Consider the following 115,343-nt stretch of genomic DNA (forward strand, 5'->3'; position numbering starts at 1 on the left):
GAATCCTTCGGTATCACCTGATGGTAAAAAATTATATTTTTCATCTAACATGCCTGGAGGTTTTGGTGGTTATGATATTTATGTTGCCGATATCGACGAACAAGGATTCCCTATCAATCCTGTTAATTTAGGCCGAAACATCAATACCGCTCAAGATGAAAAATTCCCCTATGTGGCAGCAAGCAACAAAGAGTTGTTTTTTTCTTCCAATGGACATCAAGGCTATGGAAATCAAGATGTTTTTGTTGCCAAAATCAGAAAAAATGAATTTTCATCACCCGTAAATCTAGGCAAAACCATTAATTCTTCGGCAGATGAAGTAGCGTTCATTTTGGCCAACAAAACAAAAGGGTATTTTACTTCTGATAGAAACGGCGGCCTGGGTTCTTATGATATTTACCGCTTTGATTTACAAAAAACCCCTATTTCATTACAAGGAGTGGCGCATGAAAATCTTTCCAAAATTGCCTTGCCTAACACTGAACTAGTATTGATAGACGAAAACGGGAAGGAAATAGAAAAACAGATAACTGACGAACAAGGAAATTACCAATTCAATGTAGAACCATTGGAAGTATATTCCATTGTAGCCAAGAAAGAAGGATACAATAATTTTGAATTACCAATTATTACCTCTGCTGGAAATTCATTTGCCAATGTTGCTCTACATCAAAAAAAGGCAGAAGTAACCAAAAACGCTATCATTGTTGAAAAAGTTTATTTTGACTATAATCAAAGTACCCTTAAAAAGGAGTCTACTTTATCTTTAAATAAGATTTATGATGTCCTTATTGCGAACCCTGAGATGAAAATTACTATCAACGCACATACCGATACGCGTGGTTCAGAAAAGTACAATTTGATTTTATCCGAAAAAAGAGCTGCAACAGCATTACAATATTTAATAAAGAAAGGAATTGACAGTAGCCGAATCACATCGAAAGGCTACGGTGAATCATTACCATTGTCCAATTGCAAAGACAAATGTACCGAGCAAGAATTCAATGCTGACAGACGAATTGAATTCCTGATTATTGAATAAATTTATTATACGTTATCCAAAAAAAAGCCTGAAGTAATACTTCAGGCTTTTTTTATTTTAGCATACGATTAAGAAGCAATTTCTAATCGTTTCAGCAAGTTTTTGGTCAATGCTTCTTCAACATAATTTTTGTCGATATGCAATTCTTTTTCGTCAGAACTTGGAATTTCATACATGGCATCTGTTAGAATCGCTTCACAAAGCGAACGCAATCCTCTCGCTCCCAATTTGTATTCCAAAGCTTTATCTACAATATAATCCAAAGCTTCATCTGTAATCGAGAATTCAGTTTCATCCATGGCAAACAGTTTTTTGTACTGTTTGATTAATGCATTTTTGGGCTCAGTTAAAATGGCACGAAGTGTTGCTTTATCCAATGGATCCATATGCGTTAAAACTGGTAAACGTCCGATAATTTCCGGTATTAATCCAAATTCTTTAATATCTTTTGGAATAACATATTGCAACAAATTGGTTTCATCAATTTTGTCCGTCTCTTTTGAAGCACTATACCCCATTGCTTGACGGTTCAAACGTTTTGAAATAATTCTTTCGATACCATCAAAAGCACCACCGGCTATAAATAAAATATCCTGGGTATTGACTTCCACGAATTTCTGATCCGGGTGCTTTCTTCCTCCTTTTGGCGGTACATTTACAACGGTTCCTTCTAATAGTTTCAAAAGTGCCTGTTGCACACCTTCACCTGATACATCACGGGTAATTGAAGGATTATCGCTTTTACGGGCAATTTTATCAATTTCATCAATGAATACAATACCTCTTTCAGCTTTTGCTACGTCATAATCGGCAGCTTGTAGCAAACGTGTCAAAATACTCTCAACATCTTCACCAACATATCCGGCCTCGGTCAAAACAGTCGCGTCCACAATGGCCAAAGGAACATCCAACATCTTTGCAATAGTCTTTGCTACCAATGTTTTCCCCGTTCCTGTTTGACCTGCCATGATGATATTACTTTTTTCGATTTCTACATCATCACCGTGATCTTGTTGCATTAACCTTTTATAATGATTGTAAACCGCAACCGACATTACTTTTTTGGTTTGGTCTTGACCAATCACGTATTTATCCAAAAAGGCTCTGATTTCCTTTGGTTTTTTCAACACTAAATCAGCGCTATTTCTTGCGATACCACTCGTTTTCATTTCCTCGAGAACAATACCATGTGCTTGCTCGATACAACGGTCACAAATGTGCGAGTTAATACCGGCTATCAATAGATTTGTTTCAGGTTTCTTTCTTCCGCAGAAAGAGCATTCTAATATTTCTTTTGCCATTACTTTTTGTCAATATCCAAAGTTTTAAAGATTTTCACTTTCACTTTTCTTTGGACCAATTTATCTTCTTAACACTTCATCAATCATTCCGTACTCCTTCGCTTCATCCGCAATCATCCAATAATCACGCTCACTGTCTTTGTAAACTTTATCAAAAGACTGATTCGAATGTTTTGCGATGATTTGGTACAATTCGTCTTTTAATTTCAACATCTCTTTCAAGTTGATTTCCATGTCTGTTGCCACACCTTGCGCACCACCTGATGGCTGGTGAATCATCACTCTAGAATGCGGTAAAGCAGAACGTTTTCCTTCGGCTCCGGCACACAATAAAACAGCTCCCATTGAAGCGGCCATACCTGTACAAATAGTAGCAACATCAGGCTTGATATACTGCATCGTATCATAAATTCCTAAACCTGCGTAGACACTTCCACCTGGAGAGTTGATATAAATCTGGATGTCTTTAGAAGCATCAACACTTTCTAAAAACAATAACTGCGCTTGAATGATATTGGCCATATAATCATCTACTCCTGTTCCCAAGAAGATAATTCTATCCATCATCAAACGCGAAAACACGTCCAATTGTGAAATATTCAATTGACGTTCTTCAATAATATACGGAGTCATACTACCTACAATTTTGTCATAGTACATACTGTTTACTCCGTGATGCTTAGTCGCAAATTTTTTAAATTCTTTACCGTAGTTCATTATAAAGTATTTATGAGTTTGTATATTTTTTTATTCTACTATTGCAAATTCCGTCAAAATTCATACCCTTTTTAAGGTCTGCCATTTTGTCTATAAAAAAAGCGTCAAATTATACAATCTGACGCTCAAATATAATGATTTTTTGAAGATTATTCTCCGTACATTTCTTTTACAAACTGATCGTAAGAAACTTCTTTTGTTTTAGCGTTAATTTTATCTTTGAATAAGTTCAACATTTTTTCGCTCATTACTTGCTCAGACAAACGACGTACTTCATCTTGGTTCGATAAAACTCGAGCAACAATTCCGTTTACATCTTCGTCAGTTGGGTTCATTTGACCAAATTGCGCCATTTGTTTTTTGATAATATCACCAGCATATGCTTTTAACTCATCAAAAGTGATTTGCAAGTTGTTCTCTGCAATGATTTTACCTTCAATTAATTGGTAACGCAAACCATTCTCTGATTTAGCATATTCCTCTTCTGCTTGCTCAGCAGAAAGTGGGTTTTCTCCAGCAACTTGAATCCATTTTTTCAAGAATTCAGCAGGCAATTCTACTTGGTGGTTTTCCAATAAGAAAGCCGAAGCATCGTTATAGAATTTTTGATCCGCTTGTTGCGCAAATTGCTTTTCAGCATCTTCTTTAATTTTAGCTTTCACTTCTTCTACTGAAGAAACATTTCCAGCACCAAATAATTTATCAAATAATTCTTGGTTTAATTCTGCAGGCTCACTTGTAGTAACTTCTTCGATTTTGAAATCAACATTGATATCCAAACCGTGCACATCATCGTGACCAACTCCCATATAATCCATCAATTTGTGATCATCATCAAACAAACCTTTGGTTCCAACAGTTACTACATCACCCGCTTTTTTACCAATAAAAGCTTTAACAGCTGTTTTGCTTTTGAAAATATCCAAAGTAATTTGAGCCGGAGCATTGATTCCTTTTTCTTCGTTGATGAAAGTTCCTCTGATATCGTCTCCTTCAGCAACTTCTGACTTTGCAATCATTTTACCGAATTGCTTTTGGATTCTAGCTACTTGCTCATCCAACAATTTATCATCAGCAACGATTTTGAAATACGTTAAGTTATTCTTTCCGTCTAATTTTACATCAAATTGAGGTGCTAAACCTAATTCGAATTCAAATTTGAAATCATCAGCATCCCAGTTGAAATCAGATGTAAACTTAGGAAGAGGATTTCCTAAAATATCCAATTTTTCGTCAACTAAGTATTTGTTTAAGTTTTCTTGTAATACTTTATTAACTTCCTCAGCTAAAACTGCTTTACCATATTGTTTTTTTACTAATGACATTGGCACTGCTCCTTTTCTGAAGCCAGGAATGTTAGCACTTTTACGGTAGTTTTGCAAAACTTTCTCTACATTGTCAGCATAATCGTTTTTTGCAACTTCTACAGTTACCACTGCGTTTAACGCATCGATATTGGTTTTTGTAATATTCATTATATACGTTTTTTACATACTAAATTTGGGTGGCAAAATTACATAATTTATACCACCCAACAAATTTTATTTAACTGAAATTTAACCCGCTAATTGTTAGTCTTTTATAAACTTGTAAAGTATCCATTGCGAAACAGACAAAAGAATACTAAAAAGCATGGCTGTAAGGAAACTGTTTACCTCAAATCCATCAACAAGATAATCGCAAGCATATACCATAATAGTGTTAATCACCAAAAGGAACAAACCTAGGGTAAAAAAGGTAATCGGCAATGTAAAGAAAACCAAAATAGGTTTCACAAAAGTGTTTAACAACGCCAAGACCACAGCTACAATTAAAGCTGTAACAAATCCATCCACCTGCACACCAGGCTTTAAAAAATAAGACAACAGCAATACTACAATTGTCGAGATCAATAATTTTTTCAATATGCTCATTATAATTTTATTTTTGGGTTAGTTTGTCAAAAAGTATACCGTTTTTTCAAAAAATTCCTTTGGATTTTCAGCATGAAGCCAATGCCCGGCATTGGATACTGTTTGAATCTCTGCGTTAGGAAAATGATGGTAAATCGTTTCAAAATCCGAATCTAAAATATAATCCGATTTATCTCCGCGCAAAAATAAAGTTTTTTTATCGAAATGACTTTCAAAAGGCAAAGCATCACCAATTACCGAAGTATTTTCGGTAAACACTTTTAAATTGAATCTGAAATCAAGTTGTCCCGGTTCAACCCAATACAAGTTTTTCAGCAAAAACTGTCTTGTTCCAAAATCATGAATATAATCTGATACGATTTCTTCTGCTTCAGCACGCGAGGGTTTTTTAGAAAAATCAACAGCATTCAAAGCCGTTAAAATTGTCTGATGATGTGGCGCATAAAATTTCGGTCCAATATCCGCCACAATCAATTTACCAACCAATTCAGGATAATTTGTTGCTAACAACATAACTACCTTTCCTCCCATTGAATGACCAATCACATCCACTTTTTCCAATTGATAGAATTTACAATATTCCACCACATCCTGTACCATAAAATCGTAACCCCAATCATTTGAATGGAAACTTTTACCGTGATTTCGTAAATCTAAAGCATGCACTTGAAATCCTTGCTCTGCATATTGCGAAGCAAGAGTCTTCCAATTGTCCGACATTCCGAGAAAACCATGAATAATAAGCAACGGCTTTCCTTCACCAATTATATTTGAATTAAGCAACATCTTATTTCAATTTTTGAAGATACATATTCACTACATTTTCCAATCCCAAGTACAATGATTCGGAAATTAACGCATGACCAATGGAAACTTCAAGTAAACCCGGAATATTCTGATTGAAAAACTGAATGTTATCCAAACTTAAATCATGGCCTGCATTTATCCCCAATCCTAATTCATTGGCTAGTTTAGCCGCTTCAACATAAGGCAAAATACCATCTTTATTTCCTAAACCGTATTGATGCGCGAATGCTTCGGTATACAATTCGATTCTATCGGTTCCGGTCGCTTTGGCACCTTCAACCATTTCCAACACTGGATCCACAAAAATTGAAGTTCGAATACCATTGCGTTGAAATTCGGCAATGACCTCTTTCAAATACGCTTGATTTTTAATGGTATCCCAACCTGCATTGGACGTTAAAGCTCCAATCGCATCTGGAACTAAAGTTACTTGCGTCGGTTTGCATTCCAAAACCAAATCAATAAAATTATGTTGGGGATTTCCTTCGATATTATACTCGGTATATACCACATTTTTTAAGTCACGAGCATCTTGATAACGAATATGCCTTTCGTCTGGTCTCGGGTGAATCGTAATACCATTAGCTCCAAATCCCTGAATACGTTTTGCTGCTTCCGTCACACTTGGAGTATTGCCACCACGAGAATTCCTCAACGTAGCAATTTTATTAATATTTACGCTTAATTTACAATTGTTCTGTGTCATTTTGACGTCATTTTTATAGGATTCGACAAAAATACGAACTTATACAAGGTCATTCTCTTATTTTTTAATTATTTTGCAGAAGATTATTACAACACCATGAATATACTTTCAGATTATATTAATCACGATTTCGAACCTTTTGACATCAAGGAAAGCATTGCGCGTGTGCAAGACTTTTTTACTGATGTTAATTTTTCACATTTCCCTGTAACTGAGGAGGGCGTTTTTGTTGGCAACATTTCAAGCGAAGATGCAGACGGTTTGGATTTTAGCAAGGCTCTAGGCGACTATAAATATACTTTTGAAGGTTTTTTCACAAGGAAAAATTCAGTTCTATTGGACGTTTTGGATGATTTTGCCAAAAACGAATCGAATGTCATTCCCGTTTTGGACGAACATAACAAATACATTGGTTATTATGAATTAGAAGACATCATCAGTGTATTTAACGAAACTCCTTTCCTTAAAGAAATTGGCGCAATAATTATCATCGAAAAAGGCATCAACGATTATTCTTTTAGCCAAATCGCCCAAATCATTGAAGGCAACAATGGAAAAATATTAGGTTCCTTCATTTCAAACATTGACGAAGAAAAAGTACAAATCACCATCAAAATTGGAGAAGGCGGACTAAATGAAATCATTCAAACATTCAGACGCTATGAGTATGAAATCATCTCCGAGCACCAAGAAGACGATTACTTAAAAACATTAAAAGAACGTTCTGATTATTTGGACCGATACCTTAATATATAATTATGAAAGTCGCCATTTACGGTCAATTTTATCAAAATGCAACTTCGCCTATAATTGAGCGTTTATTGGCATTTCTACAAAACAACCAAGTGCAGTTTGTCATAGAAGAGAATTTCTTCAAAATGTTAACCGACAACAAGGCAATTCGTGAAGCGTATCCGGTTTTTCACTCCCACACCGATCTAGACAAGAGTTACGACATGCTTATTAGTGTAGGGGGCGACGGAACTTTTTTACGCGCCGCAACAATGGTCAGAAATTCAGGAATTCCCATCTTAGGAATCAATGCTGGTCGATTGGGTTTTTTAGCAACCGTACAACAAGAAAACTTAGAACGTTTTTTACAAGTCGTCTTAGATAAAAAATATACCATTTCAAAACGAACTTTATTGAGCTTGAAATGTTCTCCTAAAGTCGACAGTATAACCGATTTAAACTTCGCCATGAACGAAGTAACGGTAAGTCGAAAAGACACCACATCAATGATTACCATTGAAACCTATCTGAATGGAGAATACCTCACTTCGTATTGGGCAGACGGGTTAATCATTTCCACACCAACCGGATCTACAGGATATTCGATGAGTTGTGGAGGACCAATTTTAACTCCAAACGCCAACAGTTTAGTTCTTACCCCGATTGCACCACATAATTTAAACGCACGCCCTATCGTAATTCCCGACAATACAATCATAAAATTGAAAGTTTCCGGAAGGGAAGAAAATTATTTGGTATCACTTGATTCAAGAATGGCATCGGTTAGAAACGAATCGGTACTAACCATCAAAAAAACGCCATTTAAAATCAATTTGGTTGAAATCCCAGAAGAAACCTTTCTAAAAACACTGCGCAACAAATTACTTTTCGGCGAAGACAAGCGCAATTAAACCACAGACAAATACTACATTTAAGACTTTTCCGTTTTAAGTAAAATAAAATTACCAACAATTCTCTTAGATTATAAGTTTTCACTTTGTCAAGTGGTCATAATTAGTATATTTGCAAGCTATTATAAAAATGAAGAACATTTATCACATCATAGTACTCTTGTTAGCAGTACAATTTGCTCAGGCTCAGATACACGAAATAGGTGTATTCGCGGGAGGAAGCAATTTCATTGGCGATGTTGGAAGGACCAATTACATCCATCCCAACGAGCCAGCGATAGGTATTTTATACAAGTGGAATAAAAGTCCTAGGTTTGCTTGGAGGTTTTCGGCAATGCGTTCTAAAATTTCCGGTAATGATTTGGATTCCGATGTGGAAGGAAGAAAAGACAGAGGATTACAATTTGAAAATTCAATTACTGAATTTTCTGCTGGTTTTGAGTTCAATTTTTTTGACTTCGACCAACATCAGTCAGGTTTCTTCATGTCACCTTATCTTGCTTCAGGTGTAAATTATTTTTTACATGATAATTTATATGTGGTAGGTAATCAATACCAAACCGATGAAAGATCAGGTGATTTTGCTTTACCTATTGTTGCCGGAGTAAAAATGAAAATTTCACGCAATTTAATCCTTGGATTGGAAAGCGGCGCAAGATATACATTTACAGATGACATTGATGGGAGTTTCCCTAAAAAAAGTAGTTTAGAAGGCTATAAATTCGGAAACGTAAACAGTAAAGATTGGTATGTATTCACAGGGCTGACACTAACCTATACGTTTGGTGAAAAACCCTGCTATTGTAGAGAATAAAAATGAGCTTATTAAACAAAATTAACACAGATAATTTACCCAACCACTTAGCCATCATTATGGACGGTAATGGACGTTGGGCAAAACAAAAAGGAATGCTACGCGCATTTGGCCATGAAAATGGAACAAAAAGTGTGCGTACTACTGTGGAAGCTTGTGCTCGTTTAGGCATTGAAAACCTTACTTTGTATGCTTTTTCTACCGAAAATTGGAATCGCCCAAAACTTGAGGTAGACACCTTGATGAAACTTCTCATCTCTTCCTTAAAAAAAGAGCTAGCAACTCTTGAAAAAAACAACATTCGATTAAATTCTATTGGCAACCTCGAAAACCTACCAAAAGGAGTTCAGAAAGAACTTCAGGAAGTGATTGAAAAAACCAAAAATAACACCCGGATGACTCTTACTCTTGCCCTTAGTTATGGCTCTAGAGAAGAAATCTTAAATGCTGTTAAAAAAATATCAGATAAAGTTAAAAATAACATAATTTCAATTGATTCTATTGATGAATCCATATTAAATAATCATCTTTACACGCACAATCTACCTGACGTAGATTTAGTGATAAGAACCAGTGGCGAACACCGCATCAGTAATTTTTTACTTTGGCAAATTGCTTATGCCGAGTTTTATTTTACGGATGTTTTATGGCCAGATTTCACAGATGAACATTTATATGAAGCCATTATTAGCTATCAAAAAAGAGAACGTAGATTTGGAAAAACAAGTGAACAAATTAAATAATTTTTTAAGTATTACCAACAGCATTAAATTAGTGCTGTTCTTTTTATTATTAAGCGCATCTACAGCTGTAAAAGCTCAGGACAGATTAGCATTTGATCAAGGAAAAACATACATATTAAAAAAAGTAACTGTAACCGGAAAAGTATCTTACAATGAGCAAACCATTGTAACTTTTGCAGGCTTACAAAAAGGACAATCGCTAACTGTTCCTGGTGAGGAAATCAGTAATTCGATCAAAAAACTATGGAAATTAGGTTTCTATAACAACGTAAATTATTATGTTGACAAAATAGAAGGCGACAGCATTTCACTTGAATTGAACTTAAACGAATTACCTAAACTTAAAGAAGTTAAATTTGTTGGTGTAAAAAAAGGAGCTATCGAAGGTTTAATCAAAGACAATTCGTTAACTCCTGAAAAGATTGTAAACGAGAACTTACTTACTACTACAAAATACTATATCGAAAACAAATACAAAAAAGAAGGCTTTTACAATACCAAAGTAAACATTTCTACTGTAGATGACACTACATCGATCAATCATGTGAACATGGTAGTTAATGTTGACAAAGGCGACAAGGTCAAAATCAAGGAGATTAACATCAATGGAAATAAGCAACTAACTGACAAAAAGGTACTTAAAGCCATGAAAAACACAAAGGAGAAAAGTCCACTAAACCCTTTAAAACTTTTCAAAGGCTCAAAATTCATTCGTGATAAATACAAAGAAGACTTAAATTCAATTGTAGAGAAATATAAAGAAAAAGGATATCGCGATGCACGTATTATATCGGATTCTGTTATTTACGACAAAGAGAATAACGAAATATCAATCAATTTAAACTTAGAAGAAGGTAACAAATATTACTTTGGAGATATAAATTTTGTTGGAAATACCGTTTATAGCGATAATGTATTGGCGCGCCAATTAGGCATTAAAAAAGGAGATGTTTACAACGGTGTATTACTAGACAAACAAATTGCTGACAAAACAAAACCGGATGGTGATGATTTAACCAATTTATACCAAAACAACGGTTATTTATTTTCCAATATCAATCCTGTAGAGGTTAAAACGGCCAATGACACCATTGATATGGAAATCAGAATTGTAGAAGGTCCATTAGCCCATTTCAACAAAATTAGTGTTGTTGGAAATGACAAAACCAACGATAAAGTTATCTACAGAGAAATTAGAACAAAACCAGGAGACGTATACAGTAAAGATCAATTGATTCGAACAATCCGCGAAATCGGTCAGTTAGGTTTCTTTGACCCTGAAGCCATCAAACCTGATTTCGAAAATGTTGACCCGGGAGCGGGAACCGTAGACATCAAGTACAATGTAGTTGAAAAAGGAGCTAGTCAGATTGAGCTTCAAGGAGGTTACGGCGGAGGTGGTTTCATCGGAACACTTGGATTATCATTCAATAATTTCTCCATTGGAAATATTTTCAAAAAACACGCATACAAACCTTTACCAATGGGTGATGGTCAGAAATTATCATTACGTTTACAAGGAAGTACTTATTTCCAAACCTACAGTTTTTCTTTCTCTGAGCCATGGTTCGGTGGAAAAAAACCAGTACAGTTTTCGGGATCAATTTCATACAGTAAACAATATGCAAACAACTTCGTTTCAAACGACGTAGATCGTTCGAAAAGCTTTAACATCTTTTCGGTATCCCTAGGTTTAGCAAAAAGATTAAAGGCTCCTGACGATTTCTTCGTACTATCGAATTCAATCAGTTACCAGCACTACGACTTAAACAATTACAATGTTGGTTTGTTCAAATTCGGAAACGGTATATCTAGAAACATATCCTATACATTCGGATTATCACGCAACAACAAAGGGATAAATCCAATTTTCCCAACATATGGTTCTGATTTCAATTTCACGGCCAAGTTTACCCCACCTTATTCCCTATTCAACAATGTGGATTACGCTAACTTGGAGAACATGGAAGAATACAAAATTAAGACTAGAAGAGAAACTATTATTAATAACGTCAACGTTCCTGCCAACACCTATTTGGACGCCAACGGAAACCCTGTAGCTACATACCAAGAAGCTGCAACTGACCAAGCACGTGTTGACCAGAAAAAATTCAACTGGTTAGAATTCTATAAAGTTAAATTTAAAGCAGAATGGTATAATAAAGTCTATGAAAAACTTACTTTGCGTTCTTTAGCCGAGTTCGGATTCATGGGAGCCTACAACCAAGACAGAGGATTAGTTCCATTTGAACGTTTCTATTTAGGTGGTGATGGTATGGCCAATTATTCGATGGATGGCCGTGAAACCATTCAATTAAGAGGTTATCCGAACAACTCATTAACTCCTACAGATGCAAATAGAGAACAAATTGGCGCAACGATATACAATAAATTCTCCCTAGAATTACGTTATCCTATAACACTAAAACAGGCTGCATCTATTTATGCCCTATCTTTTGTTGAAGGTGGTGCTGCCTTTAGCAATTTTAAAGGATACAATCCGTTTAATTTAAAACGATCAGCAGGTGTTGGTTTAAGAGTATTCATGCCAGCTTTCGGATTACTAGGAATAGATTTTGCACATGGATTCGATTCTATTTATCCTGGCGGTGTTAAAAACGGATGGGAAACACACTTTATCATAGGTCAGCAATTTTAGTTATATTTGATACAACAATCAACATAAAACACAAACTATGAAAAAACTATTTTTGTTATTAATGTTCTTTGCTGTTTCTGGATTTGTTTTCGGACAAACCAAAACAGGAATTAAAATAGGATATATTGATATGGATTATATTCTGGAAAATGTTCCGGATTATAAAGAAGCATCAAGTCAACTAGAACAAAAAGCGCAAAAGTGGAAGCAAGACATTGAAGAAAGAAAAAATGCGATTCAAAAATTAAAGGAATCTTTAAAAAATGAAAGAGCACTTTATACCAAAGAACTTATTGAGGAAAAAGAAGAGGAAATAAAATTCCTTGAAACTGACTTAATTGACTATCAACAGAAAAGATTTGGTCCTCGTGGTGATTTGGCTATTCAGAAAGAAACCATCATCAAACCGGTTCAAGATCAAGTATTCAATACCATTCAGGATATTGCCGAAGCAAAACAATACGATTTCATTTTCGACAAGTCTTCGGATATGACAATTTTATTTTCTGCGAAAAAGCACAATATTAGTGACCAAGTAGTCCGAGTTATTACACGCACAGAAAAGAGAGAAGAATTATCTAAGAAACAACAAAAAGCACTTGAAGAAAAACAAGAAAAGCAAGATGAAGTTTCCGATAATTCAGCACTTGCAGAAAGACAACGACTGCTAGACGAGAAAAAAGCCAAGAGGGATAAAATTTTGGAAGACCGTCGAAAAACAGCAGAAGAGAAGCGCAAAATATTCGAGGAGAACAGAAAAAAACTTATAGAAGAACGCAACAAACAAATTTCTGGCACAACAATTGATTCTTCTAAAACAGATGTAAAACCAGCCGAAACAAAAACCGCCGATAAACAAACGGAAAATTTCAACAAAGCTGAAGACAAAAAAGCAGTACAGGATTCGCTAAAAACAGCTAAAGAAGCTGAACGCCTCAAAGCAATAGAAAACAATAAAAAGGTTTTGGAGGAACGAAGAAAAGCATTAGAAGAGAAAAGAAAGAAAATCCTTGAAGAAAGAGAAGCAGCGCGCAAAGCAAAAGAGGAAGAATTGAAAAAGAAAAATAACCAAAATTAATATTACACTAATAAATACTAAAAAGATGAAACAGATTAAAACTTTACTTATTGCAGCAGTAATGATGTTAGGAGCAAGTACTATGACTGCTCAAGTAAAAACAGCTCACATCGACGTTCAAGAGCTTTTATCTAAAATGCCGGAAATGACTTCTGCGAAAGCACAATTGGAAAAATTAAGTAAAACTTTCGATACAGAATATTCAACTATGGTAACTGAATACAAAACTAAAATGACAAAGTACGAAAGTGAAGCTGAAACTACCACAAGAGAGATCAACGAAACTCGTGCTAAAGAAATGCAAGATATGGGGCAACGTATCCAACAATACAGAGACAATGCTCAAAAACAAATCGATGAGAAAAGAATGGAAATCGAAAAACCTATTTATGACAAAGTGAAAGCTGCTATTGTAAAGGTTGCTAAAGCTAAAGGTTATCAATATGTATTGGATGCTTCTGCTTTCATCGTTGCTGATGGACCTAACTTATACGAAGACGTTAAAAAAGAATTAAAATTCTAATTCTCTAAAATATTTTTAAAAAACTGCGTTACTTTTTAGCGCAGTTTTTTTTTACATTTGTTTCTATGAACAACTCAAATCCTATTGGCTTATTTGACTCCGGTATTGGTGGAACATCCATCTGGAAAGAAATTCATCAATTACTCCCAAACGAAAATACTGTATATCTGGCTGACAGCAAAAATGCTCCATATGGTAAAAAGTCGAAGGAAGAAATTGTCTCTTTGTGCTTTAAAAACGTTGATTTTTTATTAGAACAAAACTGTAAAATGATTGTTGTTGCCTGTAATACTGCAACTACAAATGCCATAAAAGAACTTCGTGAAAAATACGACGTCCCTTTTATTGGAATTGAACCTGCCATTAAACCTGCCGCAAACCAATCCGAGACACAAACCATCGGAATATTAGCAACTAAGGGCACTCTAAATAGTGATTTATTCAACAAACGCGTTGAAAGCTATACCAATATCCGCATATTAGAACAGGTTGGATATGGTTTAGTGGAATTAATAGAAGGTGGTAAAATAGAAACCGAGGAAATGAGAAATTTGCTCAAAATTTATTTGCGCCCTATGATTGCCGAAAACATAGATTATCTTGTTCTAGGATGTAGTCACTACCCTTACCTTATTCCGGAGATCAAAAAAATAATTCCTCCGCATATAAAAATTATCGATTCCGGGCAGGCTGTAGCTAGACAAACAAAAGCTATCTTAGAACAAAATCAAATGCTTAACACAGTTAGAATCAAAGAGGGAAACGCTACGTTTTACACAAATAGTGATGCACAAGTATTGAAGACTATACTTGGCTTCGACGATAACGTATTTGAAAAGGATTTTTAGACTTATTTAAACCAACTGGAGTACATAATGTAATTATTGGAAATACGTTCAATTTCACCAGCAAAATCACTTTGATTGATATCCTTGACTTTTTTGGCAGGAATACCAGCATAAATAGTTCCCGATTCAACCACTGTATTTTGAGTTACTACACTTCCTGCTGCAACAATTGAATTACTTTCAATAACACAACCATCCATAACAATCGATCCCATCCCAATTAAAACATTGTCATGCACGGTGCAACCATGCACAATGGCATTATGACCAATAGACACATTATTCCCAATAATTGTGGGATGCTTTTGGTAAGTACAATGAATTACCGCACCATCTTGTATATTGACTTTATTACCAACTTTTATAAAATGAACATCTCCACGAACCACCGCATTAAACCAAATACTACATTGCTCACCTAATGAAACGTCACCAACTATAGTGGCATTTTCAGCTACATAACAATCTTCAGGTATTTGCGGATACTTACCGTTTACTTCTTTAATTACCATATACTATATAAAAAACATGTCCCGATTAATCGGGACATTATATTGTTAATTGATCGCTGGACAGTTACAGTCGTAACGTTCTCTCTTACAACCAAAATCAAAACCTAAAGTGATTTGATGGAATCCACCTGTTTCAAATTTAATATCTCCCATAACATTAGAATAAGTATAGGCAAACATAAACTTCTTATAATTAACTCCTACTAGCGGAGTAATATATTGTAATTTTTGATCTTTCAATTGATTACCATCCAAATATTGCGCTCCATCAAAACTTCTTCTATAAGATAATCCAGCCCAAATTCTTCCAAAATCAACCGTTTTATAAGCCTTTAGGTTAGCATCAATCGACTTTTCTTTGGTTCTCTCTGTTAATTGAAACATCACAGAAGGCTCCCATAATAATTTTCTCGGGTTACCAAACACATAACCTCCACTAAGAATATACTTTCTCAAATTATCCGATTCATAATCCGAATACAAATCTCTACTTCTGAACAATGCATTTTTAACTGTTGCATGAACATACATATCCAAATAGTTATATGATGCTCCAAAATCAATATTAAAATAACTAGAACGTTGGATAATTCCAGCAATAATAGGATCAAAATCAGTCATGTCAAAACTTGATTCATCCAATTGATTTTGTACCAACCCAGCACTTAAACCAAACGAAAGCTGATTCAAATCAACTGTACTTCTTGAAAACATCAAATGATGCGCATAGGTAATCTTTGCACCCTTTTGTGAATGGTAACCATTTTTATCATTGAATAAAATAGCACCAATTGCCGAACCTCTTTCTCCTAATTTACTATTAAAACTTAACGTTTGCAAAGCGGGTGCATCATCGTTACCAAACCACTGATTTCTTGCTGTCAATCTAATTTTAGAACAATTAGAAGCTCCGGCCATAGATGGATGTAATAAATAATAGTTATCAGTCAGATAATCGGAGTAGACCGCAATACCTTCTTGGGCGAACGAAAATTGACAAATTAAAAGTAAGATAAGTAGTTTTATATTCTTTAAAATCATGTTTTTACACTTTTTCAGACTCAAGACAAATCTGATAAAAATTAATTAATACTAATCGTTTTATTGAAAACGCTCAAAGATATAACTTTTTGTTATATGATGATTATGCAAACGTTTTTTTTTGATCTTTAAAATAGTTAATTAAACGATAAAAAGAATTCCAATCTATGAAGTAAAATTATGTTTAGTACCTTTGCAAAAAAAATTAAGATGAAACTTATCACTATAAAAGAAACTAACAATCCGAGTATTCTAAAATTCGAATTTTCGTACTTCATCTGCCCTAATCAAAGTTTTGAATTCAAAAACATTGACGAATGCGCTGACTCTGTACTTGCCCAACAATTGTTTTACCTACCATTTGTAAAAACAGTTTATATTTCGGGGAATTTTATCGCTATCGAAAAGTTCAGCATTGTTGAATGGGATGATGTGAAATTTGAAGTTGCCGAACAATTAGAAAACTATGTTAATGCAGGTGGCGAAGTAGTAAAAGCTAAAGAGGAAAACAAAAAAATAGCTGTTACTGTTTATGCGGAAAGCACACCCAATCCATCGGTAATGAAATTTGTTTCAAGCAGAATATTAACCAAAACTATTGTTGAGTGCAAAAACATCGACGAAACGGAAGCCTCTCCACTAGCTCGTGCATTATTTAAATTCCCATATGTTAAAGAAGTTTTCATTGATGAAAATTATGTATCGGTTACCAAATATGCAGTTAACGAATGGCAAGAAGTGACCAATGAAGTACGTACTTTCATTCGTGAATTCATCGAAAGTGGCAATATTGCCGTAGATGAAACCAAAGTAGTGACATCAGAGAAACTAGACAAACAGCAAATTAAGGACTTCGATAATTTAGATGTGACTTCACAAAAAATCATCAATATTATTGAAGAATACATCAAACCAGCAGTCGCTGCAGATGGCGGTAATATCTTATTTGACTCTTTTTCGGAATCCGACAAAAAAGTTAAGGTAATCTTACAAGGTGCTTGTAGCGGATGTCCTTCTTCAACTTTTACTTTAAAAAACGGAATCGAAAATATGCTAAAGGAAATGCTTCAAGATCAAGAAATTAAAGTAGAGGCATTGAACGGATAGCATTTGGTTTTACAGTTTTAAATACCTAACTTTAGTAGTCAAATAACTTTAAAACTGTATAATTATGTCTGTATTAAAAGTCATCGAGGTGTTATCCAACTCGAACATCAGCTGGGAAGATGCCACAGCTAAAGCGGTAGAAAAAGCATCCAAATCGGTAAAGCACATACGTTCTGCGTATGTTCAGGAACAAAGTGCCTCTGTTGTTGATGGCAAAGTAACCGAATACCGTGTCAATTTAAAATTAACTTTCGAAATCGAATAAAATCATTCACAAAACAAGTTATGCGTTTCAAAATCGGAACGCATAGCCCATTTTGTTCGAAAAAAATCGTAATATTACACTTATTAATAATCAAAAATTTGTAAAAAATGGGAATTGGAAGTTTTTTTAAGAATTTATTTGGTTCTAAAGTAAATGTGGAAGAAATCTCGGAAAAAGTGGAAAACTTTGCCGATGACGCCATCGCAAAAGCTAAAGAAAGTGCAGCGCCACTTGTAGACAAAGTAGAAGAATTTGCTGAGAAAGCGGGAGAAAAAGTAAAAGAATTTGTTCCTCAGGCAGCAGAGACTATTGACAACATTGTAGACACTGTAAAAGAAAAAGCGGAAATAGCAATCGATAAAGTGGAAGAGCTGGCTCATGGAGCAGTAGATACTGCCAAAGAAAAAGCAGAAGGCTTTATGGATAACACAGAAGCAAAAGTTAAAAACACAGTAGACACCGCAACCGAAGAAACCTCGGAAGAAACAAAATAAAAAAAGTAAAATACATGTAAAGAGGTTGGTTTTCTAACCTCTTTTTCTATTATCAAAATTTGAAAAATGAATATCTATTTAGAAGCTCTCAGAAAATTATTATTTGACATTTCCCCAAAAATCATTACAGCTTTAATTATCTTATTTGTCGGTTTGTGGGTGACCAGTATTATCACTAAAGCATTCAAAAAAATAATGTTAGGACGTAATATTGAAGTTACTTTAACCAATTTCCTTGGCAACTTAATATTTTGGAGTTTACGTGTTATTGTTTTCATCGCAGTAGTGTCAAAACTAGGAGTAGAAACTTCATCTTTTGTCGCGATACTAGGAGCCGCTGGATTGGCTGTTGGTTTATCCTTACAAGGTTCCTTAGCTAATTTTGCAGGCGGGATTCTGATTATTTTATTCAAGCCTTTCAAATTAGGCGACAAAATTGAAGTACAGGGAGAAACAGGCAAGGTAGAAGAAATCCAAATTTTTTCGACAAAAATCACCACCGGAAACAATCAAACGGTATATATCCCTAACGGACTTTTATCCAACGGAAAAATAAAGAATTTTTCACAACTGTCAACGCAAAGAACAGATTTCGAAATTATTTCTAATCATACCGCTGATGTTAGTGAATTGAAAAATAAGCTGTCTAATCTAGTAATCAACCAACCTTTGGTATTAAAAGATCCGAAGCCGGAAATTTATATTTCCCACTTTACAGACACATCGGTTAATTTTATAGTAAAGATATGGACTAATAATAGCGATGCTGCTGAGGCTAAATCGGATATTTTAGAAAAATCCAGACAATACCTTACCTTGTAAATTATCGGTTTAGTATAAAATCCTTTAAATAAAAAGGTTCAAAATAAGCGACATCTACAGTGTCGTTTTTTTTGTATTTTTCAAATGCTATACTTCCCATTTCATTAGCAGAAGGATAAACAATATCATCATGAAAAACAAATTTAGCATCAGTCAAAACTGATTTGCATTTTGGAGCACCATCACCAATCAAATGAATTGCATCCGAAATATCAGAATAGGTATTTTCTGTGATAATTTCTGATTCAATTGCTCTTTTCAACGTGTGATTCTTATCGAAAATAGCAGTATAACATTCCATTCTTCGAGCGTCAATCATTGGTACAACGACTCCACTTTCCAATTGCAACTGTTTCGCTAAAGATTCCAAAGTATCGATCGCTATCAATGGAATACCCAAAGAATAGCACAGTCCTTTTGCCGTTGAAACACCAATGCGCAACCCTGTGTAAGACCCAGGGCCTTGACTCACTGCAACAGCTTTCAAATCTGAAAAACCGATTTGAGTTTCTTTTAAAATTTCTGCAATAAAAACATGCAATTTTTCAGCATGGGAATAGCCATTTTCCGAAATTTCCCTGCACAAAACAGTAACACCGTTTAATGACAATCCAACAGAGCAGTTTTTTGTAGCCGTTTCTATTGATAAAATATAACTCATTATTCCTTTTTAAAGCGACAAATATAATTAAAAAAGAAAAGCTCGAACCTATATTAGGAACGAGCTTTTCCAAGAATTAATCAATTAATTTTTTAGCTTTCTTTATTTTTCTTAGCCTTTTCACGTTCGGCTTCAAGTTCTGCTTTTGATTTCACCCGTACTTTATCACCAGGATTTAATTCCTTGGAGACAACGGTATATGGACCAACCACAATTGTCTCCCCTTTCTTCAGTCCTGACAAAATTTCTATGTACGTATCATCTTGAATACCCGTTTCAACAATTCGTAGATTGACTTTGTCGCCCGATTTAACAAATACACATTCGTAACGCTTTTCATTTTTGGATTTTACTTCTTCCACCACTTCTCCATCCTCATTTCCATCGGCACTTTCATCCTTATCTGTTTTACGGTTAGCAGTGGTATCTGTTCGCATCACTACCGAACTAATAGGCACAGCAATAACATTTTCTCTTGTTGTAGTAATAATATCCACAGTAGCCGTCATCCCGGGACGGAAAGGAGAAAAATTAGCCGGTTTCCCTTTCATTAAATCCGCGTACGATTCTTTAACAATTCGAACTTTCACTTTAAAATTAGTCACCTGATCGGCAGATAAGGCAGTACTAGCTGAATTCGAAATACTGGTTACGATTCCTTTGAATTCTTTTTTTAGATAGGCATCCACTTCTACTTTCGCTTCATCACCAATCTCGACCTTAACAATATCATTCTCATTGACATCTACCTCTACCTCCATATTGTTCAAATTGGCTACACGCATCATTTCTGTACCTGCCATTTGCTGTGTTCCTAAAACACGTTCACCCAATTCGACATCCAATTTCGAGATAGTTCCGTCAACCGGAGCATAAATAGACGTTTTCCCTAAATTTTCTTTCGATTCATTTACGGTTGCCGATGCACTTTGCACATTATAGTACGCCGCATCTTTTGCCGCTTGAGCTCCCTCAAAGGCCGCTACTGCTTTTTCCCATTCTGAACGTGAAACAATCCCTTTTTCAAACAACTTTTTAGTACGTTCATAGCTTGCTTTTGCTTCTTTGAATTGTGCATCAGCCTGGCTTAAACCCGCTTTAGTATTGGATAGACCTGAAACCGACCTGTTTAATCCCGACACATACAATTCAGGATTCACACGAACCAATAGCTCTCCTTTTTTTACGATCTGCCCTTCTTTCACCGGTAAAGCAATAATTTCTCCTGAAACCTCAGACGAAATTTTAACTTCAATTTCTGGTTGGATTTTTCCAGTAGCGGAAACTGTCTCAATTACATTTCGTTGTGCTACTTTGGCAATCTCCACCACTTTTCCTTCTTTATTTTTGCCGAAGGCTCCCATCTTCTCAATTGCTACAGCACCAAGAATAATAAGTCCCACTCCACCAAATAAAAAATATTTCGTTTTCTTAGTCATGATTGTTAGTTTTTAATAATCGGAATTCCGAAATAGAATTCAAGAATTTTAGTTCTGAATATGTAATCGTACTTAGTACGCAACACTTCCGATTTTGCATTCACATATAGTGTTTGTGCCTGATTATAATCAAAAATATTCATCAATCCCACTTCATATCGTTCTTTCGCATAAGTCATCGAATTTTCACGTGCTTCCAAAGTGGTCACTGCAGCTTCATACGACTTTTGTGCCCCTTTGGTATCTGTATACGCTGTATATACTGTTCTTTCTAAATCCAACTCCGATTGCTCTAGTGCAATTTTGGAACGCTCTAAAGCAAGTTTAGTACGCGAAACATTATTACGTGCAGCAAAACCATTTAAAATAGGAACATTCAATTGAATACCAAAACTATGCCCTTTATTATCTCTAAATTGATCAAAAACAGGATCTGGCTTACCTAAAACAGGCTTTAAATTACTCGTCACTACATCTTGTCCAGTTCCTTCAACAAAACCAATAACAGTAGTTGGATTTGAAGTATCCAAAGTTGTTCCAATTACCTGATCAGAATAAGCCGCACGTGTTGTAAAGCTATAAAAACCTGACAACGATGGCTCATAAGCTCCTTTGGCAATTCGCACATCTTTTTCCGCAATAGAAACATTGGTTTGTGCTAATTTCAATTCAGTTCTAGTTTCTTTTGCTTTATTCAAGATAGCCTTTGGATCTTCAAGCAATACATTACTCAATACTGCTTCAATATCTGAATCTACTATATCAAACTCACGGAAATCTTCAAGCTGAAGTAATTGGGCCAAACTCAATTTTGAAATCAACAAGGCATTTTCTGCAGCAATTAATCGCTGATTATCTGTAGCAACAGTCGCATTTACATCTAACAAATCCCCTTTGGCTATAACACCTGCGTCAACCAACTCTTTTGTACGTTCCATTTGTTTGGTATCGTACTGTAATTGTTGTTGCTGTACCTTTAAATTTTCCTTATTGAAAAGAATTTGCAAATAAGCATTTACTACGTTCAATGAAATATCTTCTTGCATTTTAGTCAATTGATATTGTGAAGCAATGATTGAAAGATTTGCCTTTCTCAATTGATTTTGATTCTGCAATCCTCCGTAAATATCTATACCAACACTTACTCCAGCAGAAGTAAACTGAGTTGTTTGATTTTCAAGTAAACCTGTAGTGATATTTTGATTCAATCCAATATTCCATGAATGCGAAGCTTGCCCATTAATTGTTGGTAAAAACTTACCATAGGCATCTTTTTTACTAATCTCTGAAGATTTTTTATCTAATTCCGATTGTTTAATAGAAATATTGTTCTTTACAGCATGATTCACACATTCATCTAATGTCCATTTTTTGGATTGACTTGAACCTGCAAAAGAACTTAACAGTAATGTAAAGGCAATTATAATTTTTGGATTTTGTATCATTTTATTTTTGAAAGTTTAACGACAACTCTTACAAATTTAATTATTTACCATAAGACTATCACAAATTCATTTTGTTACAAATCACACGGATATTTTTTTAAAATAATTATACATTTGTTGACCAACTAGAAAGTATGAAAAGATTTTTATTCGCTATAAGCTTCATTATGATGGGATTATTATTCAACAGTTGTTCAACAACACAGAAAATTGAACTGATGAAACCAGAACCCGACGAAGCTCCCCCAATCAAATATCCCATTACATCTTCTTATATCAGTTTCCCTATAAATCTTACCATTAAAGACATTGAAAAACAAACCAACAATGCGCTTAACGGGTTAATTTATAATGACACAATCTTAGATGATGACAATACGGAAATAAAGATTTGGAAAAATGCACCCATTTTGATTTCGGAAGACAATCACAAACTAAAAACCATCGTACCACTTAAAATATGGGCCAAAGTAAAATATGGTACTTCGGCTTTAGGGTTAAACTTATTTGACACAAGAGAATTCAATTTGAATGGAACGGTTACACTTTTAAGTGATATCCAAATGAACAATTGGAAAGTGACAACTCAAACCGAATTACAAGACATCCATTGGAACGAAAGTCCGACCATTTCCATTGCCGGCAGAGATATGAAAATCACCTATTTGATCAATCCGACCATACGCATTTTCAAATCCAAAATAGAGCGAATGATTGACGATTCGATGGGAAAAACATTGGACTTCAAATCGAATATATTGGAAATGATGCAAAAGGTGGCAGAACCTGTAGAAATGAGTCCAACCTACAAAACTTGGCTAAAAGTTACCCCACAAGAATTATATGCTACTGAAGCCAAATTGGAAAAAAAAGCTGTAAACATGAATGTCGGACTAAAGTGTTTGATGGAATCATTCATTGGTCAAAAGCCCAAACCTGCCTATGACAAAAGCAAGATGACACTAAAACCTATTGGAAATTTACCCGATAAAGTTGTGGCTAATATTGTTGCGGTGTCCAGCTATCAAGATGCTTCCCGTATCATGAATGAAAATTTCAAAGGAAAAGTATTTGCTTCTGGAAAACGAAAAATAACCATTCAGAATGTGGAGATATGGCACAAAAAAGGCAAGATGATTATTGCCCTAGATATGATTGGCAGCATAAACGGAAGAATTTATTTGGCTGGATTCCCACATTACAATCCAGATACTAAAGAGTTGTTTTTTGACGACTTGGATTATGCTTTAGAAACAAAAAGCCGACTGATGAAATCTGCCAATTGGCTTTTTCAGAGCATGATTTTATTAAAACTCAAGGAAAATTGTCGATATTCCATTCAAACCAATTTAGAGGAAGGCAAGAAGAATATTCTCAAATATTTGAATAATTATTCGCCTATGCCTGGTGTTTTTGTGAATGGAAAAATGAATGATATCGTATTCGAAAAAGTCCAATTAACCAATACAGGAATCGTTGCTTTTTTAAACATTACCGGTAATGTAAGAGTAAACATTAACGGAATGTAATTTATTACTCTTCCTTTTTCTTGGTGTACATTCTATAGATAACGTACGCCATAATTGCGACCAATATATACGGAATGGCCATTAAATAGACTATGCCGTCATTTACTGCTTCTCCTTGACTTGTATCGCCAGAACTTTCCAATGAAGCTCTGCACATGGCACATTGCGCATTGGACACAACAGAAATCAGCAAAAAAGCAATACCTAAAGAAACATTTTTACTTTTAGTGAGCATAATACGGCGAAATCATTAAATACACAACAACTCCAGTAACAGCCACATACAACCAAATTGGAAAAGTAATTTTAGCTAATTTTTTATGTTTATCAAAACGCTCTGCAAGCGCACGAACGTAAGTTACTAACACCATAGGGATAATCACAATTGACAATGTAATATGGGTAATTAAAATGAAGAAATAAATTGCCTTCATAACTCCTTCTCCTCCATATTTTGTCGCATCTGCCGTCATATGATAGGCTACATACATTCCAAGAAAAGCAACTGACAAACCAATTGCAGTCTTCATTAAAGTCTCATGTAATTTTCTATTGCCGTTTTTTATAGCCACTACAGCCCAAACCAACACAACAGCCGTAATTCCGTTAATTGTTGCATAAATAGGTGGCAAAAAAGACAATGGTTTCACATCAACACCGAAATCCTTTAATTTCACTTTAAACAATAAAGCCACTACCAAAGGAATGGCAATTGATAAAATTGTAATCCAAACGTTGTATTTTTTTTCTGTAGAATTTTCCATTATTCAGCTAATAATTTTGAGATATCTTGTTTTAATTGTTTAACTCCTTCTTCTTTCAACCCGTCATAGTAAACGATCGGATTACCAAAATCGTCTTTACGGCAGCGAATATTTCCTTCTTTATCAACAAGTGCAAATAGGCCGGAATGTTCGAAACCACCAGCTACTTTTTTGTTTTGTCCTACATACATATTGAAACCTTTTTGAGCAATTTCATAAATAGCTTTCTGATCGCCTGTCAAGAAATTCCAATTCATACCTTTAGCACCAATAGTTTCCGCATGAGCTTTTAAGGTTGCTGGTGTATCTGTTTCAGGATTGATTGTAATTGAGGCAATTCCGAAATTGGCATTAGAAGCAAAGCTTTCTTGCACAAATTTCATGTTTTTATTCATAATCGGACAAATCGTTGGACAAGTGGAAAAGAAAAACTCGACCACATATACTTTTCCGCTATAAAAATCGTTGGTTACAGATTCCCCTTTCTGATTTGTAAGATTGAATTTTGGCGCTTTACCAATGGTATACAAATCACTTTTAATAGAGCCATCGGCTTCAACTCTGTTCAATCGATCTCCTTTAACCACGTCATTGTTTTTAATACGAGATACAATTTTTGGTATAAAAATGATTCCGAAAACCAGAATCACAAATGACATTCCTATGTATGATTTATTTTTCATGTCTATTTTTTTTCGTGAAGACGAAAATCTTGTTTGGATTTATTACGTTTTAGCGCCAATCGGTATTCTCTTAATAAGATTTTTACATCATCGGTCATTTCATTATGTAAATCGGCCGCAGAAGTTGTATTGTACCCTTCTCTGTATTCCTCTTTTCCGGCTTTATTTTTTCCTTTTCTACCTCTGTGGTTTTTGTCTTTGTCTAAAATAATCACTTGTGATGTACTCAAATTGCCATCTAATTTATTTACCAAATCAAAAGAATCATAAAACGTTTGAATTTCAATTGGCTTAGCAAAAACAATTTTGTATCCCGACATATTATCAGTGAATGCAGCCAATTTATCAAGCAATTCTTCCACTTGCGCCTCTGTTCCTTCCTGAGCCACAAAAACTACTTGAAAATCTTTAAATCCAACATATTTATCATAAATTTTTTGGTTTAGATTAAAGACATTGCCTTGATTTTTTTTGACATTGTCTCCCAAAAAACCTAATACTGTAATTTTATTTTTCAGCACTACTGGTTTTCCATCAATACTTTTCCATTGTGGTAATTCTAAATTATTTTTAGAAATCGTAGGTAAAAAAAGCTGATTGTGCGTTGCCGAGGCAAAAATCATATAGATTATAATGGGCAAAGCTAAAAGGACAAGTAAGATTATTTTTTTCTGCATCAGAAAAGAGTGTATTAGAGAGTACAAAAATAAAAAAATCCCGACGAATCGGGATTTAAATTGAATTAATATGTTGTTAAAAATTCCACTTAATCGTTGAATTTTTAAAAATCTCATAAATATAGTCTGCTTCAACCAATAAAATGAAAACCAAATAGATAATCAAAAATACTAGCGGCCCAACAATAGACCAACGAAGCGTTGCTGCTTCACCTTCAAGGTGCATGAAAGCCCACATAATTCCGTATGCTTTCGCAATTGTTAAAATGATGAAAATCCAGTTCAACAAATTCATTCCTAAGAAGTTTGTAAAGTGTAAACTGTGTGGCTTGTAGATACCCAAAGCAACCTCTACTATTGTGATAACAGATAAAATTCCAAAAACTTTCCAGATTCTACCTACGTTTGATTCGTGTGCGTGTCCCATAATACTTTAAACTTTTAAATTACACTAAATAGAAGAATGTAAATACGAATACCCACACTAAATCGACAAAGTGCCAGTATAAACCAACTTTTTCAACCATTTCATAGCTTCCTCTTCTCTCATAAGTACCCAATAAAACATTTAAGAAAATGATAATATTAATTACTACACCAGAAAATACGTGGAAACCGTGGAATCCTGTAATGAAGAAGAAGAAATCTGCAAACAATCTGTTTCCGTATTCATTACGTTTTAAGTTAGCTCCCTCTACAACATATTTAGCGTTTTCAACTAATTCCAAAGACTCTTCTCTTGACAAAACTACTTTTGATTTATTCTTAGCGTCAATTTTTTCTGAACGCACTAAAATAGCTTCATTTGCCTTGAAACCTTCTACAACCTGATTAACAGATACCGAAGTCAAAGAAGCTTCATCTGTAAACCATAATCCGTTACTACGTTTGTGTTGAACTCTTTCTTCAGCTGTAGTAGAAGCAAATTCTCCCAAACTTACTCTAACATATTTTCCAGGATGGGCTTTATCTTCTTTAACAAACTGTAACAATGAACCACCATGCGTTTCAATTGCACCATGTTCACCTTTAATAAAGTTTTTCCACTCCCATGCTTGTGAACCAACGAAGATTAAACCTCCGATAATAGTCAGAAACATGTATAACGTAACTTTCTTTTTATCCATTTGATGTCCTGCATCCACAGCTAATACCATAGTTACAGAAGAGAAAATCAGAATAAACGTCATCAACGCTACATAATACATAGGTGCAGCAACACCATGCATAAAAGGGAAGTGCGTGAAAACTTCATCGGCCAAAGGCCAAGTTTCAATAAATTTAAATCTTGAAAAACCGTAAGCAGCAAGGAATCCCGAAAAAGTTAAAGCATCCGATACGATGAAAAACCACATCATCATTTTACCGTAGCTTACTCCCATTGGTTCGTTTCCGCCGCCCCAAACTTTACCTTCAGTACTTGTAGTAACTGTCGTTGCCATAGAAATAATATTAAAAAGTTGTCAAATTTACGTTTTTTTATTTTTACACGAAATATAAAAACAAAAACAATAATATCCACAAAATATCGAGAAAATGCCAAAATATTGCACCAAGCTCTATACCAAGGGTTTGCGAAGCATTATATTTTTGTTTATAATGATTATAAATTATGATTAAAAGCGAAATTAATCCCGCAAATAGGTGCGCTAGATGCAAAACGGTCAAAATATATAAAAAAGTTGCCGTAATAGAACTACCGCTTCCTGTAAAGAAAAACCCTTGCGCTACCAACTCGCCAAAACCCTTAAATTGAAAGAAAACAAAAGCTATACCCAGCACCATTGTTACCCACAATAACATCGTTGTTTTATTCCTGTCGTCAGATTTCATTGCGCGCAGTGCAAAATGAATCGTAAAACTACTTACAAAAATCAACAAGGTACTAATCGTAAATGCTGGTGGTAAATGCATTTCATGATTCCAGTCTTTACGGGAAGCACTCACCAAATAAGCACTTGTAAGTCCAGCAAACATCATAAACATACTCACAATTGCGAAGTACAATAATAATTTCGCCGAACGTTCTTTTCTTATCTTTTCCTCCTGAATGGTCATTTCCATATTATCTCAAAAATTTATCCAATATATATACTAACTGAAGCAATGATATGTATGAAACACTCACTAACATCAGACTTTTAGCCGATTTATCACTTTGAAACTTATACAACCTCATAGCATAGTACAACATCCAAATACCGAGCAACAAAACAATTACAGTCGAAACCTTTGTTAAATATAACTGTCCGGTATACCCAAATGATGGCAAGATTGAAGCCACCACCAACCACAATGTATACAACATCACTTGCATCGCAGTTGCTTTATCCCTATTTCCGGTAGGCAACATAAAAAAACCACCTTTTTTATAGTCTTCAAACAAAAACCAACCTATGGCCCAAAAATGAGGGAATTGCCAAAAAAACTGAATTAAAAACAAAGTACCTGCTTCGATTCCGAATTCACCAGTAGCAGCAACCCACCCCAACATAAATGGAATAGCTCCAGGAAATGCTCCAACAAAAACCGCCAATGGCGTTTTAGTTTTTAAAGGCGTATATACACTTGTGTATAAAAAAATTGAAATCGCGCCAAACATGGCTGATTTCTCGTTGATATTATAAAGAATTACGATTCCTGCCAAAGTAAGCAATGTTGCAATGACAAATGCTGCTCTCACTGACATTCTACCTGAAGGAATTGGCCTGTTTTTGGTTCTGTCCATTAACTTATCCAAATCACGTTCTATGATTTGATTATAAGCATTGGAAGCACCAACCATACAATAACCTCCTAAGGCCAACATGATTAAAATCTTGATTTCATGAGAACCAAATTCATCCACACCCAATAAGTACCCAGCAATTGAAGAAAAAACCACGCTAATGGCAAGACCTGCTTTGGTAATTTCTTTGAAATCAACAAATACAGATTTTAGTGTAAATGACGGTTGTGAAGTGCTCAAGGCAATTAGTTTAAAAATCGGTGCAAAGATAGGAAGAAGCGATGGTAAAAATCAAATTTAGACACCATTAATTAAAAATAACAAACAAAGAAGGCAAATTCTAAGATCAATTAATCAACTCAACTGCTTACTCAAAATTAATTAGTAGTTGATTTTTTCACTCAAAAGCCATTTTCGCATCAATTTCTTATTGTTAGAAATCGAACAAATATAGTACGATTCACTTTCAATCGCTTTAGAATCTGCAACAGCTTCTTTCATTACCCCAACTTTACCGATATAATTCGAATGAATAAAATAAATTTGGTCTGAAGATTTTAGTATAAATCCAACATGAAAATCCAAGCCTACAAAATACAACCCGTCTTCATAATTTTGCATCTCTGCAATAAATTTGGTCTTATTAAAATTCGCAAACACCTTAACCGAATCACCGCAAGCAATTGTCTTCGCCTCATCATAAGGCGCCATCTGTGCTAATTTGAACCGATTTAGATTAAACCCTGCATCTCTCAACGTTGTCGAAACAAAATACCCACAAGCAACACTTCCAACTTTCGGTTTTTCAGTATGACCCGTAAATGTCCATGGAGTAGAGTACCATTCCGGCAGTATTTTATCGGTGAAATCTTTCGTAAACCTTTTTCCAGTTTTTTTTAACACCTCTGCTTTGTTTGCACTTACAACATATTCCTTTTTGCTACTTTCTTTAAATTGTTTCAACTCGTTTTTAAGCTGATCGTAATTAGTAAACAATATCAGCAATGACATCAATAGTACTTTCATCTATTTTAATAATCAAAATACCAGTTGAACACATCAGCTCTCAATCCAACACTGAACCATGTTGTATTTTCTTTAAAAACTGATGCTGTATCAACCTCTGGCGATAAACTTCTATATAATACATTTCCAAAAACCTTCAAATTGGTTTGAGGATTAACCAAATAACCTGCCTGAAAATCCGCAAGAAACACCTTTGTATTATTCCCTTGCCCTACTTCCACGCCTTTTTCAAAAGCCCTGTCATCATCATAATCCTTGTAAATATTTGACCCATAATTCAAATCATCTGAAACCGAATCAAAATCCAAACCACGTACACCAACACTCAACTGCAAGTTAGCAAACAATCTCCCTTTAGTATAACGCGCAATACCTGTCAACTCATTAAAGTTAGAACCCCAATTGTGTCCCATACTCTGGTTATTATGCCCATAATTCGTTAAAGGATTACTATGCGCATAAGTGTAAGGCCTTACCCTATTATACTCGGCTTGAAGAAAAAGATTGGGCACACCAAATGCATTATAATATTTTGCTCCCAATTGGTAACCGTATTTATTTCGCCAACTTTTTTCTCCTGCTTTAATATCGCCCAAAGAGAATTCATCCAACAGGAATTGTCCATATAAATTAATCGAGTTGTTCCACTTAAATTTAGAAGTCAGACCCAAAACAGCATTACCGCTTCTGGAAGAAGAAGTAAACTCAACCGATCTAAAGAAAATAACGGGATTCACAAAGCTCAAATCAAAACCTCTATCGTTTGTATTTGCCCAAACTACCGACTCAAAGAAACCTAAATTCCATTTCTTGCTGACATTCCAACTCAAATAGTGGTTTGCCATAAATTTTGTCGCATAAGTACGCTCAACAGTAACATCATCTCGAACATCCTTCAACCACATATACGTGTTGGTGTATTTAATTTTCCAAAAAGTCGTATTGATTTTAAAGAAAGGATACGGACTAGCTCCATCTCCTTGTAAAAGTGAGCGATAGCCATCTCCAATAAAATTCCGACTATACCCTAATTGAAGATTAAAAAACTTACTAGGTGCATAAGTGATATTAGCATCAGCTGACGGAAAATCAAAATTAGTATCCTTAAATCCTTTTGCAATACCAATACCCGGAATAATTGCTGGATTTCCTCCTGCCGGTCTAATAGAAGTTGCATACCGATTGTAATAATCCGCAAAAACACCTTGGCTTTCAAAAACACTAGCAGTAAAATTAAACTGACTACCCAAACCTCCTTGAATCTGTATAGCACGTGTATTCACAAACGTATAACTTTCGGCACTGGGATCCGCTTTCCCTAAGCGTAAATCTAAGATAGGATTCATGGTAAACCAATAGTCTTTACCTTGAATTGCTACTAAGTTTTCATTGAATAATTTCCTTCCCAACCAACTTGATTTACTCAATTCTATTTTTTTATACGCTTCATTCAAATTATAATACTTAGAAACCTCCGCATAAGTAAAAGGCTTAGAACCTGTATGACTATTCGTTCCCACCTGATTCATCTCATCATCAAACTGAGAATAAAAGCTATGTGAAAAAGGGACATTAAGATTACTGGCTAAGTGAGGATTGATAAATTCGGCATACTCTTTTGTAACATTTTCGAATTCAGCATTTTCCCCTTTCAATCCAGCATCCGTTGAATTCAATATCGAATTTTGTCTTTTTTGTTGCTCCAATTCCGCTGCGCTTTGTAACGGAATTGCAATCTGCATACTGTATTTCGCATACGTAGGTTTTCCATTGTAGGTAGCAGGTTCAATTTTAGGCAACAATGAAAAAACTCTTTTCGTTTCATCGGCCAATTCCACATACATAGCATCTACATATTGTACTTTAAAGACACCTGTCGAATCCACTTCAAAGAGCGTGATCACTTTACCTTTAAACTCTTTTTGCTTTACAACTTCAGGAATTTGAAAGTTTGTATAGACAAAATCTTGGATTTGATTGTAAAAACAATTTTCAAGATCTTGATTCAAGGAGTTTTGACAGCCAGGAAAAACAGGAAATTTTTCAGAATTATTGATTTGCGAAAGACCACACTGCGATACAAGAAGTATCAAATAGAAGAAATACTTCATCGATTAATAGTTTTCGTTAGCTACATCGCCATCTGCAATGTTTTTTGCTGATGATGTTCCAATTCTTTTGACACCCAAACTAATCATTTCCAATGCTTCTTCTAACGTACGCACGCCTCCAGCCGCTTTAACCGGAAGCGGATGCGAGTTTTCAAGCATCAAAGTGATTGTAGGTATAGTAGCCCCATTTGGCATCCCATCTTTTGTTTTATAAAAACCAGTCGACGATTTCACAAACACGTTATGATAGTCCTTTTCGGAAAAATTCCCAACAATTGTATTTTTAATTAGAGAAGACAATTGAATAATCTGATCATCGGTTAAAGCTGCTACCTCAATAATAAATTTAACTACCTTGTGATTCAACAATCCTAACCGAGTACAAGACAGTATTTCCTCTTTTATTTGATGCACTTCTCCTCTTTTAAAAGCCTCATAATTGATCACATAATCCAACTCATCGGCTTTATCATCAATGGCTCTTTGGGCTTCATTCAATTTTTCTTCCAACGTTGATTTCCCTTCTGGAAAATCTATAACTGTTCCAATGACTAATTTAGAATTTGCATTAAGAATCATCTCTTTGGCCATTTTTACCATATCAGGACGAATCATAATCAATTTAAACTCTTCATCTATAGCTTCTTGAATAGCTTTACGAACTACTTCCCGATTTTCACTTTCGCTCAGATTAGCCTGATCAGCCGTTTTTAAATATGTCGAATCCAAATATTGCTTGATATCCATTTTTTGAAGAATTTATTGAGTATAAAAATAAAAAAATCCTGCCGAAGCAGGATCCTTTTTCAAGAATTTTATTCTGTATCTATTTTTTTTAAAAGCATACCGGCTGTCAAAATACCGAAAAAAGCTCCTAATGAATTTGCAAGCGCGTCAAAAACATCCGCTTGTCTTGTAGTGGTAAAATGACCTTGCATGAACTCTATGATAATTCCCATGGCAATTGCCAATACAACCAATACTATTTTATCAATCAACTTAGTTTTGTTTTTGTAATAAAAATAATGATACCACAAAAAGACAAAACCAAAATAAAAGCTAAAATGAACCAATTTATCAGCCAGGAAAAAATCAATTTTTGAAATTGCCGAAGGACTTTTAAAACTCAGATAAAAAATCAAAAGAGTCCAAAAAAGGGCAATCCAAAACGATTTTTGACTAGGCGCCAATAAGCGCTTTATAATCATCACTTGAAAGTAATGAGTCGATTTCTGAAGCATCAGAAATTTTCACTTTAATCATCCAAGCTGCTCCGTACGGATCTGTGTTTACAGTTTCCGGATTCGATTCCAATTCGTCATTGAATTCAACTATTTCACCAGATAACGGCAAAAACAAATCTGAAACGGTCTTAACGGCTTCAACTGTTCCGAAAACTTCGTCTTTACTTAAAGTTTGATCCAAAGTATCTACTTCAACATAAACAATATCTCCTAATTCTTTTTGGGCAAAATCGGTAATTCCGACAGTAGCAATATCGCCTTCAATGCTTACCCATTCGTGATCTTTTGTGTACTTTAAGTTAGTTGGTATGTTCATTTTTTTAGTGTATTAAATTTCGAACAAATGTAAAATTAATAGATTAAAATTGCTACTATTTCACAAGTTTATTTTTATTGTTAATCTTTGATTAGTTACCAAAATTATATCGTAACGTAAACCCTGAACGTATATTAGTTAAAGGGAATGACGTAGAAATTACCGCTCTTGAGAACGAATAATCAAAATAGAACAAGGCTGTCAGGTTTTTACTGAAATTATAATCTCCTGTAAGTTTTGCAGAGATTAAATTCTGTCCTCCTCCTAACTGATTGTTGTTATAATCGATATTACGTACAATCGTTTTATTATTTCTATACGACAAATCGGCTCTCAAATTAATATCACTTTTAACGACTCCTGTTGGATTATCTGCTAAACTAGATTTAATTTTCACATCCTTGATACGATACCCCAAACCGATAACGTATTCTGTTCCTCTCATTTCTGTCAACAAATTATTATCAAAACTTAAAGATAGAGTTCGGTCTTTTTTCATCTCGGCCAAAATCTTAATTGAGTTTTTCATTTCAAAATCCAAACGAACTAAGGGACTGAATTGTTCAGTTAAATTTACATTAGCAATAATGGTTTTATTGTAGAAATTACCCACTCCATTATTATCCTGTCCGGTCGGATTTTTGTCGTATTCAAAATTGGAACGGAAAGAATTCAAAGTATACGCAGCTTTGTATCCATGTTGAATTGAGAAGCGTTTGAATTTATCTTTAAAGAACTTATAACGCATAAGTCCTGTGTATTTCACTGTCCAGTTTGGTATCGGGAAATTTCTGAAAGCACCCAAAGAAACCCCTGAGGCACTTCCCCCAGTATATGCAGCCATAAAAGCTGGTAGCAAAACCGCTTGATTATTTTTCCCATATCCAATCGGATACCCTTCATTAGCCACATAAAAAGCATAATTTGGATCGCTTGGTAACGGAATTGGATTTGCCACATCTCCATATCTAGGGATATTATTTCCATAACGTTGTTCTGCCAAACGATTTGCAATTTTAATTCGGTTATCTCTAAATTCCTGGAAAGCTTCAGAATACAACTCATCACTTTGTGAAAAAGATGTACTGATTAAATTCGTTGTAATAGAAAAGTTACCATAATTGTATGGCGAACGTGCATTGTATACTCCTCCAACTGCATCATATTGTTCCGAGAAATTTTCTGCTATGGTACGATCGGCTGTCAAATCAATTTTCAAATCCGGGAATGGTTCTAAATTGGCCGTTCCTGTTATTTGTTTATTATTGATTTGTGTAAAGTTTTGATTGAATTCTGGATAATTCGTCAACCACCCCCTTTTGGCCGCTTCGTAGCGTACATCATCCTGTAGTCCGAAAACAAATCCGAGTGAAGGTCTCGAAGATCCAAGAAAACCAATAGATGGTAAATAACCAGGCAACTGGGTACCGTTCGTTTCGGTATAATTAATCTGAATATTTTTAATACTTGTCGCCACACCGATTAAACCATCCATCCAAATATTAGGCTTAATTTCCTTAGCTTTAGGTTTTGCTACTACTTTCTCTCCAGGTTTTGGTGCTGGGACTGGCGGAACCGGCTTTGGATTTTTAGCCTTTTCTGCTCTTTTTATCAATCCGATATATTTATAAAAAGTAGTCATATTGAACGCTGAATTCAATTTATGCGAACTGGCATTTTGTATCGTATTTCCAAGATTAAAGCCGTTAAAATTCTGAGCTTGAATGGAAGCACGTGTCCAAGAATAATCTCCAGTATAGGTATAATCCGACTTTACAAACGCTAAAAAAGGAAGTTTGTTGATAGGTAATTCATAATTAACGGTTAATTGTTGATTATGTTGATTTGGTGTACCAATATTCCAATAGTCGTCCCAAATTGTAAAATCTGGATCTTGCTGATTGAATTCGTCTAAATAATTACGCACAATATTACCTGTAGTTGCTGTATAATTTAAGCGCAATGATTTCGTAAGGCTGTAATTAAATCCGTAATTGTAATTAAAAAGAAAATTACGTTTATACAAAGGATCTAATCCAATTCCGACGACATCAACATCTCTAAATTCTTGCTTATTAAACTGACGCAAAATTGATGAACTAAAATTAACACTTGAAGGAAGATAATTAAAATTGAAATCACTCAACATTTTCCAATAACTGCTTTTTTTCATGAATTTAGAATTCTTAAAAGGCTCTATAGGTTTTGATTTAAAAGTATATGCATAATCAACAGAAGTTCTAACCTGTTGATCCAACATACCCTCAATTTCAAAATCCCTATGCTCTACTTCGTTAAAAGAATAAGACAAAGTAAGGTTTTCAGGATCGTAGAAATGTTGCTTTTGTTCAGATCCTCTTTCCTTTTTAACACCTATAAAATTGATACTTTTTCGTTTAGTAAAATCTTGAGATCTTTTCTTGATAGCTTCTTTTTCTGCCTCAGTATCAGCCGCATTTAAAACATCTTTCAACTTCAAATCCTGGTATAAAGGATCATATTCAGGTGTTATAATTTGTTCACCTACCGCATAGTTAAAAGGCAAATTAATTCCCCATTTTTTGGGCAATAATTTACCTAGATTGACATTAGTAACAATATCATACACTAGGGCATCTTCACGACTTCTTTCATTCGGACTTTGTTCAATTCCTCCAAAGCCTATTGTACTCATACGTCCTGTTGCTGAAACTGTCATAAAATCGGCAAAATTAGTATCCATACTTGCAATAGCTGCCATACCTCCTTCACTATCCATATCAGCCAAACGCAACTCGTTAAACCAAACCTCACCTCTTATATATTGGTCTTCATTTGGATTGCCGTTCTTTACACCTAACATCATTGTTCTTACCAAACCAATATTAGGATTTCCTTTGATACCGATACGTAATCCATCTTCCTCTATGTAATAAATGCCGTTTTCATCAAAGTTTGGATCAGTTGGACTAGCTTTCAAACTAGCTGCCTTAATTTTTGAAAGTAAATTCAATTTCAGATCAATTTCATTTTCTTCTGGCCAAATTAAAGATGGGTTTTCAACCGGATTATCTCCTTCAACTTGTAAAGCTGTGAACTCGGTTATTTTCAACGGAATTTCCACTTGGTAGAAATTATTAGTAAAGTCATTACCAAAACGTAAAAAACCATACATTTTCTTATCTGCCAATCGGTTTAAAACAGCAACATCATTATTAACAACGTCGCTAGAAAGTGCCTCTGCATGTATAAACATTTTCAGTTTTTTATACTGACGCATATCCACGTTCACATTTTTAAAAGCGCCTCTTAAGTCACCTCCTTCTAATCCTTTTATTCCCATTAACGGATTATCTTTATCGTAAATACGCACAGACAAAGACTGTTCATTTTGATTTATAACGGTATTATTATTATTCATTTGTTCACGCTGAACACCAGGCGGAGTAACATAGCGAATAGGATGTCTTTCGGTATTCTCTTCTAAATTTACCCCAATTACATCAAATCCCGTTGAATCATTATCCGGTGCATCGTCGACATCTGGCTGTAATGATGATAAATACTTTCTGAATTCACCTCTTACAAGGTCTAAAGAACCAAAACGCAAGGTAACTTTATCTGTAAAACCATGCATCAACATTCGCATGAAGCGAATGGAACGTAAATCAGAAATCCCACCTTCTTTCGGACCATTCACATCAATCGGTATTTTAAACTGAACCCATCTTGTTGGAACAGTAGTACCATTTGCCATGGTTTCAGTTCCTTCCCTAACATCAGTAACATACAAATCACCTACTTTCATATCCGGTTTGATATCAACCGTAAATTTATAGTATGCCTCAATCGTATTCATGGTATTATCTCTGTTGATATCTTCAACATCTGGAGTGGTTACCGAACCACGGTTAGTATCGGTCACTTCAACAGGAGAGTTGCCCTCATTTCCATTATAGCGTTTGTATCTATCAGTAATTGAACCAGAAGCACTTAAAAAGTACTCATAATTATCTTGAGACGGATCTGGATCACTTGCGAATTCGGGATGTTTCAAAGCTTCTTCTGAATCATTCAAACCATTTAGACCAACGTCTTGACGATTTCTATTTGCAGCATCGGAATCAAATGCATATATCAAAGATTGAGAAGCGGGAACTTTACCCCAGTTCGTATCATAAACTGCCTGACTAGAACCGGGAACAGGCAATCCGTTTTCATATAATTTTTTACTATCTTTTAACACATCCTCCGAAATTTCGCCTAAATGGAAGGTCAATTTCCCTGTATTGGTATTGCTAATGGCGCTACCGATTTCAAAATAAGGATCCTGAACCCAGAATTGAATATACTCCACATTTGACTGTTCAAAGTTGGTGGAAGTGATTGGACGCATTATCCCTCCGAAATTATCCTGAGGATTTGATAATGTATTATTAATAGAAGATGTCTCATAATTATACGGCCCACGCTCTGTTGGATAATAGGTCAAATCAAGCGTGTTGATCACTGTTGTTTCACCTGCTGCAATATCGGTTACAGGATATAATTCTCGGCTGTAAATTCTTCTGGTGTCATATCTTGAAATATCATTATCACTCAACCCTGCGGGGCGTTGTGCTGTATAAAATATGGGGTCAATAGTATACCATGAAAATTTTGCACGTTTATAACCGTATCTTAATTCATCTTCAATATATTCCCCACCAAATCCTGTTGGCACACTCGACAAAGACCACGCCAAAGGCGATTTCATATCAATTGTTGACTGAGAACCTTCAAAATCATCTACATAAACCGTAGATTCTCCTTCGAAACGGTCCGCTTTCGGCGTGCTTGGTTTCAAAACCGCTACTTCACCACGGAATGAAAAATTTGAAGGGACATCGGTATCAATATTAGGTAATTTATTCACCAATCTGGTAAAAAACGGCACTTCAGTTGAAAAATTTACATTAGCACCAAAAATAGTATTGTTCACAGATTCCTGCCCGTAATTCGTTTTTTGAGTAAACGGCCTTTCCGATAAATTCAAAACAGTAGCGCCCACTTGAAACTTATCAGAGAATTTATGTTCGACATTCAAACCAACAAATCTTCTAGTTTGCTGACCGAACACTGCATTGTTTTCAACTGAAACATTAATAGGTATCCCTGAAGCCTGTAGTGAAGGATCAAGAATCTCAACCCTACCGGCCTGATAATTCACAGTGTAATCAATACCTTCCTGCAAGACACGTCCTCCGGCCGTAACTACTACAGAACCTCTCGGTACATTCGCCGCTCCAAGAGAAATTCCTTGTCCTCCGGATGATTTAAATTTACCTTTTAACTGAAACTTGTTTTTATTACTATCTTGTAATGCAATTGCTTGTGTTGATTTATACAAACTTGTAAAGACATATTTTTTCTGATTCGGATTGTACGAATTTTCATCACCATACGTTGAAGGAAAACTGGGGTCATATAGTTTATCATAAAGCAGCTTACCAAATGGCTCAACGGTAGTAAAAATAATTCGTGCATTTTGGGAATCAACTGTCAATCCAGGAATAAAATCAAAAAAACCGTCACCTCTTAATTGAGGATCATTAGTCGGATTCAATCTATCCAAATTAAACACTCTCAGCAAAGGAGTATTTGCAACTTCATTTTCAACAGTTGGACCTGCCGGAAAAGTTGACCCAACAACTGGTGTAATGTAATTTAATGGAGATGGATCTGTATATAAGATGTTAAATTTAAAATCAGTAGGATCCAGTTGGTAAGCTCCAGGAATCTGATAAACATTTTTCATCATTAAGTTCCAAATTGGCTTATTCACATTAGTCAAATTTCCTTTTAGCATTTTCAAAATCAATGCTTTGGACGATGGTATGTTATTATTATCAACCTGTGTTGCAGCTATACCATCGGTACCGAACTCTCCAACTTGATAATCTTCCCCCCCAATAGTGTACTGGTATGCAACTGCCAATACTTCATCGTTAGTTAAGCGCTGGTTTAATGAAATATAACCCAATTGAGGGTGATAAGTATATTCATTAGGCGTTAATTTTCTAGCATTTTCTAATTTCGAATAGTCAACACCCTCAGCGAACACAGTTTGATTTGGAGGATTTGTATTTGTCGGAACATTAAAACCTCCACTCGCTGTTGAAACCTCTCTAATTTTAAAATTTAATATACTTTCTCCGGAAGGTAAAGTATTAGGAAAAGTAACTACTTCAGGCGATATTTTTGCAGGGTCCATCAAGTTATTCTCATTGCTTGGAGGACTGTCAAATGGTTTAACAAAAAAATCAGGATAATACTGTGTATCAGTACTAATAACTTGAGAATCGGGAATTCCGTTCAATTGTGACTCTCCTAAATCCTGAAGTGCAACAATATTTCTTATGTTATTACCATCATTACTAGTCGTAATCCTGTTTTGTCTATTTGTAATCCAAACTTCTATTCTCGTAATTTGAACACGGGAATCAATAATAGGATATTGTTTAAGTGCATCATCATATCGGTTTCTGAAGTACTGTGAAAGGAAAAAATGACGATCTGAATCGTATTCTAAACCAAACAAATCAAATTCTTGAACCAATCCTCCGCCTTGTGAAGTAACAGTACGAGTTTGCGATTTTTGTTCCGAAAAAACCCCAGTCACAGTAGTTTTACCAAATTGCAATTGAGTTTTTACACCAAATAAACTTTGTGCACCTCTAATCAATGTACTGTTTAATGGCATACTTACATTACCGACTTCGATTTTTCTTAAAATATCATCTTCGGTTGGTGTATATTCTAACTTGATTAAGTTCTGAAAAGCAAAAGTGGACTCCGTGTCATAGTTCGTGTTTACTTTCAATTTTGTCCCGACTTGACCCAGCATACTTAAACTGATACGTTGATCAAAATCGAATGTAAAAGTACTTCGGTTTCTTGGCGAAAAAGAAGGATTATCCTGTTTTGAATAACGAACGCCTAGATCGACTTCAACAGTACCTGTAGGTTTGATATCTATAGTGTTTCCTCCAAAAATAGATTCAAAAAAACTAGAATTTACATAATATCTAGGTAACAAATCTTTCTTAGCATCTTTACTCGCCTCCTTTTTACCATCAACTGCATCTTGTTTCTTCTTAAAATAATCCCTGATGGCTTCTCTCCTAATTAATTTTTGGTATTCTTCAGGGGTTAAAACAATAGGATAATCAATATTAAAACCTTCAAAAGTTTTGGTATAAATATAACGGTCAGTAGTAGGATCATAAGTATAAGCCTCTAGGATACTTGTGGGATTAGGCATTTCCAGTTTTCCTTTATTATATCCTTTCACGGTATCCTGCTCTTCCTGAGCAAGAGCGGAAAACGAAACAAAGAAAAGCAGTATAAAACTACTGAATTTATGAAACAATTTGGCCGGGTGAATAATATACTTTTTCAAGGATTATAAATTTTTTAAGGCTTGTTTTATTATAGTTTCAACGCTGGCATCTGGGGAGTTTGCAATAATCTTATCTACAACTTTTTCGGAAGCTTTTCGAACAAAACCTAAAACCTCCAAAGCAGATAACGCTTCATCACGATTTGTATTGCTTGGAAGTAACGAAACTTCCTGAATATCATACAATTTTAACACTTTGTCCTTTAAATCAAGAATGGCTCTTTGTGCTGTTTTGGCTCCAATTCCTTTAATTGATTGAATTGTTGCAACATCCCCCGAAGCGATTGCATTCATAATTTGCCTGGGTTCCAATGACGAAAGCATGGTTCGGGCAGTATTAGCACCTATACCAGAAACAGAAAGTAACAATTTGAAAATTTCTCTTTCCGATTTTTCAACAAAGCCATACAGAGTGTGACTATCTTCCTTCACAAGAAGACAGGTAAACAGCTTTACAAAGTCTAAACTTGGCAACAATCCGAAAGTATGTAAGGAAATATTAACAAGGTAACCCACTCCATTACAGTCAATTACAACTTCTGTAGGTGATTTCTCTACTAATTTCCCTTGAATATGCGCAATCATAGTTAGTTTGGTTAACTTCCAAATATACTAATTTTCTTTAATTAGCATCAATTTTCCAGTTCAACTACTTGATTTCTCGATAAAGAATCTGCTGGTTATTTTCTGGCGTTTTTATGTCTTTTTTCTTTTTCTTGAGCATCAACAACTGCCACTGCCGCCATATTTACCATTTCTTCTACACTAGCTCCCAATTGAAAAATATGTACCGGCTTATCCATCCCCAACATAATCGGACCAATAGAATCTACTTTGTATAATTCTTTCAACATTTTATAAGTAATGTTAGCTGATTCCAAGTTAGGGAAAACCAAGGTATTTACTTTATGTCCAGCTAATTTAGAGAATGGGAATTTACTTTTCAACATTTCTGCGTTCAAAGCAAAATCCGTTTGAATCTCACCATCAACAATCAAATCAGGATAATAGTTATGCAAATATGCAACTGCTTCTCGAACTTTGGCTGCACTTTCGTCTTTTGAAGATCCAAAATTGGAAAAAGACACCATAGCAATAACTGGCTCAATACCAAACAATTTAGCAGTTTTAGCGGTCATCAAAGCAATTTTTGCTAGATCATCGGCAGATGGATTGGGATTGATTGCCGTATCAGAAAGAAACATGGGACCACGTGGTGTCATCATCATATTAGCAGCAGCCATACGGGTTACCCCAGGAGCCTTGCCAATCAACTCCATCATTGGTTTTACCACTGAAGGATAACTGCGTGAATAACCTGTTACCAAAGCATCCGCTTCTCCTTCATTTACCATCATAGCTGCAAAATAGTTACGTTCACGCATCCATTTCTGTGCATCTAAAAGTGTAATTCCGCGACGACGACGTGCTTGCCAATAAGTTTCCGCAAAACGAAGTCTACGTTCATCTTCTTCTTTGGTTTTTGGGTCTAAAATTTCAACCTCGGCATCAAAACCTAATTCTTCTTTTAATTCCAATATAATTTCTCGATTTCCTAACAAGACTGGTATTCCAATACCCTCTTCATGAACAATCTGAGCTGCTTTTAGCACATCCAAATGATCTGCTTCTGCAAAAACCACTCGCTTAGGTGCTGTTTTAGCACGATTAGCTAACAAACGAACCATTTTATTATCCGAACCCAAACGTTCCAACAACTCATCTTTGTATCGCTCCCAGTCGGTGATTGGGTTTAATGCCACACCACTTTCCATTGCTGCTTTTGCAACTGCAGGGGCAACTTCGGAAATTAATCTTGGATCAAAAGGTTTAGGGATAATATAGTCACGTCCGAAATTCAATTTGGTTTCTCCATAAGCAATATTCACTTGCTCCGGAACGGATTGTTTTGCAAGAGAAGCTAAAGCTTTCACGGCAGCCATTTTCATTGCTTCGTTAATTTTAGTTGCTCTTACATCCAAAGCACCACGGAAAATATAAGGAAATCCTAAAACATTATTCACCTGATTAGGATAATCGGAGCGGCCAGTAGCCATGATGATATCATCACGAGTAGCCACGGCTAAATTATAATCAATTTCTGGCACCGGGTTAGCCATAGCAAAAACAATAGGGTTTTTGGCCATTGTCAACAACATTTCCGGCTTTAAAATATTCCCCGCAGAAAGTCCTAAAAACATATCTGCACCTACAAGTGCTTCTGCTAAAGTTTTTGCATTTCCTTCTTTGGCATATCTTTTCTGTAGATTTGACAAATCAGATCTACTTGTGGTCAACATTCCATCTACGTCAAACATCATGACGTTTTCCGGTTTTACCCCCAACAAAACATATAAGTTGGCACACGCCAATGCAGCAGATCCAGCTCCAGAAACTACCAACTTGATTTCATCGACATTCTTTTCGGCTAATTCCAATGCATTTAATAATGCTGCCGAGGAAATGATTGCCGTACCATGTTGATCATCATGCATTACAGGTATATCCAATTCTTCAACCAGTCTTCTCTCTATTTCGAAAGATTCAGGCGCCTTGATATCTTCTAAATTGATTCCTCCAAAAGTTGGCGCAATCGCCTTAACTGTATCTACAAATTTATCGATATCAGTTGCATCCACTTCAATGTCAAACACATCAATATCCGAGAAAATTTTAAACAACAATGCTTTCCCTTCCATTACTGGTTTTGATGCCTCAGGACCAATATCTCCCAATCCCAAAACAGCAGTACCATTAGAAATTACAGCCACCAAATTTCCTTTAGCGGTATATTTATAAACTTTATTGACATCTTTTGCGATTTCAATACACGGTTCTGCCACCCCTGGCGAATACGCCAATGACAAATCTCTCTGTGTGGCGTATTTTTTAGTAGGAACTACCTTTATTTTACCGGGTTGCGGTTTTGCATGATATAGTAAAGCTTCTCTGCGTTTTTTATCGTCTGCCATATTTATTTAGAATAATTGGAACTTGCAAAGTTATGAGATGTAATCGAAGTAGGAAAGTTTTAAGAACAAACTTTATATCACATTTAAACTCTTTTGTTATTTTTTGGAATGATATGTAACATTATTAAAAATCACTCCATCTGTAAAAACCTTATATTTCTCTGTAAACCATCCAGTTTTGTTCTTTTTACTGCCGAATTTTTGAAAACCGCCCTAAAAGTTTCTTCGGTGATTTCCTGCCAATCCTTTTTGGAAAAAGATAAAATTTCTGGATTTGGATTAAAAAGTGGCTCATTGTGTGGTTGTGAAAACCGGTTCCATGGACAAACATCCTGACAGACGTCGCATCCAAACATCCAATCGTCGAACTTACCTTTCATTTCATTGGGAATATTATCCTTCAGTTCAATTGTGAAATAGGAAATACATTTACTCCCATCAACAACATAAGGCGCCACAATAGCCTGAGTAGGACAGGCATCCAGACAAGCTGTGCAAGAGCCACAATGATCGGTCGTCGCATGATCATACTCCAATTCTAAATCAATGATCAATTCTGCAATGAAATAAAAAGATCCCACCTGTTTGGTGATCAAATTACTGTTTTTCCCAATCCAACCTAAGCCACTTTTCGCCGCCCAAGCTTTATCTAAAACCGGTGCTGAATCCACAAAAACCCTACCACTAACCTCTCCGATTTCAGTTTGAATAAATCGCAATAAATCTTTGAGTTTGTCTTTGATGACAAAATGGTAATCCTGCCCGTAAGCATATTTGGATATTTTATACGAATCCTGATTTTGTATTTCTGACGGATAATAACTTAACAAAAGAGAAACTACGGTTTTGGCACCATCAACCAATAATGTGGGATCAAGCCGTTTATCGAAATGGTTTTCCATATACGACATCTGGCCATGTCTATTGTTGTTCAGCCAATTTTCCAATCGAGGCGCTTCCTCCTCTAGAAAACCTGCTTTGGATATACCACAAGAAAGAAACCCGAGGCGTAAGGCTTCGGTTTTAATTAAATGCGAATATTTCTCTTTAGTGTTCATTTGTATTAGGGGTTGAAGCGGCATCCTTTTTGAAACCCGATAACAATCGGGAGAAAAAAGATAAAGCGGAAGACCCGACCCGACGGAAGCATGGAGGCGGGAAATGCCCTAAAATAATTCACCTTGATTGGCACCTCTTACCCTTCCTAAATGCTTGTATGCTTTCTCGGTAACTTCGCGACCACGTGGCGTTCGGATAATGAAACCTTCCTGAATCAGAAAAGGTTCGTACACCTCTTCAATGGTTTCACCGCTTTCAGAAACTGCCGTTGCCAAAGTAGTTAAACCCACGGGCCCACCTTTGAATTTATCGATAATTGTGGTTAATATTTTATTGTCCATTTCATCCAATCCATGTGCATCAACATGCAATGCCTTTAGAGCAAATCGGGCGATTTCAATATCAATTTTTCCATTTCCTTTGATCTGAGCAAAATCACGTACGCGACGCAACAAAGCATTCGCAATACGAGGTGTTCCTCGACTGCGCCCAGCAATTTCAATAGCTGCCTCCATAGAAATTGGCATTCTTAAAATAGAAGAACTTCGTTGAACAATAGTAGTCAACAATTCAGTATTATAGTATTGCAGTCGGGACTGAATTCCAAAACGGGCACGCATCGGAGCGGTTAACAATCCTGATCTTGTAGTTGCACCAACCAAAGTAAACGGATTGAGATTAATTTGAACGGTTCTGGCATTTGGCCCAGATTCAATCATGATATCGATTTTGAAATCCTCCATCGCCGAATACAAATATTCTTCCACGATTGGACTTAAACGATGAATTTCGTCAATAAACAACACATCCCTTTCATCAAGATTGGTTAACAATCCTGCTAAATCACCCGGTTTATCCAATACAGGACCAGAAGTAATTTTTATGCTTACCCCTAATTCATTCGCCAAAATATTCGCCAATGTGGTTTTTCCTAATCCGGGAGGGCCGTGAAACAAAGTATGATCTAACGCTTCTCCTCTTAAGTTGGCAGCCTGCACAAAGATTTTTAAGTTTTCCAATACCTGATCCTGACCTGTAAAATCATCGAAAGAAAGAGGACGCAATGCCTTTTCAATATCAACTTCTTCAGGAGTAAAACGGTCTTTATTCGGATTCAAATTTTCATTCATCTGGCAAAGATAGAAATTTAGTATTCAGTCACAGTTGTTAGTAAAGAGTTTTACTACACATTATACCCATGAGCTAGAATCTCTTTTCGTTCCGGATGGCGTTTAATATAAGAAGCAACAAAAGGACAAAGTGGTGCAAGAGTATAGCCATTCTCCTTTATATAATCCAACGTCTTTGAAACAATAGCAGAACCGACACCCTTTCCTTCCAATTCTCTCGGCACTTCAGTATGCGTTAAAAAAATAATATTTTCATTGCTCAGAATAAATTCAATAAAAGCAACTTTACCTTCTACTTCTAATTCAAATCGTTTTTTTTCTTGATTAAGAATCAATTCATTTTCAATCATATTTACTTATCCTCTTTTTCGTTGTTATAGTATCCAGACAATGCTCCCGAAGGGCATTTTGCTAGTTGATTCATTATTTCTTCGGAAGTGGCACCATGCGGATGAATCCAAGGCTTCTCTTTAGGTCTAAAAACACTCGCTAGACCCTTTGCACAATTTGCAGAATGACTACAAAGCTGCGGCTTCCAAACAATTGTAACTTCACCGTTTGTGTATTCTTTATTCGTTTCCATAACAACATCGATTAATCCTTAAAGTTACAAAAAAACCACTTGTAAACATTAGTTTTTATATCTTTATCCAAACTAACCCAAAAATTATGCAAGACGAAAAACAACATTTTAAACGCGAGTTAGGTTTATTGGATGCTACTTTATTAGTTGTAGGATCAATGATTGGCTCGGGTATCTTTATTGTAAGTGCAGACATCACTAGAAACATTGGAAGTGCTGGATGGTTGGTACTCATTTGGATTGTTTCCGCATTGATTACCATGACTGCAGCAGTAAGCTACGGGGAATTGAGTGCGATGTTCCCACAAGCTGGTGGACAATATGTCTATCTGAAAGAAGCCTATAACAAATTAATTGCTTTCTTATACGGATGGAGTTTTTTTGCGGTGATTCAAACAGGAACCATTGCAGCAGTAGGTGTTGCCTTTTCAAAATTTGCCGCCTATTTAATTCCATCGTTTAGCGAAAATAATTTTTTAATAGAAACTGAATCCTTCAAACTCAGTGCCGCTCAACTCGTTTCCATAGTTACCATAATATTATTAACCTACATAAACAGTAGAGGGGTTAAAAATGGAAAAATCATTCAAAAAATATTTACTATTACAAAAATTGCATCATTGTTCGGACTAATTATCTTCGGATTAGTATTAGCTGCAAAAAGTGACATTTGGGATGCGAATTGGACGAATGCATGGACTGCAAAGTCTTTTAGTAAAGACACCAATCTTTGGACTGAAATAGGAGGATTCACATTATTATCTGCCATTGCAGCATCTATGGTAGGCTCATTGTTTTCGAGTGATGCCTGGAATGGAGTAACTTTTATTTCGGGAGAAATTAAAAATCCGGAACGCAATGTAGGATTAAGCCTTTTCTTGGGAACATTAATAGTGAGTGTTATTTATGTTTTAGCCAATGTGATGTATTTGGCCGTTATGCCACTGAACGAAATTGCTTTTGCTCCTTCCGATAGAGTTGCTGTGGTTGCCTCAGAACATATTTTCGGGGCTACGGGCACAATCATCATAGCTGTAATGATTATGATTTCAACATTTGGTTGCAACAACGGTTTGATTATGGCTGGTTCACGTGTATATTACACTATGGCCAAAGATGGCTTATTCTTCAAAAAAGCAGCCAATTTAAACAAAGCAAGCGTACCTGGATGGGGTTTATGGATACAATGTATTTGGGCATCCGCTCTATGTTTGACTGGAAAATACGGTGACTTATTAGACTTCGTAATGATAATTGTAATCATTTTTTATATTCTTACCATTTACGGAATTTTCATCTTACGCAGAAAAATGCCCGATGTAGAAAGACCTTACAAAGCATTTGCTTATCCTTTTTTACCTGCTCTATATATATTGGTGGCTACAGCCATCTGTGTAATGTTATTAATTGATAGAACCCATACTTGCGGATGGGGCGTATTGATTATGCTTGCAGGAATACCCGTCTATTATTTAACGCAAAATAAACAGTAAAGAAAAAGGCTTCCATCTGGAAGCCTTAACTTTTTATAACCCATAACAAAACCGGTTTTACCGCCTTTTTCAATTTCGCATCAATTTCTTTCATTGCATCATTTGAAACCGCTGGACAACCCCAACCCTCAGGTGTTCCTTCTGGATATACTTCGTCATTAGGAATTTCCTCCCAAGAATGCAAAACAATCGCTCTTTCCAAAGCATTGGAATTCGTTTTGTCTTTTCCTTTCAGCAAATATTTAACACGAATACCCCATTGACTTGTTCCTCTTTTACCAATTATATATTTACCTATGGAAGAACAGTGAGAATCAAATTCATTACTGATTTTAGGATTATCTTTTGAAAAAGTATTATTCCATTTATTATCTCCACAACCATGACTCACCATGTATGATTTGATAATAGCTTTTTTATTAAAATCATAAATAAAAAAACGCTTTTTACCGGAATGAATATTCAGATCAACCAATAAATAATAATTTTTCTGCAGTTTATTTTTAATACAATAGTGCAATGCCTGTTTGGATATCGAGTCATAATTAGGCAACTTGTAATTGGCACTTGAAGTCGATTTTTCATTTTGACAAAATCCAAATGTAAAAAATAGTAAAAATATAAGGTGTTTCATATCTATAAAAAAAGCGAATCAAAGGTAACTCACTTAATCAATTAAATTGTAAAATATTTATTGACAACTATTTCCGGAAAACAAAAAAACTCCGAAAAAATCGGAGCTTTTTTATATAGCAATTCTACTATTATTTCAATTTTTTCTTCACAGCAACTTCTGTAAATCCTTCAATGATGTCGTATTCCTGAATATCGTTGTAGCCTTTAATCTGCATACCACAATCGTATCCTTTAGACACTTCTTTCACATCGTCTTTGAAACGTTTCAATGCGATTAATTCACCAGTGTAAATCACCACACCTTCACGGATCAAGCGGATTTTATTCGCACGTAGAATCTTACCATCAGTAACCATACATCCTGCAATAGTACCCACTTTAGAAATTTTGAATAATTCTCTAATTTCTGCAGTACCCGTAATTTCTTCTTTCATTTCAGGAGAAAGCATTCCTTCCATTGCATCACGTAAATCGTCGATTGCCGCGTAAATGATTGAATAGTGACGGATATCGATTTCTTCTTTTTCTGCTAGTTGTTTAGCATTTCCAGCTGGACGAACGTTAAATCCGATAATAATTGCATCTGAAGCAGAAGCTAACATTACGTCTGATTCTGTAATTGCACCTACTCCTTTATGAATAATATTGATTTGAATTTCTTCAGTTGATAATTTAGAGAATGAATCGGATAATGCTTCAACCGAACCATCCACGTCACCTTTAAGGATAATGTTCAATTCTTTAAATTGTCCTAATGCGATACGACGACCAATTTCATCCAATGTAATATGACGTTGAACACGAACCGATTGTTCACGCATTAATTGCGTACGTTTTGCAGCAATTTGTTTTGCTTCACGTTCATCTTCATAAACTGTGAACTTATCACCTGCAGTTGGCGCACCATCCAAACCTAAGATTGAAATTGGAGTAGATGGACCAGCTTCTTTAACGTTTTTACCACGCTCATCTTGCATTGCCTTAATCTTACCATGGTTTTTACCTGCTAAAATATAATCTCCAACTCTAACTGTTCCTGCCTGAACCAATACAGTAGAAACATATCCACGTCCTTTATCCAAGAAAGCTTCAACTACCGTACCAACACCTGGCTTGTTTGGATTTGCTTTAAGTTCAAGAACTTCAGCTTCCAACAATACTTTTTCCAATAAATCTTTAACTCCTAATCCTGTTTTTGCAGAAATATCATGCGATTGGTACTTACCACCCCAATCTTCCACCAAGAAATTCATGGCAGCTAATTTTTCTTTAATTTTTTCTGGATTAGCCGTTGGCTTATCCACTTTATTGATAGCGAAAACGATAGGAACACCTGCCGCTTGCGCATGGCTAATTGCTTCTTTGGTTTGCGGCATGATATCATCGTCCGCTGCTACCACAATAATAGCGATATCTGTAACTTGAGCTCCACGTGCACGCATCGCGGTAAACGCCTCGTGACCTGGCGTATCTAGGAAAGCAATTTCCTGACCGTTATCCAACTCAACTCCGTATGCACCAATATGCTGTGTAATACCACCAGACTCACCAGCAATTACATTCGTTTTACGAATATAATCCAATAATGATGTTTTACCATGGTCAACGTGACCCATTACCGTTACAATTGGAGCACGCGGTTTTAAATCTTCCGGTCTGTCCTCAATAACTTCGGTATTTTCTTCAATATCAGTAGTGATAATTTTTACTTCATAACCAAATTCATCTGCGACAATTTTCAAGATTTCCGCATCCAAACGCTGGTTCATGGTTACCATGATACCTAATGACATACAAGTACCGATAACCTTTGTAATTGGCACATCCATCATAGTAGCAAAATCTCCAACAGTAACAAATTCTGTTACATTTAGGACTTTACTTCCTTCTTCTTGCGCCTGCAATTCATCCTCGGTACGTTGACGGTGAGTATCACGTTTGTCACGACGGTATTTTGCCGCTTTTGATTTATTTCCTTTCCCTTGAAGTCTCTCAAGAGTTTCTTTGATTTGATTTTTTACTTCCTCTTCGGTAGGCTCTACTTTTACAATAGCTGGTCGCTGTTGATTATTTCCTTTACCGAAAGGTCGGCTACCTCCTGGTTTATTGAAACCACCTTGTCCTTGAGGTCTGTTTTGACCACCTTGACCCGGTTGACCACCACCTTGACCCGGTTGACCCGGTTTAGAAGGTATACGATTACGTTTCTTTTTATCTGCACCAGCAGCATTATTGTTATTGCCTCCTGGTTTATTTTGATTTCTATCTTCCGGTTTCTTTTTCGGTTTGTTGAATTGTGACAAATCGATAGTTTGTCCGGTAAAAGTGGCTCCTGTAAGCTTTGTATACTGTGTAGCATGAGTTTCTTCGGCAGGAGACGCTTCAACTGAAGGATTTGAAGTTGGTTTCTCTACTTTTTTCTCAATTACTGGCGCTTTAGGCTCAGGTTTCGCCTCCACTTTAATTTTCGGCTCTTCCTTTTTCACTATTACTGGTTCCACTTTAGGGGTTTCCACCACCACAGGTTTCACCTCTTCTTTTGGCGCTTCTTCTACAGGTTTCACTTCAGCAGGTTTAGGGTTCAAATCAATTTTACCTACCTGTTTTGGAGCAATAACACTTGCCTTAGCTTTGATAACTTCCTGGCGTGCGCGTTCTTCTTCCTGTTTGCGTTTTTCTTCTAATTCGTGTTCACGCTCTAAACGAAGCGCTTCTTTTTCTTTACGCTTTTCTTCACCAACCTCTTTGGATGCGTCTTTGTTGCCTTTGTCTCCAGCAAATTGATTTGACAGGACATTGTATATTTCGTCGTTGATTTTCGTATTAGGATTGGATTCAATAGTAAATCCCTTGTCCTTTAAAAAATCGACAGCTCTTTCTAACGAAATATTAAATTCCCTTAAAACTTTGTTTATTCTAATTGTTCCTTCAGACATAAATTTTATTTATGATTTATTTTTATTTGTTGGATTAAGGTGGTTAATCTTCAAATTCTTCTTTTAAAATCTTGATAACCTCAAGAATGGTTTCTTCTTCTAAATCTGTACGACGAACTAAATCATTCACATCCTGACTTAAAATGCTTTTTGCTGTATCCAATCCGATTTTTGCAAATTCATCGATAATCCAGCCATCAATTTCATCAGAGAACTCAGACAATTCAACATCATCATCTTCCGCCACATTTCCTTCTCTGATTACATCCAATTCGTACCCTGTCAATTGTCCAGCCAATTTGATATTATGACCTCCACGACCAATTGCTTTGGATACTTCTTCTAATTTCAAATACACCTCTGCAGATTTCTTTTCTTCATCAATTTTGATTGAAGAAACTTTAGCAGGGCTTAATGCTCTTGTGATAAACAACTGTAAATTATTTGTGTAGTTAATCACATCAATATTTTCGTTACCTAACTCACGAACGATACCGTGAATACGAGAACCTTTCATTCCCACACATGCACCAACCGGATCAATACGATCATCATATGAATCAACAGCTACTTTCGCTTTCTCACCTGGTATGCGGACCACTTTTTTAATGGTAATCAACCCGTCAAAAACTTCTGGAATTTCTTGTTCAAATAATTTCTCCAAGAATTTTTCTGAAGTTCTAGACATGATAATTTGAGGCTTGTTTCCTTTAAGCTCTACATTTTCAATAATCCCACGAACGTTATCTCCTTTACGGAAAAAGTCAGAAGGTATTTGCTTTTCTTTTGGCAATACAATTTCGTTTCCTTCATCATCTACCAAAATTACGGCTTTTGGACGTACGTGATGCACTTCTGCCGTATAAATATCACCGATTAAATCTTTAAATTGCTTGTAAAGATTTGTATTATCATGCTCATGGATTTTAGAAATCAAGTTCTGACGCAACGCCAAAATAGCTCTTCTTCCTAAATCAATTAATTTTACTTCCTCTGAAACTTCCTCTCCGATTTCAAAATCCGGCTCTATTTTACGCGCTTCTGAAAGAGAAATTTCTTCATTTTCAAAATCCAAATCCTCATCCGCAACAATAACTCTGCGTCTCCATATCTCCATATCACCTTTATCAGGATTGATAATGATATCAAAATTATCATCTGAACCGTATTTTTTCTTCAATGCGTTACGGAACACATCTTCCAAAATCGCCATAAGCGTTACACGATCTATCAGTTTATCATCTTTGAATTCTGAGAACGAATCGATTAATGCTAAATTCTCCATGCCAACTCTTTAATTTAAAATATTATAGTAACCACTGCATCCACGATATCATCATACACTATTTTCTCGTTATGCAGCACTGTTTCTTTTCCTTTTCCTATTTTTTTAGGTTCTCTCGAACTCCATTCCAACGTAATCGCTTCATCCGATACATCTACCAATTTTGCTTCAATGGTTTGCGTTTTTGTCTTTACAGTCAAAGTTCTACCAATGTTCTTTCTGTATTGACGAACCTGCTTTAGAGAAGCCGACACTCCTGCTGAAGCCACCTCCAATGCGAAATCCTGCTCTTCTCTATCCAAATTATGCTCAATAGCACGACTGATATTGATACAGTCTTGCAACTGCACCCCATTATCACCATCTAAAGTTACAATAATTTTGTTAGCATCGGTAATGGTTAAATCAATCAAAAACAGATCTGGATATTCCGCCAAACCTTCGTCTAATAATTGCTTTACTTTTTCTTTAAATCCCATATTGTATAAAAAGAGGCACGCTTTGCGTGCCTCATTATTTAAAAAACTACTAAATAATGGTGCAAATATACTACTTTTTTTATAATAATGAAATTATTGTATTATGTTAAAATTTTTCTTACCTTTAAAGTACTCTTTGGCTAAGAAAATTAATTTTAATCTCTAAACATCAAAATTATGAAACGAATATTAGTCCCTACTGATTTTTCTGAACATGCAGAGTACGCACTGAAAGTAGCCGCTCAAATTGCCAAAAAAAACGATGGAGAAATCATTTTAGTTCACATGCTTGAATTGCCTCACCAAGAAAACGACGCAATCACACATGGCCTAGAAATCCCTGAAGTAATGTTTTTCAAAAATGCTGTCCTAAGAAAAATGGAAGAACTCCTCGACAAAGACTATCTTGAAGATGTTAGAGTTTCGGAAATCGTCCAACTGGATGTTGCCCATCAAGGCATAATGAAAATTGGCAAAAATTACGATATTGATTTAATTATCATGGGATCTCACGGAGCCAACGGCATGAAAGAAATGTTTGTAGGATCTAATGCAGAAAAAGTAGTTCGGAATTCTGATATTCCTGTACTTATCATAAAAGACGACAAAGGCACATTCAATGTAGATAACTTTGTTTTTGCCTCTGATTTCTCCGATGAAATCAAAAAACCTTTTGCAAGAGTTGTAGAATTAGCGAATGATTTTGGAGCAAAGTTACACTTACTAAATATCAACACTCCAAACAACTTCAAATCGACACACACCGCTCAATCTATAATTGATAATTTCGCCAAAGAATTCAATATTCAAAATTACGAAACTCATATTTATAATGATGCCAATATCGAAGCTGGTGTTTTGAACTTTGCCAATCAAGTCAAAGCCGATTTAGTAGGCATGTGCACTCATGGAAGAAAAGGCTTGGCACATTTCTTAAACGGAAGCGTTAGCGAAAGTTTGGTCAATCATGCCCACAAACCTGTAATTACTTTTAAAATCTGATTCATTACAATACTACTAATAAAAAGAGCCATGCAATTGCATGGCTCTTTTTATATTTAATTTCACTAGTATTACTTGTTCATATGTTGCATTTCATATACAAATGTATCCAAATCAACATTCAACATCAGCAATGAAAAAGCTTTATCAACAATATAAGCAACGTTTCCAGGAGTAAAACCAAGCGCCAAAGCGAATTTGGTTAATATCTCTTTCTGTTTTGGCCCTAACACATGATCTACATATACCATTCTTGACAAATCATACAAACGCTCTAAACGTTGCACGTGTAAAGATGGCGGGTTAATAGGGTATTTCGTTGGATTTTCAAGAATTTCTTCATATTCTGCATCAGAAATTTCAAGACGATTTTTTAATTTATCTAAAAAAAGCTTTTCCTCTTCGCTTAAATCACCATCAGCAATGGCAACACGTACAATAGCCGAGAAATGTCCTTTATTTCTTGCCTTAAATTCGCTATCAAATAAATCAGAGATTGACATATGTTTGTTTTTATTAATTTCTTACAAATGTACTCATTTAAAAAATGTTTTCAAAAATTTAGCACTATCAATAAAATATGGAAACAAATAATTTTTGTAAGTTTGGTTCTCCTAAAATCTATCACATATGCAAGAGTTTTGGTTATATTTTGAAATGGGATTAAGACACGTCCTAGACATTAATGCTTATGACCATGTTTTATTCCTGATTGGACTAACGGTTCCATACTCGTTCAACGAATGGAAAAAATTATTTGTATTGGTCAGCCTTTTCACCATTGGCCATAGTGTTGCATTAGTACTTTCTGTATTCAACATACTTTACATTCGCGAAAACATTGTGGAATTTGTAATTCCCATAACCATTTTAATTGTTGCACTATACAACCTATTTACCGCCGGAAAAAACAACAAAACCGAAAACATCAGTTTAATCGCAATTGTTACGCTTTTCTTTGGAATAATTCACGGCCTTGGGTTTTCTAATTATTTTAAAGCCATTTTACCTGGCGATACAACAGACAAACTTTTACCGTTGGGGGAATTTGCCTTAGGTATTGAAGCTGCTCAAATTATAGTAGTTTTCATTGTATTGATTTTATCCTATATCGTTCAAACGGTTTTCAGATTCAACAAAAGAGACTGGACACTAGTGATGTCGGCATTTATATTAGGAGTGGTTGTACCAATGATTATTCACAGTCCGATTTGGAACCGATAACATGAAAGAAAAAAAATTAAACAAATACGACAAAGCCTATCTTCGTTTGGCAAAAGAATGGAGCAAGCTTTCTTATTGCAAAAGAAAACAAGTCGGCGCGATTATTGTGCATAATAGAATGATCATTTCCGATGGTTATAATGGAACACCTTCCGGGTTTGAAAACTGTTGTGAAGACGAAAACAACCTTACCCATTGGTATGTTTTACATGCAGAAGCCAATGCAATATTGAAAGTTGCCAATTCGACACAATCGTGTAAAGATGCTACCTTATATATCACACTTTCCCCATGTAAAGAGTGCAGTAAACTAATTCACCAGTCTGGAATAAAACGCGTAGTGTACTATGAAGGTTACAAAGACGACTCGGGATTACAATTTCTTTTAAAAGCTGGCGTTGAAGTACAACACATAGAAGATTTAGAATAATGAAAATAGATAAAGTATACTTACCCTTACTCGTTTTTTCGGCAGTTGCCGTAGGATTTCTGCTAGGCGGTATCTTTATCAAAGCACCGGTTTCAACCCAACAAATCACTCAAAACGAAACCAAACAAAAACTCAATAAACTCATTGATTTTATTGATTCGGAATATGTTGACAATGTCAACACCGATTCAATAGTAGATCAGACCGTAACTGGGATTTTAGAAAAATTAGATCCCCATTCAGTCTATATTGCTAAAAATGATGCCGAAGCCGAAGCACAAAACATGCGTGGCGATTTTGTAGGTATTGGCGTGAATTTTTTCATTGAAAACGACACTGTTACCATTATTAATCCAATTAAAGACGGTCCTGCTTACAAAGCCGGAATCAAAGCCGGAGATCGTATTTTGATGGCCGACAAGAAACAACTTTATGGTAAAAAAATCAATACTGATAAATTGTATAATGTCTTAAAAGGAGAAATTGACTCCAAGGTTATGCTCACTATTTATCGGAAATCCGAAAAGAAAAAATTATATATTACCATTACCCGCAATGTTATACCAGTTAAAAGCGTTGACATTGCCATAATGCTAAACAAAACAACAGGCTACATCAAAATCAATCGTTTTGCAGAGACTACATTTGAAGAATTCAAAAAAGGGCTGACTCAAATCATTAATAGCAAGGGAACCACTTTGGTATTGGATTTAAGAGATAATGGAGGAGGCTATCTTGAAGAAGCAGTTGAGATTGTTGATGAGTTTTTAAAAGAAAAAAAGCTGATCGTATTTACTAAGAACAAAAAAGGACGTATCGACAAAACATTTGCCACAACGGAAGGCACATTCGAAAATGGAAAAATCATCATTTTAATCAATGAAAACTCGGCATCAGCAAGCGAAATCATTGCCGGTGCAATTCAAGACAACGACAGAGGATTAATTGTTGGCCGCCGTTCGTTTGGAAAAGGTTTAGTACAACGCGAAATGCCATTTAAAGATGGTTCAAGTGTACGTTTGACCGTTGCACGCTACTACACACCTACCGGACGTTCTATTCAAAAGCCTTACGATCACGGAAGCAATGAATATTTTAATGATTTCATGAATCGTTATCACAATGGCGAATTATATGCAAAAGACAGCATCAAAATAGCCGATACTTTAAAATTCAAAACCCCTAAAGGACGAATTGTTTATGGCGGTGGTGGAATTGTTCCTGATGTTTTTGTACCCATAGAAGCCATAAAAGGCAATGAAGTAATCCCAATGTTAATGCAATCGGGCGTAGTAACTAATTTTGTATTCAAAGCCATCGACAAAAACCGAAAATCATTTGAGAAACTAACTTCGGATCAAATCAAAGAGAAAATCAACGCAACCGATATCTATTTCAATCAGTTCAAAGAGTTCGTAACCCAAACGGATGGATATATCGAATTAGAGAAAAGCAAAGCATTTATCAAACGATACCTTACTGCTGAATTTTGCCGTCAGTTATTGGGAGAAAACGAATATTTCAAGGTTGTTTTAAAAGATGACCCAATGATTAAAGCAGCGTTAAAAAACTAAGCTTATTTCACTCGCACACTATCGTGACTGTGGGTTTCTATCCCGTTATTCCAAAGCACTAATATATCTGTAGCGACAGCAGCTCCGCTTCCGGAAGCAATAGCCAATTGACTTCTATGTCCAGCTAATGTACCACAAACATAAAGACCTTCAGCTACTTTATGATCCGTATTTTTGAGTTGGATACGTTGTTTTTCGGGTAATGATTTCGAGTGAGGCTCTACATAATCCATCAATCCTTCGATGGCAAATAAATTAGAAGAACCAATACCTACTACCACAATTTTAGAAGTATACGAATGATGATTGGTCACTATTTCATAGCCTTCGGCAATTGGCGACACTTTCAGCACTTTTTCCCCTTCAATCTGTTGGATATGAGGATAAGTTTCATGCAAATGTTGCGTAGTTTCAAGCAAGATATCGGCACCTAATTTTCCAGCAGGAATACCGTAGGCATTAAAAAAAATAGCATCTTGAAGTGAAGATGCTTTTTGATGGGTAAGAATGGCAATCTTCTTATCCTGAGCGAAAGGTTTCTTGTGTGCCGAACCTAAAATCAAAGCACAGGAAACACTGGAAACACCACCGCCAATAATAAGAACATCCAACATTTATGATTGTTTTTTTAATTTTTCGTCGATAGCTTTCGACACTCTGAAGATCAATAAAATAACCACTGCACACAAAATAGCAAGGATACCGATTAGTCCTACCAAGCTATCTCCTTCAAACAAGTTATTAAAATCCAACTTCATTACATTGATACCTATAAGTACTGCTGCAAAAGCTAAAATTATGTAAGTAAAAATTTTCATCACGTATTTATTATTGGGACAAATTTAGGGTATTCTTTTTTAAACAAACAATCCTTTAACATTAGCCGCAAATAATTTAACAGCTATTGCCAACAAAATCACTCCAAATACTTTTCGGATAACCCCTAATCCGGTTTTACCCAGCATTTGTTCAATTTTGCCAGAAAGTTTCAACACAGCATACACAATAATGATGTTAATCAGGATTGCCACCACTATATTTATCGACTGGTATTCGGCACGGAGAGAAAGCAATGTAGTCATGGTACCAGCACCGGCAATTAAAGGGAACGCTATCGGAACAATACTGGCTGTTTTTGGCTCCTCGTCCTTATAAATACTTATTCCTAAAATCATTTCCAGAGCCAGAAAAAAGAGCACAATAGATCCTGCAACGGCGAATGACTTGACATCAACACCTATAAATTTTAAAATTTCTTCTCCCACGAAAAGGAAAACAATCATAATCAATCCTGAAACCAAACTCGCTCTTTCCGAATGAATGTGACCAATTTTATTGCGCAAATCCACAATAATTGGAATGGTTCCCACAATATCAATTACCGCGAATAAGACCATACCTACCGTAAAAACTTCTTTCCAGTCAAATGCCATACTGTATCAATTTTATCCTACAAAGGTATTTTAAATCGGTTCCATTTCAAAACAAAGTATTTTTATTCTTAATTTTACTTATTTAGAAGCACTTAGCACTTAGCACTTAGCACTTAGCACTTAGTATTTAGTCCTTAGTCCTTGGTATTGGTACTTAGTGTTTAGTATTCAGTGAATAGTAGATTTTACATTTAAAATAAAGCTTCAACAATAAAAAATATTGGCACAACAATAGTTACTAATCATTCTGCAATAGATGATCGAGGCTATGCAAGAGGTAGTATTCATTCTGCAATAGATGAACGAGGCTATGCAAGCGGCACTATTCGTTCTGCAATAGATGAAGGAGGCTATGCAAGAGGTAGTATTCGTTCTGCAATAGATGATCGAGGCTATGCAAGAGATAGTATTCGTTCTGCAATAGATGAACGAGGCTATGCAAGAGGTAGTATTCATTCTGCAATAGACGAAGGAGGCTATGCAAGAGATAACAAGGACTCAACAACAAATCATATTAAGTCAACATTAAACAATTAAAACAAAAAACAAACTATGAAAAAAACAAGATTGCTTATCGTTTTACTAATTACCTTATCCTTTGGTCACAACCTATCGGCGCAAGCACCAACCGAAGCACAAAAAAAAGCGATGATGGATGCGATGAAAATGGGACGAAACAAAGTAGATCCATCTACCCTACCCGACAAGTATGCCTTTAGCTGGAAGTACAATATGCACATGACATCCCAATCCGGAAAAACGATCGATTTTCAGTATTACCTACAACCCAATGCAACGTATTATGGTGCAAAGATGAATCAGTCCGGCAACGACATGTTGATGATAATGGATACCAAATCCAAAACCACCATTACCGGTTTCAATAAAAAAGGAAAGAAAATAGCGATGGTTTCCAAAATTGCAGATTACAATAACGCAAAACCCAAGGCAGAAAAATACACCTATAAAAAATTACCCAACAAAGTTATTTTAGGATACAACTGCAAAGGAGTTCAAGCTACAAGTGCCAATACCAACATGATTATGTATTATACGAACGAAGCCAAAGTTAGTTTTTCGGAGTTGTTCAAATCACAACAATCCCAAGGCATCCCTAATGTATTCAATGACATTTTCAAACCCGGTGAAAAACCACTGTTAATGTCTATGGATTACACCGATTTAAAAGACAAAAAAAGAAGTATGAAAATGCAATGCACGGCCTTAAGCAAAGAGTCCTTTACATTTAACAAATCAGAATACCAATTCATGTAAGGTTATGTAATTAATCTTTGTACTTTTGCCGCTCAAAATTAGACCATCATGTTTCAGTTAGGCAAGACCATCGTATCAGAAGATATTTTAGAAAAAGAGTTCGTTTGCAACCTTACAGCCTGCAAAGGAGCCTGCTGTGTTGATGGTGATTCTGGAGCACCCTTGCTACAAGAAGAGACTGCAATTTTAGAAAAGATCTACCCGATAGTAAAACCTTTTTTACGTAAAGAAGGCATTGCAGCTATTGAAGCGCAAGGCACTTGGGTAACCGATAAAGACAATGAAATAGGCACACCACTTATTGACGATAAGGACTGTGCCTATGTCATTTTTGATGGTGCTACGGCACTTTGTGGTATAGAACAAGCCTACAATCAAGGATTAATTGACTGGAAAAAACCAGTCTCTTGTCATTTATATCCAATTCGAGTTAAAGAATTCAGCAGTTTTCAGGCGGTAAATTATGACCGTTGGGACATTTGTTCACCAGCTTGTGCCTTAGGTAAAGAATTAGAAGTTCCTGTTTACAAATTCGTAAAAGAAGCTTTAGTAAGACGATTCGGAATAGAATGGTACGAAGAACTTGAAAAAGTAGCGGAAGAATTGAAAAAATAAACTTTTTTTCAAGTTGGGAGCCGCCGTTCTTAACTCCTTATTTTACAACTGTTCATTAAAAATTCAATTTTTATTTGTTTGATTTTCAATTGATTAGAATTAATCAACTGTCAAGCCCTTATTTTGCTGGGTTGTTAAAAACTCAAGGCAATTGTGAATAACTATGTCTTTCATTTTTGGTTTCAAATTCAAATCTTTGTAGACCCAATCAAGACACAAAATCATTTTTTTTAAATCACTAATTTTCAAATAGCTATGGCTACTATGGAACCCATTTTACAAGAAAACAAAGATCGATTTGTTATTTTTCCTATCAAACACCACGACATTTGGGAGTGGTACAAGAAAATGGAGGCCAGTTTTTGGACTGCTGAAGAAATTGATTTACATCAAGATTTATCCGATTGGAACAACAAATTATCGGATGACGAGAAATACTTCATCAAACATATTTTAGCTTTTTTCGCTGCTTCAGATGGTATTGTGAACGAGAATTTAGCGGAAAACTTTGTGAACGAAGTACAATATGCTGAGGCAAAATTCTTTTATGGATTTCAGATCATGATGGAGAACATTCATAGCGAAACGTATTCGTTATTGATTGACACTTATGTAAAAGACGAAGCTGAAAAAGCGGAATTGTTCAATGCATTGGAAATTTTCCCAGCTATCCGCAAAAAAGGAGAATGGGCATTAAAATGGATTGAATCGGATTCGTTTGCAGAACGTCTGATCGCTTTTGCAGCAGTAGAAGGAATTTTCTTTTCGGGAGCATTCTGTTCGATTTACTGGTTGAAGAAAAGAGGTTTAATGCCAGGATTGACTTTCTCGAACGAGTTAATTTCTCGTGATGAAGGAGTACATTGTGATTTTGCGGTGCACTTACACAACCATCACTTGGTAAATAAAGTACCAAAAGCAAGAATTAGAGAAATTATCGTAGATGCTTTGAACATTGAGCGCGAATTCATTACTGAATCTTTACCAGTAAGTTTGATTGGAATGAATGCGACTTTAATGACCCAATATTTAGAATTTGTTGCCGACAGATTATTAGTAGAATTAGGATGCGAAAGAGAGTACAACTCTTCTAACCCATTCGACTTCATGGATATGATTTCGCTACAGGGGAAAACGAATTTCTTTGAAAAACGTGTAGCGGAATACCAAAAGGCAGGTGTAATGAACAATGACACCGATGCCAACAAAATTAGTTTCGACGCCGATTTTTAAGTCACAGCCAAGAAAATAGTCATTCAACGATTACCCTTCCGGGTTACCTTGAAGCCCTAGCCCTTATAGAGCCGGCATCCTTTTTAAAGAGCGCAGCGCGATTAAAAAGATACAGGTCTCGTCTTCAGGACGAGATAGGATAAAGCTCCAACTAAATTCGGAACACAATAAAAGCGCGTTTAAAAAGTCGGGAGACTTGCGTTACGTTAAATCAAATAAATAACCAGAAAGTAAAGAAGGGATTGTTTACTTTCACAAAACTAAAACTATGTACGTAGTAAAAAGAGACGGCCATAAAGAGCCAGTGATGTTCGACAAAATCACAGACAGAATTAAAAAATTATGCTATGGATTGAATGACATGGTGGACGCTGTAAAAGTAGCCATGCGTGTTATTGAAGGATTGTACGACGGAGTAACCACTTCGGAATTAGACAATTTAGCTGCAGAAACAGCGGCTTCGATGACGGTATCTCACCCAGATTATGCACAATTAGCGGCTCGTATTGCAATTTCTAACTTACACAAGAACACCAACAAGTCGTTCTCAGAAACGATGAATGAAATGTTCCATTATGTAAACCCTAGAACCAATCAAGAGGCACCTCTTTTATCGGAAGAAGTACACAAAGTAATCATGGACAATGCGGAGTTTTTAAACTCACACATTATTTACAACCGTGATTTCAACTACGACTATTTTGGATTCAAAACTTTAGAGCGTTCGTACCTATTGAAAATCAATGGTAAGATTGTAGAACGCCCTCAACATATGTTAATGCGTGTTTCTGTAGGTATTCACCTTAATGATTTGGATGCAGTGATTGAAACGTACGACTTAATGTCGAAGAAATTCTTCACACACGCTACGCCAACATTATTCAACGCAGGAACGCCAAAACCACAAATGTCTTCTTGCTTCTTGTTAGCAATGCAAGACGACAGTATTGATGGAATTTATGATACGTTAAAACAAACAGCTAAAATCTCGCAATCAGCGGGAGGAATTGGTTTATCTATCCACAACGTACGTGCAACGGGATCGTACATCCGTGGTACAAACGGAACCTCAAACGGTATCGTACCGATGCTACGTGTTTACAATGACACTGCACGTTACGTAGATCAAGGTGGAGGAAAAAGAAAAGGAAGTTTTGCTGTTTACATTGAGACATGGCATGCTGACATCTTTGATTTCTTAGATCTTAAGAAGAATACAGGTAAAGAAGAAATGCGTGCGCGTGATTTGTTTTATGCAATGTGGACTTCGGATTTATTCATGAAACGTGTACAGGAAGATGCCCAATGGACATTAATGTGTCCAAACGAATGTCCGGGATTATACGATGTATACGGAGATGAATTTGAAGCTATGTACACTGCTTATGAAGCACAAGGCAAAGGAAGAAAAACCATCAAAGCACGTGAATTATGGGAGAAAATCTTAGAATCACAAATTGAGACCGGTACACCTTATATGTTGTATAAGGATGCGGCTAACCGTAAATCCAACCAAAAGAACTTAGGAACCATTCGTTCTTCGAACTTGTGTACCGAAATTATGGAGTATACTTCTGCAGATGAAATTGCAGTTTGTAACTTGGCTTCGATTTCGTTACCGATGTTTGTAGAAAACGGAAAATTCAACCATGAATTATTATTCTCGGTTACCAAACGTGTAACGAGAAACTTAAATAAAGTAATTGACAGAAATTACTATCCTGTAAAAGAAGCTGAAAACTCTAATATGCGTCACCGTCCGGTAGGATTGGGAGTACAGGGATTAGCTGATGCTTTCATTTTATTGAGAATGCCTTTTACCAGTGATGAAGCAAAACAATTGAACCAGGAAATCTTCGAAACCATGTACTTTGCTGCGGTAACCGCTTCCATGGAAATGGCGAAAGAAGAAGGTCCGTATTCTACCTTTGCTGGATCACCAATTTCGCAAGGAGAATTCCAATACAACCTTTGGGGATTACAAGATTCTGATTTATCAGGAAGATGGGATTGGGCTTCTTTACGTAAAGAAGTAATGGAACATGGGGTACGTAACTCCTTATTAATGGCACCAATGCCAACGGCTTCGACTTCACAAATCTTAGGAAACAACGAAGCATTTGAACCATACACTTCCAACATTTATACGCGTCGTGTACTTTCAGGAGAGTTTATCGTAGTAAACAAGCACTTATTAGAAGACTTGGTAAAACGCGGATTGTGGAACGAAGAATTGAAACAACAAATCATGCGTCATAATGGTTCGGTTCAAAACATTGATGCCATTCCGCAAGATTTGAAAGAACTATACAAAACCGTTTGGGAAATGTCTATGAAAGACATCATCGATATGTCACGTCAGCGTGGTTATTTCATTGACCAATCACAATCGTTGAACTTGTTCATGGAAGGCGCTACGTATGCGAAACTGACCTCGATGCATTTCTACGCTTGGCAATCGGGTTTAAAAACAGGAATGTACTATTTGAGAACCAAAGCTGCAGTTGACGCGATTAAATTTACGTTGAATAACGATAAAAAAGCAGAACCTGTAGAAGTAAAAGAAGAAACACAAGCTGTAACCATTGAAGTTGTGGAAGAACCGGCTTCTATGAGTGTTGAAGAATACAGAGCAATGATCGAATTGGCTAAAAATGCTGGTCCGGAAGATTGCGAAATGTGTGGATCTTAATATTTACATTATTAAAATTTATGAAACAGCTGTCTTAGGATAGCTGTTTTTTATATATTTAACGCCCTAATTCAATTTAACCATGAACAGAACATTTGAAGTTACCGATGATTTATTAGCTAGTCACGGACAACGTTTAGCCAATTTTATTTTAGATTACATTATCAGAATCATTCTTGCATTAATAATAGGCTCGGTATTTGGTATATTTTGCGTCTTAATCGACAAACCCGAATTGCTAGAACCACTTGCAAACATGGGCAAACTAATGGAATACGTAGTGGGATTAGTCATCTTAATTTTTTATTACGGCTTGACCGGAATACTATTCAAAAGAAGTATTGCAAAATTCATCACTAAAACCATAGTTGTTTTTGAAGACGGTTCTATACCTGACAATGCAACTTTCTTCAAAAGAGCTTTTTGCCGAATAATTCCTTTTGAAGCTTTCTCTTTTTTCGGAACTCCCTCCAGAGGTTGGCACGATAGCATTACAGACACTTACGTTGTAAGGAAAGAAGATTTTGAAAAAGCAATGGAATCGTTTTACGCTATAGACCAAATAGGTTCTGATATTGAAAATCAGGAATAATACCGTAGCAACCAACAAATAAGGATTAGTCTTCATAACTTTGCAGGTTGAAACTAGTTTGAATTACTATTATATTACACCTCATACAATGTCAAAAGATAAAAAAGGAATCTATACAGGAATCATCGAAAAGGACGAACACGGGAACTATTTCTGTGGTGAATACTTATTGGATTACCAATATACTGAGAAGAATTTTAAATTGGGTGACCGCATCAACATCAAAACGGTGATTGAAAATCCGAGTGATAAAAGCTATAATTTGTATCCTAAAAAATCACGTGTGTTTTTTCTGGCAAACGATAAAGACTAATGGATTTACTTCGCACCAATTCAGACAATCCTGATTTCAAAAAGTTATCAGCACTTTTTGATGAATATCTTGTAGATATCGATGGTGAAGAGAGAGATTTTTTTGCCTTCTACAACAATATTCAATTGGATCATGTTTTAGTTGTTTATGACAATGAAATAGCAGTGGGTTGTGGTGCTTTCAAAAAATTTGACGACACCACAGCTGAAATCAAGCGCATGTTTGTGCATCCGGATCACAGAGGCAAAGGTATTGCCCGTTTCATTTTAAGCGAGTTGGAAAACTGGGCAACTGAAACCGGCTACCCTAACTTCATTCTTGAAACTTCCCCTAAACTCGAAAGTGCCATTGCATTGTATGAAAAAACCGGCTATCATCTTATCCCGAATTACGGACAATATATTGGTGTGGAAAACAGCATCTGCATGAAGAAAGAAAGCCAAAATCCAACATAAAACAATTACAAAATCTGCATTCTAAAAAATTAAAAACCAATGATGAACTGGGAACAACTTTTATCTTTAAAACGCCAAGGCGACACCAGTAAACGATTACGCAAAGAACAAGACGACACCCGTTTGGGATTTGAAGTTGATTACGATCGTATTATTTTTTCTGCCGCTTTTAGAAGTCTACAGGATAAAACACAAGTTATTCCACTATCCAAAACGGATTTCGTTCATACCCGACTTACCCATAGTTTAGAAGTATCGGTAGTAGGACGCTCATTGGGACGACTTGTTGGTAAAAAAATATTAGAAAAATACCCTTATCTTCAAGAAGTTCATGGTTATCACATGAATGATTTTGGAGCGATTGTAGCCGCCGCCGCACTGGCCCACGACATTGGAAATCCACCGTTTGGTCATTCAGGAGAGAAAGCCATAGGCGAATATTTTTCTATTGGAAAAGGACAACAGTATAAAAGTCAGTTAACTGATAAAGAATGGCAAGATTTAATTGATTTTGAAGGCAATGCCAATGGGTTTTCGGTTGTAACCGGCTCACGTCCCGGTGTAGAAGGCGGATTGCGACTAACCTACGCCACTTTGGGAGCGTTCATGAAGTATCCAAAAGAAAGCCTTCCGAAAAAACCCACACAAAACATAGCTGATAAAAAGTATGGCTTTTTCCAACAAGACAAAAGCTTTTTCAAAGAAGTGGCCCATGAATTAGGTTTGATTCCTAATAAATCGGATGATAACATCGGTTATGAAAGACATCCACTAGCCTATCTGGTAGAAGCGGCCGATGACATTTGTTATACCATAATTGACTTTGAAGACGGTATCAATTTAGGGTTGGTTTCCGAGGATTTTGCTCTGGAATATTTGATCAACTTGGTTAAAGACTCAATTGACTCCTCTAAATACAATGCATTGACTACTAAAGAAGATCGCATTAGTTATTTACGTGCATTAGCAATTGGAAGCCTAATCAATGATGCAGTAAAAGTGTTTATCGAAAATGAGGAAGCGATCTTACAAGGGAAATTTCCTTTCGCATTGACTGAAAAAAGCAGGTACAATGCACAAATGAATGACATTATCAAGTTGAGTGTTAAAAACATTTATCAGAGCCGAGAAGTCATTGAAAAAGAAATCAACGGTTATCAAATTATCAACAACCTGTTGGACAAATTCATCACGGCCTACAATAACAAACACGAAGGAAAAGCCACTAATTTTGATTATTTACTTTTGAAAATTCTTCCTGAGAAGCAAAACATCGAAAAAGAAACACTCTATGAACGTTTGCTTCACATCTGTCATTTTGTTTCTATGCTCACTGATGGCAATGCATTAAAATTTAACAAAATAATTTCAAATGCCTTATAAAGGTAGAGCCAAAAAATAAAAAAGCAATCTGTATTTTAACAATAACGGAATGTATGTAATATAGAAAGACCATTTTTTAATGGTCTTTTTTGTTTTAAGAAAAAGTTATAATAACAATGAATCTATTGTAAGAATATTTTTACTACTTTTGATTTTAACAAAGGTTTTTTAACAAAAAAAAAGATAATTTCATAAAAATTGAAAACTAACTTTAAAAAAACCATATATTAGCGCGCAATACCAATTTTCAACAACTATATTATGAAAAGAAATCTACTTTTGTCACTTAGCTGTGCATTAGCGGTTTTTACATCCGGTTATTCACAATCGGTTGCTAAAACAGACGGCAACAGCAACACTACAACAGAAGAAGTGAATTCTTCTAAGCCTAAAAAGCAAAAAGTCGATAAAGCTACTAAAAAGCTACGCAAACTACATGCATTGCATATCAAAAAAAACCCTTTCCAAAAAACGTTAGCAATGACAAAATCGGAAAGAAAAGATGCTTGTTTACCACCCAACAAATATTACGAACAAGAATGGGTGCTATCGATGAACCCTTCACTGGGTAAACCTACACCTGAAAATTTATCTACAATTAGAGAAAATTTAGCACAAGAAAGACAAAACGCAATGGCTAATGGTCGTATTCCAGGTGACGGAACTGACAACAACTGGGTGGAAAGAGGACCTAACAATGTGGGCGGAAGAACCAGAGCCATTATTTTTGATCCAACAGACGCTACTTTCAATACAGTTATAGCAGGTGGAGTTAGTGGTGGTTTGTGGAAAAACACCAATATTAGTAGTGCTGCATCAACTTGGACAAGAATTACTACATTACCTGAACATTTGAATGTTCAAACTATAGCGGTTGACCCTAACAATTCCAGCACTTGGTATGTAGGAACAGGTGAATCTTATGTTGGTGGTGATGTAAACGGTAATGGTATTTGGAAAACAACTAATGCCGGAACATCTTGGACACGTGTTTTTGGTGGAGGTACTGTAGCAACTACACAAAGTGCTGTATATAATTTACAAATCACATCACCTTCAAACGCTGGTGTAATAAGAGGATATGTAACAACAGTTGCCACTACTTTTGGTGCGCCAATCAATTCAACTATTAACGCGCAAATTCAATTGGTAAATGATGGAGCCGCTCCTACAGATGACGCGTGTTCAGCATTACCTGCTGGTTCTTTAACTGGTAAATTTGCCTTAATTCGAAGAGGAACTTGTTCATTTGAATCCAAAGCTTCAATGGCTCAAGATGCCGGAGCTATAGGAGTAATCATTATGAACAATGTTGCAGGAGCTGGTCCTGTAGGGATGGCTCAAGACGATTTATTTGACGCAACAATTCCTACCATGATGATTTCCAAAGAAGACGGAGATCTTTTGGTAGCAAATCTTACTAGTCTTACTGGTTCTTTTGTACCAACTCAACCGGGAGATTTTACAGGAAATGTTGTCTCTGGTGTACAAAACATTAATGACATTGCCATCAAAAACAACGGTGGTACATCTGAAATTTATGTTGCATTAGGTGACGGTGTTTATGCAGATGCTAGAAACAACAGTTTATTTAGCCCAACTACTTATGGCTTGTATAAATCAGTAAATGGAGGTACTTCTTGGTCTTTATTAACTCTTCCGTTATCACCTAGCAACAATAAAACATGCCCTAACGACATCGAAATTGCTATAGATGGAAAAATATGGGTTTCATCAACTGACAGTTCTACTTTTGATGACGGCGGAGGCAAAGTATTTTGTTCTGCAGACAATGGTGCTTCATTTCAATTAAAACATACAGTTGTAGGAAATGGTGGCGGAGCCAGAGTAGAAATTGAAACATCAGGAACTAACGCGAACAAACTTTATGTTTTATCACAATTAAAGCAAGCAGATGGGACTAATCCAACTACTGAAGTTCAACTACTAAGAACAACTGATGCTTTCGCAACAGCACCTACTGTTACGGCTTTACCAGCTGGAAATGAAACAAGAGAAATTACTTATGGCTTCACTGGACAACAAGCTTTCTATAATTTAATGATAGAGTCTGACCCAACAAATGATCAAATTATTTTCGTTGGTGGTATTGATTTATACAGATCAAATAATGGAGGAACTGCATGGACAACTATATCGAATTGGACTGTAGATGTACATTCAGATCAACATGCTATGACTTTCAAACCAGGAAATTCAAATATAGCAGTATTCGGTAATGATGGTGGTGTTTATTATGCAGGAAGTTTATCAACTGCTGATGCTGCATCAAGTACTGATATCACTGCTCGTAATAACAATTACAACACAACTCAATTCGTAGGAATGGCTGTAATGCCGAATGGCGTTACTGGTGTAACAGGAGACTATTTTGTAGCCGGAGCACAGGATAATGGTTCCAATTATTTCCCACAAACTAGAAGTGCGTCTGTGGGTGCAACTGCAGGTGTAAACTCAAGTTATGAAATCCAAGGAGGAGATGGAGGAAAACCATTATTTGCTCAAGATTCTGACAAATACTACATCACCAATTATGTGTATAATGATAACATGAATTACAGAACATTGACTAACACTTCAAGAACTTTAAGTGATGGAACTTCAAATTTTGGATTGTTTTATCCTGCGATGACATTGGATTCAGCAAATGACATTGTGTATTCAGATTACACTGGTGGAGCCTCAACAACAACTTACCAAGTTAGAAGATATACCAATATCAAAAGTGGATCAGTTGGTAGAACTAACTTAACGAATGCCTTATTGACATCTTATCCTACCGCACTAGCTGTAGGTAAAGTTACCCCTTCTACGCTTTATGTAGGTGTAATGAATGGAAAATTATTACGTGTAGTTAATGCCGCTACTACTGCTGGTACTTGGACAGATATAACAGGTTCTGGTTTTGTGGGAAGTATTTCTGATATCGAATTCGGCGCTAATGACAGTCAAATTTTCGTAACAATGCATAACTATGGTGTAAACAATATTTGGTATACACCTAATGCTGGTGTTAACTGGTACAATATCGAAGGAAACTTACCTGATTTACCTGTAAAAGCAATTTTACAAAATCCGTTAAATTCTGCAGAACTTATGATCGGAACTGAACTAGGAGTTTGGCATACAAAACAGTTCAACCCAACTGCTACAGCTAATCAATCATTGGTATGGGTGTCATCATTCAACGGAATGAGCAATGTAAAAGTTACAGACTTAGACTTACAAGCAAATTCACCAACATCACCATCTGCTTATAATGTTTATGCAGCAACTTATGGAAGAGGTGTGTTTTCAGGACCATTAACTGCTGTTTCGTTATCAAATGACGAATTTGAAATGGTTGGAAAATCATTCAATGTATACCCAACAATAAGCAACGGAAGCGTAACCCTTACTTCAAACAAATACTTTGGTCAAACCCAATTAGAATTATTTGATTTGACAGGTAAAAAGGTTTACACAGACAAAATCAATGTTGGAACTGTTGAACAAAAAATAAATTTCGGAAATTTAGGATCTGGAAATTATATTTTAAAATTAACAGGAGAAGGATTCATTGGTACTAAAAAATTGATTATCGAATAAGTAGATACAAGACAAAGAAAAAAGAACCCCGCAATTAATTGCGGGGTTCTTTTTTATAAAAATAAAATGAAACTATAATTTTTGTAATCCATTAATACGGTTTACTTTTGCAGCCAATACAAATTAAAACCCAAAATGAGAACCAAGTTATTATTCTTACTTCCCATTTTTTTCCTTTACACTCTATCTTACTCACAGAGTACCGAAAGCAAAAAGGATGAAAATGCAGGAAAAGTATTAAGTAATCGTCAAGCTAAAAAGCTACGAAAAAAACATGCTAAATTTTTAGCACAAAGTCCATTTAAAGAGACTTTAAAATTATCAAAAAAAGATCGCAAAGCAGCATCAATTCCACCTAATAAATTTTACGAACGTCAATGGGAATTAACCATTGATCCAACGACAGGTAAACCAGAACCAGCAAATATCTTTGAAACCCAATCTAGGTTAAAAGAAGAAAGAGTCGCTATGAGGACACCTGGCGACGCTTCTAACAACGCTTGGATCGAAAGAGGACCTACCAATGTTGGAGGAAGAACAAGAGCTTTACTTTTTGATCCAAATGATGCTACTAAACGAAGAGTATTTGCAGGTGCTGCCAGTGGTGGACTTTGGGTAAATAACGATATAACTTCAGCTACTGCATGGACAAGAGTGACTGGCGTACCTGGAAATTTAAATGTTTCATGTATTACTGCAGACCCTAACAACTCTAATATTTTATATTTAGGAACCGGAGAATTGTACACAAGCGGTGATTGTGTTGGTAATGGTGTTTACAAAAGTACTGATGGTGGAACAACATGGGTAAATGTACCAGTGGCTTACACAGGAAGTACTTTTAACTATTCAGCAACAATATCTTTTGTAGCTGGCATCAATTACATTACAGATATCATTGCAAGAAACAATGGAGGTACAACTGAAGTGTATATTGGAGTAGGTTCATCAGTTTATAGCTCTGCAGTGAATCCTACAAATTACAATGGTGTTGAGCAAGCAGGAATTTACAAAACCACAAATGGAGGAGCTACTTGGACACGTTTTACGGATACAGTATTAGAAAGTAATACTTCAGGAGGAAAAACCTACTATGTTACTCCAAATGATTTTGAATTAGACATCAATAACAACTTATGGCTTGCCTGTACACGAAATGCATTTGGAAATGGTGGTGGAAGAATTTACAGAACAACGAATGGAACGAGCTGGACACTAGTAACAACCATTGCTAACGCAAGAAGAACGGAAATAGAACCGTCTTCTACTAATGCGAATAAATTTTACGTTCTTTATCAAACAACAGCATCTGGAAATCCCCCGGCTATTGGAGTAACTACTGATGCTTTTGCAACAACTCCTACCGCAATAACACAACCTGATGATGCGGATATTAATATTCCCCCGACTGACTTTACACGAGGACAAGCTAGTTATGACTTAGTAATTGAATGTGACCCAACCAATGACAACATTGTCTATATTGGCGGTATTGATTTATTTCGATCTATTAATGGTGGTGCAAACTGGTCACAAATTTCTAAATGGTCTAACAACAACAATTTATCTACTTTAAATTGTTCTAACGTACACGCTGATCAACATGTAATGGTCTTTAGACCAACGAACAATAACCAAGCAATTTTTGGTAATGACGGCGGTGTATATTATGCATCCAGTTTATCCTCAGCAGCTAATACAAATGTAATACCTGCAAGAGTTACCAACTACAACGTTACTCAATTTTACAGCGTTGGTGTTTCTCCAACAACAAACGGACTTGCCAACGACCATTTTTTAGCAGGTGCCCAAGATAACGGCACTCAGTATTTCAATGGTGTAACCAATGCATCTCCATCGTCAACAACTCGAATTCAAGGAGGTGACGGAGCGTATAGTTTCTTTAGTCAGGATCCATCAGATCCTTACAGAATTTCGAATTATGTTTACAACTCAAGTATCAACCTTTATGATTATTTATCGGATACTACGTTTACTATCAATGATGAAGATTCTAGCAATGGTGACTTTATTTGCCCAATGGCTTTGGATTCCAATTTAGACTTATTGTATGCGGATTACACTACTGGAGGTACTTTCCGAATCATGAAGTACAGCGATATTAAAACCATATCAGTTACACAAACCCTATTGACAAATGCTTTACTTACCAGTCAGCCAACAACGCTAAGAGTCTCAAAATATACTACAAACAGTACCACTCTATTAGTTGGAACAGATAGAAGTACAGTTTTATTAATTACTAATGCGGATACAGCTACACCAACATGGACAAACATTAGTGGACCTGGATTTGTAGGAAGTGTTTCTGATGTTGAGTTTGGACAGAATGAAAATCAGATATTCGTTACATTCCACAACTACGGTGTTACGAGTGTATGGTACTCTATGGATAGAGGAGTTACATGGGCAAGTATTGAAGGTAACCTTCCTAACATTCCTGTGAAATGTATTTTACACAACCCTTTAAATACCTCAGAGATTATTATTGGAACTGATTTAGGTGTATGGTATACCAACACATTTAATCCTGCATTGAATACAACTCAGAATTTAGTTTGGAGCCAATCTTACAACGGAATGAGCGATGTTAAAGTATTGGATTTACAATTACGTAATGACAATACGGTATTTGCTGCGACTTATGGAAGAGGAGTGTTTTCAGGAGCCTTTACTGGTAATTCACTATCTACAGATGACGTTGAAATTGTAGGAAGCACATTTACAGTATATCCAACTATAAATGATGGTAATGTAACTATCGCTTCAAGTAAATACTTCGGAAAAACATTATTGGAGTTATTTGACCTTAACGGTAAAAAAGTATATTCCAATTCCATTCTTATTGATAATACGGAACAGAGATTGAACTTTGGTAGTTTGGCTACAGGCAATTATATCTTGAAATTATCCGGAAATGGATTTGAAGGAACTAAAAGAATTATAATTCAGTAATTCATTCTTACTAGATAAAAAAACTCCGCCAATCGGCGGAGTTTTTTTATACTATACTATTAAAATAGTGCATCAAACTTTGACTATCAATACCTGATATTTTATGCAATTGAGACACAGTACCTTGTTCGATAAATTCATCGGGAGCACCTAGTTTCTTGATTGGGATGGCATAGTTATTCTCCAAATAAAAGGACGACACCAAGCAACCGAAGCCACCATTTACCGTTCCTTCTTCCACAGTTACAATGTATTTGTATTTTTTACCGATAGTATGCAGCAATGCAATATCCAACGGTTTCACAAAAGGAAAATGATAGTGCGAAAATTGAGATGGGTTCTCCACATTATTTAAAGCGTTGATTACATTATTACCGATAGTACCCGTTGATAAAACAGCCACCTCATCTCCTTCTTTCAAACAATATCCCTTTCCTATCGCAATTTCTTCCATAGACAGTTGCCAGTTTTCAAGGAAGCCGCGCCCTCTAGGATAACGTATTGCTATAGGAAGTTCCAATCCTAATTGGGCGGTATACATTATGTTTCGCAATTCCAATTCATTCAGTGGGGCGAAAATTATCATGTTAGGGATGCAGCTCAAATACGCCAAGTCAAACAATCCGTGATGTGTAGCGCCATCTTCCCCAACAAATCCTGCCCTGTCGAGACAGAAGACTACTGGTAACTTCTGCAGTGCTACATCATGAATTACCTGATCGTAGGCGCGCTGTAAAAAAGTAGAATACACATTACAGAACACCGTCATTCCCTGTGTTGCCATTCCGGCAGCCAGAGTTACGGCGTGTTGTTCGGCGATACCCACATCTATGGCTCTTTCGGGAAAAGCTTCCATCATGAACTTCATGGAAGAACCAGAAGGCATTGCTGGAGTAACCCCAATAATCTTATCGTTTTGTTTTGCCAATTCTACTAGTGTATGTCCGAAGACATCCTGAAACTTAGGAGGCAGGCCTTCTTCTTCTTTAGGGTATATCTTACCGGTTTCCGGGTCAAACTTACCGGGAGCGTGGTATTTCACCTGATTCTCTTCCGCCAGTTGGAGTCCTTTCCCTTTGGTAGTGATGATATGTAGGAACTTTGGTCCTTTGATAGTTTTCAGTCGGTTAAGTTCTGCGATTAAAGCCTCTAAATCATGGCCGTCAATTGGACCGGTATAATTAAAGTTTAACGCTTTGAAAATATTATTCTCTTCGTGGAGTTCTCCTTCCTTGAAGGACGTCAGGTATTCTTTTAAAGCACCAACACTAGGATCAATACCGATAGCGTTATCGTTTAAAATAATCAGCATATTGGCATTGGTTACACCGGCATGATTCAATGCTTCGAAAGCCATTCCTGAGGCGATAGAAGCATCACCGATAACGGCTATATGTTGTTTTTCTTTCTCCCCTTTCAAATTAGAAGCCAATGCCATTCCCAATACTGCAGAAATGGATGTAGACGAATGCCCAACTCCAAAAGTATCATATTCACTCTCTGAACGTTTAGGGAAGCCTGAAATACCGTCCAAATCCCTGTTGGTATGAAATACATCCCTCCTACCGGTGAGAATCTTATGCCCATACGCCTGGTGCCCGACATCCCAGACCAGTTGATCAATGGGTGTATTGAACACATAATGCAGTGCTATAGTCAGTTCGATTACACCGAGACTAGCACCTAGATGTCCTTCCTTTTGAGAAATCACATCAATGATAAAGTCACGTAGCTCCTGAGCTAATACAGGCAGTTGCGATTGTTCTACTTGTTTTAAATCAGAGGGAGAATTTATGGAATGTAATAATTTGCCTTTCATTGAAAGCAAATTTAGTTCTTTTAAATTAATTATCCTGCTTTAAAGTACCGGCAGAAGTGGTGTCAATTTCTGGTGTTAATGGCTCAGCGACAACTATACCCACTACCCCACTGCGGAAACCATGTCCATTTTCCGGAGCCGGTTTAACGAACTTTACTTCATCTATTTTAGCTTTGGGAGGCTCAGGAAGCACCTTGCCTTTTACAGATGAATCAGGAGCAACTTCACCAACTTCATAGGCTTGTTCACCAGTATCCTTTTGAACAGAAATACTGTCCTCTATAACAGAAACCTCCCCTAAGGTTTGATTATTGAAGTTTTTACAACTGAACAACGTAGTACCCATTGTAACAAAGAGTGCCAGTAAAAAAGCTTTGTGAAAACTTCTTTTTTGGTACAATACCGATTGCGGCACGGTAAGTTTAAACTCGGGACTTAACTGTTCATTCGTGAAGCGACCACAAATTCTAGATCCTTTGTTCTCCGATAAATATTCCTGTACCTGAGAATAATCCAGGCTGGTAAAATCCACAACAGTTTTGGAGCAGGCGGCGCAGAAGCGTCCTTTCTGGTCGGGAGTCATTGCATTCCAGTCTTCGTGGCAGGGTTTGGGTACGGAGAATTTGATGGTGTCTTTCATAGTGTGGTCAATTGGTTTAAAAGTAAGCAATAATTGTTCCAATATTGTACATTTGCTGTTATGGAAAACATTTTTACGGACGAGTATTTCATGAAGAAAGCCTTGCAGGAGGCTGAAGCGGCATTTGAGCGTGGAGAAATCCCTGTGGGAGCGGTAATTGTGGTAGATAACCGAGTAATTGCCCGCAGTCATAATTTAACCGAAGTGCTGAATGATGTGACGGCCCATGCTGAGATGCAGGCGATAACGGCATCGGCGAACTTTTTGGGAGGAAAATACCTGAAAGGCTGTACGTTGTATGTTACCCTAGAACCTTGTCAGATGTGTGCCGGTGCTTTGTACTGGAGTCAGATAAGCAAAATTGTGTATGGTGCTGCCGATGATCACAGAGGCTACCGTGCTATGGGAGGCAAATTGCATCCCAAGACCGAGGTGGTGACCGGAGTCATGGAAAACGAGTGTTCGGCATTGATGAAAGACTTCTTTAAAAAGAGAAGGCCCTAGCCCTGATGGGAACGGCATCCTTTTTTTGCTTTGCTAAATGGCAAAAAAGATAGAGTGTACAGCAGGAAAAGCTTCTAAAAATCAAAACTAAAGTAGCTAATAATAAAAAACCGCTCCTTTTGGGAGCGGTGTAACCTTCATTCTGGTAATCTAAAAATACTATATATATTTAGCCAACTACTACTACGTTAGTAGCTACTTTACCTTTTCTACCGTCTTCTTCTGTGTAAGAAACTTTGTCACCTTCTTTTAATTCTTTACCGTTTGTACCAGTAACGTGAACGAAGATGTCTGAACCTGTTTCATCATCAGTGATGAATCCAAAACCTTTAGACTCAACGAAAAATTTAACTTTGCCTGTGCGCATTTTTTGAAAAAAATAAATTAATAATAAATCAAAGATATACTTTTTATTGAGACAAAAAAGTTTTCTTTATTTTTTTTCAAGCACTGTTGTAATTTTTTAACTCTCAGTAAAACAAAAAAGTGGGCCGAAGCCCACTCTATCTATTGTACGTTTAGCTTGATAGCCAATTCATCTAATTGTTTGTTATCAATTACCGAAGGTGCATCGATCATAACGTCGCGTCCGGAGTTGTTTTTAGGGAATGCGATGAAGTCGCGGATCGTTTCCTGACCACCTAAGATAGCCACCAAACGGTCTAACCCGAATGCCAAACCTCCGTGTGGTGGTGCTCCGAATTGGAAGGCATTCATTAGGAATCCGAATTGGTTTTCGGCTTCTTCTTGAGAGAACCCTAACAATTCGAACATTCTAGCTTGTAAATCTTTATCGTGGATACGGATGGAACCTCCACCGATTTCGTTACCGTTTAATACCATATCGTAGGCATTGGCTCTGATATTTCCTGGATCAGTTGTGATCAAATGCAAGTCTTCCGGTTTAGGAGAAGTGAACGGGTGGTGCATTGCGTGATAGCGTCCGCTTTCTTCGTCGAACTCCAACAGTGGGAAATCGACTACCCATAGCGGTGCGAATTCGTCTGGTTTTCTCAATCCTAAACGCGTAGCTACTTCCATACGTAACGCACTTAATTGCGTTCTGGTTTTGTGCGCAGGCCCTGACAATACGAAGATAATATCTCCTTGTTTTGCTCCGGTTACTTCCGCCCATTTCTTTAGATCCTCTTGATCGTAGAATTTATCGACAGACGATTTCAAACTACCATCTGCTTCCAATTTACAGTACACCATTCCGGACGCACCCACTTGAGGGCGTTTTACCCAGTCAATTAAAGCATCTATTTCTTTACGGGTGTATGCAGCACCGCCTGGAACAGCGATACCCACAACCAATTCGGCTGAATTGAATACACCGAAATCTTTATGTTGCGCTACGGCGTTCAACTCACCGAACTCCATACCAAAGCGGATATCCGGTTTATCGTTACCATAGGTTTTCATGGCATGATCGTACGTCATTCTTGGGAATTTATCGACTTCGATTCCTTTGATTTCTTTTAATAAGTGACGTGTTAAACTTTCGAAAACATTCAAAATATCTTCTTGTTCTACGAAAGCCATTTCACAGTCGATTTGAGTGAATTCCGGCTGGCGGTCGGCACGCAAATCTTCATCACGGAAACACTTCACGATTTGGAAGTATTTGTCCATTCCACCCACCATCAATAACTGTTTGAAGGTTTGTGGCGATTGTGGCAAAGCATAAAACTGTCCCGGATTCATACGAGAAGGCACGACGAAATCGCGTGCTCCTTCCGGAGTGGATTTGATCAAATAAGGTGTTTCCACTTCACAGAAGCCTTGATTTGAAAGGAAGTTACGTACCTCCATAGCCACTTTATGACGGAACAATAAACTGTTCTTTACTGGATTTCTACGGATATCCAAGTAACGGTATTTCATACGGATATCTTCCCCACCGTCGGTTTCATCTTCGATAGTGAATGGTGGTGTGATTGCCGAATTGAGCACTACAAGTTCAGACACCAATATTTCGATGTCACCGGTAGGCATATTCGGGTTTTTGGATTCACGTTCGATCACGGTTCCCTTCACTTGGATTACGAATTCACGACCAAGTGTTTTAGCCAATTCGAAAACGGCTTTATCGGTACGATTTTCATCAAAAATCAATTGAGTGATACCGTAACGGTCGCGTAGATCGACCCATACCATAAATCCTTTATCACGTGATTTTTGTACCCAACCGGCAAGGGTAACTTCTGTATTGATATGTGAAGCGGTTAATTCTCCACAGTTATGACTTCTGTACATTTTTGTAAAATTTGAATGCAAATTTAAGGTTTTGTTTGGAATTATGAATTATAAGTTATGAGTTATGAGTACGTTTTGACGGAAAGATTGAAAGAGGTTGAGAAACTGAGCCATTGAAGGATTACTTATTAACCGCTGTCAGGGTTAGGAACCGCTGTCAGGGTTCGCACCAAATTCCAAAATCAAGAAGTCTAAAAATCCAATTGTCTAATGATCCAATACTACTTTGATACTACTTTGATACTACTTTGATACTACTTTGATACTACTTTGATACTACTTTGATACTACTTTGATACTACTTTGATACTACTTTGATACTACTTTAACTGAAGAAAATTCCAAATTCCAAATTCCAAATTCCAAGCTCAAAATTCCAAGCTCAAAATTCCAAAAAATGTTAAAAATGTTTTTTGGGAACTGTTTTTCCCGCGCAGGCGGGAATCCATTAAACGTTACTGTTGATTATTTGTGGTTCAAAGTTGGGGTTTTGAGATTGTTGGAACACATCCTGTTGGTGATTAACCCAGTCAGGGTTTGAAACCGCTGACAGGGTTGATTGTTAAGAGATAAAATTAGTTGTATTTAGGAACTACTTCTTAACTTCGCTGCGTTTGAGTGTAAATCGGTTCAATCATCATTTATACAATCCACCCCGAATAACAAAAAAAGTAACCACATGAAAAACATATCTTATTTAATCCTTCTTTTTAGCTGCCTTAGTACTGCACAAATTGACAATAAAAAGGTCACGTTTCTTTACTTCACAGCGGGAGGAATAAAGGCCGACCGCATCGATGTGCGATTTGAAGTTGATGATGATTCTGCATTGGTCTACAAAAATGTTGAAAGAATTGATCCCCACGATAATGATAAAATAACCCGATTAAAGGAAAACACCCGTTTCAAGATCAGTAGCAAAGAATACAACTCATTAATTGATGAACTAGACAAAGCTTTCCGATTAAAACCTAAAGAAGAAGAATATGTTTGTTTCCATTCCAACTTACTTATTGTTAATTTTACGCGGAATGGCAAGGAAGAAGAACTTTCTTCAGAATGTATTGAGGCTAATTTAAATTCTTGGTCATTACCATTACTTAAAAATTTTCTAAAATTAATTAATGAAAAAGGCTAATCCAACTCGATAAAAAATGCTTTTTTGTATATTTTACTTAATTCCATCACCATGAAACCACTTCTTATCTCTATTTTCTGCTGTTTGCTTTTGATAAGCTGCACCACAACCGAAAAAAACATAACCGAAGAGGTGTCGGATCAAGATATTTACCGGGTTGTAAAATTAGTACTTAAAGATATTAGCGCTATAGAAAAACTTGAAGGAACCGAGGATTATTATATCATTGATGCTTTACAAACTCCCAGTTTTGTATATGAAAATCCTGGTTTTGAACTTGAGCGGTACTTTACCACAGAAGATATTGCGGGTATCAAGGAGCAAATTTCAGCACGTGAGCACTTCACATTATTACAAGATTCCATACCTTCCAAAAGACTATTGTCCAGAAAAATCATCGACTCTTTTATTGATAAAAACAGTACAAATCCCAGAGAGAGCTTTTTAAAAAATTACCTACAACACTATGGTGATACCTTTTATCATTCCTTTAGTTTGCCAGTATTTTCGAAAGACAAGAAAACCTTCCTGATTGACGTAAGCTCAATAAATGGTGGTCGCTCTATTCTTTACAAGAATACAAACGGGAAATGGAAAGGAAAAACGGTATGCGTCTCGAGTTGAATCAGCACGGATTACACCCGAACGAAACGAATAACGAAGTAAATCCGCTCTATCATGTTTTAGCGGCAATTTCCTATATTTGATATATGTCCAAAAAAAATGGCTGAAAACAAACTGCCCACTTCTAATAACACACAAAGATGAAAATTTATACCAAAGCCGTTTTACGCTGTTTGACATTCAGCCTACTGGCATGTTTTAGCTTACACGCCCAAGAAAACGAATTGGCTCAATACAAAAGAGACTGGAGAAAATATTTACAACCCAAGCAATTATCGGACTATGTTGATAGTGCTCCCTCAGTTACAAAATGCAGTACCACAGCACTTCCTTTCAAGAATTTGAAATACAACAAAGTGATTGCGTATGATTATGAAGGGAATGAAGAGCCATTTGGAAGTATTACGACACAAGACGGTCATTTTACACCGGTTGTATTGAAACAAAAAAGTCTGAATCAGAAGCAGGTAGCCCAGGTAATTGGTTTTTTGACCGACAAGAAAACGTATGGAGAAGGAACGGCAGCCTGTTTTAATCCGCATATGGCTGTAGTTTTTTATGATGGCAAAAAAGTGGTTTTCAAAGCTGATATTTGTTTCGGCTGCAATTATCTGATTCCATCGGAGGACATTCCGGCTATGAACCATAAAAAAATCACCTTTGATAACGGCGGTTTCTATTATGCCGTAGGTTTTACCAAAACCGGAAAGAAAAAGATCAAGGAATTGGCTAAGGAGCTCGGTTTCTTTTATGGTGATGAGCATTAGATCAACTATCGTATATTTACAGTAACCCACTAACGCATTACTTTATGGATTCCACTATTAGTATTGTCAATCAGAATGAAGGTCCGTTATTCGCCATTGCCGGTGGTAACTACCGAGTTGTTATATCAGGAGCGGCTACCAATGGCAACTATGCGGTTATTGAAATGAGGGTTCCTCCCGGTGGAGGGCCACCACCTCATGAACATCCGGCGATTCAGGAAATGTTTTATATCCTGGAAGGAGAAGTCACTTTCAAAACGGAAGCCGGTATGCAGGTTGTGAGTCAAAATGGTTTTGTGAATATTCCATTGGGTGGCGGAGTACATTGTTTTAAGAATACTTCAGAAACATATGCCCGATTACTTTGTACTGTTGTTCCGGCGGGTCTGGAAAATTTATTTGAGGAAATAGGCACTCCTGTTGCGCCCGGTACCGTTTTACCCATTCCGGAATTAACGGAAGAACGGAAAGCCTTTTTGAAAGCAATGGATCTGAAATACGGTGTTCGAACGTATGCGCCTGATTTTTTGGGGTAAGGTATTAGAAGTAATCCTATGGAATAAGCACTAATCATTCGTCAGTTTGCTTTGGTATGTGATTCAAAGTCGGAATTTTGAGATTGTAATTTGGGATTCCCTGGACTTATATAGATGAAGTATAACTTATAGGATACTTGACTTCGAGGCCCCCTGCCACGGCACAGCAATTAAGAGCCAACCTGAAACGGGATGCTTTGTTGTGCGGGATGGAAAAGACTGTTGGATTATCAGATAGTTGAATTGTTAACAGCGCGAGTACTTAAACAAACCTTAGTATATGATAAAACTATGTTTCATTATCAAACTTCAGTACATTTGTAACCGTTAGTATTAATCGGCACTATCCAAAAAGTAACTTATGCAATTACCATTTCTCACCGTATTTATTTTTTGTTTTTCACAATTAGTGAGTGCTCAGGATTTAGAAGCACTTTCTCTACAGGAACAAGGCTATAATGCATTCGTTGTTGTTGACAATTTAGACTACACTCCATTTGAAGAAGGATTAAAAAGCAATCATCCGGAAGAAGCGCATCAAAAACTGGTTGATACCATTCATGCAATCTATGATGAATTGTTTCCTGATTTTTCCCGGACAAAACTTTTGAACAGCATCAATTTAAACATTGCCCGATTTTATTTCCGACATAATGATTTTGGATTCGCGAAAACCTATTTTTTAAAAGTTCTGGATAGCTCGGATCCTATTTTCCCTTATACGAAAAGCCTGGAGACTTCGGAACGAAATGCTATCTGTTTAAATCTGGCCCGAATATTCATAAAAGAAGAGAATTATGCATCGGCTACACTCTATCTGAATAAGTCAAAAAAATACCATGTAGAGCAAGAATGTGGAAACGGGATTGTTGATGATCAAAAAAGACTACAAGAATTGTATGACATTTGTGAAAGCGGGATGGCTAATAAAAAGAGACCATAAGCTTTTTACTTTGGTATGTAGTTCAAAGTCGGAAAATCAAAGATTCGACAAAGTCAGATTTTGTGCAGCGCGTTACTTTATATAGCGTATAGCAAAGAAAATAATTAAAATAAGTTATTCCATTAATGAAAAAAGCATTCCCATTTTACTTCTCATTATACCTTCTATTTTTAACATCCTGCAGGTACAAAAATGAGAATGAAAAAGAATTTAATGCGCTATTAGCTTTACTCACCAAAAACTATGTCAATCAGGAGTCTTATAACCAATTTACATCAACATGCTGGAAAGTGGACAAAGCTACTTTCAAAAAAGACTCCTTAGATTACAGTAAAGGACTAGATCGTTTGTACGTGCAGGAATTGCCATTCATTCGATTTTTACTAAATAAAAGAGAAGTAACAAACGAATACAATAATTGGATAGAGACCCGAAATCCTTGCTCCTCGGTACTCCATGAAATTGATGTTACCCCGAATAAAAAAGGCACCTTATATCTTATTGATCATCTTTTTACCAAAAAAGGAAAACCAATTATCCAAAATAAATATGTTGATAAAATCAAAATAGAAGAACTAAAACATATCCTATTCGAAGAAGGAAAAACCAAAGATTTTAATGCCATAAAAAGAGCGTATTTGAACTACATCAATACCATAAAGCAATAACAGCCGTACTAGTAAAGAATGAAGTACTTGCTATTATAACACAACCATAAATGGAATACAACAAAGCACATTATCAAAAAATGAAAATTCTACGATTCCTACTTCTTCTAATTGGCTTATCAGTTCCTGCCAATTCACAGGAAGCGACCCAACTTACCCGATACGAAGATGAAGACTGTTTTATTATGTATCCTTCTGATTTAAGCTTAAAAAAAGGAGAGAAAAAAGGATCATTAGGGCATATTATATTTGTCATCAGTAATTTTGGAGAGCAAAAAGAATTCAATTTCCCTATCCTATCACTGAGCGTATTCGATTGTTCACTATTTGGAATGGGAGTTGACGGCATGATTGAATTCAATGAAAGAGGCAAGAAATTAAAAAAAAGAAAAACCAAGATACACCAGAGGAATTTTACTGAGGCCACCTCTGAAACCGATGGCATTACCACTTATGAATACTTTTTTGTACAGGGCAACATTATGTACACCCTACGAAGTGTGGCGCAAACCCAAGTATTTGCCGAAAGAAAGGCAGAAATTGAAGCTATCATGGATAGTTTTGAACTTAAGTAAAAAATGAAATACACAACCTTTAATAAAGCATCCTATTTATTATTATTAGCATTCATGCTATCTTTTTCGGTTGCTGGTTTTAGTCAAACCCAAATTAAAATTGCGCCTTTTGACATTACAAAACTACCGAAGGAGATTACCTATGAAGGAAAAATTAAAACCTCCGTAAGTTGGACAGATCGTCTGGGCAAGAACATTGTTATTACAACAGAAACCGGCATTCATCAAAGTAAAAAATTCAAGCACGAGTTGGACGGTTCCGATGCTGAGCTTTTTGCCTATCACTTTATAGTATCCAATACTACGACTAAACCTACTTGGAGAGTATACGATTACATCAGTGATTGTCCGGTTGACATTGAAGCTTCATTTGTAAAAAACACGTTTCAGGTTACCGATCTTGACAATAATGGAATTGCTGAAATATGGCTAATGTACAGAACCGTATGTCATGGAGACATCAGTCCGTCCACTATGAAAATCATAATGTATCAAGGAGCACAGAAATATGCCATGAGAGGAGAAAGCAAAGTTAGGGTATCTGAAAAAGAATTCATCGGTGGCGACTATATCTTTGACAACGCTTTTTTAAAGGGACCAAAAGCCTTTACTGGGTTTGCGAAAAAATTATGGAATACGCACGTAGTACAAACCTGGGACGAATAGACAATACAAGTAGCAACAACAACACTGCAAAATCAATAAAAAAAAGCCCTTCATTGCTGAAGGGCTTTTTGTGCGGGTGATAGGACTCGAACCTACACGCCTTGCGGCACCAGATCCTAAGTCTGGCACGTCTACCAATTTCGCCACACCCGCAGGGTTTGTAGTACCAAGTATTTTTGTGAAACACTCTCTGTACTGGCGTTTGTGGGTGCAAATATACACATTATTTTTAAATTCCAAATTCTAAAATCAAAAATCAAAGAAAAAATTAAATATGTGTTATTTTGGATTTCGGAATTCAGGAATTGGAATTTCAATTCGTATATTTGGCTTCTACTATTTTTAAACAACAATGGAAAATATAAAGCAATACGTTCAGAATAACAAGGAACGTTTTTTGAATGAATTAATCGATTTATTGAAAATCCCTTCTGTAAGTGCCGACAGCGCTTATGCACAAGATGTAATTGATACCGCTAATGCTGTAAAAGCCAGTTTGGAAAAAGCAGGATGCGATTTTGTAGAATTATGTGAAACACCTGGTTACCCTATTGTTTACGGAGAAAAAATAATTGACAAAGCCCTTCCTACGGTATTGGTGTATGGTCATTATGACGTACAACCTGCTGATCCTATGGAATTGTGGACGTCACCTCCTTTTGAGCCGGTGATCAAAACTACCGAGTTACATCCTGAAGGAGCGATTTTTGCCCGCGGTGCTTGTGATGACAAAGGTCAGATGTACATGCACGTGAAGGCTTTTGAATATATGATCCAGAATAACTACCTGCCTTGCAACGTGAAATTCATGATTGAAGGCGAGGAAGAAGTGGGCTCGAAAAGTTTAGGTTGGTTCGTAGAAAGAAACCAAGCGAAGTTAGCGAATGACGTGATTTTGATTTCCGATACCGGAATGATTTCCAACCAACAGCCTTCGATTACTACAGGATTGAGAGGATTGAGTTATGTTGAAGTAGAAGTAACCGGTCCGAATCGTGATTTACACTCTGGATTGTATGGTGGTGCTGTTGCGAATCCAATCAACGTATTGACTAAAATGATTGCCTCATTGCATGATGAAAACAACCATATCACCATTCCAGGATTTTATGATAAAGTAGCAGAATTATCTGCTGAAGAAAGAGCACAAATGGCTAAGCGCCCGTTCAGCCAGGAAGCTTACAACAATGCTTTGGCCATTGCAGAAGAATTTGGCGAAGCTGGTTACACTACTAACGAAAGAAATTCGATCCGACCTACATTGGATGTGAACGGAATTTGGGGTGGTTATACCGGAGAAGGCGCCAAAACGGTAATTGCCAGCAAAGCGTTTGCTAAAATTTCGATGCGATTGGTTCCGAATCAAGACTGGGAAGAAATTACCGAATTGTTCCAAAAACACTTTGAAAGCATTGCACCGAAGGCCGTTACAGTAAAAGTAACGCCACACCACGGTGGACAAGGTTATGTAACGCCTATTGATAGTATTGGTTATCAGGCAGCTGCCAAAGCGTATGCTGATACATTTGGTGTTGAACCGATTCCGGTACGTTCTGGAGGAAGTATTCCTATTGTGGCTTTGTTTGAAAAAGAATTAAAATCAAAAACCATTATGATGGGCTTTGGGTTAGATAGTGATGCGATACACTCTCCTAACGAGCATTTTGGAGTTTTCAATTATCTGAAAGGAATTGAAACCATTCCATTGTTTTACAAATATTTCGCCGAAATGAATAAATAACCATCGGTGAGCAAGAAAAAATTTATATCCGAAGTTTTAAAATCTACAGGAACTATAGGCGCATTGTCGCCTAGTTCCTCTTTTTTAGCTAAAAAAATGCTGGAGCCGATTGACTTTGCTTCAGCCGATTGTATTGTGGAGTTTGGTCCCGGAACTGGTGTATTCACGCACAAGCTTTTGGAGAAAATGAAACCCGATGCGAAGTTATTGTCTTTTGAAATCAACCCGTCTTTCATTGAAGAATTGCAGAAAATAGAGGATCCCCGATTGATTTTAATTAATGACAGTGCCGAAAAAATTCAGGACTATTTAGAGCAACATCATTTTGCTTCGGCCGACTACATTATTTCGTCGCTGCCGTTTGCTATGATTCCGGATGCGGTTGTACATAACATTCTGACCAATTCCGATAATGCTTTATCGGAAAATGGGAAATATATTCAATTTCAGTATTCTTTGAATGCCAAGAAGAAACTGGAATCCTATTTTTCGGAAGTCAGCATCAATTTCACCTTTTTAAATCTACCACCAGCCTTTATTTACAGCTGTTCAAAATAAAACTAAAGTAGTTCGTGTCTTTCTTCCATTTTTTTTAAGTTTGCCCAACAAACAAAACAACAAAATGAAAAAGACAATTTGTATTGCCGGAGGAGGAATTTCCGGACTATACAGCGCACTCCAACTTAGTGGTTACGACTACAATGTTGTACTACTTGAAGCTTCGGAAAACCACTGGGGCGGAAGGATAGAAACCACTGTATTGGAAAACTTTGTGACCGAATGGGGTCCGATGCGATTTGAAACGAAATTGCAGCCTAAGTTTGGTAAATTGATCGATGATTTAAAGATTGACCTTGTTCCTTTCAATGGTCCGCAGGCGAATCCGTCGCAATTTCCGCAATACGATTTACCATTACAGGAACAGAACCTGAATGCCTTGGATTTATTGCGAAAAGGAATTTTATTGATGATGGGGAAAAACCCAAACAATCCGCTTGACTTCGGGTGCCAGAACTGGATAGACAGCTTGACAGAAGACGATTTCAGAACCATGCGCAAAGAGGCTACCTTAAATGGTAAATACATGTGGAAAATGGGATTTTGGAACGCCTTGAGTGAAGACGGAATTCTATCGCATCAAGCTTTAATGAAAATTCGAGATACCGGAACATTTTACCATATGATTCCGGACAACCTGAATGCCATTGAATGGGTAATTTGGTGGTTGCGTGCTTTTAAAACAGACGGACAAATTTTGGTTACCATCAAAAAAGGGACTGATGAGATTACCAAACAACTCCTATTAAAGTTGAAAGAAAAATCGAATGTCACCCTTATTAACGGAGCCCGACTGGTTTCTTTCCAAAATAACACAAACAATCAAGTCGAAGCCACCTACAGCAAGAACGGTGAAAAACTAAAAATTACCGCTGATCATTTGTTGTTGGCGATGCCACAGTATCCGTTAAAAAAACTCACACATTCATTACCGGAAAAAATCAGGGAAAAATTGGATAGTGTGAACGGTTTTGCGATGACTAAAGTATTCTTTATACTTGATCAACCTTGGTGGGAATACAACCAATCGCCACAGGCTAGAGCCAATCGAATGCCTACGCGTGAAATTCATTATTTCCGACGTTCTAAAACGAATGATTTAGATGGATACGGTATGATTTTGCTGTATACTGACAAACCCGCTACCGAGTTTTGGAATTACTATATTGAGGATCGTAACCAACATGAATTTGCCGAAGTAAATAACAACGACGAGATCAAACAACAGTTTGCCAACTTCATGTCGAAAGACGTTTACCGATCACTTCAGGGCAATGAAGCCATGTCAACCACCGGTTTACAGCTTACCAAAGAAGCCTTGTTGAAATATGCCAACATGAGTTTGAACGAAATCAAAGCCGACATTGAGAAATCGATTGTATCCTATGGTATTCGTGATTGGTCATGTGCACCTTACGGCGCGGGGAATCATTGTTGGAGACCCGGAGTAAAATCTTGGGAAATACAACAGCAATTCAAAGCTTTTGCTTTAGAGAATTCGGAGGTTAAAAACATCCATATTATTGGCGAAGCCTATTCAGACTACACCGGATTTATTGAAGGTGCAATCAATTCTTCGGATTGGGCACTTGAAGAAATCACCGGTAAAAAGATGGTTATCGATTTCCAGTAAAAAATTCAACCACAAAGCGATCCATTCACTTTGTGGTTTCTTTTTATTTCTGAAGCCCTACTTCATTGCGATAAAGATAATCCCCATGGATAGGAGAAAAATATTTGTTCATTTTTTTATCAAACTCCTTCATTTTTGCTTCGTCTTTCCAATAGGCTTTGGCCAATTCGTCATCTTTATTCCATCCTTTTTCGATATCACCTAAACTATCGTACACAAATACTTCTACAAATTCACTTCCTTTAGATCCCCAAGCATGCGCATAGGTATAATACGCTTTAAGGATATCATTTTTTGCTGCTAAATTATCTTGCACTTCTTTAAATAAGCTGTCAAATTCTTTTTGCGTACCGTCTTTCGGTTCTATTGTGGCTGTTTTCCGAACATAATACACCAATTGTTTGTCGGGTAGTTTACTCAATTCTTTACGATACGGCAATACCGTATAGATTTCATCCGAATGACCATCGGCATAAAACGCACCTCTTTTTTCAAAAAAAGCATCTCTAGCCTTTTCATCCGGCCAGGCAGCTTTGATCAACTCATTCTCTTTATCCCATGCTTTCCCAATAGCTTCCCAATTTTCGTAGAGCTGAACGAGAAGAATTTCACTATTATCTTCTGTAAAAAAATGCGTCAGGATATTGTGTTTGAGCACCAATGGATTTTTCATGACCACTTTATCAAAATATTCCTTTTCCACTTTCAACCAATCTTCTTTGGTCAAATCAGGATTCGAAGTATTTCTGTGCAATGTCGTAACGGTTAAATAGCGAGGTTTTGATTCTTGCGCTATTGAAGAAAGTCCAAAACCGAAAAAGACCAAAAAGAACCCCAAAAACTTGTAATGAATTGCTTTCATAATTTCAAAATTTAAATTAAAAAAAACTGGAATTTGTTTTTGAAATCTGAAGCACGTGGATTTTTTGAGAACTTAATTAGATATACACAAATTTACAATAATTTTAACTTAAAATACTGATTATCAGTAAAATATAATTGATTAGCTTTGTATTCCCAAAAAAAGAAGATCTATAAGTCAAAATAAATCAACCAGTTAGCTCATTATTCATTTTTTGGCTTTAAATTTGCTGTATCATCAATCAAATCGAAATTAATCATGTTAAAACGTTTTTTTATTCTGTGCTCCGGTGCAGATAGAGAGTTACTCGACTCTTGCAGTGAAGGGGAACAAACCAAGTACGTTGGAATTGGCGCCACTGTTTTTTTTACTGCCGTTATGGCTTTTTTGGCCAGTGCCTATGCCTTATTTACGGTATTCGACAATGTTTATTATGCTTTGGCGTTTGGAACTGTTTGGGCATTGCTTATTTTCAATCTGGATCGTTTTATTGTATCCACTATTCGTAAGAGGGATAATTTAAAAGCGGAATTCCTTCAAGCTACACCCCGAATTATTTTGGCGATGATTATTGCCATTGTAATTTCCAAACCATTAGAAATCAAAATATTTGAAAAAGAAATCAATACCGTCTTATTGAAAGAGAGGAATGCGATGGCGATGGCCAATAAAAAGCAAGTGACCGATTATTTCAAAGGCGATGTTACTAAAAACCAAGCCGAAATTGACAGTATCAAATCAGGAATCAAAGCCAAAGAGAAAGAAGTAGCTGATTTGTACCAATCGTATATTACGGAAGCGGAAGGATCTGCGGGCACTAAGAAAATGGGTAAAGGTCCGATTTACAAAGAAAAAAGAGATGCCCATGATGTAGCGCAACGTCAGTTGGATTCTTTAAAAGCGAATTCGGCTAAAGCTATAGCCGATAAGGAGGCCAGAGCCAAAACCTTACAAGCTGATTTGGACAAAAAAGTGACCGACTCAAAACCAATCATTGATAATTTTGACGGATTGATGGCAAGAATCAATGCTTTAGGAAAACTTCCTTGGTTGCCTTCGTTCTTCATCATGTTGTTATTTTTAGCCATAGAAACCTCTCCTATTATAGCCAAAATGCTTTCTCCAAAAGGGGAATATGATTTCAAACTCGAAGACAACGAGACGGCTTTAAAAACACATATTGAACAGAACAACTTCCAACGAATGTTACAAAAAGATACCGATGCATTGATTTACAATAAAATCTATGAGGACATTCGAACGGATCAGGGATTGTATGATTACAAGAAAAAAACTGCCACTGATATTCTCCGCATGCAATCGGACAGTTATATGGAGAAACAAAAAAGTGTGATGTAGTTTGTGAATTAACAAATTCCAATCTCAAAATTCCAATCTCAAAATTCCAATCTCAAAATCCAATACTAGAAAAATTTAAAAATAGGAAGCAATAAAAAAGGGATAAGTTGAACTTATCCCTTTTAATTTATTTTTTATACTTCTTTTATAAGTACTGCAAAACTTCCGCTTTTAGACGGTCGTATTCTCCTTGAAGAATCAATCCGTTATCCAATAACTTTTTATAATTCTGAAGTTTAGCGAAAAGTTCATCGCTACTCATTTCGTTTAGTTTCTTTTCACCAGGAGTTGAAGTAGAAATCACTTCGGTTACCGTTTCCTGAACCGCAGGAGTTGACGGCATGATTTCGGCAAAAGAAGTTACTTCTTCTACTTCCACTTCTTCCACAACACTTTCAACTACAGTCTCCGCAACAGCAACTACCACTTCAGGGGCAGCAGCCGGAGCTACCGGATTTTTCAAAGCATCCAATTGCTCTTTTGCGTAGGTATATAATTTACGTGCTTGGTTTTTGGGCAAATAATCGACAGTGTGTGTCAATTCCGTTTTGGTAGAAAATGAAAAATCAGAACCAAGGATTCCTTCTTTTACAAAAGTTCCTGCCACTTCATCCCAGTTGAAGTCAATGAACTCCATTGACAATCCTAAATTTTTAGGTTTACATAAGATAATACGTTTGTTTGTTACCACAATACTATCCGGAAAAACGGTAATCGCTGGTTTCTTTTGTACAGCGATATAGCCCACTTCTTCGTTAGTCATTAATAGGTTTTCCAATTTTGCCGTGATTTTCTCGATGGCCTTTGGATCCTGGTCTTCGTTTAGTATTTTCTTTAAATTATCAATCATAACTATTTGTTCGTTAATTTTTGTATTTGCAATGCATCAAAAGTAATGCCTAATTTATAAGTTTTTAATAAACCGTCAAATAATATTCTGTAATTCTGAATATAATAAAAAGCACAAAAGTCAAAAACAAAAGAATGAGCTTGTGCTTAACTGGTTTGATAGATGGTTTTATTACCATAAAAGACTTTATTATCGATTTCACTCTTTCCTTATTGAGCCACAAAATAACCAACAAACAGCTTTGATACAAAACTGCCGCTCTCAATGCACCTAAGGGAACTCTGTAGAAGACATCCTGGAGTATCACATTGAATAGAATGGTTGTAATTAGAAAACAACCCAAAATTCTCGTTTTCCTGAATAAAAGCAATATTCCTCCAATTACTTCCATACCACCGATAATCAAAGCATAGGGTTTGGAATAAGCGTAAAAAGCCCACATAAGTTGCCCACCATTTAATTGTGAAACTGGTTTATCTATCTGATGTGCATTTCCAAACTGCACAAATTTTCCCAAACCATAAGCCATCATAGCAAATACTACTATCCAACTGATCGCATTTTCAACAATTTCCAGCCATTCTCCTTTGGATATTTTCATTTAACTATTACTAACTTCTATCTGCAACTTCTTTGTTAAACTTTTGAATACTAAATCATACGAATGATCAATCAGTTCTTTTAAGAAAACATCGGAAACCGAACCATTAACTTTTACCGTATTCCAATGTACTTTACTCATATGGTAACCCGGCTGAATATCATCAAATTGTCCACGCAGCTCCAATGCTCTTTCCGGATCACATTTTAAATTGACTGAAGGGTTGCTGCTTTCCCATTCTTTCAATGAAGACAAGGCAAACATTTTGCCACCTACTTTAAATACTAGTGTATCTTCATCAAATGGAAAATGTTCGGTTACTCCTTTTTTGGATAAACAATATTCGTAGTAAATATCTATTGTCATTTCTTACTTTTAAATTATTATTTTTTCCATTAATTTTTCAGGGTTTTGAACTGAAGTAAAACCAAATTTCTCGTACAAGAAATGAGCATCCAAGGTTGCTAATCCCCATATTTTAATTTGTTGTAATTGTGGCTCAGTCATTACAGCATTTAAAAGAATTTTAGAATATCCCTTCCCTCTGTGTTCTTCAACAATAAAAACATCCATAGGATAGGCAAATGAAACCAAATCTGTAATTACTCTTGCAAATCCTATTTGATCATTATTAAGGTAAATTCCAAAACACAATGAATTGTCAATAGAAGTCTGTAGCATCTCTATTGTTCTGTTTTTTGCCCAATATGTATCTTTCAAAAAATTTTGAATGAAGGGAACATTTAATTCATTTTTATCGGTTGAGACTCTGATCATATTTTATATAAAATTGGTTTACTCGGACTGGCATCATTCTCAAACGAAGCGATTTGCAGGTTTAGTATATAGCTTCCGTTTGTGATTTCATCTTTCACAAAAATCATTTCCGTGATAGTGCAATTCATTCTGGCATCAGTATTCAGATTATTCACATCCTTTATGTTCCAAAATGCTTTATGTGCCAATAGTTTCCCTTCATCATGTTCCCTATCCACACTAGGCAAATCAATTAACAAGTGTTGGATTCCGCATTCCCGAATAAAAACAGCAGCTTCTTCTGAAAGATACGGCGGATTGGAATTCGAATATTTTTTTGAAAGTTTTGTTTTTTCGTTGGGCAAAGTCCGAATCACAATCGCTTCGGGAGATTTTCCATTTAAGGCTTTTTCAATCTGATCTTTAGTAATTAACTGATCTTCTCCTAGAGATTCTGGTGTTACCGATATTACTTCTGCTGTAAAAAAGAACTGTTTCAGACATTGATTAACGCTGTAAAAATCGCGTGTAATATGTCCTAAACATTCTGTATGCGTACCATGACCATGCGGATTGAAAAGAATGTTATTGAAATTGGTCGAAGAGCTACCTTCGGAAACTTTTCCAACCCAATCTCCGAAACGCACTGGTTCGATTACCGGTTTCTCAATATACCAGGCTATTGGATTTTGATCGGTATTGGTTAATGTTATTGAAATATCCAGTGGTTGGGATAAATCGATTGTAAAGTTCTGGTCGTGGTGTTGAATTTCTGCAATCACTTTGAAATTATTTATTCCAAATTTAACCAAAAAAGGTCGGATGCAATTCCGTCGCAAAAGAATTTTCCTTTGTTTGTTGTTTTCAGTATACCGTTAGTTATGATTAGCTTTTCATCCTCTAGGAAACGTTGCGCATTTTGGAGTAGGTAATTCATATAGTCGTTCCCGAACTCGTTTTGAATTCGTTCCAATGAAACACCCCAAATTGTTCGTAATCCCGTCATTACATATTCATTGTAACGATCTTCTTTGGTTAAGGTTTCGATTTCGTTGGGTAATTTATTTTCAGCCAAAGCCTTTAAATACAATGAATTATTGGCACTATTCCAACTTCTGTTTTGACCATGATAACTATGTGCAGAAGGACCTATTCCAATGTATTTTTTCCCTAGCCAATAGGCCGAGTTGTTCCTTGAAAAATAATCCGGCTTCCCAAAATTAGACAATTCATAGTGTACAAATCCGTTTTTTTCGAGTGTGTTGACCAGTAATAAAAACTGTTCATGAGCAACCCCGTCATCTGGCGTGGGAATTTTACCCTTTTTGATTAACGTAGCCAAAGCGGTTTTGGGCTCAACAGTCAATGCATAACTTGAAATATGGGGAATATTCAAATCCAATAAAGTCTGAATATTTTGCAGCCACTTTTCATTGGAAAGTCCAGGAATTCCATAAATTAAATCCACCGAAATGTTATCAAAATACTGAGTTGCCAATTCCAGACATTTTTTGGCCTCAACAGCATTGTGGGCGCGATTCATTAGCAGTAAATCTTCCTCGTAAAACGACTGTACACCAATACTCAATCTGTTTATCTGATTTTTGGACAATTCAATGATTCGGTCTTCCGATAAATCGTCCGGATTGGCTTCGATAGTAATTTCCGGGTTTTCGGCAACACTGTAATGTAGATAGATTGTATCAATTAAAAACTTGATATCTTCAATTGGCAATATCGAAGGTGTTCCACCACCAAAATAAATGGTTTCTACAACTTCGTTTTTGAATTCCTCTTTACGCAAGGCGATTTCTTTGGCCAATGCCGAAACCATTTCCTCCTTTTTCTTCATGGATGTTGAAAAATGGAAATCACAGTAATGACATGCCTGCTTACAGAAAGGAATATGTATATAAATACCGCTCATTTTATATGTTTAGTCATCGTCCCAAGTTATTCTACTTAAGGCGTTTACACTCTACTTTTTTACCCTCTCTTCATTCTGTTTCACAAAAGCATCCCAACCGGAATAACTTTTCCCAACGGTTACCCTTCCTGAATTGAAAAAATGACATACCGCTGCTGCCAAACCATCCGTTGAATCCAGATTTTTAGGTAGATCCTTTAACCCTAACAACTGTTGTAGCATTTTGGCGACTTGTTCTTTACTGGCGTTACCGTTTCCGGTGATGGCCATCTTAATTTTCTTGGGTTCGTATTCGGTTATTGGAATCTGACGTGATAACCCGGCAGCCATCGCCACACCTTGTGCACGCCCCAACTTTAACATGGACTGAACATTTTTACCAAAGAAAGGAGCTTCAATGGCAATCTCATCCGGATGGTAGGTATCAATTAATTCGATGGTACGCTCAAAAATACGTGCGAGACGCATATAATGATCGTCCATTTTGTTCAACTGTAATTCATTCAACTGAATAAATTCCATCTTTTTATTTACCACACGAATAATTCCGAATCCCATAATTGTGGTACCCGGGTCGATTCCTAATATAATACGTTCGTTTGACAATTTTAGTTAGTGATATACGGTTTACAGTACAAAGTTTCGTTACTTTGCTTTAATGATATCCATGAACCACAAAACTAAGCAATTCCTTATACTTCTCCTCAAACTTTTGATTGTCGGAGGTGCTTTTTATTTCATATATGACCGTTTGGCATCAGAAGACCAATTTACTTGGAATCAATTCCAAGGAATAGTAGCCGAGAAAGCATCATTCACTTCCATATTTATTGTTTTACTCTTCAGTTTTTTCAATCGCTATGTTGAAATTCTGAAATGGCAAAATCTGGCAGGCGTGATTCGGCCAATATCAGTAGGAGAATCTACAAAACAAGTTTTAGGCGCTTTAACCTTAGCCCTTTTTACGCCTAACGGAATAGGAGAATACGCTGGTAAAGCCTTATTTTTTGAAAAAGAAAATACCAAAAAAATCATTTTTCTAAACCTAATCTGTAATGGCGTACAGATGGCATTAACCGTAGTATTCGGAACTTTTGGACTATTGTATTTCAATGCCAATTACACTATCATCACTCCGAAAGCTGTTTTACTTATTTACGGAATTTTTCTTTTAACCTTGGCTGTTTTGTTTTTCTTAAAAAAGATTACAATTCGAGGCTATTCGTTAGAAAAACTCATTCACAAAATCAATAAGATTCCAAAAAACATTCACCAAAAAAATAGTATTCTAGGTATTATCCGTTATCTTATTTTTTCACACCAGTACTATTTTTTATTTGTATTATTAGGAGTACAATTACCTTATCCAATATTGATGGCTGCCATTACAAGTGTTTATTTCTTAGCTTCCTCATTACCTAGTTTTCAATTTATAGATTTTGCAGTAAAAGGAAGTGTCGCTGTGTTTTTCTTTGGAAAATTAGGCGTAAACGAGTGGATTGTTGTATTCATCAGTACGCTGATGTGGTTTTTGAACACCGTTTTACCGGTTATTGTAGGCAGTTATTTTGTTTTTACTTTTAAGTCACAATGGAAATCGGAATCCTCATTATAGTTTTTTGGTATGCACTGAACATCCTCTGGCTCGTCTATGGATTTGCTAAGGTAAAATCATTTGTTACGAAAACGACAACTCCATTGCATCGCTTTTCAATTATAGTTCCTTTCCGAAATGAAGCAGAAAACCTACCCCAACTTTTGAACTCACTTTCCAATTTAAATTATCCTAAAGATTTATTTGAAGTTATTTTGGTGAATGACGCCTCAGAAGATCAATTTCAAATTCCAAATCTTCCCTTACAAATCTTGGTATTAGACACCATTCGAACCACTCCTTCGCCAAAGAAGGACGCTATCAACACGGCAATACAAAAAGCAAACCATAATTGGATTATTACAACCGATGCCGATTGCGAAGTAGGTGAAGATTGGCTGAAAAGTTTTGATTCTTTTATTCAGAATTACGAACCCAAAATGATAGCATCGGGCGTATATTTCAAAGCCAGCAACTCTATCCTTGATTCCTTTCAACAATTGGATTTATTGAGTTTGCAAGGAACTACGATCGGCAGTTTTGGCAATCAACAAGCATTTATGTGTAATGGCGCCAATTTTTGCTATAACAAATCCTTTTTTGAAGCACTCAACGGTTTTGATGGTAACGATACTATTGCCAGTGGAGACGATGTCTTCTTATTACAGAAAGCCATTGCAAAAGATGCCAAAGACGTACATTTTTTAAAATCGGAAGCAACACAAATACAAACTCAGCCCGAAACTTCATGGCGAGGATTATTTTATCAGAGAGTACGTTGGGCCGGTAAAACAGCTAATTATTCCGGTAACTACAGTAAGCAATTAGGACTTTCGGTTTTTATGATGAATCTTTTTTGGATTTTGAGCCTAATTTTAGTGTGTTTAGGACTTATAGAATATCCCTACTTCCTGCTTATGGCTGCTGCTAAATTGGGTGTAGATGCCTTACTGCTTGTCAAAACAAATTGTTTTTTTAAGACCCAAATTCGTCATTTTGCACTAAGTAATTTGATTTACCCCTTTTTTAGCACAACCGTTGTGATTTATTCTTTTTTTGGGAATTATTCCTGGAAAGGCAGGACATTTAAAAAATAACGTGTTTTATTTAAAAACAACCGGAACGATGAATTCGGATTTCACTTTTACACCTCTTTTAATTGCAGGTTCCATTACAGGAAAATCGATCAACTTTGACTGAAGTACACTGTCTGCTTTTACTTTGTCAAAAGAAAGACTGTCAACTGCAAAATGAGATTGAAACAGAACCTGAGCATCTGGCATAACCGTTACTTTAACATTCAATGTATCTTGTTTCGGATAAAGAGATTTAATCGTATCATTATTCAATTGCAGTTGCAACTGAGAAGCTACAAAATCGAAAAAACATTGTTTGCGCTGCAATTTATCGGTTATGGAATCACATTCTACTGTTGAAGGGAATTCATCTACTTCATCCCAATTGATTTTATTCAATTCCTTTTGCAGTAATTCTTCCTTATTCGGAACATTTTTTTCAAAATACTGGCAGCCTAGAACCAAAAAGAACAAAATGATAAGCAAGCTAATTTTTTTCATTGGAGATAACGAATCAGGTATTTTGATAATTGTTTATATTTAGGGTCAAAAGTACTAAAAATAGTAATATGGATACAATATTGTTGCTTATCGGCTTCGTTTGTGTTGTTGGAGGTATAATCGGGAGTTTTTTACCAGTATTGCCCGGGCCGGGTTTAAGCTGGATGGGTTTATTGCTCGTTTACTTGACCGATAGTATTCCAACAAATTATTGGATACTAGGTATAACACTTTTCATAACGATTGTCATTACCATTTTAGACTATGTGATTCCGGCAAAAGGAACCAAAAAATTTGGAGGAAGCAAATATGGCGTTTGGGGCACCAATATTGGCCTCATTGTTGGCATATTATCCCCAATTCCGTTCGGATTTATCATCGGTCCATTTGTTGGTGCATTTGTTGGAGAATATTACTATGGAAAACAAGAACGAAGTCAAGCCCTAAAAGCTGCCACAGGATCATTCATTGGATTTCTAGCCTCAACTTTTATCAAATTTGTAGTTTGCATTGCCTTTCTTGGCACCTTTATTTATGTCGTTTGGGATTATAGACAACAATTTTTAAAATAAAAAAACAATAAAAAAACCCTTCTTTACGAAGGGTTTTTTTATTATGGATTTGTCGTTCCTTTTGTACCTACTAAATGAGCAGTGTCATGAGCAACAAGACCACTTGAAGTACCAGTAACAGTAAAGGACACCTGACTATCGCTTAACATAGCAGCCGCACCTAAATCATTTGTATTAGTTTGCTGTGGATGAACCGTAACCAATGACAAATTCCAGCCTGTATAAGCAGCCACTAGTCCGTTATCACCACCTGTAACCAATCTTAACTCTTTACTAGTAAGATGCAAGTCCTGGTTTATCTTTTTAAAATCTGAAAAATTCATATGCTTTGGTTTTTAATTGTTTATGTTTCAAAACTAAAAAAACTAACTTATACTGGACTCACCCGTTTTGGGTGAATTTTATACAATAAAAAAGCCCCGAAAACGGAGCTACTTTTTACTGGTCTCATTTTGGAAACGAAAGGACTCGAACCCTACTTCTCTATAAAAGAGATAACAGACCTATTTTCTAACTAGGAGTTCTAGGAAAAGAAAAAGCCTTTCTCATCGAAAGGCTTTCTTTACTGGCGGTCTGGACGGGACTCGAACCCGCGACCCCATGCGTGACAGGCATGTATTCTAACCAACTGAACTACCAAACCAGTGCTTTATTGCGGTTGCAAATATACAACCGTTTTTCTTTTTCGCAAGTCTTTTATGCTCTGAACTTCAGTTTTTCTTCTATTAATTTCATAAAACGCTCATAATAAATACGTTTGGATTCAAGAAAAAACACACAAATTAAGCAAGGAACTGAGCTAAAAATAAAAAAGCCCTCCAATCAAATGGAAAGCTTTTCATCTCGTCTGATGACGAGACTACTAAACCATTCCGATTGATTTATCTCTTTACAAGTCTATCAATTGATAAACGGTTAAGTTTCTTCAATCTTTTCTCCTCTTTCAAAGCTTCTGTTTTAGTTCCAAAAAGCCATAGAATAAACAAGTTCCCAATCATTTGTGGATGATGTATAATTGCTCTCCCCTAAATTATGTTTAATAAGTCTAGCCTCTAAGTCTGAGGTAAAACCCTTATAATAAACATCTTTCGATACAGAATAAATAATATAAACGTAAAACATGAACCGACATAAAAATAAAAAAGCCCTCCAATCAAATGGAAAGCTTTTCATCTCGTCTGATGACGAGACTACTAAACCATTCCGATTGATTTATCTCTTTACAAGTCTATCAATTGATAAACGGTTAAGTTTCTTCAATCTTTTTTCCTCTTTCAAAGCTTCTGTTTTAGTTTCAAAAGTCATAGAATAAACAAGTTCCCAATCATTTGTGGATGATGTATAATTGCTCTCCCCTAGATTATGTTTAATAAGTCTAGCCTCTAAGTCTGAGGTAAAACCCTTATAATAAACATCTTTCGATACAGAATAAATAATATAAACGTAAAACATGAACCGACATAAAAATAAAAAAGCCCTCCAATCAAATGGAAAGCTTTTCATTGGTCTAACTACTAAACCATTCCGATTTTACTCGGAACTAAACAACACAACTAATCTTAAATATCTTAAGAGGGCAAAAAAGCTCCGTTTTTAACGGAGCTTCCTCTTTACTGGCGGTCTGGACGGGACTCGAACCCGCGACCCCATGCGTGACAGGCATGTATTCTAACCAACTGAACTACCAAACCAGTGCTTTATTGCGGTTGCAAATATACAACCGTTTTTCTTTTTCGCAAGAAATTTTTAAAAAAAAATTAAAATATTTTCAAAAAAACTATCCAAACTTTTGTTTTTCAGCCAAATAGGTTGTTAGAATTTTTTCAAATTTCTCATCAACTGAAACCGGAACATACTTAATTTTATACATTGCACAGGTATTAGCCACTTGATCGAAATACTTTTTAACTACTTTTTCATATTCTGTTTTGACATTTTCGGCAAAAAGATTCACCTGCTCACCTGTTTCAAGATCGATAAATTTGCGTGGTGTATTGTCAAAATTGAAACCGAACTCTGTTTTTTTATCAATTACATGGAACAAAACCACTTTATGCTTGTTATGTTTTAGATGTTGTAGTGCTTTAAACAATCTTTCATCATCTTCTCCCTGAAACATATCCGTAAATAGCACAATCATTGAACGTCTGTGCATTTTTTCAGCAATCTGATGCAAATACGTAATAGTATCCGTTTTTTTTGGCTCTTTTGGAGACTGTAAGATTTGTTCCAATTGATTAAGAAGCATTCGATGATGGCGATCACTTCCTTTTTCCTGTGCATAATATTCATACGAATCGGAATAGATACTTAATCCAACCGCATCTCTTTGTTTCTTCAACAAATTCATCAAAACGGCAGAAGCCAGCACTGAAAACCCTATTTTATTTTCATAAAAAAGTTGATTAACGTCCAATTTTGGATAGTGCATTGAAGAGGAATTATCAATAATCAGATGACACCGTAAATTTGTTTCTTCCTCAAAACGCTTGGTGTACAGCCTATCGGTTTTAGCAAACAATTTCCAATCGATATGCTTTGTACTTTCACCTGTATTATAAATTTTATGCTCAGCAAACTCGGCAGAAAACCCGTGAAAAGGAGATTTGTGCATTCCCGAAATAAACCCTTCAACGATTTGGTTAGCCAACAACTCCAAATGTTGGAAACTCGAAATCTTCTGTATTTGCGTATCGATCTTCATACTTCAAATATATTGAAAAGATCAATGGAATAAAACGTTTATTAATTTCCAATTTTCATAATCGAAATTCCACCATTACCAATAAACCATTGTCCCGTAGGCATAGGACTACCAATAGACAACTGATTGTATTGAAGTTTCAACACATCTCCTGACGTCAAATTTACAATTACCGATTTTGAAGGGCGCAAATAATTAAACTTTCTAGCCGATGTCAATGTAGGTGGTGATCCATACATGTCAAAATAGATCTCAATCGCTACTGCATTAGCCAATTCAGTTGCTGAAGTACTATTATACACTCGAACAGAACAATTACTGTCATATCCAGGCTCAACTCCACTGATAGTTTCATTCGAATTCGACGCATTCCCATAAAAAGACAAGAAATATTTACCCGATTCAGGTACTACAACAGCAATATCCGGATCATCTTGCCATAAATTTCTAGCGGTTCTAGACAAGAAAGTGGTACTATAATCCGATGCGGAAGCCGAAAATTTAGGATTAATAACATTTTCGGCCAATTGCGCATAAGGCACCGACAACAATTGACTTGCTCCGATTATAGTATAGTTCGTACCGCCAGTTGGATCTGTTTCAGTTTTAACAAAATAAGATCCGTTTGCCCAATTAATTGCCGAAAAACTTCCTAGTACCGGTGATCCGCTTCCAATCTCTAAGGAAACCACTCCATTCGTATTGGTCATCAGCGAATGTATTTCTGAATAAACAACCGTTCCAGCAATTGATGTTTGAAGAATACTGATTTGCATTCCTACTGCACTGTTGACTACCAAGGCATTACTACTGTTTCGGATAACAGCCTGATAGCTAATTTTTTTAGGAACCTGAGCACTAGCTATTGTATTCAGGAATAACAAAAAAAGCACAAGTAAAAGTTTAAATTTCCCCATACCTATTAATTTATTGATTCTTAATAATTTTAAACGTTTTCAATTCTTTATTCGAGTTTTTCACTTTCAGAAAATAAATAGATGCTGACAGATGTTCCATTGGAAAATAAATCTCCCGTTGAGCGACCGTACCTTCTTTCAACATTCTTCCATTCATATCATAAAGAACAAACTGCAATTCTTCAGTTAACAGCGAATTGATTCTAAGATTGACACCATAAGCTGTCGGATTAGGAAACAACTCAACTTCTTTATTTACCGAAGCATCATTAACATTCAACGTGATAATCTCAAAAGGAAGTTGTATTCCTTCATTAACCATACCAGAACCGGTATAAGAAGAATAAGTGACCTGACCGACAGAATAACTCACATTACCATTGGATCCTGAAATATCTCTTCCAGAAGCATTCACAGATTCTTGTGAAAAAGCCTCAACCAAATGCAGTAAAAACCACAGATAAATTATTTTTCTCACTGTTCAAATTTTAATTAGCACCCTAATTTATTTAATATCAAATTATTTCACTAAAAATACCGACCATCAACTTATAAATTAGATAAAATCATTATTTTTTGGAGCATTCCTTATCTTTGAAAAACAAATTAAAATTAATGAACTCAGAAAATTTACAATCGATTGCCTACAAGTGGTTTGATGCTTTTAATGCCAAACAACTCGAAAAACTATTAGCTCTTTATGACGATGAAGCGCAGCATTTCAGTCCGAAACTAAAAATACGCCAACCGGAAACCCAAGGATTAATTATTGGAAAAGAAGCGATGCGAAATTGGTGGCAAGATGCCTTTGACAGACTACCAAGTTTAAACTATAAAGTAACTTCTTTGACCGCCAATACAGATCGAATTTTTATGGAATATGTACGCCAAGTGGAAGGAGAAGAAGACATGCTTGTTGCCGAAGTATTAGAAGTTCGCGATGGAAAAATCATAGCATCGAGAGTCTATCATGGATAATAAAAAAGCCTGACATAGTCAGGCTTTTTTATATTACATTTAATGTTAGATTATAACAATGCATCAATAGCTTTCGTGTAAGTGTCTTTTTGAGCAACCCCAACTTGACGACCAACTACTTCACCATTTTGAAAAATCAATACCGTAGGGATGTTTCTTACACCATATTTAGCTGCAAATTCTTGGTTTGCATCTACATCTACTTTACCAACCACAGCTTTACCATCATACTCAGAAGAAATTTCTTCAATGATTGGACCTAACATACGACAAGGACCACACCATGCTGCCCAAAAATCTACTAATACCGGTTTACTTGATTGTAATACTACTTCATCAAAAGTAGCATCTGTTATTGCTTGTGCCATCTTATTTTTTTTATTAATTGTAGGACAAAAATAGAATTTTATTTCTAAATCCAAGCCAATTGAAAATCAGTTTTATTGATAGTTCTATAAATTAAAACATTATGAATTATTGAAGCTGATTTTTTCCGATTTAATACGGATGTCATCTACCGTAATGATTTCTACAAAATATTCATAGATGATACCTTGCTCGGTTTTTTCATCCGTGAAGGCACGTTCCGAAACTACAAATGGAACTCTCACAAATCCGGATTCTCCAGAGCGCTTGAACAATTTGGCTTCCTGAACATCCTTCGGATCAATACCGTCTACTTTCAATTGCACCTTTTTAGAAGTCATTTCTTGTGAAGCTGTCAGACGAATTGTTTCCGCACGTCTTTCAGCTGTTGCAATGGCCATTTTATTAGAAGGTTTTGAAACCAATTTAGCAGAATCTACCGCTTTAATATAATATTCCAGCTGACCTTTTACTTTTAACTCACTACTAAATGACACTGCACGTACTGGCTGATCGTTTAATTTTGTCTCTCTACCTTCATATATCTGATACACATCGTATCCTAAAATAGCATCCGTACGAACTTCATCCCATTTTAAATTCACTTGACCGTTTTCCAAATTTGCTTCTCTTAAAAAAGGCGCTTGAGGCGGGACCACATCAGGTAACTGCACCCAAATAGCTGCTTGTGGACTTTCGTTGAATGATTTGTCGATTGCTGTAACCTTGTAAATAAATTTAGTTCCTGCTTTTTCATTGAATGTATCCACAAAATTTGTTTCACTTTGAGGTGTAACATTCAGAAGTAACATTTCATTTTCATCATCATCTTTTAAACCGCGATAAATACGATAACCTGCTAAATCTTTTTCATCATTGGCACGCCAAGACAATGTTATTTTACCCGGATCTGATTTTGACATTACTTCCTTAGGTGTTTCTGGTGCGGAATGATCCGGTACAAAAACACTTGCCGGCATCGACCTGCTAGCATTATTCGATGGATCAACCGCTTCAATTTTATAGTAAAAAGTTCCGAATGCTTCTTTTTCCAATTTTTCGACATACTTCGCATCAGAAATTAATGACGCATTGATTTTAGCAAAAGTTTTTCCTTTGTCGTTACTTTTTAAAACATTATAACCAATAACCTCTTTTGCTGGAGAAGCCAACCAAGTTAAAAGCACTTCATCATTTTTACGTTCCGCTTTAAAACCTTTCACTACAGCAGGCGGTGTAGCATCTTTCACTTCAATTTTAATTTCAGCTGAAGCCTTACTTTCGGTATTCAAAAATGTAATCCCTTTTACTGCGTAAGTATAACTTCCTTCTTTCAAGTTGGCATCAACATAACCAATTTGATATCCTGATTTTTCCAAGTTCGCCATTACAGGTTCCGAATTGATTTTAACACCGTTCCGATATACGTTACAACCCATAAAATCCTCATTGTTTTTCCAAGTTAATTTTACATTTTGTTTTTCTTGTAAACCTTTGAAATTCTCAGGTGCAGATGAGATTTCACCAGCTACCAATCCGTTTAAAACCGCGATTTCTTTACCGGTTGAACTCTCAACTATCTTGTAATTGTATTTTTTTTGAGCAATTGCAGAATTATCCTCAAAAAACAAACCTAGATGTTTGGCCACTTGACTGTCAAAAATGGCAGCCAATGACAATTGGTAAGCTTCATAACCCTTTTTGTTCGGATTCGTTTCTTTAGAGTTTTTCGATTTGATGTAAAACTCGTACGATTTATCGTTGGGAAACTGATTTTTAGACGATTTCAATTCTGCTTCCGTAATGATTACCGAAGGCACGATCGGGTTATTGTTCAGTTTTTGCCACGAGCCATTGGATTCACTTCTGAAAATATCAAACCCCGTATTCCCTTTCAGGTTTTTGGTCATCCATTTCAACTTTACTGCATTGTTTTCGGACGCACCAAACAATTTGTATTCCTGCGCATTCATTACGCAAGACAACAAAAATACAACGCTGAATATATATCTCTTTTTCATTTTCTTAAATATTAAAATCTATTATAGACTAATGCTAAATCCTCCGTTGGATGACCATCTAGCGTGTAACGTAAAGTTAGGTATCCATCGGTGAACGTCACAAACCACACTACCGTCAAAAACTACCGGATTAGGCATCGAGACTGTCAAATTCGCTGAAACGCTACAGCCTCCACTAATACAGCCATCAAATGCCCAAAAATCGACACAACCTTTTCCGTGGGCGCTACCATTAAACCAAGCCGAACCCGTTGCTTGGAATGGAGAATAAGCTACATTTAAAGACGCACCCAAATCGGAAATTAAACGTCCTTGAGCTGAAGCGATACCTAAATCCAACCCTTTCCAACCCGAATCATAATGGTTATTGAATCCTAAAGCCACCCGTTTTGTATCGAAATTCAACCATACACCTGTAGAAAACCCACTTCCACACAATACTTCGGCAGTAATTGGAGCTTCCTGACTTCCTACATTAAGATAAAAATCATCCGCTCCGAAATGAAAACTAATAGCATCCTCATTTGCAGCTCCTTCATTAATACACACTATATCTTTAATGCCTCCCCAAATTTGCCCTTTACCATCTAGGTATTTATCAATCCAGTTCAGTTTACCATTCAATCGAGCCTGAAGCAATCCTGCACTATTACTATTTTGAGCAATGGCATCCCCTTTTACAAAATAATCGATTCCATCAATGCTCCATCCTTTAAACTGTGTCACAATTTGAACATGACCATGTAATGTAGCCCCTTGATCATAGGCAGTACGGACATCGGCTTCGGCGGCAATCCCTAAGGAATACTGCTTATTAGGCACCATCTTCGTAATTTGGCCCATATTATTATATGTAGGTTGAATATGGTAGTAGGTTTTACCGCCAAAACCATGTGCTTCTAAAATACCAGGGACAATTGGTATTTGTACAAATCCTTTTTGTTTGAATTCGAAGAACCAATACGTATATCTTCCTTCACTCGCCAATGTTTTACCTAAAACCATCTTTGCTTCCAACTGTTTTGCATCTGGTTGTTTGGCTTCATAATAGCCACCTAATTCAAAATAATTCCCCCAAACTGGATCATTCGTTTTGATTTTAAATCCGCCACCAAATTTCTGTGCACCGTCTTCATAACCACCGTTAACTGCTTTTCCATCATCTGCAATTTCAATTGTATTTTCCAAAGTAGATACATAATGATCATTCTCTGCGCTTGGGCCTTTCAAAATTCCTTTAGGCACTGTATCACCTTTAAAGCTCGGACTAACCGGACTAGAATAATTTGGATTGGCATTGTATTCGGCCGTAACATCAATCATTTGTGGTGAAACATGTGTTCCGTGGTACACAAAGCCCATTTCCTTTTTACTCGTAGTTCCTATTTTTTCACCCAAAATCAAATCGCCTGAAAACAAAAATTGAGCATCGGTTTTAACGCTATTGCGCTTTATTTTCATTTTATCGATTCCAAAACTAAAGCGATAGTAGTTTGCCCATTTTTTAGTTCCTTCGCACATCGATTCAGAATTATCGGCAAAATTACTATTGTAAGAAACCGCACCCGATGCATCGATAAACAAATCACACATTGACATATTATTGGTCTCTAAACCTTTATTTTCTGAGTTTTTAATGGTCAAATTAGGAGAAACCACAATAGCATCGCTTTCTAGTCTTCCTGACCAGAGGGTTATATAGGCGTAGCTCCCGGAATCCGTTTTAGACAGATAATATTTTTTATTGTAATCAAAACTTAAATTAATTTCCTGAATTTTTTTATCATCTACATTAATCATCAAACCGGCCCAATCATTAACAAACGGAGCAAACAATTTTCCTTCTACGTTCAGATAGATTAATTTATTATTATTGATCATAAATGAAGACTTATTCAATTTTGACGTAAACCCGGCGATATCTACTGTGTTTTTTGTTTCAACTCCGGGTTTGGTATTTGTCGTGTAACCTTTCCCTTTATTATGTACTTTATCAAATGAAAGGTTCAAAACCGATTGTTTAGTTGCTCCTTGTTTTTTGGGCAGATTCACTTCCACACCAAACTTATCAAAGTTCAAACCGTTACTGTAGGATTCAAATTTAGATTCGATACGACCATCATCGGAAAGGTGTACATACGTTTCTGTTACTTTCGCATTAACAGAGCCGTCTTGGTTGATTTTCCACTTTAACGGAGTATCAAATTCGTAACGGAAGTTCAAATTTTTCTGTTCTTTAAAAGGAATATTCAAAACTGCAAAATTGTTATCAATCATACTCGTAGGGAACGCTTTTGGCACTTTAACTTTTCCACTTAATAGCGTGGATGCTTCTAACTTTTTAACATTCACTTTAATTCCGTCCGCCGGATCAAAATCAACACCAATTCCTGAATTCTCAAGATTTTGCATGCTTTTGCTTTTTAGCACCACTGTACCATCAAACTTATTGGCAAAGCTCATTGCTAAAGTTCCGTCGGCATTTGTTTCAAACTCATACTGTTCATTGGTACTTGATGATCCTTGTTGCCAGATAAACCAGTTGGAAAACCATTTCATAGAGACTTTTCCTTCGGTTTTTCCAGAATCTTTAGTTACTTTAAACAGTTTATTTTCGGCATCCATTGCTCCTTCCAACTTAGCCGTCATTTTAATACTATTCAAAGCCAATTGAAAAGCACCTTCACAGTCTTTATTCGTACTTAATTCGATACGATTATTGGGGAACATTCCTTTGGTGTTCATTTCAATAGTTCCTTCAACTACTGCCCATTGATAGGTTTTCAATTTCGGGAAATAAGCAATCGGACGAATCTTTAAATCTTTGAACCAACAAGTTACTTCTTTTCCACCTTCCCAAAGCAGTATTTTTCCTTGACCGGCAAACGAGTCCTGCTTTTTATCATTTATTTTAGTGATTTGAATACCATAGCCATTCATCATCAAACTTTTCAAATTTGCTAGTTCTGAATTGTCTTCAACAAATTCTACATAATCAGGAAGACTACTATCTACCATCATTCCATTCATAATTCCTAAAACACGCCAAGCCATTAAATTCTTTTGCTGATCTACCTGTGTTTTAAAACTGAAACTTGTTTCTTTGAAGGGACCGATTGAACCATTAAAATCTGTATTCGAGAACAGTTTCTCGCTAACCTCATTTTTATTTTTGATGTATTTCCATTGGATAATATAATGTTGTACGGTTTTGTTTTTGGATGCTGTCCAAGCATACGTCATATTCTCTCCTCCGGAGATTTGTTTACCGTTGATTGGTGAGATTAATTTTATTCGGTCTGTTAAAGGCGCATCCGTAATTTCAAAGGTTTCAATCACACTTTTTTCAATTACTTTTTTATTTGCATCTAAGCCCACAACACGCCACGCATTTTTCCCTTTTTTAGCTGCCCATTTACCATCCATTTTTACACTAAGGTTCATTTGAGCATCTAGTGGATAATAATTGTATTGATCGGCAAATAAATCTTCTGACACGTCACTCCATTCCTTGATGGTTTTCTTATCATTGATCTGATCTGTGGTTTGCACTTGGTACGATTTTACATTTGGGTTTTTTGAAGGCGTCCACGAAAAATCAAAACCATGACCACTACTTACCGCTTGATGGTTGATTGGATACACTGGTTTTAATCCGAAGTTGGTATTTTGGTTTTGCGCAACTACAACTGCCTCATTCCCTTTGTAATCAAAACTACACACCTCGCTATTTCCTTTATTCTGTGTATTCAATGGAGTTCCTCCCCTTACACCAGCTGGCAATAAAGTAACACGCCATGCATATTTTCTCCCTTTACGCAATTGTGGATGAGATGGCCCATAAACAAATGAATACGCACTTGTAGTCGTTTCAAAAAAAGCCGGAGTCGTTGCACTATTCATGGCTTCATTCGGATTACGAGTAGCAGGAATTAATTCTACTATTTTTAGTTTGTACTGACTTCCAGCTGGTGCGCCTGCCGAGGGTAGCCACGAAAAAATAACATTTTGGATAGTACCCGCTATAATTGGTTCGTCACATCTAGGCGTAATCAATTGCGGTGGCGTAATTTGTTCAATATTAAACGAATTACTACAGCCTAATGGTTCCGGACTACTTAATGCAGCGCCGGTATTGTAATCTAAAACTTGGATACACAAAGTATAATTACCTTCGGGTATGCCTGTCCCTCGAAACAATTCACTTTTACTAATTCCACTTACAGTCACCGAATTGAATTCGAGGTAATTCCGCAAATCCAAGCCAGTCAGCATTTTTGACTGATAAGCTGTTAATTGCAATGGTGTTGAAGGCCTGTAACTATCCGAAGTTGCCACAGTAATACCATTATCACCAGTTATAGTTGCTTTTAATTTCACATTCGCATTAGTGTAAGACATCAATGTAAGCATTACCTTGTTCGAACTGTTTATGTAATCTGGTAAATACGTAGAATACGGAGGCAGAACCTGAACCGTAACATTTACAGTTGGTGTTTGTGACCAAGCCAAATGCGTCAGAAACAACAAAATGAAGTTTAAAAATTTAAATGTATTTCTCATAATCCCCAAGTATTAAAATGTATAGGTATACCCTAAATCTATATTGTATTCATTGAACGAAATACCGGTTCCGCTTTTCGCTTTATTCTCAAGATATGTCCCTCTTAAAGTGAGTCCGTGGTGTTGGTTAAAATTATACGTATTCTGTAACGTTACATTTAAGATATCTGCAAAGTTCTCTCCGTTTAATTTTTGCTGCGTGCCATTCGCGGTAAGACTCAAATTCATTTTATTTTGCAAAAAAGGTTTGCCAAAATTCAATCCCACTCCATTCAAACGATTGGTATTCAAATCCGAAGTAAAGACGGAAAGCAAGTAATTAACTCCAATCATAAATCCAGACTTGTTAAAAATAAAATTGCTGTTATAATTCAAATTATCCACCTGATATTCTGTTAATGAAGCCGTATTCGGATTTCTATCTGTCATCCATTGCTTGTTTAGCATTAAAGCATGAAAGTGTGTCAGTTTTTCTTTAACGAAAGTCAATCTCGGCATTAGCACCATATTTTGGGAAACATACGATTGTTGAGTAGCTTGATTGGGGATTTTTAATCCTTTACCTTGTTCTCCGGAATAATTGGCATACATGGCATTGAACCCGAATTTTTGTGAAATAGTCCAGTCTACGCCTATATTACCAATAAACCGTTTTGTGGTATACGATTTTTTATCCATTAAATTATCTCTCTGCTGACCCACACTACTTGCAATTTTTAATTTATTTTTCAAGAGATAAACTGAAGGTTCCAATGTAATGTTCTCAATATCTGTTTGAAAATAATAGGCACCCATGCTTTGGAAATCAGGCTCAACACGACGGTATTTCGCTTTAATTTTATACGTCTTTTCTTCATATCGTACTTCTGTTTGATAAGCATTATACCATTGAGAAGAGGTATTTATTGTCATCAGTGATTTGAATTTCTCTACCACTGAATTTTCATCCATAGTAAAACCAGCCGCATTTACATCTCTGGTATATACACTCGAAGCGACGTCAACATCCCAAAATAAATGATCTGTAAATTTCATTTTAGAAGAAACCGCCGCTACCACATTTTCACCCGCTAGAACCTCGGTTTGTGTTGGAACTGTATTTAGTGAATTTTCATCGTCTTTCCCTTTTAGCACTATCACATCCACATGACTCGTTTCTGTACCATAGCCCACTCTCATAGCGTATCCCATCCTTTTGTAGGCAGGTGTAATTGCTTCAGGAGAAGTCAAATCCTCTTCAACGGCTCTATTGAGTCTTCCATACAATGCTCCAAAACGGAATTTTCCTGGGTTAAGCTCGATACCTACTCCCATAGTTGTCTGCCCTGCCCAGGAAAAAGGAGACCAAGTCAAATTCGTATATCCTAGATGCACTTTGGCCCATTTGTAACTTGGACTAATGCAAAATTGGTTGAATGGCTGACGAAAAGAACGTTCTTGCTCGCTAACGGTTAATGAAAATGGAATTTCAATCCCATACAATTTCAAAATTGGGTTTCCCGTAAAATACCAGGAAAAATCTTTACGACGCGGATCAATACCATTAACATTATAATAGGAACCAAAAGCAGATAATGTTCCAGAAATTTCTAGTGGTTTTTCATCCGATATTGTTTCCAGATCCTGTGAAAATAATTTTGGTACTATTCCACTGGTTAAAAGCAAAACCATAACCATTATCCATCTTATCCTTTTCATAGTTTGTTTGTTTGTTTTTATGCTGAAAAATCGATAAAAAGCAAATAAAGTCGATGAAATACAAATTTTATAATTATCAGTGTTTAAAAGACTTACCAATTGTTTTTAACAAAATTTTAAGCCAAATTTGCGTCGGTATTTCTATCAAAAAAAACACCGATATACGAACGACATTAAAAATAGACGAACGACATTTTGCAACTTCGTTTTTTTTATATTTAGGCAAGAACTATCATTATGAAGCAAATAAACTGCATCATTGTTGATGACGATGAGATTGACAGACTGATGACCATTTCAAACGTCAAGAAATTTCCTCAATTCAATTTAATTGGGGCGTTTGACAATGCCGAAGAGGCACTGAGAGTAATCGAAAAAGAAAAAATTGAGGTTTTATTCTTGGATATTGACATGCCAGAAACCAGCGGATTTGAAATCAGACAAAAAGCTGCTCAGATTCCTGTTTGTGTATTTATTACGGCACATCCGGAACATGCTTTGGAAAGTTTTGATTATGAAACATTGGATTTTATTATTAAGCCATTAAAAACCGAACGTTTTAAAAATACTGTTACGAGAATTGAGGAATTTTTAGAAATCAAACAAAAAGCTGAATTATTTGAATCCAGCATTGGTGGTGATACCATTTATATAAAGGAAGGACATGAGCAAACCAAAGTGAAGCTTCATGACATATTATATTTAGAAGCTCTTAAAGATTACACTTTGGTAGTAACCAACCAAAAAAAACACTGTGTACTTTCAAGTATTGGAACTTTATTGAAAGAAAATCATTTTCAGTCGTTTGTTAGAATTCATCGAAGTTTTGCCGTACAAAAACAATATGTTAAAAAAATTGGCACTCAGGAAATTGAATTGAACAATAATATTTCCATACCAGTAGGCAGGAGTTTTAAAGACAATTTAAGTTTGATTGCATGAGAAAAATCGGTTTGATTTTACTCCTATATCCGTTACTATTTTTCGGTCAATCCCGAAACACTATAGCTATAGGTTTACTTACCGAATGCGAAAAAGTCAAGAATGACAACAATTATAAGAACCTTATTACTATAGCTAATAAAGGGATTCAGTTGTCTAACAATGATACCTACTTACTTGCACGTTTTAACTTTTACAAGGCCTACGGTTATGAATATGATAATAACCAGTACGAAAAAGCGATTCCGTATTTTGAAGCTTCATGGCGTTATGCTCAAAAAAATCAGCATCTTAAAGAGGAAACCCTAGCAATTATGCGCTTGAATTACTTGTATTATTCTACCAAACAGTTTCATAAAAGAGAACGGCTAATAGAATACATCAAAAACGTATTAGACACCACTAAAAGCGTGTATACACAAGGCATTCTTAATGGAAGTTTAGGAGAGTATTATCTTGACAAGTCCGAAATTGAGCCTTTTATCGGATACAAACTCAAAGCCATCGAATACCGAAAGAAATTCCCAAAAGAAGACGCCAGCAACACCGTAAACATTGGCATTTCATATTCACAGATTGGTCAGGCGTATATCAAAATGAAACAATACGATAAGGGTATAGAATATTCCAACTATGCCAGACCTTATATGAAAGGATCACCAAATGCATTGGCATTTTTATATAATGATTATATTAAGTGTTATACTGGAAAACAAAACCAAGACAGTATTACTAAGTATTACAACGCCATTTACCAACTTGTTTCAAAAGAAGATTCCCTTCATATTAGTGTAAGTTCGGCAAATCGATATATGGCAGAATATTTCATAAGCAAAAACAATTACACAATAGCTGTTCCATTTGCTAAAAAAGCCATTCTCTTTGCCAAAAAATCCAATGATGCTGAAATTCTAATGGAAGCACAAATCACGCAAGGTAAGTTGCTTTTCAAGGAAAAACAATATGAAAAAGCCATTGCGATTTTACAACTTGCATCCACACACGCATATGAGTTTGACAAAAATTCTTTTATTATCATTAACCAATTATTATCGGAAAGTTATGCACAATTGGGCGACTGGAGAAAGGCTTTACTTTACCACAAGATTTATGCAGAGACTTCTGAAAGAATGCTGAATGAATCTGCAAAGCAAACTATAGCGAATGCCGAAGCACAATTTCAAAACAGAACCAAGCAGGAAAAAATAAATTTACTTTCTGCCGAAAACCAAGTGAAAAACCTGCAAATACAAACCACACGAAAAAATCAAATTTATTTAGGATTAGGCATTGTTCTTCTCTTAACCATTGCTGGTTTATTGTACCGTCAAAATTTAATCCGAAAACACACCAATAAAAAATTACAAATCTTAAATACAGAATTGGACCAAGCCAATAAAACTAAGGCTCGTTTTTTTAGCATAATCAACCACGACTTGAGAGGTCCGGTAGCCAATTTAATCCATTTTTTGTATTTACAGGAAAACCATCCGGAACTATTGGATGAGGAAAGTGAAAAGAGACTAAA

110 protein-coding genes and 3 tRNA genes (2 of these 113 only partly in view) are annotated in these 115,343 nt (G+C 36.1%); 48 read left to right on the forward strand and 65 right to left on the reverse strand.

Going from position 1 to position 115,343, the window contains the following annotated elements; genetic code table 11:
• Positions 1–1,042, forward strand: partial view of an OmpA family protein gene (locus ACFO7M_RS12325; protein ID WP_379735928.1) — the 3' portion only. It extends 527 nt beyond the left edge of the window; only the last 1,042 of its 1,569 coding nucleotides appear in the window; the start codon falls outside the window, past its left edge; it ends in the stop codon at positions 1,040–1,042.
• 68 nt (positions 1,043–1,110) lie between these two features.
• Here the strand turns inward: ACFO7M_RS12325 and clpX are convergent, their stop codons facing one another.
• From clpX to ACFO7M_RS12355, 6 genes are all read right to left on the reverse strand, one after another.
• A complete protein-coding gene (gene clpX / locus ACFO7M_RS12330; RefSeq protein WP_379716662.1) occupies positions 1,111–2,343 on the reverse strand; it encodes an ATP-dependent Clp protease ATP-binding subunit ClpX in 1,233 nt (410 codons plus the stop codon).
• Positions 2,344–2,403: 60 nt separating this feature from the next.
• Positions 2,404–3,060 carry an ATP-dependent Clp endopeptidase proteolytic subunit ClpP gene (clpP, locus tag ACFO7M_RS12335; RefSeq protein ID WP_379716664.1) on the reverse strand — a complete coding sequence of 219 codons (657 nt, stop codon included), beginning with the start codon at positions 3,058–3,060 and terminating at the stop codon, positions 2,404–2,406.
• A gap of 149 nt (positions 3,061–3,209) precedes the next feature.
• The gene (tig, locus tag ACFO7M_RS12340) at positions 3,210–4,535 is read right to left on the reverse strand and encodes a trigger factor (protein WP_379716666.1); all 1,326 of its coding nucleotides are present in this window, start codon (positions 4,533–4,535) and stop codon (positions 3,210–3,212) included.
• A 96-nt stretch (positions 4,536–4,631) separates the two neighbouring features.
• The gene (locus ACFO7M_RS12345; protein ID WP_379716669.1) at positions 4,632–4,973 is read right to left on the reverse strand and encodes a phage holin family protein; all 342 of its coding nucleotides are present in this window, start codon (positions 4,971–4,973) and stop codon (positions 4,632–4,634) included.
• 18 nt (positions 4,974–4,991) lie between these two features.
• On the reverse strand, positions 4,992–5,756 hold the full coding sequence (locus tag ACFO7M_RS12350; protein WP_379736055.1) for an alpha/beta fold hydrolase: 765 nt from the start codon (positions 5,754–5,756) through the stop codon (positions 4,992–4,994).
• Between the two features lie 4 nt (positions 5,757–5,760).
• Positions 5,761–6,486, reverse strand: a complete 726-nt coding sequence (locus ACFO7M_RS12355; protein WP_379735930.1) for a pyridoxine 5'-phosphate synthase — start codon at positions 6,484–6,486, stop codon at positions 5,761–5,763.
• A 96-nt stretch (positions 6,487–6,582) separates the two neighbouring features.
• Between ACFO7M_RS12355 and ACFO7M_RS12360 the strand changes: the two genes are divergently transcribed.
• The 8 genes from ACFO7M_RS12360 to murI all read left to right on the forward strand — a co-directional run bounded on the left by ACFO7M_RS12360 (position 6,583) and on the right by murI (position 14,794).
• Positions 6,583–7,242, forward strand: coding sequence for a CBS domain-containing protein (locus ACFO7M_RS12360; protein ID WP_379716675.1), 660 nt, complete (start codon positions 6,583–6,585; stop codon positions 7,240–7,242).
• A gap of 2 nt (positions 7,243–7,244) precedes the next feature.
• Entirely contained in the window at positions 7,245–8,129 is an 885-nt protein-coding gene (locus ACFO7M_RS12365) for an NAD kinase (protein ID WP_379735932.1), read from the forward strand.
• A gap of 130 nt (positions 8,130–8,259) precedes the next feature.
• Entirely contained in the window at positions 8,260–8,943 is a 684-nt protein-coding gene (locus ACFO7M_RS12370; protein WP_379735933.1) for a DUF6089 family protein, read from the forward strand.
• 2 nt (positions 8,944–8,945) lie between these two features.
• Entirely contained in the window at positions 8,946–9,686 is a 741-nt protein-coding gene (locus tag ACFO7M_RS12375; protein WP_379716684.1) for an isoprenyl transferase, read from the forward strand.
• Positions 9,619–12,345, forward strand: a complete 2,727-nt coding sequence (gene bamA / locus ACFO7M_RS12380) for an outer membrane protein assembly factor BamA (RefSeq protein WP_379716687.1) — start codon at positions 9,619–9,621, stop codon at positions 12,343–12,345. The genes ACFO7M_RS12375 and bamA overlap by 68 nt, the downstream gene beginning before the upstream one ends.
• Before the next feature lie 37 nt (positions 12,346–12,382).
• Entirely contained in the window at positions 12,383–13,423 is a 1,041-nt protein-coding gene (locus ACFO7M_RS12385) for an OmpH family outer membrane protein (protein WP_379716690.1), read from the forward strand.
• A gap of 25 nt (positions 13,424–13,448) precedes the next feature.
• On the forward strand, positions 13,449–13,946 hold the full coding sequence (locus tag ACFO7M_RS12390; protein WP_379716693.1) for an OmpH family outer membrane protein: 498 nt from the start codon (positions 13,449–13,451) through the stop codon (positions 13,944–13,946).
• Positions 13,947–14,011: 65 nt separating this feature from the next.
• Positions 14,012–14,794, forward strand: a complete 783-nt coding sequence (gene murI, locus ACFO7M_RS12395) for a glutamate racemase (RefSeq protein ID WP_379735935.1) — start codon at positions 14,012–14,014, stop codon at positions 14,792–14,794.
• Positions 14,795–14,796: 2 nt separating this feature from the next.
• On the opposite strand, the gene ACFO7M_RS12400 is transcribed toward murI, so the two are convergent.
• Together ACFO7M_RS12400 and ACFO7M_RS12405 are read right to left on the reverse strand one after the other, a co-directional pair.
• Positions 14,797–15,306: a gamma carbonic anhydrase family protein gene (locus ACFO7M_RS12400; RefSeq protein ID WP_379716699.1), complete on the reverse strand. Its 510-nt coding sequence runs from the start codon at positions 15,304–15,306 to the stop codon at positions 14,797–14,799.
• A 45-nt stretch (positions 15,307–15,351) separates the two neighbouring features.
• Positions 15,352–16,347, reverse strand: a complete 996-nt coding sequence (locus ACFO7M_RS12405) for a type IX secretion system membrane protein PorP/SprF (protein WP_379716702.1) — start codon at positions 16,345–16,347, stop codon at positions 15,352–15,354.
• A gap of 210 nt (positions 16,348–16,557) precedes the next feature.
• Between ACFO7M_RS12405 and ACFO7M_RS12410 the strand changes: the two genes are divergently transcribed.
• The 4 genes from ACFO7M_RS12410 to ACFO7M_RS12425 all read left to right on the forward strand — a co-directional run bounded on the left by ACFO7M_RS12410 (position 16,558) and on the right by ACFO7M_RS12425 (position 19,035).
• Positions 16,558–17,454 carry a NifU family protein gene (locus ACFO7M_RS12410; RefSeq protein ID WP_379716705.1) on the forward strand — a complete coding sequence of 299 codons (897 nt, stop codon included), beginning with the start codon at positions 16,558–16,560 and terminating at the stop codon, positions 17,452–17,454.
• A gap of 64 nt (positions 17,455–17,518) precedes the next feature.
• On the forward strand, positions 17,519–17,719 hold the full coding sequence (locus ACFO7M_RS12415; RefSeq protein WP_379716708.1) for a dodecin family protein: 201 nt from the start codon (positions 17,519–17,521) through the stop codon (positions 17,717–17,719).
• A gap of 107 nt (positions 17,720–17,826) precedes the next feature.
• Positions 17,827–18,213 (forward strand): hypothetical protein, encoded by a 387-nt coding sequence (locus tag ACFO7M_RS12420; RefSeq protein WP_379735937.1) that lies wholly within the window; start codon positions 17,827–17,829, stop codon positions 18,211–18,213.
• A 66-nt stretch (positions 18,214–18,279) separates the two neighbouring features.
• Positions 18,280–19,035, forward strand: coding sequence for a mechanosensitive ion channel family protein (locus ACFO7M_RS12425; protein ID WP_379716715.1), 756 nt, complete (start codon positions 18,280–18,282; stop codon positions 19,033–19,035).
• A 1-nt stretch (position 19,036) separates the two neighbouring features.
• Here the strand turns inward: ACFO7M_RS12425 and tsaB are convergent, their stop codons facing one another.
• The 3 genes from tsaB to ACFO7M_RS12440 form a co-directional block, all read right to left on the reverse strand.
• A complete protein-coding gene (tsaB, locus tag ACFO7M_RS12430) occupies positions 19,037–19,696 on the reverse strand; it encodes a tRNA (adenosine(37)-N6)-threonylcarbamoyltransferase complex dimerization subunit type 1 TsaB (protein WP_379735939.1) in 660 nt (219 codons plus the stop codon).
• A 92-nt stretch (positions 19,697–19,788) separates the two neighbouring features.
• Entirely contained in the window at positions 19,789–21,135 is a 1,347-nt protein-coding gene (locus tag ACFO7M_RS12435; protein WP_379735941.1) for an efflux RND transporter periplasmic adaptor subunit, read from the reverse strand.
• A 5-nt stretch (positions 21,136–21,140) separates the two neighbouring features.
• Positions 21,141–22,580: a TolC family protein gene (locus ACFO7M_RS12440; RefSeq protein ID WP_379735942.1), complete on the reverse strand. Its 1,440-nt coding sequence runs from the start codon at positions 22,578–22,580 to the stop codon at positions 21,141–21,143.
• Between the two features lie 134 nt (positions 22,581–22,714).
• Here ACFO7M_RS12440 and ACFO7M_RS12445 point away from each other — a divergent pair, with 134 nt between their 5' ends.
• Positions 22,715–24,109: a DUF4403 family protein gene (locus ACFO7M_RS12445; RefSeq protein WP_379735944.1), complete on the forward strand. Its 1,395-nt coding sequence runs from the start codon at positions 22,715–22,717 to the stop codon at positions 24,107–24,109.
• A 4-nt stretch (positions 24,110–24,113) separates the two neighbouring features.
• On the opposite strand, the gene ACFO7M_RS12450 is transcribed toward ACFO7M_RS12445, so the two are convergent.
• The 20 genes from ACFO7M_RS12450 to ACFO7M_RS12545 form a co-directional block, all read right to left on the reverse strand.
• Complete coding sequence (locus ACFO7M_RS12450; protein ID WP_379735946.1) at positions 24,114–24,344, reverse strand: hypothetical protein; 231 nt, start codon at positions 24,342–24,344, stop codon at positions 24,114–24,116.
• Positions 24,334–24,873 (reverse strand): DUF420 domain-containing protein, encoded by a 540-nt coding sequence (locus ACFO7M_RS12455; RefSeq protein ID WP_379735947.1) that lies wholly within the window; start codon positions 24,871–24,873, stop codon positions 24,334–24,336. Before ACFO7M_RS12455 ends, ACFO7M_RS12450 begins: the two co-directional genes overlap by 11 nt.
• Positions 24,873–25,556, reverse strand: coding sequence for an SCO family protein (locus tag ACFO7M_RS12460; protein ID WP_379735949.1), 684 nt, complete (start codon positions 25,554–25,556; stop codon positions 24,873–24,875). The genes ACFO7M_RS12455 and ACFO7M_RS12460 overlap by 1 nt, the downstream gene beginning before the upstream one ends.
• Positions 25,557–25,558: 2 nt before the next feature.
• A complete protein-coding gene (locus tag ACFO7M_RS12465) occupies positions 25,559–26,233 on the reverse strand; it encodes a hypothetical protein (RefSeq protein ID WP_379716739.1) in 675 nt (224 codons plus the stop codon).
• Between the two features lie 76 nt (positions 26,234–26,309).
• Positions 26,310–26,660 (reverse strand): cytochrome C oxidase subunit IV family protein, encoded by a 351-nt coding sequence (locus tag ACFO7M_RS12470; RefSeq protein ID WP_379716742.1) that lies wholly within the window; start codon positions 26,658–26,660, stop codon positions 26,310–26,312.
• A gap of 19 nt (positions 26,661–26,679) precedes the next feature.
• Positions 26,680–27,675 (reverse strand): cytochrome c oxidase subunit 3, encoded by a 996-nt coding sequence (locus tag ACFO7M_RS12475; RefSeq protein ID WP_379716745.1) that lies wholly within the window; start codon positions 27,673–27,675, stop codon positions 26,680–26,682.
• A 43-nt stretch (positions 27,676–27,718) separates the two neighbouring features.
• Positions 27,719–28,297 carry a cytochrome c oxidase subunit 3 gene (locus tag ACFO7M_RS12480; protein WP_379735951.1) on the reverse strand — a complete coding sequence of 193 codons (579 nt, stop codon included), beginning with the start codon at positions 28,295–28,297 and terminating at the stop codon, positions 27,719–27,721.
• Position 28,298: 1 nt separating this feature from the next.
• Positions 28,299–29,201, reverse strand: coding sequence for a heme o synthase (cyoE, locus tag ACFO7M_RS12485; RefSeq protein WP_379735953.1), 903 nt, complete (start codon positions 29,199–29,201; stop codon positions 28,299–28,301).
• A 141-nt stretch (positions 29,202–29,342) separates the two neighbouring features.
• Positions 29,343–29,987 (reverse strand): hypothetical protein, encoded by a 645-nt coding sequence (locus tag ACFO7M_RS12490; RefSeq protein ID WP_379716753.1) that lies wholly within the window; start codon positions 29,985–29,987, stop codon positions 29,343–29,345.
• 5 nt (positions 29,988–29,992) lie between these two features.
• Positions 29,993–32,098, reverse strand: coding sequence for a gliding motility protein RemB (locus ACFO7M_RS12495; RefSeq protein ID WP_379735954.1), 2,106 nt, complete (start codon positions 32,096–32,098; stop codon positions 29,993–29,995).
• Positions 32,099–32,101: 3 nt separating this feature from the next.
• On the reverse strand, positions 32,102–32,845 hold the full coding sequence (gene deoC, locus ACFO7M_RS12500) for a deoxyribose-phosphate aldolase (protein ID WP_379716759.1): 744 nt from the start codon (positions 32,843–32,845) through the stop codon (positions 32,102–32,104).
• A gap of 68 nt (positions 32,846–32,913) precedes the next feature.
• A complete protein-coding gene (locus tag ACFO7M_RS12505; RefSeq protein ID WP_379735956.1) occupies positions 32,914–33,339 on the reverse strand; it encodes a VanZ family protein in 426 nt (141 codons plus the stop codon).
• Positions 33,278–33,658: a glycine cleavage system protein GcvH gene (gene gcvH, locus ACFO7M_RS12510; RefSeq protein ID WP_379716764.1), complete on the reverse strand. Its 381-nt coding sequence runs from the start codon at positions 33,656–33,658 to the stop codon at positions 33,278–33,280. Before gcvH ends, ACFO7M_RS12505 begins: the two co-directional genes overlap by 62 nt.
• A 91-nt stretch (positions 33,659–33,749) precedes the next feature.
• Positions 33,750–41,078 carry a cell surface protein SprA gene (gene sprA / locus ACFO7M_RS12515; RefSeq protein WP_379735958.1) on the reverse strand — a complete coding sequence of 2,443 codons (7,329 nt, stop codon included), beginning with the start codon at positions 41,076–41,078 and terminating at the stop codon, positions 33,750–33,752.
• A gap of 3 nt (positions 41,079–41,081) precedes the next feature.
• The gene (gene ruvA, locus ACFO7M_RS12520; protein ID WP_379735960.1) at positions 41,082–41,663 is read right to left on the reverse strand and encodes a Holliday junction branch migration protein RuvA; all 582 of its coding nucleotides are present in this window, start codon (positions 41,661–41,663) and stop codon (positions 41,082–41,084) included.
• Positions 41,664–41,758: 95 nt separating this feature from the next.
• The gene (locus tag ACFO7M_RS12525; protein ID WP_379735962.1) at positions 41,759–44,050 is read right to left on the reverse strand and encodes an NADP-dependent malic enzyme; all 2,292 of its coding nucleotides are present in this window, start codon (positions 44,048–44,050) and stop codon (positions 41,759–41,761) included.
• A 131-nt stretch (positions 44,051–44,181) separates the two neighbouring features.
• A complete protein-coding gene (gene queG, locus ACFO7M_RS12530; RefSeq protein WP_379735964.1) occupies positions 44,182–45,108 on the reverse strand; it encodes a tRNA epoxyqueuosine(34) reductase QueG in 927 nt (308 codons plus the stop codon).
• Positions 45,109–45,216: 108 nt separating this feature from the next.
• Positions 45,217–46,239: a Holliday junction branch migration DNA helicase RuvB gene (gene ruvB, locus ACFO7M_RS12535; RefSeq protein WP_379735965.1), complete on the reverse strand. Its 1,023-nt coding sequence runs from the start codon at positions 46,237–46,239 to the stop codon at positions 45,217–45,219.
• 53 nt (positions 46,240–46,292) lie between these two features.
• Complete coding sequence (locus tag ACFO7M_RS12540; RefSeq protein ID WP_379716782.1) at positions 46,293–46,589, reverse strand: GNAT family N-acetyltransferase; 297 nt, start codon at positions 46,587–46,589, stop codon at positions 46,293–46,295.
• Positions 46,590–46,591: 2 nt separating this feature from the next.
• Positions 46,592–46,822, reverse strand: a complete 231-nt coding sequence (locus ACFO7M_RS12545) for a (4Fe-4S)-binding protein (protein ID WP_379716785.1) — start codon at positions 46,820–46,822, stop codon at positions 46,592–46,594.
• An 86-nt stretch (positions 46,823–46,908) separates the two neighbouring features.
• Between ACFO7M_RS12545 and ACFO7M_RS12550 the strand changes: the two genes are divergently transcribed.
• Positions 46,909–48,315: an APC family permease gene (locus ACFO7M_RS12550; RefSeq protein WP_379735967.1), complete on the forward strand. Its 1,407-nt coding sequence runs from the start codon at positions 46,909–46,911 to the stop codon at positions 48,313–48,315.
• 25 nt (positions 48,316–48,340) lie between these two features.
• On the opposite strand, the gene ACFO7M_RS12555 is transcribed toward ACFO7M_RS12550, so the two are convergent.
• The 4 genes from ACFO7M_RS12555 to rimP all read right to left on the reverse strand — a co-directional run bounded on the left by ACFO7M_RS12555 (position 48,341) and on the right by rimP (position 53,651).
• The gene (locus tag ACFO7M_RS12555) at positions 48,341–48,949 is read right to left on the reverse strand and encodes a murein L,D-transpeptidase catalytic domain-containing protein (RefSeq protein WP_379735969.1); all 609 of its coding nucleotides are present in this window, start codon (positions 48,947–48,949) and stop codon (positions 48,341–48,343) included.
• A 130-nt stretch (positions 48,950–49,079) separates the two neighbouring features.
• A complete protein-coding gene (infB, locus tag ACFO7M_RS12560; RefSeq protein WP_379716794.1) occupies positions 49,080–51,887 on the reverse strand; it encodes a translation initiation factor IF-2 in 2,808 nt (935 codons plus the stop codon).
• Between the two features lie 43 nt (positions 51,888–51,930).
• On the reverse strand, positions 51,931–53,172 hold the full coding sequence (gene nusA, locus ACFO7M_RS12565) for a transcription termination factor NusA (protein ID WP_379716797.1): 1,242 nt from the start codon (positions 53,170–53,172) through the stop codon (positions 51,931–51,933).
• 14 nt (positions 53,173–53,186) lie between these two features.
• On the reverse strand, positions 53,187–53,651 hold the full coding sequence (rimP, locus tag ACFO7M_RS12570; protein ID WP_379735971.1) for a ribosome assembly cofactor RimP: 465 nt from the start codon (positions 53,649–53,651) through the stop codon (positions 53,187–53,189).
• Between the two features lie 177 nt (positions 53,652–53,828).
• Here rimP and ACFO7M_RS12575 point away from each other — a divergent pair, with 177 nt between their 5' ends.
• Positions 53,829–54,653 (forward strand): universal stress protein, encoded by an 825-nt coding sequence (locus ACFO7M_RS12575; protein WP_379716803.1) that lies wholly within the window; start codon positions 53,829–53,831, stop codon positions 54,651–54,653.
• Between the two features lie 71 nt (positions 54,654–54,724).
• Here ACFO7M_RS12575 and ACFO7M_RS12580 read toward each other — a convergent pair whose 3' ends face one another.
• Entirely contained in the window at positions 54,725–55,156 is a 432-nt protein-coding gene (locus ACFO7M_RS12580; RefSeq protein ID WP_379716806.1) for a TerB family tellurite resistance protein, read from the reverse strand.
• Between the two features lie 127 nt (positions 55,157–55,283).
• On the opposite strand from ACFO7M_RS12580, the gene ACFO7M_RS12585 reads away from it, so the two are divergent.
• From ACFO7M_RS12585 to ACFO7M_RS12595, 3 genes are read left to right on the forward strand one after another with little or no spacing between them, the layout of a single operon-like run.
• Entirely contained in the window at positions 55,284–55,877 is a 594-nt protein-coding gene (locus tag ACFO7M_RS12585) for a HupE/UreJ family protein (RefSeq protein WP_379716809.1), read from the forward strand.
• Between the two features lies 1 nt (position 55,878).
• The gene (locus ACFO7M_RS12590; RefSeq protein ID WP_379716812.1) at positions 55,879–56,307 is read left to right on the forward strand and encodes a deoxycytidylate deaminase; all 429 of its coding nucleotides are present in this window, start codon (positions 55,879–55,881) and stop codon (positions 56,305–56,307) included.
• The gene (locus tag ACFO7M_RS12595; protein WP_379735973.1) at positions 56,307–57,881 is read left to right on the forward strand and encodes a S41 family peptidase; all 1,575 of its coding nucleotides are present in this window, start codon (positions 56,307–56,309) and stop codon (positions 57,879–57,881) included. Before ACFO7M_RS12590 ends, ACFO7M_RS12595 begins: the two co-directional genes overlap by 1 nt.
• A 2-nt stretch (positions 57,882–57,883) precedes the next feature.
• Here the strand turns inward: ACFO7M_RS12595 and ACFO7M_RS12600 are convergent, their stop codons facing one another.
• Genes ACFO7M_RS12600 through ACFO7M_RS12610 form a run of 3 tightly spaced genes read right to left on the reverse strand, consistent with a single transcriptional unit; the run spans position 57,884 to position 59,314 of the window.
• Entirely contained in the window at positions 57,884–58,495 is a 612-nt protein-coding gene (locus tag ACFO7M_RS12600) for an NAD(P)/FAD-dependent oxidoreductase (RefSeq protein ID WP_379716818.1), read from the reverse strand.
• Entirely contained in the window at positions 58,496–58,699 is a 204-nt protein-coding gene (locus ACFO7M_RS12605) for a hypothetical protein (protein WP_379716821.1), read from the reverse strand. It lies immediately after the preceding gene.
• A 39-nt stretch (positions 58,700–58,738) separates the two neighbouring features.
• A complete protein-coding gene (locus tag ACFO7M_RS12610; protein WP_379716824.1) occupies positions 58,739–59,314 on the reverse strand; it encodes a MarC family protein in 576 nt (191 codons plus the stop codon).
• A 552-nt stretch (positions 59,315–59,866) separates the two neighbouring features.
• Here ACFO7M_RS12610 and ACFO7M_RS12615 point away from each other — a divergent pair.
• From ACFO7M_RS12615 to ACFO7M_RS12660, 10 genes are all read left to right on the forward strand, one after another.
• Positions 59,867–60,589 carry a DUF4412 domain-containing protein gene (locus ACFO7M_RS12615; RefSeq protein ID WP_379735975.1) on the forward strand — a complete coding sequence of 241 codons (723 nt, stop codon included), beginning with the start codon at positions 59,867–59,869 and terminating at the stop codon, positions 60,587–60,589.
• Positions 60,590–60,637: 48 nt separating this feature from the next.
• On the forward strand, positions 60,638–61,204 hold the full coding sequence (locus ACFO7M_RS12620; RefSeq protein WP_379716830.1) for a DUF3109 family protein: 567 nt from the start codon (positions 60,638–60,640) through the stop codon (positions 61,202–61,204).
• 255 nt (positions 61,205–61,459) lie between these two features.
• Positions 61,460–62,437, forward strand: coding sequence for a ribonucleotide-diphosphate reductase subunit beta (locus tag ACFO7M_RS12625; protein WP_379716833.1), 978 nt, complete (start codon positions 61,460–61,462; stop codon positions 62,435–62,437).
• Between the two features lie 268 nt (positions 62,438–62,705).
• Positions 62,706–65,129 carry a ribonucleoside-diphosphate reductase subunit alpha gene (locus ACFO7M_RS12630; protein WP_379716836.1) on the forward strand — a complete coding sequence of 808 codons (2,424 nt, stop codon included), beginning with the start codon at positions 62,706–62,708 and terminating at the stop codon, positions 65,127–65,129.
• Between the two features lie 82 nt (positions 65,130–65,211).
• Positions 65,212–65,721, forward strand: a complete 510-nt coding sequence (locus tag ACFO7M_RS12635; RefSeq protein WP_379735977.1) for an RDD family protein — start codon at positions 65,212–65,214, stop codon at positions 65,719–65,721.
• An 88-nt stretch (positions 65,722–65,809) separates the two neighbouring features.
• Positions 65,810–66,034: a hypothetical protein gene (locus tag ACFO7M_RS12640; RefSeq protein WP_379716842.1), complete on the forward strand. Its 225-nt coding sequence runs from the start codon at positions 65,810–65,812 to the stop codon at positions 66,032–66,034.
• Positions 66,034–66,489, forward strand: a complete 456-nt coding sequence (locus ACFO7M_RS12645) for a GNAT family N-acetyltransferase (RefSeq protein ID WP_379735979.1) — start codon at positions 66,034–66,036, stop codon at positions 66,487–66,489. The genes ACFO7M_RS12640 and ACFO7M_RS12645 overlap by 1 nt, the downstream gene beginning before the upstream one ends.
• 42 nt (positions 66,490–66,531) lie before the next feature.
• Positions 66,532–67,872 (forward strand): deoxyguanosinetriphosphate triphosphohydrolase, encoded by a 1,341-nt coding sequence (locus ACFO7M_RS12650; protein WP_379719001.1) that lies wholly within the window; start codon positions 66,532–66,534, stop codon positions 67,870–67,872.
• Between the two features lie 261 nt (positions 67,873–68,133).
• A complete protein-coding gene (locus ACFO7M_RS12655; protein ID WP_379716848.1) occupies positions 68,134–71,481 on the forward strand; it encodes a PA domain-containing protein in 3,348 nt (1,115 codons plus the stop codon).
• 135 nt (positions 71,482–71,616) lie between these two features.
• Positions 71,617–74,457 carry a T9SS type A sorting domain-containing protein gene (locus ACFO7M_RS12660; RefSeq protein WP_379735981.1) on the forward strand — a complete coding sequence of 947 codons (2,841 nt, stop codon included), beginning with the start codon at positions 71,617–71,619 and terminating at the stop codon, positions 74,455–74,457.
• Positions 74,458–74,503: 46 nt separating this feature from the next.
• On the opposite strand, the gene ACFO7M_RS12665 is transcribed toward ACFO7M_RS12660, so the two are convergent.
• Positions 74,504–76,276 (reverse strand): 1-deoxy-D-xylulose-5-phosphate synthase, encoded by a 1,773-nt coding sequence (locus tag ACFO7M_RS12665; protein WP_379716854.1) that lies wholly within the window; start codon positions 76,274–76,276, stop codon positions 74,504–74,506.
• Between the two features lie 25 nt (positions 76,277–76,301).
• On the reverse strand, positions 76,302–76,859 hold the full coding sequence (locus ACFO7M_RS12670) for a hypothetical protein (RefSeq protein ID WP_379735982.1): 558 nt from the start codon (positions 76,857–76,859) through the stop codon (positions 76,302–76,304).
• Between the two features lie 117 nt (positions 76,860–76,976).
• On the opposite strand from ACFO7M_RS12670, the gene ACFO7M_RS12675 reads away from it, so the two are divergent.
• On the forward strand, positions 76,977–77,420 hold the full coding sequence (locus tag ACFO7M_RS12675; RefSeq protein ID WP_379716860.1) for a nucleoside deaminase: 444 nt from the start codon (positions 76,977–76,979) through the stop codon (positions 77,418–77,420).
• Positions 77,421–77,589: 169 nt separating this feature from the next.
• Here the strand turns inward: ACFO7M_RS12675 and ACFO7M_RS12680 are convergent, their stop codons facing one another.
• Both ACFO7M_RS12680 and aspS read right to left on the reverse strand, forming a co-directional pair.
• Positions 77,590–77,787 (reverse strand): cold-shock protein, encoded by a 198-nt coding sequence (locus ACFO7M_RS12680; RefSeq protein WP_379716863.1) that lies wholly within the window; start codon positions 77,785–77,787, stop codon positions 77,590–77,592.
• 140 nt (positions 77,788–77,927) lie between these two features.
• Complete coding sequence (aspS, locus tag ACFO7M_RS12685; protein ID WP_379716866.1) at positions 77,928–79,679, reverse strand: aspartate--tRNA ligase; 1,752 nt, start codon at positions 79,677–79,679, stop codon at positions 77,928–77,930.
• A 679-nt stretch (positions 79,680–80,358) separates the two neighbouring features.
• On the opposite strand from aspS, the gene ACFO7M_RS12690 reads away from it, so the two are divergent.
• From ACFO7M_RS12690 to ACFO7M_RS12725, 8 genes are all read left to right on the forward strand, one after another.
• Positions 80,359–80,817, forward strand: coding sequence for a hypothetical protein (locus ACFO7M_RS12690; protein WP_379735984.1), 459 nt, complete (start codon positions 80,359–80,361; stop codon positions 80,815–80,817).
• Between the two features lie 51 nt (positions 80,818–80,868).
• Positions 80,869–81,441 (forward strand): hypothetical protein, encoded by a 573-nt coding sequence (locus ACFO7M_RS12695; protein ID WP_379735985.1) that lies wholly within the window; start codon positions 80,869–80,871, stop codon positions 81,439–81,441.
• Between the two features lie 140 nt (positions 81,442–81,581).
• On the forward strand, positions 81,582–82,208 hold the full coding sequence (locus ACFO7M_RS12700; protein ID WP_379716875.1) for a hypothetical protein: 627 nt from the start codon (positions 81,582–81,584) through the stop codon (positions 82,206–82,208).
• 44 nt (positions 82,209–82,252) lie between these two features.
• Positions 82,253–82,744: a cupin domain-containing protein gene (locus ACFO7M_RS12705; RefSeq protein WP_379716878.1), complete on the forward strand. Its 492-nt coding sequence runs from the start codon at positions 82,253–82,255 to the stop codon at positions 82,742–82,744.
• Between the two features lie 361 nt (positions 82,745–83,105).
• Positions 83,106–83,687: a hypothetical protein gene (locus tag ACFO7M_RS12710; RefSeq protein ID WP_379735987.1), complete on the forward strand. Its 582-nt coding sequence runs from the start codon at positions 83,106–83,108 to the stop codon at positions 83,685–83,687.
• A gap of 125 nt (positions 83,688–83,812) precedes the next feature.
• Positions 83,813–84,355, forward strand: a complete 543-nt coding sequence (locus ACFO7M_RS12715; protein WP_379735989.1) for a hypothetical protein — start codon at positions 83,813–83,815, stop codon at positions 84,353–84,355.
• 80 nt (positions 84,356–84,435) lie between these two features.
• The gene (locus tag ACFO7M_RS12720) at positions 84,436–84,930 is read left to right on the forward strand and encodes a hypothetical protein (protein WP_379735991.1); all 495 of its coding nucleotides are present in this window, start codon (positions 84,436–84,438) and stop codon (positions 84,928–84,930) included.
• 54 nt (positions 84,931–84,984) lie between these two features.
• Positions 84,985–85,596 (forward strand): M949_RS01915 family surface polysaccharide biosynthesis protein, encoded by a 612-nt coding sequence (locus ACFO7M_RS12725; protein WP_379736057.1) that lies wholly within the window; start codon positions 84,985–84,987, stop codon positions 85,594–85,596.
• 71 nt (positions 85,597–85,667) lie between these two features.
• Here ACFO7M_RS12725 and ACFO7M_RS12730 read toward each other — a convergent pair.
• A tRNA-Leu gene (locus tag ACFO7M_RS12730) sits at positions 85,668–85,749 on the reverse strand.
• A 199-nt stretch (positions 85,750–85,948) separates the two neighbouring features.
• On the opposite strand from ACFO7M_RS12730, the gene ACFO7M_RS12735 reads away from it, so the two are divergent.
• The 3 genes from ACFO7M_RS12735 to ACFO7M_RS12745 all read left to right on the forward strand — a co-directional run bounded on the left by ACFO7M_RS12735 (position 85,949) and on the right by ACFO7M_RS12745 (position 89,528).
• Complete coding sequence (locus ACFO7M_RS12735) at positions 85,949–87,337, forward strand: dipeptidase (RefSeq protein WP_379735993.1); 1,389 nt, start codon at positions 85,949–85,951, stop codon at positions 87,335–87,337.
• A 6-nt stretch (positions 87,338–87,343) separates the two neighbouring features.
• Positions 87,344–87,895, forward strand: a complete 552-nt coding sequence (locus ACFO7M_RS12740; RefSeq protein WP_379735994.1) for a class I SAM-dependent methyltransferase — start codon at positions 87,344–87,346, stop codon at positions 87,893–87,895.
• A 64-nt stretch (positions 87,896–87,959) separates the two neighbouring features.
• The gene (locus ACFO7M_RS12745; RefSeq protein ID WP_379735996.1) at positions 87,960–89,528 is read left to right on the forward strand and encodes an FAD-dependent oxidoreductase; all 1,569 of its coding nucleotides are present in this window, start codon (positions 87,960–87,962) and stop codon (positions 89,526–89,528) included.
• 43 nt (positions 89,529–89,571) lie between these two features.
• Here the strand turns inward: ACFO7M_RS12745 and ACFO7M_RS12750 are convergent, their stop codons facing one another.
• The gene (locus ACFO7M_RS12750; protein ID WP_379735998.1) at positions 89,572–90,390 is read right to left on the reverse strand and encodes a hypothetical protein; all 819 of its coding nucleotides are present in this window, start codon (positions 90,388–90,390) and stop codon (positions 89,572–89,574) included.
• A gap of 258 nt (positions 90,391–90,648) precedes the next feature.
• Between ACFO7M_RS12750 and ACFO7M_RS12755 the strand changes: the two genes are divergently transcribed.
• Positions 90,649–91,749: a DUF4407 domain-containing protein gene (locus ACFO7M_RS12755; RefSeq protein WP_379736000.1), complete on the forward strand. Its 1,101-nt coding sequence runs from the start codon at positions 90,649–90,651 to the stop codon at positions 91,747–91,749.
• 145 nt (positions 91,750–91,894) lie between these two features.
• On the opposite strand, the gene ACFO7M_RS12760 is transcribed toward ACFO7M_RS12755, so the two are convergent.
• The 7 genes from ACFO7M_RS12760 to ruvC form a co-directional block, all read right to left on the reverse strand.
• The gene (locus tag ACFO7M_RS12760) at positions 91,895–92,599 is read right to left on the reverse strand and encodes a PH domain-containing protein (RefSeq protein WP_379736001.1); all 705 of its coding nucleotides are present in this window, start codon (positions 92,597–92,599) and stop codon (positions 91,895–91,897) included.
• A 64-nt stretch (positions 92,600–92,663) separates the two neighbouring features.
• Positions 92,664–93,200 (reverse strand): hypothetical protein, encoded by a 537-nt coding sequence (locus ACFO7M_RS12765; protein WP_379736003.1) that lies wholly within the window; start codon positions 93,198–93,200, stop codon positions 92,664–92,666.
• Positions 93,201–93,566 carry an MmcQ/YjbR family DNA-binding protein gene (locus ACFO7M_RS12770; protein WP_379736004.1) on the reverse strand — a complete coding sequence of 122 codons (366 nt, stop codon included), beginning with the start codon at positions 93,564–93,566 and terminating at the stop codon, positions 93,201–93,203.
• 9 nt (positions 93,567–93,575) lie between these two features.
• Positions 93,576–93,977: a GNAT family N-acetyltransferase gene (locus ACFO7M_RS12775; protein WP_379736005.1), complete on the reverse strand. Its 402-nt coding sequence runs from the start codon at positions 93,975–93,977 to the stop codon at positions 93,576–93,578.
• A complete protein-coding gene (locus ACFO7M_RS12780; RefSeq protein WP_379736007.1) occupies positions 93,974–94,738 on the reverse strand; it encodes a cyclase family protein in 765 nt (254 codons plus the stop codon). Before ACFO7M_RS12780 ends, ACFO7M_RS12775 begins: the two co-directional genes overlap by 4 nt.
• An 11-nt stretch (positions 94,739–94,749) precedes the next feature.
• Entirely contained in the window at positions 94,750–95,883 is a 1,134-nt protein-coding gene (hemW, locus tag ACFO7M_RS12785) for a radical SAM family heme chaperone HemW (protein ID WP_379736009.1), read from the reverse strand.
• A 51-nt stretch (positions 95,884–95,934) separates the two neighbouring features.
• Complete coding sequence (gene ruvC / locus ACFO7M_RS12790) at positions 95,935–96,489, reverse strand: crossover junction endodeoxyribonuclease RuvC (RefSeq protein ID WP_379736011.1); 555 nt, start codon at positions 96,487–96,489, stop codon at positions 95,935–95,937.
• 52 nt (positions 96,490–96,541) lie between these two features.
• On the opposite strand from ruvC, the gene ACFO7M_RS12795 reads away from it, so the two are divergent.
• Both ACFO7M_RS12795 and ACFO7M_RS12800 read left to right on the forward strand, forming a co-directional pair.
• Entirely contained in the window at positions 96,542–97,498 is a 957-nt protein-coding gene (locus tag ACFO7M_RS12795) for a hypothetical protein (protein ID WP_379736013.1), read from the forward strand.
• Positions 97,474–98,574: a glycosyltransferase family 2 protein gene (locus tag ACFO7M_RS12800; protein WP_379736015.1), complete on the forward strand. Its 1,101-nt coding sequence runs from the start codon at positions 97,474–97,476 to the stop codon at positions 98,572–98,574. The genes ACFO7M_RS12795 and ACFO7M_RS12800 overlap by 25 nt, the downstream gene beginning before the upstream one ends.
• 6 nt (positions 98,575–98,580) lie before the next feature.
• On the opposite strand, the gene ACFO7M_RS12805 is transcribed toward ACFO7M_RS12800, so the two are convergent.
• A complete protein-coding gene (locus ACFO7M_RS12805) occupies positions 98,581–99,054 on the reverse strand; it encodes a hypothetical protein (protein ID WP_379736017.1) in 474 nt (157 codons plus the stop codon).
• 68 nt (positions 99,055–99,122) lie between these two features.
• Between ACFO7M_RS12805 and ACFO7M_RS12810 the strand changes: the two genes are divergently transcribed.
• Positions 99,123–99,626, forward strand: a complete 504-nt coding sequence (locus tag ACFO7M_RS12810) for a DUF456 domain-containing protein (protein WP_379736018.1) — start codon at positions 99,123–99,125, stop codon at positions 99,624–99,626.
• Between the two features lie 41 nt (positions 99,627–99,667).
• Here ACFO7M_RS12810 and ACFO7M_RS12815 read toward each other — a convergent pair whose 3' ends face one another.
• The 8 genes from ACFO7M_RS12815 to ACFO7M_RS12850 all read right to left on the reverse strand — a co-directional run bounded on the left by ACFO7M_RS12815 (position 99,668) and on the right by ACFO7M_RS12850 (position 103,725).
• Entirely contained in the window at positions 99,668–99,949 is a 282-nt protein-coding gene (locus ACFO7M_RS12815) for a hypothetical protein (protein ID WP_379736020.1), read from the reverse strand.
• Positions 99,950–100,192: 243 nt separating this feature from the next.
• A tRNA-Asp gene (locus ACFO7M_RS12820) sits at positions 100,193–100,269 on the reverse strand.
• Between the two features lie 314 nt (positions 100,270–100,583).
• Positions 100,584–100,799, reverse strand: a complete 216-nt coding sequence (locus tag ACFO7M_RS12825; protein ID WP_379736022.1) for a GIY-YIG nuclease family protein — start codon at positions 100,797–100,799, stop codon at positions 100,584–100,586.
• A gap of 39 nt (positions 100,800–100,838) precedes the next feature.
• Positions 100,839–101,129: a GIY-YIG nuclease family protein gene (locus ACFO7M_RS12830; protein ID WP_379736024.1), complete on the reverse strand. Its 291-nt coding sequence runs from the start codon at positions 101,127–101,129 to the stop codon at positions 100,839–100,841.
• 111 nt (positions 101,130–101,240) lie between these two features.
• Positions 101,241–101,317 (reverse strand) — tRNA-Asp (locus ACFO7M_RS12835).
• Positions 101,318–101,403: 86 nt separating this feature from the next.
• Complete coding sequence (locus ACFO7M_RS12840; RefSeq protein WP_379736026.1) at positions 101,404–102,330, reverse strand: DUF58 domain-containing protein; 927 nt, start codon at positions 102,328–102,330, stop codon at positions 101,404–101,406.
• A 41-nt stretch (positions 102,331–102,371) separates the two neighbouring features.
• Complete coding sequence (locus ACFO7M_RS12845; RefSeq protein WP_379736028.1) at positions 102,372–103,247, reverse strand: hypothetical protein; 876 nt, start codon at positions 103,245–103,247, stop codon at positions 102,372–102,374.
• Between the two features lie 10 nt (positions 103,248–103,257).
• Positions 103,258–103,725, reverse strand: a complete 468-nt coding sequence (locus tag ACFO7M_RS12850; protein ID WP_379736030.1) for a T9SS type A sorting domain-containing protein — start codon at positions 103,723–103,725, stop codon at positions 103,258–103,260.
• A gap of 137 nt (positions 103,726–103,862) precedes the next feature.
• Between ACFO7M_RS12850 and ACFO7M_RS12855 the strand changes: the two genes are divergently transcribed.
• Positions 103,863–104,225: a nuclear transport factor 2 family protein gene (locus ACFO7M_RS12855; protein WP_379736032.1), complete on the forward strand. Its 363-nt coding sequence runs from the start codon at positions 103,863–103,865 to the stop codon at positions 104,223–104,225.
• Positions 104,226–104,275: 50 nt separating this feature from the next.
• Here ACFO7M_RS12855 and trxA read toward each other — a convergent pair whose 3' ends face one another.
• The 4 genes from trxA to ACFO7M_RS12875 all read right to left on the reverse strand — a co-directional run bounded on the left by trxA (position 104,276) and on the right by ACFO7M_RS12875 (position 112,873).
• The gene (gene trxA, locus ACFO7M_RS12860; protein WP_379716963.1) at positions 104,276–104,593 is read right to left on the reverse strand and encodes a thioredoxin; all 318 of its coding nucleotides are present in this window, start codon (positions 104,591–104,593) and stop codon (positions 104,276–104,278) included.
• Positions 104,594–104,692: 99 nt separating this feature from the next.
• Positions 104,693–106,612, reverse strand: a complete 1,920-nt coding sequence (locus tag ACFO7M_RS12865) for a hypothetical protein (RefSeq protein ID WP_379736034.1) — start codon at positions 106,610–106,612, stop codon at positions 104,693–104,695.
• A 21-nt stretch (positions 106,613–106,633) separates the two neighbouring features.
• A complete protein-coding gene (locus ACFO7M_RS12870; RefSeq protein ID WP_379736035.1) occupies positions 106,634–111,175 on the reverse strand; it encodes a hypothetical protein in 4,542 nt (1,513 codons plus the stop codon).
• 12 nt (positions 111,176–111,187) lie between these two features.
• On the reverse strand, positions 111,188–112,873 hold the full coding sequence (locus tag ACFO7M_RS12875; protein ID WP_379736037.1) for a hypothetical protein: 1,686 nt from the start codon (positions 112,871–112,873) through the stop codon (positions 111,188–111,190).
• A gap of 237 nt (positions 112,874–113,110) precedes the next feature.
• Here ACFO7M_RS12875 and ACFO7M_RS12880 point away from each other — a divergent pair, with 237 nt between their 5' ends.
• Both ACFO7M_RS12880 and ACFO7M_RS12885 read left to right on the forward strand, forming a co-directional pair.
• On the forward strand, positions 113,111–113,815 hold the full coding sequence (locus tag ACFO7M_RS12880; RefSeq protein WP_379736039.1) for a LytR/AlgR family response regulator transcription factor: 705 nt from the start codon (positions 113,111–113,113) through the stop codon (positions 113,813–113,815).
• Positions 113,812–115,343, forward strand: the 5' portion of a protein-coding gene (locus tag ACFO7M_RS12885) for a tetratricopeptide repeat-containing sensor histidine kinase (protein WP_379736041.1). 517 nt of this gene lie beyond the right edge of the window; only the first 1,532 of its 2,049 coding nucleotides appear in the window; it begins with the start codon at positions 113,812–113,814; its stop codon lies beyond the right edge, outside the window. The genes ACFO7M_RS12880 and ACFO7M_RS12885 overlap by 4 nt, the downstream gene beginning before the upstream one ends.

This window comes from Flavobacterium sp. GCM10023249, assembly GCF_042653365.1.
Lineage (GTDB): Bacteria > Bacteroidota > Bacteroidia > Flavobacteriales > Flavobacteriaceae > Flavobacterium.

What these genes read in the sequence shown, in the direction of transcription:
- clpX (WP_379716662.1), bottom strand. Translation starts at nt 2,343, where the DNA reads ATGGCAAAAGAAATATTAGAATGCTCTTTCTGCGGAAGAAAGAAACCT.
- clpP (WP_379716664.1), bottom strand. Translation starts at nt 3,060, where the DNA reads ATGAACTACGGTAAAGAATTTAAAAAATTTGCGACTAAGCATCACGGA.
- tig (WP_379716666.1), bottom strand. Translation starts at nt 4,535, where the DNA reads ATGAATATTACAAAAACCAATATCGATGCGTTAAACGCAGTGGTAACT.
- ACFO7M_RS12345 (WP_379716669.1), bottom strand. Translation starts at nt 4,973, where the DNA reads ATGAGCATATTGAAAAAATTATTGATCTCGACAATTGTAGTATTGCTG.
- ACFO7M_RS12355 (WP_379735930.1), bottom strand. Translation starts at nt 6,486, where the DNA reads ATGACACAGAACAATTGTAAATTAAGCGTAAATATTAATAAAATTGCT.
- ACFO7M_RS12360 (WP_379716675.1), top strand. Translation starts at nt 6,583, where the DNA reads ATGAATATACTTTCAGATTATATTAATCACGATTTCGAACCTTTTGAC.
- ACFO7M_RS12365 (WP_379735932.1), top strand. Translation starts at nt 7,245, where the DNA reads ATGAAAGTCGCCATTTACGGTCAATTTTATCAAAATGCAACTTCGCCT.
- ACFO7M_RS12370 (WP_379735933.1), top strand. Translation starts at nt 8,260, where the DNA reads ATGAAGAACATTTATCACATCATAGTACTCTTGTTAGCAGTACAATTT.
- ACFO7M_RS12375 (WP_379716684.1), top strand. Translation starts at nt 8,946, where the DNA reads ATGAGCTTATTAAACAAAATTAACACAGATAATTTACCCAACCACTTA.
- bamA (WP_379716687.1), top strand. Translation starts at nt 9,619, where the DNA reads ATGAAGCCATTATTAGCTATCAAAAAAGAGAACGTAGATTTGGAAAAA.
- ACFO7M_RS12385 (WP_379716690.1), top strand. Translation starts at nt 12,383, where the DNA reads ATGAAAAAACTATTTTTGTTATTAATGTTCTTTGCTGTTTCTGGATTT.
- ACFO7M_RS12390 (WP_379716693.1), top strand. Translation starts at nt 13,449, where the DNA reads ATGAAACAGATTAAAACTTTACTTATTGCAGCAGTAATGATGTTAGGA.
- murI (WP_379735935.1), top strand. Translation starts at nt 14,012, where the DNA reads ATGAACAACTCAAATCCTATTGGCTTATTTGACTCCGGTATTGGTGGA.
- ACFO7M_RS12400 (WP_379716699.1), bottom strand. Translation starts at nt 15,306, where the DNA reads ATGGTAATTAAAGAAGTAAACGGTAAGTATCCGCAAATACCTGAAGAT.
- ACFO7M_RS12405 (WP_379716702.1), bottom strand. Translation starts at nt 16,347, where the DNA reads ATGATTTTAAAGAATATAAAACTACTTATCTTACTTTTAATTTGTCAA.
- ACFO7M_RS12410 (WP_379716705.1), top strand. Translation starts at nt 16,558, where the DNA reads ATGAAACTTATCACTATAAAAGAAACTAACAATCCGAGTATTCTAAAA.
- ACFO7M_RS12415 (WP_379716708.1), top strand. Translation starts at nt 17,519, where the DNA reads ATGTCTGTATTAAAAGTCATCGAGGTGTTATCCAACTCGAACATCAGC.
- ACFO7M_RS12420 (WP_379735937.1), top strand. Translation starts at nt 17,827, where the DNA reads ATGGGAATTGGAAGTTTTTTTAAGAATTTATTTGGTTCTAAAGTAAAT.
- ACFO7M_RS12425 (WP_379716715.1), top strand. Translation starts at nt 18,280, where the DNA reads ATGAATATCTATTTAGAAGCTCTCAGAAAATTATTATTTGACATTTCC.
- tsaB (WP_379735939.1), bottom strand. Translation starts at nt 19,696, where the DNA reads ATGAGTTATATTTTATCAATAGAAACGGCTACAAAAAACTGCTCTGTT.
- ACFO7M_RS12435 (WP_379735941.1), bottom strand. Translation starts at nt 21,135, where the DNA reads ATGACTAAGAAAACGAAATATTTTTTATTTGGTGGAGTGGGACTTATT.
- ACFO7M_RS12440 (WP_379735942.1), bottom strand. Translation starts at nt 22,580, where the DNA reads ATGATACAAAATCCAAAAATTATAATTGCCTTTACATTACTGTTAAGT.
- ACFO7M_RS12445 (WP_379735944.1), top strand. Translation starts at nt 22,715, where the DNA reads ATGAAAAGATTTTTATTCGCTATAAGCTTCATTATGATGGGATTATTA.
- ACFO7M_RS12450 (WP_379735946.1), bottom strand. Translation starts at nt 24,344, where the DNA reads ATGCTCACTAAAAGTAAAAATGTTTCTTTAGGTATTGCTTTTTTGCTG.
- ACFO7M_RS12455 (WP_379735947.1), bottom strand. Translation starts at nt 24,873, where the DNA reads ATGGAAAATTCTACAGAAAAAAAATACAACGTTTGGATTACAATTTTA.
- ACFO7M_RS12460 (WP_379735949.1), bottom strand. Translation starts at nt 25,556, where the DNA reads ATGAAAAATAAATCATACATAGGAATGTCATTTGTGATTCTGGTTTTC.
- ACFO7M_RS12465 (WP_379716739.1), bottom strand. Translation starts at nt 26,233, where the DNA reads ATGCAGAAAAAAATAATCTTACTTGTCCTTTTAGCTTTGCCCATTATA.
- ACFO7M_RS12470 (WP_379716742.1), bottom strand. Translation starts at nt 26,660, where the DNA reads ATGGGACACGCACACGAATCAAACGTAGGTAGAATCTGGAAAGTTTTT.
- ACFO7M_RS12475 (WP_379716745.1), bottom strand. Translation starts at nt 27,675, where the DNA reads ATGGCAACGACAGTTACTACAAGTACTGAAGGTAAAGTTTGGGGCGGC.
- ACFO7M_RS12480 (WP_379735951.1), bottom strand. Translation starts at nt 28,297, where the DNA reads ATGGAAATGACCATTCAGGAGGAAAAGATAAGAAAAGAACGTTCGGCG.
- ACFO7M_RS12490 (WP_379716753.1), bottom strand. Translation starts at nt 29,987, where the DNA reads ATGAAAGTACTATTGATGTCATTGCTGATATTGTTTACTAATTACGAT.
- ACFO7M_RS12495 (WP_379735954.1), bottom strand. Translation starts at nt 32,098, where the DNA reads ATGAAGTATTTCTTCTATTTGATACTTCTTGTATCGCAGTGTGGTCTT.
- deoC (WP_379716759.1), bottom strand. Translation starts at nt 32,845, where the DNA reads ATGGATATCAAGCAATATTTGGATTCGACATATTTAAAAACGGCTGAT.
- ACFO7M_RS12505 (WP_379735956.1), bottom strand. Translation starts at nt 33,339, where the DNA reads ATGCTTCAGAAATCGACTCATTACTTTCAAGTGATGATTATAAAGCGC.
- gcvH (WP_379716764.1), bottom strand. Translation starts at nt 33,658, where the DNA reads ATGAACATACCAACTAACTTAAAGTACACAAAAGATCACGAATGGGTA.
- ruvA (WP_379735960.1), bottom strand. Translation starts at nt 41,663, where the DNA reads ATGATTGCGCATATTCAAGGGAAATTAGTAGAGAAATCACCTACAGAA.
- ACFO7M_RS12525 (WP_379735962.1), bottom strand. Translation starts at nt 44,050, where the DNA reads ATGGCAGACGATAAAAAACGCAGAGAAGCTTTACTATATCATGCAAAA.
- queG (WP_379735964.1), bottom strand. Translation starts at nt 45,108, where the DNA reads ATGAACACTAAAGAGAAATATTCGCATTTAATTAAAACCGAAGCCTTA.
- ruvB (WP_379735965.1), bottom strand. Translation starts at nt 46,239, where the DNA reads ATGAATGAAAATTTGAATCCGAATAAAGACCGTTTTACTCCTGAAGAA.
- ACFO7M_RS12540 (WP_379716782.1), bottom strand. Translation starts at nt 46,589, where the DNA reads ATGATTGAAAATGAATTGATTCTTAATCAAGAAAAAAAACGATTTGAA.
- ACFO7M_RS12545 (WP_379716785.1), bottom strand. Translation starts at nt 46,822, where the DNA reads ATGGAAACGAATAAAGAATACACAAACGGTGAAGTTACAATTGTTTGG.
- ACFO7M_RS12550 (WP_379735967.1), top strand. Translation starts at nt 46,909, where the DNA reads ATGCAAGACGAAAAACAACATTTTAAACGCGAGTTAGGTTTATTGGAT.
- ACFO7M_RS12555 (WP_379735969.1), bottom strand. Translation starts at nt 48,949, where the DNA reads ATGAAACACCTTATATTTTTACTATTTTTTACATTTGGATTTTGTCAA.
- infB (WP_379716794.1), bottom strand. Translation starts at nt 51,887, where the DNA reads ATGTCTGAAGGAACAATTAGAATAAACAAAGTTTTAAGGGAATTTAAT.
- nusA (WP_379716797.1), bottom strand. Translation starts at nt 53,172, where the DNA reads ATGGAGAATTTAGCATTAATCGATTCGTTCTCAGAATTCAAAGATGAT.
- rimP (WP_379735971.1), bottom strand. Translation starts at nt 53,651, where the DNA reads ATGGGATTTAAAGAAAAAGTAAAGCAATTATTAGACGAAGGTTTGGCG.
- ACFO7M_RS12575 (WP_379716803.1), top strand. Translation starts at nt 53,829, where the DNA reads ATGAAACGAATATTAGTCCCTACTGATTTTTCTGAACATGCAGAGTAC.
- ACFO7M_RS12580 (WP_379716806.1), bottom strand. Translation starts at nt 55,156, where the DNA reads ATGTCAATCTCTGATTTATTTGATAGCGAATTTAAGGCAAGAAATAAA.
- ACFO7M_RS12585 (WP_379716809.1), top strand. Translation starts at nt 55,284, where the DNA reads ATGCAAGAGTTTTGGTTATATTTTGAAATGGGATTAAGACACGTCCTA.
- ACFO7M_RS12590 (WP_379716812.1), top strand. Translation starts at nt 55,879, where the DNA reads ATGAAAGAAAAAAAATTAAACAAATACGACAAAGCCTATCTTCGTTTG.
- ACFO7M_RS12595 (WP_379735973.1), top strand. Translation starts at nt 56,307, where the DNA reads ATGAAAATAGATAAAGTATACTTACCCTTACTCGTTTTTTCGGCAGTT.
- ACFO7M_RS12600 (WP_379716818.1), bottom strand. Translation starts at nt 58,495, where the DNA reads ATGTTGGATGTTCTTATTATTGGCGGTGGTGTTTCCAGTGTTTCCTGT.
- ACFO7M_RS12605 (WP_379716821.1), bottom strand. Translation starts at nt 58,699, where the DNA reads ATGAAAATTTTTACTTACATAATTTTAGCTTTTGCAGCAGTACTTATA.
- ACFO7M_RS12610 (WP_379716824.1), bottom strand. Translation starts at nt 59,314, where the DNA reads ATGGCATTTGACTGGAAAGAAGTTTTTACGGTAGGTATGGTCTTATTC.
- ACFO7M_RS12615 (WP_379735975.1), top strand. Translation starts at nt 59,867, where the DNA reads ATGAAAAAAACAAGATTGCTTATCGTTTTACTAATTACCTTATCCTTT.
- ACFO7M_RS12620 (WP_379716830.1), top strand. Translation starts at nt 60,638, where the DNA reads ATGTTTCAGTTAGGCAAGACCATCGTATCAGAAGATATTTTAGAAAAA.
- ACFO7M_RS12625 (WP_379716833.1), top strand. Translation starts at nt 61,460, where the DNA reads ATGGCTACTATGGAACCCATTTTACAAGAAAACAAAGATCGATTTGTT.
- ACFO7M_RS12630 (WP_379716836.1), top strand. Translation starts at nt 62,706, where the DNA reads ATGTACGTAGTAAAAAGAGACGGCCATAAAGAGCCAGTGATGTTCGAC.
- ACFO7M_RS12635 (WP_379735977.1), top strand. Translation starts at nt 65,212, where the DNA reads ATGAACAGAACATTTGAAGTTACCGATGATTTATTAGCTAGTCACGGA.
- ACFO7M_RS12640 (WP_379716842.1), top strand. Translation starts at nt 65,810, where the DNA reads ATGTCAAAAGATAAAAAAGGAATCTATACAGGAATCATCGAAAAGGAC.
- ACFO7M_RS12645 (WP_379735979.1), top strand. Translation starts at nt 66,034, where the DNA reads ATGGATTTACTTCGCACCAATTCAGACAATCCTGATTTCAAAAAGTTA.
- ACFO7M_RS12650 (WP_379719001.1), top strand. Translation starts at nt 66,532, where the DNA reads ATGAACTGGGAACAACTTTTATCTTTAAAACGCCAAGGCGACACCAGT.
- ACFO7M_RS12655 (WP_379716848.1), top strand. Translation starts at nt 68,134, where the DNA reads ATGAAAAGAAATCTACTTTTGTCACTTAGCTGTGCATTAGCGGTTTTT.
- ACFO7M_RS12660 (WP_379735981.1), top strand. Translation starts at nt 71,617, where the DNA reads ATGAGAACCAAGTTATTATTCTTACTTCCCATTTTTTTCCTTTACACT.
- ACFO7M_RS12665 (WP_379716854.1), bottom strand. Translation starts at nt 76,276, where the DNA reads ATGAAAGGCAAATTATTACATTCCATAAATTCTCCCTCTGATTTAAAA.
- ACFO7M_RS12670 (WP_379735982.1), bottom strand. Translation starts at nt 76,859, where the DNA reads ATGACTCCCGACCAGAAAGGACGCTTCTGCGCCGCCTGCTCCAAAACT.
- ACFO7M_RS12675 (WP_379716860.1), top strand. Translation starts at nt 76,977, where the DNA reads ATGGAAAACATTTTTACGGACGAGTATTTCATGAAGAAAGCCTTGCAG.
- ACFO7M_RS12680 (WP_379716863.1), bottom strand. Translation starts at nt 77,787, where the DNA reads ATGCGCACAGGCAAAGTTAAATTTTTCGTTGAGTCTAAAGGTTTTGGA.
- aspS (WP_379716866.1), bottom strand. Translation starts at nt 79,679, where the DNA reads ATGTACAGAAGTCATAACTGTGGAGAATTAACCGCTTCACATATCAAT.
- ACFO7M_RS12690 (WP_379735984.1), top strand. Translation starts at nt 80,359, where the DNA reads ATGAAAAACATATCTTATTTAATCCTTCTTTTTAGCTGCCTTAGTACT.
- ACFO7M_RS12695 (WP_379735985.1), top strand. Translation starts at nt 80,869, where the DNA reads ATGAAACCACTTCTTATCTCTATTTTCTGCTGTTTGCTTTTGATAAGC.
- ACFO7M_RS12700 (WP_379716875.1), top strand. Translation starts at nt 81,582, where the DNA reads ATGAAAATTTATACCAAAGCCGTTTTACGCTGTTTGACATTCAGCCTA.
- ACFO7M_RS12705 (WP_379716878.1), top strand. Translation starts at nt 82,253, where the DNA reads ATGGATTCCACTATTAGTATTGTCAATCAGAATGAAGGTCCGTTATTC.
- ACFO7M_RS12710 (WP_379735987.1), top strand. Translation starts at nt 83,106, where the DNA reads ATGCAATTACCATTTCTCACCGTATTTATTTTTTGTTTTTCACAATTA.
- ACFO7M_RS12715 (WP_379735989.1), top strand. Translation starts at nt 83,813, where the DNA reads ATGAAAAAAGCATTCCCATTTTACTTCTCATTATACCTTCTATTTTTA.
- ACFO7M_RS12720 (WP_379735991.1), top strand. Translation starts at nt 84,436, where the DNA reads ATGAAAATTCTACGATTCCTACTTCTTCTAATTGGCTTATCAGTTCCT.
- ACFO7M_RS12725 (WP_379736057.1), top strand. Translation starts at nt 84,985, where the DNA reads ATGCTATCTTTTTCGGTTGCTGGTTTTAGTCAAACCCAAATTAAAATT.
- ACFO7M_RS12735 (WP_379735993.1), top strand. Translation starts at nt 85,949, where the DNA reads ATGGAAAATATAAAGCAATACGTTCAGAATAACAAGGAACGTTTTTTG.
- ACFO7M_RS12745 (WP_379735996.1), top strand. Translation starts at nt 87,960, where the DNA reads ATGAAAAAGACAATTTGTATTGCCGGAGGAGGAATTTCCGGACTATAC.
- ACFO7M_RS12750 (WP_379735998.1), bottom strand. Translation starts at nt 90,390, where the DNA reads ATGAAAGCAATTCATTACAAGTTTTTGGGGTTCTTTTTGGTCTTTTTC.
- ACFO7M_RS12755 (WP_379736000.1), top strand. Translation starts at nt 90,649, where the DNA reads ATGTTAAAACGTTTTTTTATTCTGTGCTCCGGTGCAGATAGAGAGTTA.
- ACFO7M_RS12760 (WP_379736001.1), bottom strand. Translation starts at nt 92,599, where the DNA reads ATGATTGATAATTTAAAGAAAATACTAAACGAAGACCAGGATCCAAAG.
- ACFO7M_RS12765 (WP_379736003.1), bottom strand. Translation starts at nt 93,200, where the DNA reads ATGAAAATATCCAAAGGAGAATGGCTGGAAATTGTTGAAAATGCGATC.
- ACFO7M_RS12770 (WP_379736004.1), bottom strand. Translation starts at nt 93,566, where the DNA reads ATGACAATAGATATTTACTACGAATATTGTTTATCCAAAAAAGGAGTA.
- ACFO7M_RS12775 (WP_379736005.1), bottom strand. Translation starts at nt 93,977, where the DNA reads ATGATCAGAGTCTCAACCGATAAAAATGAATTAAATGTTCCCTTCATT.
- hemW (WP_379736009.1), bottom strand. Translation starts at nt 95,883, where the DNA reads ATGAGCGGTATTTATATACATATTCCTTTCTGTAAGCAGGCATGTCAT.
- ACFO7M_RS12795 (WP_379736013.1), top strand. Translation starts at nt 96,542, where the DNA reads ATGATATCCATGAACCACAAAACTAAGCAATTCCTTATACTTCTCCTC.
- ACFO7M_RS12800 (WP_379736015.1), top strand. Translation starts at nt 97,474, where the DNA reads ATGGAAATCGGAATCCTCATTATAGTTTTTTGGTATGCACTGAACATC.
- ACFO7M_RS12805 (WP_379736017.1), bottom strand. Translation starts at nt 99,054, where the DNA reads ATGAAAAAAATTAGCTTGCTTATCATTTTGTTCTTTTTGGTTCTAGGC.
- ACFO7M_RS12810 (WP_379736018.1), top strand. Translation starts at nt 99,123, where the DNA reads ATGGATACAATATTGTTGCTTATCGGCTTCGTTTGTGTTGTTGGAGGT.
- ACFO7M_RS12815 (WP_379736020.1), bottom strand. Translation starts at nt 99,949, where the DNA reads ATGAATTTTTCAGATTTTAAAAAGATAAACCAGGACTTGCATCTTACT.
- ACFO7M_RS12825 (WP_379736022.1), bottom strand. Translation starts at nt 100,799, where the DNA reads ATGAAAAGCTTTCCATTTGATTGGAGGGCTTTTTTATTTTTATGTCGG.
- ACFO7M_RS12830 (WP_379736024.1), bottom strand. Translation starts at nt 101,129, where the DNA reads ATGAAAAGCTTTCCATTTGATTGGAGGGCTTTTTTATTTTTATGTCGG.
- ACFO7M_RS12840 (WP_379736026.1), bottom strand. Translation starts at nt 102,330, where the DNA reads ATGAAGATCGATACGCAAATACAGAAGATTTCGAGTTTCCAACATTTG.
- ACFO7M_RS12845 (WP_379736028.1), bottom strand. Translation starts at nt 103,247, where the DNA reads ATGGGGAAATTTAAACTTTTACTTGTGCTTTTTTTGTTATTCCTGAAT.
- ACFO7M_RS12855 (WP_379736032.1), top strand. Translation starts at nt 103,863, where the DNA reads ATGAACTCAGAAAATTTACAATCGATTGCCTACAAGTGGTTTGATGCT.
- trxA (WP_379716963.1), bottom strand. Translation starts at nt 104,593, where the DNA reads ATGGCACAAGCAATAACAGATGCTACTTTTGATGAAGTAGTATTACAA.
- ACFO7M_RS12865 (WP_379736034.1), bottom strand. Translation starts at nt 106,612, where the DNA reads ATGAAAAAGAGATATATATTCAGCGTTGTATTTTTGTTGTCTTGCGTA.
- ACFO7M_RS12870 (WP_379736035.1), bottom strand. Translation starts at nt 111,175, where the DNA reads ATGAGAAATACATTTAAATTTTTAAACTTCATTTTGTTGTTTCTGACG.
- ACFO7M_RS12875 (WP_379736037.1), bottom strand. Translation starts at nt 112,873, where the DNA reads ATGAAAAGGATAAGATGGATAATGGTTATGGTTTTGCTTTTAACCAGT.
- ACFO7M_RS12880 (WP_379736039.1), top strand. Translation starts at nt 113,111, where the DNA reads ATGAAGCAAATAAACTGCATCATTGTTGATGACGATGAGATTGACAGA.